Annotated in this window: 106 protein-coding genes, 4 tRNA genes, 2 pseudogenes and 1 riboswitch (1 of these 113 running past the window's edge); of the genes and pseudogenes, 73 read left to right on the forward strand and 39 right to left on the reverse strand. The window is 42.6% G+C overall.

Annotated elements, in window-relative coordinates:
• A pseudogene (locus H8706_RS00005) lies at positions 1 to 522 on the forward strand (hypothetical protein); the annotation flags it as partial.
• 301 nt (positions 523 to 823) lie between these two features.
• On the opposite strand, the gene H8706_RS00010 reads toward H8706_RS00005, so the two are convergent.
• Entirely contained in the window at positions 824 to 3,361 is a 2,538-nt protein-coding gene (locus H8706_RS00010) for a hybrid sensor histidine kinase/response regulator (protein ID WP_262430998.1), read from the reverse strand.
• Positions 3,351 to 4,163, reverse strand: a complete 813-nt coding sequence (locus tag H8706_RS00015) for a transporter substrate-binding domain-containing protein (protein ID WP_262430999.1) — start codon at positions 4,161 to 4,163, stop codon at positions 3,351 to 3,353. Before H8706_RS00015 ends, H8706_RS00010 begins: the two co-directional genes overlap by 11 nt.
• A 477-nt stretch (positions 4,164 to 4,640) precedes the next feature.
• Between H8706_RS00015 and H8706_RS00020 the strand changes: the two genes are divergently transcribed.
• Positions 4,641 to 5,792 carry a GGDEF domain-containing protein gene (locus H8706_RS00020; RefSeq protein WP_262431000.1) on the forward strand — a complete coding sequence of 384 codons (1,152 nt, stop codon included), beginning with the start codon at positions 4,641 to 4,643 and terminating at the stop codon, positions 5,790 to 5,792.
• Between the two features lie 168 nt (positions 5,793 to 5,960).
• On the opposite strand, the gene H8706_RS00025 is transcribed toward H8706_RS00020, so the two are convergent.
• The 4 genes from H8706_RS00025 to H8706_RS00040 form a co-directional block, all read right to left on the reverse strand.
• Positions 5,961 to 6,314 (reverse strand): Hpt domain-containing protein, encoded by a 354-nt coding sequence (locus tag H8706_RS00025; RefSeq protein ID WP_262431001.1) that lies wholly within the window; start codon positions 6,312 to 6,314, stop codon positions 5,961 to 5,963.
• A gap of 14 nt (positions 6,315 to 6,328) precedes the next feature.
• The gene (locus H8706_RS00030) at positions 6,329 to 8,293 is read right to left on the reverse strand and encodes a diguanylate cyclase (RefSeq protein WP_262431002.1); all 1,965 of its coding nucleotides are present in this window, start codon (positions 8,291 to 8,293) and stop codon (positions 6,329 to 6,331) included.
• Between the two features lie 274 nt (positions 8,294 to 8,567).
• On the reverse strand, positions 8,568 to 9,392 hold the full coding sequence (locus tag H8706_RS00035) for an undecaprenyl-diphosphate phosphatase (RefSeq protein ID WP_178347973.1): 825 nt from the start codon (positions 9,390 to 9,392) through the stop codon (positions 8,568 to 8,570).
• A gap of 52 nt (positions 9,393 to 9,444) precedes the next feature.
• Positions 9,445 to 10,515: an ABC transporter substrate binding protein gene (locus H8706_RS00040; RefSeq protein ID WP_262431003.1), complete on the reverse strand. Its 1,071-nt coding sequence runs from the start codon at positions 10,513 to 10,515 to the stop codon at positions 9,445 to 9,447.
• A 187-nt stretch (positions 10,516 to 10,702) separates the two neighbouring features.
• On the opposite strand from H8706_RS00040, the gene alaS reads away from it, so the two are divergent.
• The 4 genes from alaS (at position 10,703) to H8706_RS00060 (ending at position 14,552) form a co-directional block, all read left to right on the forward strand.
• Positions 10,703 to 13,342, forward strand: coding sequence for an alanine--tRNA ligase (gene alaS / locus H8706_RS00045; protein WP_262431004.1), 2,640 nt, complete (start codon positions 10,703 to 10,705; stop codon positions 13,340 to 13,342).
• Positions 13,343 to 13,421: 79 nt separating this feature from the next.
• Entirely contained in the window at positions 13,422 to 13,766 is a 345-nt protein-coding gene (locus H8706_RS00050; protein WP_178347976.1) for a histidine triad nucleotide-binding protein, read from the forward strand.
• A gap of 128 nt (positions 13,767 to 13,894) precedes the next feature.
• Complete coding sequence (rpsU, locus tag H8706_RS00055; RefSeq protein ID WP_178347977.1) at positions 13,895 to 14,071, forward strand: 30S ribosomal protein S21; 177 nt, start codon at positions 13,895 to 13,897, stop codon at positions 14,069 to 14,071.
• 37 nt (positions 14,072 to 14,108) lie between these two features.
• Positions 14,109 to 14,552, forward strand: a complete 444-nt coding sequence (locus tag H8706_RS00060) for a GatB/YqeY domain-containing protein (RefSeq protein WP_178347982.1) — start codon at positions 14,109 to 14,111, stop codon at positions 14,550 to 14,552.
• Positions 14,553 to 14,666: 114 nt separating this feature from the next.
• Here the strand turns inward: H8706_RS00060 and H8706_RS00065 are convergent, their stop codons facing one another.
• The gene (locus H8706_RS00065) at positions 14,667 to 15,443 is read right to left on the reverse strand and encodes a sulfite exporter TauE/SafE family protein (RefSeq protein ID WP_262431005.1); all 777 of its coding nucleotides are present in this window, start codon (positions 15,441 to 15,443) and stop codon (positions 14,667 to 14,669) included.
• A gap of 11 nt (positions 15,444 to 15,454) precedes the next feature.
• On the reverse strand, positions 15,455 to 16,372 hold the full coding sequence (gene metA / locus H8706_RS00070; protein WP_262431006.1) for a homoserine O-acetyltransferase MetA: 918 nt from the start codon (positions 16,370 to 16,372) through the stop codon (positions 15,455 to 15,457).
• A 147-nt stretch (positions 16,373 to 16,519) separates the two neighbouring features.
• Here metA and H8706_RS00075 point away from each other — a divergent pair, with 147 nt between their 5' ends.
• Together H8706_RS00075 and H8706_RS00080 are read left to right on the forward strand one after the other, a co-directional pair.
• Positions 16,520 to 17,233, forward strand: a complete 714-nt coding sequence (locus H8706_RS00075; RefSeq protein ID WP_178347980.1) for a ClpP family protease — start codon at positions 16,520 to 16,522, stop codon at positions 17,231 to 17,233.
• Between the two features lie 94 nt (positions 17,234 to 17,327).
• Positions 17,328 to 19,055, forward strand: coding sequence for a phospho-sugar mutase (locus tag H8706_RS00080; protein WP_262431007.1), 1,728 nt, complete (start codon positions 17,328 to 17,330; stop codon positions 19,053 to 19,055).
• Between the two features lie 324 nt (positions 19,056 to 19,379).
• Here the strand turns inward: H8706_RS00080 and H8706_RS00085 are convergent, their stop codons facing one another.
• From H8706_RS00085 to H8706_RS00095, 3 genes are read right to left on the reverse strand one after another with little or no spacing between them, the layout of a single operon-like run.
• Positions 19,380 to 20,846 (reverse strand): rhamnulokinase, encoded by a 1,467-nt coding sequence (locus H8706_RS00085; protein ID WP_262431008.1) that lies wholly within the window; start codon positions 20,844 to 20,846, stop codon positions 19,380 to 19,382.
• A gap of 39 nt (positions 20,847 to 20,885) precedes the next feature.
• A complete protein-coding gene (gene feoB, locus H8706_RS00090; RefSeq protein ID WP_394354507.1) occupies positions 20,886 to 23,045 on the reverse strand; it encodes a ferrous iron transport protein B in 2,160 nt (719 codons plus the stop codon).
• A 23-nt stretch (positions 23,046 to 23,068) separates the two neighbouring features.
• Complete coding sequence (locus H8706_RS00095) at positions 23,069 to 23,293, reverse strand: FeoA family protein (protein WP_262431009.1); 225 nt, start codon at positions 23,291 to 23,293, stop codon at positions 23,069 to 23,071.
• A gap of 181 nt (positions 23,294 to 23,474) precedes the next feature.
• On the opposite strand from H8706_RS00095, the gene H8706_RS00100 reads away from it, so the two are divergent.
• Both H8706_RS00100 and H8706_RS00105 read left to right on the forward strand, forming a co-directional pair.
• Positions 23,475 to 24,851 (forward strand): diguanylate cyclase domain-containing protein, encoded by a 1,377-nt coding sequence (locus tag H8706_RS00100; RefSeq protein ID WP_262431010.1) that lies wholly within the window; start codon positions 23,475 to 23,477, stop codon positions 24,849 to 24,851.
• Positions 24,852 to 24,872: 21 nt separating this feature from the next.
• Positions 24,873 to 25,628 carry an LCP family glycopolymer transferase gene (locus H8706_RS00105; protein WP_262431011.1) on the forward strand — a complete coding sequence of 252 codons (756 nt, stop codon included), beginning with the start codon at positions 24,873 to 24,875 and terminating at the stop codon, positions 25,626 to 25,628.
• Positions 25,629 to 25,667: 39 nt separating this feature from the next.
• On the opposite strand, the gene H8706_RS00110 is transcribed toward H8706_RS00105, so the two are convergent.
• Entirely contained in the window at positions 25,668 to 25,835 is a 168-nt protein-coding gene (locus H8706_RS00110) for a hypothetical protein (RefSeq protein WP_178348361.1), read from the reverse strand.
• A gap of 391 nt (positions 25,836 to 26,226) precedes the next feature.
• Between H8706_RS00110 and H8706_RS00115 the strand changes: the two genes are divergently transcribed.
• The 16 genes from H8706_RS00115 to H8706_RS00190 all read left to right on the forward strand — a co-directional run bounded on the left by H8706_RS00115 (position 26,227) and on the right by H8706_RS00190 (position 39,823).
• Positions 26,227 to 27,351, forward strand: coding sequence for an MGDG synthase family glycosyltransferase (locus H8706_RS00115; RefSeq protein WP_262431012.1), 1,125 nt, complete (start codon positions 26,227 to 26,229; stop codon positions 27,349 to 27,351).
• Positions 27,326 to 28,513 carry a CCA tRNA nucleotidyltransferase gene (locus H8706_RS00120; protein WP_262431013.1) on the forward strand — a complete coding sequence of 396 codons (1,188 nt, stop codon included), beginning with the start codon at positions 27,326 to 27,328 and terminating at the stop codon, positions 28,511 to 28,513. Before H8706_RS00115 ends, H8706_RS00120 begins: the two co-directional genes overlap by 26 nt.
• Positions 28,503 to 29,390, forward strand: coding sequence for a 4-(cytidine 5'-diphospho)-2-C-methyl-D-erythritol kinase (ispE, locus tag H8706_RS00125; protein ID WP_262431014.1), 888 nt, complete (start codon positions 28,503 to 28,505; stop codon positions 29,388 to 29,390). Before H8706_RS00120 ends, ispE begins: the two co-directional genes overlap by 11 nt.
• A gap of 55 nt (positions 29,391 to 29,445) precedes the next feature.
• Positions 29,446 to 30,078, forward strand: a complete 633-nt coding sequence (gene spoIIR, locus H8706_RS00130) for a stage II sporulation protein R (protein ID WP_178348357.1) — start codon at positions 29,446 to 29,448, stop codon at positions 30,076 to 30,078.
• A gap of 122 nt (positions 30,079 to 30,200) precedes the next feature.
• Entirely contained in the window at positions 30,201 to 30,851 is a 651-nt protein-coding gene (trhA, locus tag H8706_RS00135; protein ID WP_178348356.1) for a PAQR family membrane homeostasis protein TrhA, read from the forward strand.
• 140 nt (positions 30,852 to 30,991) lie between these two features.
• Positions 30,992 to 31,300, forward strand: a complete 309-nt coding sequence (gene rplU, locus H8706_RS00140; protein ID WP_178348355.1) for a 50S ribosomal protein L21 — start codon at positions 30,992 to 30,994, stop codon at positions 31,298 to 31,300.
• Positions 31,300 to 31,629, forward strand: coding sequence for a ribosomal-processing cysteine protease Prp (locus tag H8706_RS00145; protein WP_178348354.1), 330 nt, complete (start codon positions 31,300 to 31,302; stop codon positions 31,627 to 31,629). Before rplU ends, H8706_RS00145 begins: the two co-directional genes overlap by 1 nt.
• A 3-nt stretch (positions 31,630 to 31,632) precedes the next feature.
• A complete protein-coding gene (rpmA, locus tag H8706_RS00150) occupies positions 31,633 to 31,917 on the forward strand; it encodes a 50S ribosomal protein L27 (RefSeq protein ID WP_178348353.1) in 285 nt (94 codons plus the stop codon).
• Positions 31,918 to 32,024: 107 nt separating this feature from the next.
• A complete protein-coding gene (gene obgE / locus H8706_RS00155) occupies positions 32,025 to 33,302 on the forward strand; it encodes a GTPase ObgE (protein WP_178348352.1) in 1,278 nt (425 codons plus the stop codon).
• 81 nt (positions 33,303 to 33,383) lie between these two features.
• Positions 33,384 to 33,677, forward strand: a complete 294-nt coding sequence (yhbY, locus tag H8706_RS00160; protein WP_178348351.1) for a ribosome assembly RNA-binding protein YhbY — start codon at positions 33,384 to 33,386, stop codon at positions 33,675 to 33,677.
• Positions 33,678 to 33,695: 18 nt separating this feature from the next.
• Positions 33,696 to 34,316, forward strand: coding sequence for a nicotinate-nucleotide adenylyltransferase (nadD, locus tag H8706_RS00165; protein WP_262431015.1), 621 nt, complete (start codon positions 33,696 to 33,698; stop codon positions 34,314 to 34,316).
• Positions 34,317 to 34,320: 4 nt separating this feature from the next.
• Positions 34,321 to 34,881: a bis(5'-nucleosyl)-tetraphosphatase (symmetrical) YqeK gene (yqeK, locus tag H8706_RS00170; protein ID WP_262431016.1), complete on the forward strand. Its 561-nt coding sequence runs from the start codon at positions 34,321 to 34,323 to the stop codon at positions 34,879 to 34,881.
• 6 nt (positions 34,882 to 34,887) lie between these two features.
• A complete protein-coding gene (locus H8706_RS00175) occupies positions 34,888 to 36,177 on the forward strand; it encodes an LCP family protein (RefSeq protein ID WP_262431017.1) in 1,290 nt (429 codons plus the stop codon).
• A gap of 39 nt (positions 36,178 to 36,216) precedes the next feature.
• Entirely contained in the window at positions 36,217 to 36,579 is a 363-nt protein-coding gene (rsfS, locus tag H8706_RS00180) for a ribosome silencing factor (RefSeq protein ID WP_262431018.1), read from the forward strand.
• A gap of 29 nt (positions 36,580 to 36,608) precedes the next feature.
• The gene (gene leuS, locus H8706_RS00185; protein ID WP_178348346.1) at positions 36,609 to 39,017 is read left to right on the forward strand and encodes a leucine--tRNA ligase; all 2,409 of its coding nucleotides are present in this window, start codon (positions 36,609 to 36,611) and stop codon (positions 39,015 to 39,017) included.
• 38 nt (positions 39,018 to 39,055) lie between these two features.
• Positions 39,056 to 39,823 (forward strand): polysaccharide deacetylase family protein, encoded by a 768-nt coding sequence (locus H8706_RS00190; protein ID WP_262431019.1) that lies wholly within the window; start codon positions 39,056 to 39,058, stop codon positions 39,821 to 39,823.
• Positions 39,824 to 39,886: 63 nt separating this feature from the next.
• Here the strand turns inward: H8706_RS00190 and H8706_RS00195 are convergent, their stop codons facing one another.
• Positions 39,887 to 40,312 (reverse strand): PPC domain-containing DNA-binding protein, encoded by a 426-nt coding sequence (locus tag H8706_RS00195; RefSeq protein ID WP_262431020.1) that lies wholly within the window; start codon positions 40,310 to 40,312, stop codon positions 39,887 to 39,889.
• Positions 40,313 to 40,662: 350 nt separating this feature from the next.
• On the opposite strand from H8706_RS00195, the gene H8706_RS00200 reads away from it, so the two are divergent.
• Entirely contained in the window at positions 40,663 to 42,324 is a 1,662-nt protein-coding gene (locus H8706_RS00200) for a ribonuclease J (protein WP_262431021.1), read from the forward strand.
• A 46-nt stretch (positions 42,325 to 42,370) separates the two neighbouring features.
• On the opposite strand, the gene ispG is transcribed toward H8706_RS00200, so the two are convergent.
• From ispG to H8706_RS00220, 4 genes are read right to left on the reverse strand one after another with little or no spacing between them, the layout of a single operon-like run.
• Complete coding sequence (gene ispG, locus H8706_RS00205; protein ID WP_262431022.1) at positions 42,371 to 43,405, reverse strand: flavodoxin-dependent (E)-4-hydroxy-3-methylbut-2-enyl-diphosphate synthase; 1,035 nt, start codon at positions 43,403 to 43,405, stop codon at positions 42,371 to 42,373.
• 24 nt (positions 43,406 to 43,429) lie between these two features.
• Entirely contained in the window at positions 43,430 to 44,566 is a 1,137-nt protein-coding gene (locus H8706_RS00210) for a D-alanyl-D-alanine carboxypeptidase family protein (protein ID WP_262431023.1), read from the reverse strand.
• A 47-nt stretch (positions 44,567 to 44,613) separates the two neighbouring features.
• Positions 44,614 to 45,060: a nucleoside deaminase gene (locus H8706_RS00215; protein ID WP_178347513.1), complete on the reverse strand. Its 447-nt coding sequence runs from the start codon at positions 45,058 to 45,060 to the stop codon at positions 44,614 to 44,616.
• Positions 45,061 to 45,067: 7 nt separating this feature from the next.
• A complete protein-coding gene (locus H8706_RS00220; RefSeq protein ID WP_262431024.1) occupies positions 45,068 to 45,844 on the reverse strand; it encodes an amidohydrolase family protein in 777 nt (258 codons plus the stop codon).
• 323 nt (positions 45,845 to 46,167) lie between these two features.
• On the opposite strand from H8706_RS00220, the gene H8706_RS00225 reads away from it, so the two are divergent.
• From H8706_RS00225 to H8706_RS00305, 17 genes are all read left to right on the forward strand, one after another.
• On the forward strand, positions 46,168 to 47,487 hold the full coding sequence (locus H8706_RS00225) for an EAL domain-containing protein (RefSeq protein WP_262431025.1): 1,320 nt from the start codon (positions 46,168 to 46,170) through the stop codon (positions 47,485 to 47,487).
• Positions 47,488 to 47,563: 76 nt separating this feature from the next.
• A riboswitch (cyclic di-GMP riboswitch) is annotated at positions 47,564 to 47,647 on the forward strand.
• Positions 47,648 to 47,718: 71 nt separating this feature from the next.
• Positions 47,719 to 49,038, forward strand: coding sequence for a leucine-rich repeat protein (locus H8706_RS00230; protein WP_262431026.1), 1,320 nt, complete (start codon positions 47,719 to 47,721; stop codon positions 49,036 to 49,038).
• A 68-nt stretch (positions 49,039 to 49,106) separates the two neighbouring features.
• On the forward strand, positions 49,107 to 50,168 hold the full coding sequence (locus tag H8706_RS00235; protein WP_262431027.1) for a hypothetical protein: 1,062 nt from the start codon (positions 49,107 to 49,109) through the stop codon (positions 50,166 to 50,168).
• Between the two features lie 182 nt (positions 50,169 to 50,350).
• On the forward strand, positions 50,351 to 51,733 hold the full coding sequence (locus tag H8706_RS00240) for a sugar transferase (RefSeq protein ID WP_262431028.1): 1,383 nt from the start codon (positions 50,351 to 50,353) through the stop codon (positions 51,731 to 51,733).
• 3 nt (positions 51,734 to 51,736) lie between these two features.
• On the forward strand, positions 51,737 to 52,552 hold the full coding sequence (locus tag H8706_RS00245) for a glycosyltransferase family 2 protein (protein ID WP_262431029.1): 816 nt from the start codon (positions 51,737 to 51,739) through the stop codon (positions 52,550 to 52,552).
• Between the two features lie 12 nt (positions 52,553 to 52,564).
• Positions 52,565 to 53,755: an O-antigen ligase family protein gene (locus tag H8706_RS00250; protein WP_262431030.1), complete on the forward strand. Its 1,191-nt coding sequence runs from the start codon at positions 52,565 to 52,567 to the stop codon at positions 53,753 to 53,755.
• Positions 53,748 to 55,106 carry a hypothetical protein gene (locus H8706_RS00255; RefSeq protein ID WP_262431031.1) on the forward strand — a complete coding sequence of 453 codons (1,359 nt, stop codon included), beginning with the start codon at positions 53,748 to 53,750 and terminating at the stop codon, positions 55,104 to 55,106. Before H8706_RS00250 ends, H8706_RS00255 begins: the two co-directional genes overlap by 8 nt.
• Before the next feature lie 3 nt (positions 55,107 to 55,109).
• A complete protein-coding gene (locus H8706_RS00260; protein WP_262431032.1) occupies positions 55,110 to 56,537 on the forward strand; it encodes a hypothetical protein in 1,428 nt (475 codons plus the stop codon).
• Positions 56,538 to 56,557: 20 nt separating this feature from the next.
• Positions 56,558 to 57,625, forward strand: coding sequence for a glycosyltransferase family protein (locus tag H8706_RS00265; protein ID WP_262431033.1), 1,068 nt, complete (start codon positions 56,558 to 56,560; stop codon positions 57,623 to 57,625).
• Positions 57,622 to 58,776, forward strand: coding sequence for a glycosyltransferase (locus H8706_RS00270; protein ID WP_262431034.1), 1,155 nt, complete (start codon positions 57,622 to 57,624; stop codon positions 58,774 to 58,776). Before H8706_RS00265 ends, H8706_RS00270 begins: the two co-directional genes overlap by 4 nt.
• A 13-nt stretch (positions 58,777 to 58,789) precedes the next feature.
• Positions 58,790 to 60,109 (forward strand): nucleotide sugar dehydrogenase, encoded by a 1,320-nt coding sequence (locus H8706_RS00275; protein WP_262431035.1) that lies wholly within the window; start codon positions 58,790 to 58,792, stop codon positions 60,107 to 60,109.
• A 4-nt stretch (positions 60,110 to 60,113) separates the two neighbouring features.
• Positions 60,114 to 61,277, forward strand: coding sequence for a CDP-glycerol glycerophosphotransferase family protein (locus H8706_RS00280; RefSeq protein ID WP_262431036.1), 1,164 nt, complete (start codon positions 60,114 to 60,116; stop codon positions 61,275 to 61,277).
• Positions 61,278 to 61,292: 15 nt separating this feature from the next.
• Positions 61,293 to 62,402: a glycosyltransferase family 2 protein gene (locus H8706_RS00285; RefSeq protein ID WP_262431037.1), complete on the forward strand. Its 1,110-nt coding sequence runs from the start codon at positions 61,293 to 61,295 to the stop codon at positions 62,400 to 62,402.
• Positions 62,399 to 63,505, forward strand: coding sequence for a glycosyltransferase family 2 protein (locus H8706_RS00290; protein ID WP_262431038.1), 1,107 nt, complete (start codon positions 62,399 to 62,401; stop codon positions 63,503 to 63,505). Before H8706_RS00285 ends, H8706_RS00290 begins: the two co-directional genes overlap by 4 nt.
• Positions 63,506 to 63,514: 9 nt before the next feature.
• Entirely contained in the window at positions 63,515 to 65,038 is a 1,524-nt protein-coding gene (locus H8706_RS00295; protein WP_262431039.1) for a lipopolysaccharide biosynthesis protein, read from the forward strand.
• A 30-nt stretch (positions 65,039 to 65,068) separates the two neighbouring features.
• A complete protein-coding gene (locus H8706_RS00300) occupies positions 65,069 to 65,194 on the forward strand; it encodes a hypothetical protein (protein ID WP_262431040.1) in 126 nt (41 codons plus the stop codon).
• 54 nt (positions 65,195 to 65,248) lie between these two features.
• The gene (locus tag H8706_RS00305) at positions 65,249 to 68,272 is read left to right on the forward strand and encodes an EAL domain-containing protein (RefSeq protein WP_262431041.1); all 3,024 of its coding nucleotides are present in this window, start codon (positions 65,249 to 65,251) and stop codon (positions 68,270 to 68,272) included.
• A gap of 51 nt (positions 68,273 to 68,323) precedes the next feature.
• Here the strand turns inward: H8706_RS00305 and H8706_RS12395 are convergent, their stop codons facing one another.
• Both H8706_RS12395 and spoIVA read right to left on the reverse strand, forming a co-directional pair.
• On the reverse strand, positions 68,324 to 68,413 hold the full coding sequence (locus tag H8706_RS12395; RefSeq protein ID WP_262431042.1) for a sporulation stage IV protein A: 90 nt from the start codon (positions 68,411 to 68,413) through the stop codon (positions 68,324 to 68,326).
• A 61-nt stretch (positions 68,414 to 68,474) separates the two neighbouring features.
• Entirely contained in the window at positions 68,475 to 69,947 is a 1,473-nt protein-coding gene (spoIVA, locus tag H8706_RS00315) for a stage IV sporulation protein A (RefSeq protein ID WP_262431043.1), read from the reverse strand.
• A gap of 159 nt (positions 69,948 to 70,106) precedes the next feature.
• Between spoIVA and H8706_RS00320 the strand changes: the two genes are divergently transcribed.
• From H8706_RS00320 to rlmH, 4 genes are read left to right on the forward strand one after another with little or no spacing between them, the layout of a single operon-like run.
• Positions 70,107 to 70,319, forward strand: a complete 213-nt coding sequence (locus H8706_RS00320; protein WP_178348178.1) for a hypothetical protein — start codon at positions 70,107 to 70,109, stop codon at positions 70,317 to 70,319.
• A 3-nt stretch (positions 70,320 to 70,322) separates the two neighbouring features.
• The gene (locus tag H8706_RS00325) at positions 70,323 to 72,236 is read left to right on the forward strand and encodes an ATP-binding cassette domain-containing protein (RefSeq protein ID WP_262431044.1); all 1,914 of its coding nucleotides are present in this window, start codon (positions 70,323 to 70,325) and stop codon (positions 72,234 to 72,236) included.
• A gap of 17 nt (positions 72,237 to 72,253) precedes the next feature.
• Positions 72,254 to 73,474 (forward strand): DNA polymerase IV, encoded by a 1,221-nt coding sequence (dinB, locus tag H8706_RS00330; RefSeq protein ID WP_262431045.1) that lies wholly within the window; start codon positions 72,254 to 72,256, stop codon positions 73,472 to 73,474.
• Entirely contained in the window at positions 73,464 to 73,943 is a 480-nt protein-coding gene (gene rlmH / locus H8706_RS00335) for a 23S rRNA (pseudouridine(1915)-N(3))-methyltransferase RlmH (protein ID WP_262431046.1), read from the forward strand. The genes dinB and rlmH overlap by 11 nt, the downstream gene beginning before the upstream one ends.
• 55 nt (positions 73,944 to 73,998) lie before the next feature.
• On the opposite strand, the gene ypeB is transcribed toward rlmH, so the two are convergent.
• Together ypeB and H8706_RS00345 are read right to left on the reverse strand one after the other, a co-directional pair.
• Positions 73,999 to 75,372, reverse strand: coding sequence for a germination protein YpeB (gene ypeB / locus H8706_RS00340; RefSeq protein ID WP_262431047.1), 1,374 nt, complete (start codon positions 75,370 to 75,372; stop codon positions 73,999 to 74,001).
• A gap of 37 nt (positions 75,373 to 75,409) precedes the next feature.
• Positions 75,410 to 75,763: pseudogene (locus tag H8706_RS00345) on the reverse strand (cell wall hydrolase); the annotation flags it as partial.
• A gap of 268 nt (positions 75,764 to 76,031) precedes the next feature.
• On the opposite strand from H8706_RS00345, the gene yabP reads away from it, so the two are divergent.
• The 9 genes from yabP to H8706_RS00390 all read left to right on the forward strand — a co-directional run bounded on the left by yabP (position 76,032) and on the right by H8706_RS00390 (position 84,227).
• Positions 76,032 to 76,319: a sporulation protein YabP gene (yabP, locus tag H8706_RS00350; RefSeq protein ID WP_178348184.1), complete on the forward strand. Its 288-nt coding sequence runs from the start codon at positions 76,032 to 76,034 to the stop codon at positions 76,317 to 76,319.
• A 17-nt stretch (positions 76,320 to 76,336) separates the two neighbouring features.
• On the forward strand, positions 76,337 to 76,840 hold the full coding sequence (yabQ, locus tag H8706_RS00355; protein ID WP_262431048.1) for a spore cortex biosynthesis protein YabQ: 504 nt from the start codon (positions 76,337 to 76,339) through the stop codon (positions 76,838 to 76,840).
• A 117-nt stretch (positions 76,841 to 76,957) separates the two neighbouring features.
• Positions 76,958 to 77,248 (forward strand): septum formation initiator family protein, encoded by a 291-nt coding sequence (locus H8706_RS00360; RefSeq protein WP_262431049.1) that lies wholly within the window; start codon positions 76,958 to 76,960, stop codon positions 77,246 to 77,248.
• Between the two features lie 75 nt (positions 77,249 to 77,323).
• A complete protein-coding gene (locus H8706_RS00365; protein ID WP_262431050.1) occupies positions 77,324 to 77,740 on the forward strand; it encodes a S1 RNA-binding domain-containing protein in 417 nt (138 codons plus the stop codon).
• A gap of 141 nt (positions 77,741 to 77,881) precedes the next feature.
• Positions 77,882 to 80,308 carry an endopeptidase La gene (lon, locus tag H8706_RS00370; RefSeq protein WP_262431051.1) on the forward strand — a complete coding sequence of 809 codons (2,427 nt, stop codon included), beginning with the start codon at positions 77,882 to 77,884 and terminating at the stop codon, positions 80,306 to 80,308.
• A 5-nt stretch (positions 80,309 to 80,313) separates the two neighbouring features.
• Entirely contained in the window at positions 80,314 to 80,907 is a 594-nt protein-coding gene (gene yihA / locus H8706_RS00375; protein ID WP_178348189.1) for a ribosome biogenesis GTP-binding protein YihA/YsxC, read from the forward strand.
• Positions 80,908 to 80,921: 14 nt separating this feature from the next.
• Entirely contained in the window at positions 80,922 to 83,147 is a 2,226-nt protein-coding gene (gene pcrA, locus H8706_RS00380) for a DNA helicase PcrA (protein WP_262431052.1), read from the forward strand.
• A gap of 14 nt (positions 83,148 to 83,161) precedes the next feature.
• A complete protein-coding gene (locus H8706_RS00385; protein ID WP_262431053.1) occupies positions 83,162 to 83,926 on the forward strand; it encodes a class I SAM-dependent DNA methyltransferase in 765 nt (254 codons plus the stop codon).
• A gap of 91 nt (positions 83,927 to 84,017) precedes the next feature.
• Positions 84,018 to 84,227: a hypothetical protein gene (locus tag H8706_RS00390; RefSeq protein WP_178348158.1), complete on the forward strand. Its 210-nt coding sequence runs from the start codon at positions 84,018 to 84,020 to the stop codon at positions 84,225 to 84,227.
• 314 nt (positions 84,228 to 84,541) lie between these two features.
• Here H8706_RS00390 and smpB read toward each other — a convergent pair whose 3' ends face one another.
• Complete coding sequence (gene smpB, locus H8706_RS00395; protein ID WP_262431054.1) at positions 84,542 to 85,024, reverse strand: SsrA-binding protein SmpB; 483 nt, start codon at positions 85,022 to 85,024, stop codon at positions 84,542 to 84,544.
• 10 nt (positions 85,025 to 85,034) lie between these two features.
• Positions 85,035 to 87,131: a ribonuclease R gene (rnr, locus tag H8706_RS00400; protein ID WP_262431055.1), complete on the reverse strand. Its 2,097-nt coding sequence runs from the start codon at positions 87,129 to 87,131 to the stop codon at positions 85,035 to 85,037.
• Between the two features lie 173 nt (positions 87,132 to 87,304).
• Here rnr and H8706_RS00405 point away from each other — a divergent pair, with 173 nt between their 5' ends.
• The 10 genes from H8706_RS00405 to fucO all read left to right on the forward strand — a co-directional run bounded on the left by H8706_RS00405 (position 87,305) and on the right by fucO (position 98,676).
• Positions 87,305 to 88,543, forward strand: a complete 1,239-nt coding sequence (locus H8706_RS00405; protein WP_262431056.1) for a DUF1015 domain-containing protein — start codon at positions 87,305 to 87,307, stop codon at positions 88,541 to 88,543.
• A gap of 140 nt (positions 88,544 to 88,683) precedes the next feature.
• The gene (serC, locus tag H8706_RS00410) at positions 88,684 to 89,763 is read left to right on the forward strand and encodes a 3-phosphoserine/phosphohydroxythreonine transaminase (protein ID WP_262431057.1); all 1,080 of its coding nucleotides are present in this window, start codon (positions 88,684 to 88,686) and stop codon (positions 89,761 to 89,763) included.
• A gap of 12 nt (positions 89,764 to 89,775) precedes the next feature.
• Positions 89,776 to 90,942, forward strand: coding sequence for a phosphoglycerate dehydrogenase (locus tag H8706_RS00415; RefSeq protein ID WP_262431277.1), 1,167 nt, complete (start codon positions 89,776 to 89,778; stop codon positions 90,940 to 90,942).
• Between the two features lie 27 nt (positions 90,943 to 90,969).
• Positions 90,970 to 91,620: a DUF4867 family protein gene (locus tag H8706_RS00420; protein ID WP_262431058.1), complete on the forward strand. Its 651-nt coding sequence runs from the start codon at positions 90,970 to 90,972 to the stop codon at positions 91,618 to 91,620.
• A 135-nt stretch (positions 91,621 to 91,755) separates the two neighbouring features.
• Positions 91,756 to 92,430, forward strand: a complete 675-nt coding sequence (locus tag H8706_RS00425; RefSeq protein ID WP_262431059.1) for a carboxylesterase family protein — start codon at positions 91,756 to 91,758, stop codon at positions 92,428 to 92,430.
• Between the two features lie 54 nt (positions 92,431 to 92,484).
• Positions 92,485 to 93,411 (forward strand): hypothetical protein, encoded by a 927-nt coding sequence (locus H8706_RS00430; RefSeq protein ID WP_262431060.1) that lies wholly within the window; start codon positions 92,485 to 92,487, stop codon positions 93,409 to 93,411.
• 23 nt (positions 93,412 to 93,434) lie between these two features.
• On the forward strand, positions 93,435 to 95,819 hold the full coding sequence (locus H8706_RS00435; RefSeq protein WP_262431061.1) for a cation-translocating P-type ATPase: 2,385 nt from the start codon (positions 93,435 to 93,437) through the stop codon (positions 95,817 to 95,819).
• A gap of 102 nt (positions 95,820 to 95,921) precedes the next feature.
• On the forward strand, positions 95,922 to 96,677 hold the full coding sequence (locus H8706_RS00440) for an AraC family transcriptional regulator (protein WP_262431278.1): 756 nt from the start codon (positions 95,922 to 95,924) through the stop codon (positions 96,675 to 96,677).
• On the forward strand, positions 96,674 to 97,360 hold the full coding sequence (locus tag H8706_RS00445) for a 5'-methylthioadenosine/adenosylhomocysteine nucleosidase (protein WP_262431062.1): 687 nt from the start codon (positions 96,674 to 96,676) through the stop codon (positions 97,358 to 97,360). Before H8706_RS00440 ends, H8706_RS00445 begins: the two co-directional genes overlap by 4 nt.
• Positions 97,361 to 97,527: 167 nt before the next feature.
• On the forward strand, positions 97,528 to 98,676 hold the full coding sequence (gene fucO, locus H8706_RS00450) for a lactaldehyde reductase (protein WP_178348202.1): 1,149 nt from the start codon (positions 97,528 to 97,530) through the stop codon (positions 98,674 to 98,676).
• 59 nt (positions 98,677 to 98,735) lie between these two features.
• Here fucO and H8706_RS00455 read toward each other — a convergent pair whose 3' ends face one another.
• From H8706_RS00455 to H8706_RS00480, 6 genes are all read right to left on the reverse strand, one after another.
• On the reverse strand, positions 98,736 to 99,206 hold the full coding sequence (locus H8706_RS00455) for a YbaK/EbsC family protein (protein ID WP_178348203.1): 471 nt from the start codon (positions 99,204 to 99,206) through the stop codon (positions 98,736 to 98,738).
• A gap of 97 nt (positions 99,207 to 99,303) precedes the next feature.
• Positions 99,304 to 100,212 (reverse strand): RraA family protein, encoded by a 909-nt coding sequence (locus H8706_RS00460; RefSeq protein ID WP_262431063.1) that lies wholly within the window; start codon positions 100,210 to 100,212, stop codon positions 99,304 to 99,306.
• 17 nt (positions 100,213 to 100,229) lie between these two features.
• Positions 100,230 to 101,552 (reverse strand): endo-1,4-beta-xylanase, encoded by a 1,323-nt coding sequence (locus H8706_RS00465; protein ID WP_262431064.1) that lies wholly within the window; start codon positions 101,550 to 101,552, stop codon positions 100,230 to 100,232.
• A 15-nt stretch (positions 101,553 to 101,567) separates the two neighbouring features.
• Positions 101,568 to 102,296, reverse strand: a complete 729-nt coding sequence (locus tag H8706_RS00470) for an SDR family NAD(P)-dependent oxidoreductase (RefSeq protein ID WP_262431065.1) — start codon at positions 102,294 to 102,296, stop codon at positions 101,568 to 101,570.
• Positions 102,297 to 102,308: 12 nt separating this feature from the next.
• Positions 102,309 to 102,602, reverse strand: coding sequence for a peptidase associated/transthyretin-like domain-containing protein (locus tag H8706_RS00475; RefSeq protein ID WP_262431066.1), 294 nt, complete (start codon positions 102,600 to 102,602; stop codon positions 102,309 to 102,311).
• A gap of 32 nt (positions 102,603 to 102,634) precedes the next feature.
• Positions 102,635 to 104,005: a mandelate racemase/muconate lactonizing enzyme family protein gene (locus H8706_RS00480; RefSeq protein ID WP_262431067.1), complete on the reverse strand. Its 1,371-nt coding sequence runs from the start codon at positions 104,003 to 104,005 to the stop codon at positions 102,635 to 102,637.
• Positions 104,006 to 104,130: 125 nt separating this feature from the next.
• On the opposite strand from H8706_RS00480, the gene H8706_RS00485 reads away from it, so the two are divergent.
• The gene (locus H8706_RS00485; protein ID WP_178348209.1) at positions 104,131 to 105,003 is read left to right on the forward strand and encodes an AraC family transcriptional regulator; all 873 of its coding nucleotides are present in this window, start codon (positions 104,131 to 104,133) and stop codon (positions 105,001 to 105,003) included.
• A 28-nt stretch (positions 105,004 to 105,031) separates the two neighbouring features.
• Here H8706_RS00485 and H8706_RS00490 read toward each other — a convergent pair whose 3' ends face one another.
• Positions 105,032 to 106,423, reverse strand: a complete 1,392-nt coding sequence (locus H8706_RS00490; RefSeq protein ID WP_262431068.1) for a glycine--tRNA ligase — start codon at positions 106,421 to 106,423, stop codon at positions 105,032 to 105,034.
• A 134-nt stretch (positions 106,424 to 106,557) separates the two neighbouring features.
• On the opposite strand from H8706_RS00490, the gene H8706_RS00495 reads away from it, so the two are divergent.
• From H8706_RS00495 to H8706_RS00515, 5 genes are all read left to right on the forward strand, one after another.
• The gene (locus H8706_RS00495) at positions 106,558 to 107,601 is read left to right on the forward strand and encodes a YkvI family membrane protein (RefSeq protein WP_262431069.1); all 1,044 of its coding nucleotides are present in this window, start codon (positions 106,558 to 106,560) and stop codon (positions 107,599 to 107,601) included.
• 112 nt (positions 107,602 to 107,713) lie between these two features.
• A tRNA-Pro gene (locus H8706_RS00500) sits at positions 107,714 to 107,790 on the forward strand.
• Between the two features lie 172 nt (positions 107,791 to 107,962).
• Positions 107,963 to 108,038, forward strand: a tRNA-Val gene (locus H8706_RS00505).
• Positions 108,039 to 108,060: 22 nt separating this feature from the next.
• Positions 108,061 to 108,136, forward strand: a tRNA-Thr gene (locus H8706_RS00510).
• Positions 108,137 to 108,139: 3 nt separating this feature from the next.
• A tRNA-Tyr gene (locus H8706_RS00515) sits at positions 108,140 to 108,224 on the forward strand.
• Positions 108,225 to 108,371: 147 nt separating this feature from the next.
• Here the strand turns inward: H8706_RS00515 and H8706_RS00520 are convergent.
• The 9 genes from H8706_RS00520 to trmFO all read right to left on the reverse strand — a co-directional run.
• Positions 108,372 to 109,226, reverse strand: coding sequence for an aldose 1-epimerase family protein (locus tag H8706_RS00520; RefSeq protein ID WP_262431070.1), 855 nt, complete (start codon positions 109,224 to 109,226; stop codon positions 108,372 to 108,374).
• A 104-nt stretch (positions 109,227 to 109,330) separates the two neighbouring features.
• On the reverse strand, positions 109,331 to 110,242 hold the full coding sequence (locus H8706_RS00525) for a GerMN domain-containing protein (protein ID WP_262431071.1): 912 nt from the start codon (positions 110,240 to 110,242) through the stop codon (positions 109,331 to 109,333).
• Positions 110,243 to 110,355: 113 nt separating this feature from the next.
• Positions 110,356 to 111,891: a sensor histidine kinase gene (locus tag H8706_RS00530; protein ID WP_262431072.1), complete on the reverse strand. Its 1,536-nt coding sequence runs from the start codon at positions 111,889 to 111,891 to the stop codon at positions 110,356 to 110,358.
• Entirely contained in the window at positions 111,866 to 112,540 is a 675-nt protein-coding gene (locus H8706_RS00535) for a response regulator transcription factor (protein ID WP_178347153.1), read from the reverse strand. The genes H8706_RS00530 and H8706_RS00535 overlap by 26 nt, the downstream gene beginning before the upstream one ends.
• Before the next feature lie 129 nt (positions 112,541 to 112,669).
• Positions 112,670 to 113,116: a Fe-S cluster assembly scaffold protein NifU gene (gene nifU / locus H8706_RS00540; protein ID WP_262431073.1), complete on the reverse strand. Its 447-nt coding sequence runs from the start codon at positions 113,114 to 113,116 to the stop codon at positions 112,670 to 112,672.
• Between the two features lie 2 nt (positions 113,117 to 113,118).
• Positions 113,119 to 114,297 (reverse strand): cysteine desulfurase NifS, encoded by a 1,179-nt coding sequence (gene nifS / locus H8706_RS00545; RefSeq protein ID WP_262431074.1) that lies wholly within the window; start codon positions 114,295 to 114,297, stop codon positions 113,119 to 113,121.
• A gap of 149 nt (positions 114,298 to 114,446) precedes the next feature.
• Positions 114,447 to 114,710, reverse strand: coding sequence for a YkuS family protein (locus H8706_RS00550; protein WP_262431075.1), 264 nt, complete (start codon positions 114,708 to 114,710; stop codon positions 114,447 to 114,449).
• A 79-nt stretch (positions 114,711 to 114,789) separates the two neighbouring features.
• Positions 114,790 to 115,263 (reverse strand): ribonuclease HI, encoded by a 474-nt coding sequence (rnhA, locus tag H8706_RS00555; RefSeq protein ID WP_262431076.1) that lies wholly within the window; start codon positions 115,261 to 115,263, stop codon positions 114,790 to 114,792.
• On the reverse strand, positions 115,260 to 115,343 hold the final stretch of the coding sequence (gene trmFO / locus H8706_RS00560; RefSeq protein WP_262431077.1) for a methylenetetrahydrofolate--tRNA-(uracil(54)-C(5))-methyltransferase (FADH(2)-oxidizing) TrmFO. Its footprint extends 1,233 nt past the window's final position; the window shows 84 of its 1,317 coding nt (coding positions 1,234-1,317); the start codon falls outside the window, past its right edge; its stop codon occupies positions 115,260 to 115,262. The genes rnhA and trmFO overlap by 4 nt, the downstream gene beginning before the upstream one ends.

Genomic DNA, 115,343 nt, shown 5'->3' on the forward strand with positions numbered 1-115,343 from the left:
TACCTGCAAATAGATGCACAGAATGATGTGTATATGGTAAATGCCGATTCGGAGAAAGCGGCGGCTGAAATTATGCAGGCCTTATCTGACGGAAAAATAAGCCGCAGCGAGCTTTTAAGAAACGCCGTAAATATACTTAATGTTATTATGACAACTCCAACCTTTGAACGTTTTATTGATGGCGAGGGTATGGTAAATGAGGTGGCAGATATAGAAAAGATGTCACTTTCCGAGTCGTTTTGTGATGTGAAGCCGAACAAGGAATATAAGGTAAATACCGATGAGGGCAAAATGTATGCGGTACGTGCGGAGGTGTCCTCGCAGCAGCAGGAGCTTGTACAGATTCCCATAAAGGTGTATGTTAACGGAAACAGTGCCGCACTGATTATGGCACAGGGTACAGGCGGCGAAAAGAAGACCTTTATTGCCGATTTCTATATGATGAAAGGTGAAAACAAGGTAAGCTTTGACTTTACGGAGGAAAGCGCAGCAGTAAGCAAAATAGACTTGTTTTCGGAATAAACAGTTAAAAAGAACTGTGAAAATTATATTACGTAATCAGTTACACTGCGTCCGTCAATGTCTAAAAAGAAGTATCCTTTTGTATGTATAGCGGGAAATCCTTCAGTCTTTACCAAAGCATAAGCTTTAGTCAAGCTGATTTCCAAGGGTATGGATAATTCCTGTACACTGATTGTTTGTTTTTTCGTTAAGATTCTCCTTTTGCTACAATACAACGGAATATTTGCTGTATTAAGCAGTATTTTAGTAATACATAAAAAACGTTCGGTACAAAGATGCGAAATCTCTGACCGAACGTTTTTTATTCCTGATTTGATGCTTGTTTCGATATTGTGCAAAGCAATTCACTTATATTAAGCGGTTTCGGAACAAACCCTGTCATTCCGGCGTCGGCACAGGCTTTTTTGTCGGTGTCAAACAAATTTGCCGTCATGGCTATAATCGGAACAGTTTTTGCGTCGGCTCTGTCAAGCGAGCGGATTTTTCGCGTTTCCTCCAAACCGTCCATAAACGGCATCGAAACATCGGTCAAAACAACGTTTATTGTGTCCGGCTCGGAGTTTTTAAATATTTCAAATGCCTCCTTGCCGTTATACGCTCTGATTACATTTGCGCCGGCGTCAGTTAGGATATACTCGGCAATTTCCATATTCAGTTCGTTATCCTCTGCCAAGAGTACGGTAAGACCTTCGATTGACGCAGAACTGCCCTGCATGCTACTCTTTTCGACGTGAGCTTCGGCATATTTATACGGAATTTTTATTTCAAACTTCGTACCCTTGCCTTTCTCGCTTTCCACGCTGATTTCGCCGCCGAGCTTTTTCACCAGCTTTTGGACGATGGGCAGTCCCAGACCGACTCCGCCGGAGCTGCTGATAACGAAATCGTTTTCTTGAGCAAAGGGCTCAAACATCTTTTTCTGAAATTCCTTGCTCATACCGATGCCGTTATCTTCGCAGACAAAGCGGACATCGGCAAATCCGGCATTGCTTTTGCTCGGTGTTTCGCTGACCGAAATTTTTACCGTTCCGTTTTCTTTGTTGTATTTGATTGCATTTGTGATAATATTCATCATTATCTGCCGCAGATACAGCGAATTTCCGACAAGCATCTTATCTCCGGTGTCAAGGTGAAGCAGCTCTAACTTTATTCCTCTCGCTTTCGCACGCTCATCTGTCAGCAGGGTCATATTCCGGACCTCCTCGTCAAGGCTGAAAACGGACTTTATGTCAGTTTCAGTGGCATTGTCGGAGTCTATTTTATTTAATGTGAGAATATCGTTGACAAGATCAAGAAGATATTCCGCCGCCATACGCGACTTACCGCGGCACTCTGCCAAAACCTTTATATCGGATTTGTTCCTGTCGGCAATTTCCAACATTCCGAGTATTACGTTGATTGGTGTGCGTATGTCGTGGCTTATACGGCGGAGAAATTCCGTCTTGCTTTGGTTTGCCGCCTGCTCATTCCGTATTGCCTTTTCAAGCCTTTGCTGATATTCAAGCTCGGATTTTTTCTGTGCGTTTATGCTCTTTCGTGCCAGAATAAATGTGACAATCGAACCGTTTTCATCGAATTTATGCGGAATGATTTTATCGTTAAGCCATTCGCCGGTGACATCCCTGTAATCATATTCGATATATTCAGCCGTGTTAAGCCGTGCGTTTAAGGTTGATATTTCGTAAAAATGCAAAAATCCGTCCCGATATTTTTTGTCTATATGACGGAAAAAGTTATCCCGTGTATCGTCGTTTATCGAACCGGTATCGGGAACATTATCGCAATTATCCGGTCGTTTCAGCAAGACGTATTTTTCGTTTTTTAAATCTACTAAAACAGTCATAATGTAAACGTGACTGATTGCCTGTATAATTTCATATTGTTTTGCAGCTTCGCGGTTGTGGTTGTTTTCCATTCGTATATGCAGAATTATTATAAGAAAGGCAAACAAAAAATAAATACAAATTACAACAAGTATGGTAACTCCGCAGGGGATGAAAATGGTTTCAGCCGGATAAAAAGCGTAAATATCGTAATTGCGGTATCTTGCACTGCCGCCGTAATAAAGCTTTCCGTCGCTGCGAAAGCGGATAAAATTCGTTCCTTTTTGGGCTGTATCTATGCAGGAAAGCTCCGCAACATCGGATTTTTCCAAACCGCTGTCCTTGGTGTTGGAAGCGATGATTGCATCACCCTCCGTGATAAACAGGGAACCCCGTAAATTGGTTTCGTTTGCGGCCAAAAGGTTGCTGACAGAAGAACGGTGAAAACCCAGCAACTCATCATTCTGCCGAATTACACAGAAAACAAGACCTTTTTCGTCATGCCTTGCCGCAGCGGCAATGTCGTATGTTACGCCGTCTTGTTTAATTCTTGCCGCATAAATTTTTTTCGGAAAATCAAGTATAGCGGAAACGGCAGACAATTCGATTTCATCTTTCCAGTCGTCGTAACTCATCGTAATCGGGGAATATACCAAATCAGGTTTCAGATTGCCGTCCAATAACAAAACACAATCAAGTCTTTGGCTGTTGCAATACTGTTTCAAAAAATCGTTTCTTATGTTTTCCGCAAGCAGCGGAAGATCCGCACCGATACCTTCCGCCTGTTCTGTCAGGCGCACGAGACTTTTTGTTTCGTCCGTGGCGAGAAAATCGCTGTAATCACTGCACTGCTTTTTAAGATCGCTTATGTTTCGCTCCATTGTGTCGTGCGCCTCGTTCAGACTGTACGGAATGCTGAAGCAAAGCGCTCCCGTCAAAAGAACAATACCTATGAGAATGAGAAACGTTACCAAAAAATAATTTTGCTTTACAAATATAAACGGATTATTTTTCACTGCTCAAACCTCCATTAAGTGCATAGTCTGCGTCTATATCGTATTTTTCGATAATGCTCTTGATCGTTCCGTCGCAGCGCATTTCATCTAAAACGGCAGACAGCTCCCCGACAGTTTTGTTATCGGCGTCCTTTTTGAAAGCCACTCCGAGCTCCGAGGCAAGCAGAACGCCGTCGATAATGTGAAAATCGCCGTTTATGTCCTTCATATAATCGCGGAAAGCCGTTTCGTGTCCCGCTGCCGCGTCAACATATCCTTTTTTCAGTGCGGCAAATACATTGGTCATGCTCGGAAAACTGTACACCTTATTTACGCAGACACCGTCAACCGAGTCCGTTAAGAAAAGCTTTTCCGGTTTTGAGGCATTCTGAACTGCAATGTTTTTTCCGTTCAGATCTGCAAAAGTATGTATGCCGCTTGAGGAATTGACCACAACGACCTGTCTGCTGTGCAGATACGGTCCCGCCCAGGTATAATCGTTCTCTCTGCCGTTCATGGAAAAGCTTCCCCAAAGGCAGTCAACCGAGCCGTCATCTAAAAACGAGTCCTTGTTCTGCCAGGTAATTTGCTTAAATTCGGGCTTCATTTTAAGCTTTTTGCATGCCTCTACGGCAATTTCAACATCAATTCCGGCGAAATTTCCGCTGTCATCCATATAAAAATAAGGCGGATAGATGTCGCTGCCGATTGTAAGTGCCGGCAGCTCCGAATTTTCGCTTTTCTTATTTTCCGCACAGCCGGAAAAAAGAAAAATGACTGATATAAGTAAAAATACGGTGAAATTTTTGAGCTTTATATTCATGTGCGTTCTCCTTTTCTCGAAGAGCTTATTATAATATAACTATATATTATAACGTAAAAATGAGTAAAAATCAAGCATGAAAACAGGAGATAAAACGACTTTTCTGATACCGTCCGCCGATGAGAAAATCTTGACTTTTGCCGGGTTTTGAATTATAATATAATAGTGGTTTTGTACATATTTACAGAATGTAATGTAACAAAAGTTTAACATAAAATTTGCGAAAGGACTTGACAAGTGCTATGAGTTGCGCCAAAATCATACATACATACATACATACATACATACATACATACATACATACGCTGCAACTATACACTTTTTCTATGCTCGCTGCTGAATCCGGAGGTGCGCTTTCTTTTGGGTTGCCCCAAAGAAAAATGCGCCTCTTTTTCCTTTGCGGCAAAGAGTGCCTGATTCCGCTTCGGTGTGTAGGTAAACAAGGAATGAACTTAAAAACAAGGTAGGAGGATGGACATGCAGACGCTGCTTTATTCGGAGATCAATATTTTCAGTATTATTGCGCTGTTTACCGTTATGTTCAATTCTTCGGTATTAGGTGTTGACACAAAAAATAAGAACCGACTGTTTTCGTGTTCCGCCTGCTTTGCGGCTATGTCATGCATCTGTGATTTTCTGTGGGAAATGAGCGCAGGCGGATATCTGCTTCTCTCGCGGTCGGCGGCGGTGTTGGTGAATACAATGTATTTTATATGCTATGCACTGTCGTTTTGCTGCTGGTTTTTGTATATTGAGTCTATATCCGAGTCAAAAATATTCAAACGAAAAAAGAGAGCGTATATAGCGTTTTTACCGCTTGCAGTGCTGGTTATACTGCTTGCGGCATCAGTGTTTACAGGGTGCGTATTTTCGATAGACGAAAACCTTAATTACACGAGAGGACCGCTGTTCTTTATGCAGGTAGTCTTATCCTACGGATATATTGTCGCTGCCGTTATCAGAATACTGTACGATGTAATCGGCAGAAAAAATAAGCTTGTATGGGACAACATTATTTTTGCTGCCGTTTTTGCGGTGCCCATAATTTCTGCTTCAACGCTTCAGGCGTTCTTTCCGGAATTGCCGATCGCCTGCCTCGGAATCGTTTTAGCGTTTATGAATGTATATGTCTATTCGCTTAAAGTGCATGTTTCCGTTGATATGCTCACCGGGATCGCCAACCGACACAAGCTTATGAATGAACTTGAGGATAAGATATCTTCGCTGAAAAAGGACGAGAAACTCTATTTTCTTTTTCTCGATATTGATTCTTTTAAGCAGATAAACGATGCTTTTGGGCATCACGAAGGCGATAATGCATTAAAATCGGTAGCGACTGTGCTGAAGACTTTGTGCAAAACAACAGGCGGTTTTTGCGCACGGTACGGCGGCGATGAATTTGCGGTTATACAGGTTCTGAAAAAAAGCGGAGATATAAAGAGAATTAAAAAGAATATCTACGATTCGGTAGAAAAAATAACGGATAAAAATTCGGCATATTCTTTAAGCGTCAGCATAGGCTGCGCACAGCACACAAGCGAAACCGAGAGTGTTCAAGAGCTTATTTCACGTGCTGACAGCAATATGTACAGCAAGAAAATGCAGAGAAAAGAAAAAGTAAAATTGTAAACCGCAGGGGCTTTTTCGCTTTTGAGGGAATATTATTTTTCAAAACCTATTCCGGCAGGGAAATATGAGGAAATGATTAAATGCGCAGAGTATTTGAAAATATAATTTATTGAAAAACGGTGCATTGCACAACCAACATTAACGGCATACAGCGGAGTTTTTTGAAGTTTAAGAAAGCAGAGCCGCCGATTGAACGATTTTGTTATATTCCTGTTCCAGACCGGCAAATTCAGCCTTTGCGGGTTCTGTTTCTTTGCGGCGCAGCATCTCGGTAACGGCGGAGGATTTTTCAAAGAGTCTGTCAAAACCAAGATTGGAGCAGATGCCTTTTAGTGTATGAGCCGCATAAAAAGCGCTTTCGGCATCGTCTTTTTCCAGTGCGGTCTTTAGCGTGCGGAAACTTTCATCCGACAAAAATTTCAGAACAAACCGCGTCAATATGGCGCTGTTGTTTCCGAACCGTTTTGCAACACTTTGAAAATCGGAACCGATTGCATTATAAAATTCCTCTGTTTTATCCATAATATTTCTCCTTCTTATCCATAAATATCAAGCGTGAGTTTTTCTTTTATATCTTTCAGACACTCTATTAAGATCGGGTTGAAGCAGCCGCAGTCCCCGCGAGATATCATTTCCAGCGCAGTTTCACCCGGAATTGCCTTTTTATAGCTGCGGTCATTCACCAGAGCGTCATACACATCGGCAATGCCGACCACTTGTGCGGCAAGGGGAATATCATCTCCGCGAAGACCGTCGGGATAGCCCTTTCCATCGTAACGTTCATGGTGGTAACGGCAAATTTGGATGGCAATCTTCAGCAAAGGTTCATTCTGAAAGGATGCGAGTTCTCCCCTATGGAGTATTTTCTCACCCAAAACCGCATGTTCTTTCATTATTTCGTATTCCTTTGCAGTAAGCTTGCCGGGTTTATTTAAGATTGCGGGATCGATCAGCACTTTACCGATGTCGTGCAGCGAGGACGCAACCGAAATATTGCGGCAGTCCTGCCACGAAAGACCGTATTTATCTGTTTTTAAATTCAACCGTTCCAAAAGCATTATTGTGATCTTTCGTAAGTTCTGAATATGTGGAATGCTTTCACTGTTAATGCAGCCGACAACATTGCTGAGAATATCAATCATAATTCGGTTGTTTTTTTCACGGCTGTTGATCTGCTCGGCGAGCATGGAAAGCATTCTTCGTTGTTTTGCGTAAAGAAACGCGATATTCTGAATCCGACGTTTCACTACATTTGCGTCAAACGGACGGTGAATATAATCCGAAACTCCCATATTGAACGCCTTTTTGAGATTTTCTTCGGAATCATCGGCGGTAATCATAATTACCGGTATGTCTTCAAGATAACCTTTCTCCTTCATCTGTGAAAGAACCTCAAAACCATTCATTTCCGGCATAATAATATCCAATAAAACAGCCGAGATTTTTGTGCCGTATTTGTCGAGCATCCGGAGACATTGTCTGCCGCTGCTTGCCTCTGCCAGGGCATAAGTGCCGATAAGCATTTCTTTTAACAGTTCGCGGTTGAACTCGGAGTCATCCACAATCAGCACGAGCTGTTTTTCCGTATTTTCTTCTGTAATTTCCGTGGGAATCTTGGCAAGCCGCCGTTCCGTCATCACTTTATTTTTGTGATTTTTGGCAAGGTACATGACGCGGTCAGCGCGGTATACTGCGTTCTCTAAAACTCCGCCGTTTTCAATTACTCCGCCCACACTTACGGAAAGCCGCATATTGCCCAAACTCCGGTGACGGACAGAACTTATTGCAGTTCGTATCCTCTCCAGGGTATTTTCAAGGTTGTCGACAGAAACGTCGGGCATAATAATTAAAAATTCGTCGCCGCCGTAACGGATCAGCATATCGTTTTTCGAAAGGTTCTCCCTGATAATTCTTGAGGTTTCCGAAAGGGCAAGATCTCCCGTATTATGACCGTATGTGTCGTTGAAGATCTTAAAATCATCAATATCTATGATGGCAACACCACCGTTCATGCGGAGGTTTTTGAGATTTGTTTCGTAATAGTCACGGTTGTAAGTGCCGGTTATATTGTCATGTCTGAACTCGTCTTTCATATGTCGTATTGTTTTGTGATAGTAATCGGCAATGCGGCTGAAATCAATGATTGAAAGTATAGCTGCCTCCGGATTTTCGGAGGAAGTAAAAATGAGCTCCTTATATCCTTTCTGCTCTTTGCCGGGAATTTTTCCGCCGTAAACACGATATTTTCCGTCAGCTGACAAAGCCATCTTTATATTTTCAAGACTTAACGCACGCTCCAACTCGTCTTTTCGTCCGGAAACTGAGTAATTTCCCGCAAAACGGTCGGCAAATGCATTCCAACTTTGTTCACCGTATGGTGATGTTTGCGTTGCTGAGGTAAAAACCGTTGTATATTTACCGGTTCTGAAATCAATTTCAAAAACCGATTCTATAACGTTTTTTGCGGAGTCGCAAAGTATTTTTTGAATATGGTTCTCCATGCCTTGATTCGCCACGCTTTCATATTGATTTTTAAGTATATTATATCACAAAATTCGGAAAGGTCAAAAGAGTTTTTGGAAAAAATGTGCATATAAATTGGCACATCTATGCCAATGACAAGAAAAATATTATGTGTTATAATAACTAGTACACCGGCAGCAAGTATAAAAGGGATATTATAAATTGTCAAATATCATTGACACGGAAAAGTTAATTGCCAATTTTAAATTTACATATTTTTATCGTTTTCAACAATACTGTCACAACGCTGTATCAAGCATTAAACAGCCAAAAATAGAGAATAACAACAATTCCGAGCACAATTCTGTAATATCCGAACGCTTTGAAATCGTGTTTTTTAATATAACTTACAAGGAATTTGATTGCAAAATAGGAAACTGCGAACGAGGTTAAAAATCCGACTATGAGCACGAAAAGTTCGGGCTGTGTAAACGCAAAACCGTATTTTACGAGTTTTAAAAAGCTTGCGCCGAACATAACGGGAATTGCGAGGAAAAACGAAAATTCAGCCGCAACGGTACGCGACGTTCCGAGAATTATCGCTCCGAGAATTGTCGAGCCGGAGCGCGACGTTCCCGGGATAAGCGCCAAGACTTGGAACACGCCGATTAAAAGCGCGGTTTTATATGTAAGACTGTCTATACTGTTGATTTTCGGCTGTCTTTTTCTGTTTTCGATAACGATAAACAAAACGCCGTAAACTATAAGCGCCGCCGCGATAACAAACGGGTTGTCGTTGATATATCCCGATATAAAATCGTCGAGCAAAAATCCTGCGATTGCCGCCGGAATTACGCCGATTATAACCTTAAACCACATCTGCATGGTGTCTTTTTTAAGTCCGTGTTTGGAAAAAGGATTAAGCTTATTGAAATAAATCAGAATTACCGCAAGTATCGAAGCAAGCTGAATTACAACGATAAACATATTAAAGAAATCCTGCGATATGCCGTCAAGCTTGAAAAAAGGTATCTCATTTGCGAGAATAAGGTGCCCCGTACTGCTGATGGGGAGCCATTCGGTAATTCCCTGAATTACGCCGTAAATGAACGCTCTTATAAAGTTTAAAACTGTCATAAAATAAACTTCCTTTCCTGAAAAAAGGGCGATACTCTCGCCCTTTTAAAATTTATTGATTTTGTGATGTGCTGTTTTGCGCGTTGTTATCCTGCGTATTGGTGTTTTCCGATGATGAATTTTTGTCAAGATATGCAAATTCGTCAAATTCATCTGCGGTTCTGCACGGCAAAAGCTGAATTGACGTGCCGTTCAAATACTGCGCCGCCATATCTGCAAGATTTTTGCCCATTGATACCGACGTGGGCTTGAGCGAAATAAAATTCTTGCCGACAATATCCTCGGGATTGCTTACGTAAATGTAAAAATCGGAGCCTGCGAGCGCGTGTGCGATTTCTTTTACAGAACCTCTCACAACGCTGTCGTCCGAAAGATAAAGCATATTTGCACCGTCCTGGCGGTTTTCGTATTTTTTTGATGCCGCACCGTCTGCCGACACATTTTCGCCCACAACACTGCTTCCCGACGAAGCTTTATATGCCATTTTAGACGCCGCCTGCTGTGCTTCGAGTGTGTTTGAAACAACACTTTCGGTGTAGTAGTAACTGTTTAAATCAAGATAGCGTTTAAAATAGTTTGTGCTCTCCATAGGAGTGATTTCACTGGTGTTGAAAATTATGCCGATATGTCCGACCGAGCTCGAACCGATTGAATTTAAAAAGTTGTTGAAAACATAGTTTGCCGGAACGGTTGACAAAACACCGGTTGTGTTTGACGGAGTGGATTTGTCTGCCATAAAACCTTCAAGCACGGGATTTGCAACGTTTGCAAAGAAAATCGGAATTTGGCCGCCGAACGATTTATATGCCGCTCTTGCCGCCTCAATGCCTACGGGAACTGCAAAAAGCGTGTTTTCGGGAGATATTTTTGAAACGATTTTTTCAAGCTCGTTATCGTCGCCCTTTGCGTTTTTAACGGAAATGTTAAGTTTTTGTGCGGTGTATGCCTTGTTTAAATTTTCAGCAAAAGAATCCTTTACCGAACTATTATATTCGTCGTTGTCGTATAAAATAACGGCGATTTCTTTTGAAGTGTCAAAAACTTTTGCTTCTTCCTTTGAACCGCAGCCCGCAAACGAAACGCACATAACCGCGAGCATTATAAAACCGATAATTTTCTTCATTTGATTCAATTCCTCTCTTGTGCCTGCCTAAATATTATTTTACTACAATATATTACAACATTCCGCACTGTTTTGTCAATATAATGCGGTTAAAATTAAAATATATTTTGTCAAAAGGTTGACAAAAACAGGTATTTTATTATATTATATATAAGTATAGTTTAATTTTGATTTGAGGGATTTACTTATGGAAAAACTTGGACTTAACGAAATAAGGGAAAAATACTTATCGTTTTTTGAAAGCAAGGGTCATTTAAGACTGCCGAGCTTTTCGCTCGTACCGCAGAATGACAAGAGCCTTTTGCTTATAAACGCAGGTATGGCGCCGTTAAAGCCGTATTTCACGGGACAGGAAACTCCGCCGAGAAAAAGGGTTACAACGTGCCAGAAATGTATCAGAACGCCCGATATTGAAAGCGTGGGAAAAACCGCGCGCCACGGCACATATTTTGAAATGCTCGGAAATTTTTCGTTCGGCGATTATTTCAAAAACGAGGCTACCTCGTGGGCGTGGGAATTTTGCACCGAGGTTTTGAAGCTTCCCGTGGACAAGCTTTGGGTTACGATTTATCAGGACGACGACGAGGCTTTTGACATATGGACGAAAAAAGTCGGCGTTGCGCCCGACAGAATTGTGCGTATGGGCAAAGAGGACAATTTCTGGGAAATAGGTCAGGGTCCGTGCGGTCCCTGCTCGGAGATATATTTTGACCGCGGCGAAGAAAACGGCTGCGGAAAACCCGACTGCAAAGTCGGCTGTGAATGTGACAGATATGTTGAATTCTGGAACCTCGTATTCACGCAGTTTGACAAGGACGAAAACGGAAATTACAACCGTTTGGCGCATCCGAATATCGACACAGGTATGGGACTTGAGCGTCTTGCGTGCATTATGCAGGGCGTAAGCAATATTTTTGAGGTTGACACCGTTCGCAATATTATGAAAAAGGTCAGCGAAATTGCAAACGTTAAATACGGCGACAGCGACAGAACGGACGTTTCTCTCCGTGTTATCACCGACCATATCAGAAGCACAACGTTTATGATTTCGGACGGCGTTAAAATTGCGAACGAGGGCAGGGGATACGTTTTAAAACGTCTTTTGCGCCGTGCGGCACGCCACGGAAAACTTCTCGGCATAAACGAGCCGTTTTTGTATAAGGTTTGCGATACGGTTATTGAAGAAAACAAGAGCGCATATCCCGAACTTGTGAGCAAAAAAGACTACATCAAGAAAACAATCGAGCTTGAAGAAATCAGCTTTGCGCGCACGGTTGACGAGGGTATGGCAATTCTTGACACATACACCGCGGAACTTAAAGAAAAGGGCGAGGATACACTCTCGGGCGAGAAAGCGTTTAAGCTTTCGGATACCTATGGTTTCCCGATTGACCTCACCGTTGAAATTCTGGAAGAGGGCGGATTTAAGGTTGACGTTGACGGCTTTAACAAAAATGTCGAAATTCAGCGTACACGTTCGCGCGACGCTATAAAAGACGCCGACGTTTTGGGTTGGAAAGACGAACTTTTGGAGAAATTCGCAACGCTTCCCAAGCCGGAATTTGTGGGCTATGAAACACTTGAGTGTGACGCTGAAGTTTTGGGAATTTTCAAAGACAATGACTTTGTTGACAGTGCGTCCGCCGGCGACAGCGTAACCGTTGTTGTATCAAAAACACCGTTCTACGGCGAGGGCGGAGGACAGGTCGGCGACACAGGCGTTATCACAACCGAAAACGGCAGTATAGAAGTTGTTGACGCGAAAAAACTGCGTGACGGAAGAATTATTCTTGCGTGCAAGGTTTCCGAGGGCAACGTTTTAAAAGGCGAAAATTGCCATTGCACGGTTGACAAAGCGCGCAGAAAGAGCATTGCGGCAAACCACTCCGCAACGCATCTTTTGCAGGAGGCGCTCCGTGAGGTTGTGGGTGACCACGTTGAACAGGCAGGTTCATATGTAAACGACGAAAGATTGCGTTTCGATTTCTCGCATTATGAGGCGGTTAAACCCGAAGAACTCGAAAAAGTTGAGAAAATCGTAAACGAGAAAATATTTGAGGCACTTGACATCACCTGTGCCGAAATGCCGGTTGAAGAGGCTAAAAAACTCGGCGCTATGGCGCTTTTCGGCGAGAAATACGGCAATATTGTCCGTGTTGTAAAAATGGGAGATTTCAGCGTTGAATTCTGCGGAGGAACGCACGCGAAAAACACTGCCGATATAGGTATTTTCAAGATTTTGTCCGAGTCGGGCATTGCGGCAGGCACAAGACGTATCGAGGCGGCAACGTCGCTCGGCGTGCTTAAGTATCTTGAGGAAAAAGAGCATATCATAAACGAAACCGCGAAAGCGTTAAAATCCAATCCGTCGGAAATCGCGCACAAGGCGGCGGCGGTTACCGAAGAACTTAAACAGACCAAAAATGAGCTTTCAAAACTCAAAGCGGAAATGGCAAAAAGCGGTGCGGACGACCTCGTTAAAAACGCGGTTGAAAAAGACGGCATAAAAATCGTCAGCGCGGTGCTTGAAGATGTTGACATCGACGCTATGCGCACAATGGGCGATAATATCAAATCGCAAATCGGCGACGGCGCGGCGGTGCTTGCGTCAAGCACGGGCGATAAGGTAACGCTCTTTGTAACCGCGACAAAATCGGCGGTTGCGCGCGGTATGCACTGCGGAAATATCGTAAAAGAGGCGGCGGTAATCGTCGGCGGACGAGGCGGCGGACGTCCCGATTTTGCACAGGCAGGCGGCAAGGACAAAGCGAATATCGCAAAAGCCGTTGAAAAAGCGGTTGAAATTGCACTCGGTCAGATAAAATAATTTTTATAAAATTCGGCATCGGAAAGGTGATTTTCAATGCCGAAAACATAAAATTTTGCTGTAAAGGAGGTTTTCAAAAATGAGTGATTGTCTTTTTTGCAAAATTATAAACAAGGAAATTCCGTCCGAAATTGTGTATGAGGACGAGTTTGTGCTTGCGTTCAAGGACATTTCTCCCCAGGCGCCCGCGCACGTTCTCATAATACCGAAAACGCACATTGCGTCGGCAATGGAATTAAACGAGCAGAACGCTGAAATCGTTTCAAAAGTATTTTTAGCGGCAGGCAAAATCGCAAAACAGCTCGGCATCGACAAAAACGGCTTCCGCATTGTTAACAACTGCGGTGAGGACGGCGGTCAGACTGTCGGACATTTGCATTTCCATATGCTCGGCGGACGTAATCTCGGCTGGCCTCCGGGCTGATAAAAGCTAATATTAAAAAAAGCTTGACATACGCGCCTAAAGCGTGTATAATTAGTATGTATAATTTTTGTCTAATCCCACATATGAAGTGTTAAAACACAGATGATGTAGCGGAGGGAGGGGATTTTGTGTCGGAAATTAGAATTAAAGAAAACGAGTCTTTGGACAGTGCTCTTCGCAGATTTAAACGTCAGTGCGCTAAAGCAGGAGTTTTATCGGAAATCCGTAAAAGGGAACATTACGAAAAACCAAGTGTAAAGCGTAAAAAGAAATCTGAAGCTGCAAGAAAGAGATCTTTCAGATAAGACAATTTTAACTTTATTATAAAAAGGAGGGTTTATGTTGGCACTTAAAGAAAAGCTGATGGAAGATTTAAAACTCTCTATGAAAGATAAGGATACCGTTAGAAAAAATACGGTACAAAGCGTCAGAGCTGCAATAAAGCAGGTCGAGGTCGATAACAGAGTCGAGCTTTCGGACGACGATATTATCGGCGTTATAGCAAAAGAAGCTAAAAAAAGAAAAGACGTTTTGCCCGAATATGAAAAAAGCGGCAGAACCGATTTGATAGACGAGCTTAAAAGAGAAATTGAAATTTTGATGGGATATTTACCTTCCCAGTTGTCAAAAGAGGAATTAGGCGAAATTGTAAAAAATGCCATAGCGGAAGTTGGCGCATCGTCAATGAAAGATATGGGCAAAATTATGGCGAACGTTATGCCGAAAATCAAAGGCAGAGCGGACGGCGGTATGGTTAATGCCATAGCGAAAGAACTATTAAATTAGTTTAAAAATTAAGCTATCTTGCTTTTTATCCGCAAGATAGCTTTTTTGATTTTTATGTGAATTTTTGATTTTGCAAAATATAAAACGGCAGATATATTCTGCCGTTTTTTGTGCTTATTTTATCAGTGAAAATGCAAATATGGCAATTCCGAGCACAACCAATATAACACCCGTCATTCGGTTGAGCATTTTTGCGTCGGCTTTGTTTGCGATAACCGCGGCAATTCTTGCCCATACAAACGTAAAAATTATGCAGAGCGCAAGGAGCATAAAATCGGGCGCACCGCCTATTGCAAAGTGCGAAACCGAACCTGTCAGCGCGGTAAAAGTCATAATAAATACGCTTGTGCCGACCGCGGTTTTAAGCTCGTATCCGAGCATACTTGTCAAAAGCAAAAGCATCATCATTCCGCCGCCTGCACCGATAAATCCGCAGATAAATCCGACAAACGCACCGCATACTGCCGACTGAACAAACCTCTTTTTCGCGGAAATTTTGTCCATTGCCTCTTTTGTTGTCATAACAGGGCGGACAATGAATTTCACGCCGAGAAGAAACGTCATAAAAACGGAGAAATTCCCCATAGTTGCAGACGGCACGAGGCTTGATACGTAACTTCCGATAACGGTGAACAAAAGCACGCTTGCCATCATCACAACGCCGTTTTTAATGTCTAGATTTTTGCTTTTTCCGTAGGTGTATGCCGAAACCGCGCTTGCCAGAACGTCCGACGCGAGCGCAATTCCGACCGCCATATAAGGCTCTGTTCCGAGAAATGTCACAAGCATAGGCGTTATAACCGCCGCCGCGCTCATTCCTGCAAATCCCGTGCCGAGTCCTGCGCCCATTCCGGCGAAAAAGCACACGATTATACTTACTAAATATGTCATAATTTCACCTTCTATTTGATTTTCGTGATGTCGTACGGCGTTGTCTGATATACATAATAGTTGAGCCAGTTTGTAAAAAGCAGATTTGCGTGCGCTCTCCAGCGCATAACGGGTGCATTTTTTGGGTTGTCGTTAGGATAATAATTTTTGGGCACGTCAATATTTAACCCTTTTTCAATATCGCGCATATATTCCTCGTGCAGAGTAAGACGGTCGTATTCCGAGTGTCCCGTGACAAAAATTTTCTTTTTGTCTTTTGACGTGACGATATAAATTCCGGCATCGTCCGACTCCGCCGTAATCTGAAGGTCGCTTACCTTTTTAATGTCTTCTTTTGAAACGGTGGTGTAGCGCGAATGAGGTGCATAAAAAACGTCGTCAAAACCGCGCACAAGCATAGCTTTTTTGCGCACGACTCTGTGTTCGAAAACGCCGGAAAGCTTTTTATCAAGCGGAATTTTAGGTATTCCGAAATGATAGTAAAGCCCCGCCTGCGCCGCCCAGCAGATGTGCAGTGTGCTTGTGACGTTTGTGTTTGACCATTCCATAATTTTTTTCAGTTCGTCCCAGTAATCGACGTCCTCAAACTCCATTTTTTCAACCGGCGCGCCGGTGATTATCATACCGTCGTATTTTTGGTCTTTAATCATTTCAAAATCCTTGTAAAACGACGAAAGATGCGCCGACGGCGTGTTTTTTGAGTTGTGCGTCGCGGTGTTTATAAAATCAAATTCAACCTGAAGCGGTGAGTTTCCCAAAAGGCGCAAAAGCTGTGTTTCGGTTGTGATTTTCGTAGGCATAAGGTTTACAAGTGCAATTTTAAGCGGACGTATATCCTGCGTTATCGCCCTTTTTTCGGTCATTACAAATATGTTTTCGCTGTTTAATATTTTGTTTGCAGGCAAAGAACCGGGTATTTTAATCGGCATTTTTATCGCCCCTTTTTGATGTGTAAGATGTAATTTTAAGGCAATTATATCAAATTATCGCTTTGTTTGCAACTTTATTTTAAGTTTTCACATAATTTTCAAAATTTTTGAGGATAATAACTAAAAAACAAAAAGGAAAATTTATCTATGCTTGAACTTTTTAATGAAAATAATCAGGATGACGGAAACAAAAACGACAGCGGCGACAGCATAAAAGAATACGGCACGTCTACCATAAAGACCGAGCGCGGAAACATTCACTGCCTCACCATAATAGGGCAGATAGAAGGGCATATGCTTTTGCCTCCTCAAAACAAAAGCACAAAATACGAGCATATTCTGCCGCAGCTTGTTTATGTTGAAGAAACCGCGGACATTGACGGTATGCTGATGCTTTTAAACACCGTCGGCGGTGACGTTGAGGCAGGTCTTGCCATTGCCGAGATGATTTCGTCGATGACAAAGCCTACCGTTTCGCTTGTTCTCGGAGGCGGTCACAGCATAGGCGTTCCGCTTGCGGTGTCGGCAGACTATTCGTTTATCGCGCGGTCGGCCACAATGACTGTGCACCCCATACGCACAAACGGACTTGTTATCGGCGTTCCGCAGTCGTTTGAATATTTATGGAAAATTCAGGAGCGCATAACCGATTTTGTCGAGAGAAATTCAAACATCTCGCACGACGAGTTTACAAAGCTTCTTTTAAACAATGACGACATTGCAAATGACGTCGGAACGGTGCTTTTCGGCAAAGACGCGGCGGAATGCGGTCTTATAAACGAAGTCGGCGGACTGTCGGACGCGATAGACAAGCTTTATTCGCTTATCGAAAAGGGTAAAAAAGATACGGACAAGCACTAATATTAAACTTTTTTGTCACATACCCAATTAAAAAATTGACAAAACTTTCTTTGCGTGGTATTATTTTATTAAACTGATAAAAGGGGGATTTTAAATGACATATACCGAAAGATATCAAAAATGGTTAAACTCACCGAAAATTGATGAAGAAACAAGAAAAGAGCTCGTTGCCATAAAAGACGACGACAACGAAATTAAGGAAAGATTTATAAAAGATTTGGAATTCGGAACGGGCGGACTCCGCGGAATTATCGGCGCAGGCGACAACCGAATGAATATATATACCGTTAAAAAAGCGACACAGGGACTTTGCGAGGACATTAAAAACAAAGGCGAAGAATATATGAAACGCGGAGTTGTTATCGCGTACGATTCGCGCCATAAGTCGGACGAATTTGCAAAAGAGAGTGCGCTCACGCTTGCGGCAAACGGAATTAAAGCATACCTTTTTGAGTCGCTCCGTCCCACACCTGTGCTTTCGTTTGCGGTAAGATACAAAAAAGCGGCGGCAGGAATTGTTGTAACCGCGAGCCACAACCCGAAAGAATACAACGGATACAAGGCATATGGTGAGGACGGCGGTCAGCTTCCTCCCGAAAGCTCGGACTACGTTATTTCGATTATCGACAAGCTTGATATTTTTGACGACGTTTTGACAACCGACTACGACAAGGCGGTAAAAGACGGTCTTATCGAGATAATCGGAGAGGACGTTGACTCGGCATATCTTGCGGCAGTAAAAGAACAGTCTGTTAACGAAGAGGCGGCAAAAAGCCTGGGCGATGATTTTAAACTTGTTTACACGCCTTTCCACGGCGCGGGAAATATCCCCGTAAGACGTATTCTCGATATGACGGGTGTTAAAAACGTTTATGTTGTTAAAGAACAGGAAATGCCCGACGGCGATTTCCCGACGCTTAAATCTCCCAACCCCGAAGAAAACGAGGGATTTAAGCTTGCGATTGAGCTTGCAAAAAAAGTTGACGCGGACGTTATTATCGCGACCGACCCCGACAGCGACAGGGTAGGTGTTACCGTTAAAGATAAAAAAGGCAATTACATCACGCTCACGGGCAACCAGACAGGTATTCTTCTTTGCGAATTTATCCTCCGCAACAGAAAGCTCAAAGGCACTCTGCCCAAAAACGGCGCGGTTATAAAAACAATCGTTACCACCGATATGGTTTATCCCATTGCGGACAACTATAAAACAACCGTTTTTGACGTTTTGACGGGATTTAAGTTTATCGGCGAAAAGATTAAGGAATTTGAAAAAACAGGCAGTAACGAGTATATTTTCGGTTTTGAGGAAAGCTACGGCTACCTTGCCGGAACGTATGCGCGCGACAAAGACGCGGTTGTTGCGTCAATGCTTATAGCGCAGATGGCGGCGGACTACAAAACAAAGGGCAAAACACTTTATGAAGGTCTTATGTCACTTTACGAAAAATACGGCTATCATAAGGATTTACTGCATAATGTTGTGCTCAAAGGTCTTGACGGCGCGGAAAAAATTAAGGCTATTATGGCTGAAATAAGAGAAAATCCACCCAAAGAAATAGACGGTCATAAGGTTACAAAAGTTTTGGATGTTCTGAAGGGCACCGAAACCGACGTTTTGACAGGCGCGGTTACAAAATCGGAGCTTCCCAAATCAAATGTTTTGAAATTCTTCCTCGACGACAAATCGTGGTTTGCGGCGCGTCCGTCGGGTACGGAGCCGAAAATTAAGTTCTATTTCGGTGTAACGGCTGACAGCGAGGACGGCGCGGATAAGAAAATCACGGCACTGCGCGACGCGGTTGTTGAAATGATAAAATAAAAAAATTAAAAGGTGAGGATTTAGCCCCAATCCGATAAGGAAACATTGGTTTTGAAATCTGTATTTTAAGTTTATACTTCGGCAAAAAGACACCGTATACGTCAGTATTACGGTGTCTTTTTTTCTTGTCTAAAGCTTAAACTGCAATTTTCAAAACTGCTTTGCACCCTGAAAACAAAATTTTTTGATGAAGTTCAAGGCGAAAAAGCGAGCAATCCTGTCGGATTTCGAGCCTTTTTTAACGCAGAAATTCGTAAAAAAGATGTTTGTCAGGGCAATGATTCCTTGTCGGGCCGGGGCTTTTTCCTCACCTTTTTTGTAAGTTTATTTTCCGAGTATTTTTTTAAATCTTTCAAAAGCGCTGTCCCAATCGGCCGTATGATTAGGCTCGTAATGCTTTAGTGGGAACGAATTTGCGATAATTTTTCTCGCCTCGGCAATGTCTTTTATCTCGCCGGCGCTGATAAGACACATTGCAATGTTTCCGAGTGCCGTCGCCTCAACGGGGCCTGCATCAACGCAGATATTGCACGCGTCCGCGGTCATTGCGCAAAGGAACGGGTCTTTTGTTCCGCCGCCGACAATGTTGATTTTTTCAAATTTTTTGCCCGTTATTTTTTCAAGATTGATAAGCGAATATTTATATTTAAGCGCAAGGCTTTCGTATATACAGCGTACCGTTTCGCCGATTGTTTCGGGTGCGCGCTGACCTGTTTTTTCGCAGTATTCGCGTATTCTTTTCGGAATGTCGCCCGGTTTTCCGAATTCGGGATAATCGGGGTCGATAAAACACTTAAACGGCTCGGATTTTCTTGCGAGCGCTTCAAGGTCTGCAAAGCTTAAATCCTTGCCTTCTTTTATATATGTTCTTCGCGACTCCTGAATAAGCCACAAGCCCATAATGTTGGTCAAAAATCTTATTTTTCCGCCGCAGCCGCCTTCATTTGTATATGATGAAAGATAGCCCTCTTCGGTGATGTTCGGCTCGTCAAGCTCGGTGCCGAAAAGCGACCAAGTTCCGCAGCTGATGTAAACGAAATCTTTTTTGTCGGACGGAACGGAAACGACCGCCGACGCGGTGTCGTGAGAGCCTACTGCGATAACGTCGGCTTTTTTAACCTTGAGTTCTTCACAAACCTTGTCCGAAAGCTCGCCGAGTTTTTTGCCCGGCATAATGATGTCGCAAAAAATATCGGTGTTAATTCCGAATTTTTTCAAAAGGTCAAAATCCCACTTTTTTGTATGCGGTTCAAGCATCTGCGAGGTTGATGCGATGGTGTATTCGTTTTTCGCAACGCCCGTGAGAAAATAATTCAAAAGGTCGGGCATAAACAAAAAAGTTTTTGCGTTTTCAAGCACGTGATTTTTGTGATTTTTCGCGTAAACAAGCTGATAAAGTGTGTTAAAATCGAGAATTTGAATACCTGTTCTTTCGTAAATTTCCTTTGCGCTCATCGTGTCAAACGCCTCTTTTTGACCGACTGCATTGCGCGCGTCGCGGTAATGCACGGGATTTGTAAGGAGCGAGCCGTCTTTGTCCAAAAGACCGTAATCAACACCCCAAGTGTCAATTCCGATAAGGTCAAAACCGCCGTCGTTGTTCGCCTTAACAATCGCCTGTTTTATCTCGTCCAAAAGGTGCAGAACGTCCCAGAGAAAATCTCCGCCCGCCCAAACGCCGTTGTTCTGAAAACGGTGAATTTCTTTAAGCGATATTTTTCCGCCGTCAAGATGCGCGATAATTCCGCGTCCGCTCGACGCGCCGAGGTCTATTGCAAGAACTTTTTTCATAATAATTTTATCCTTTCAAAGTTGAATTTTTATAATAACCTAAAAACTGTTATCTTTGTTGCGGTCCGCACAAATTTTGCCGTTTTTGCAGTCGGTTTCGCCGTTATTCTTTTTGCAGATAAGATACAAAACCGCCGCAGTGATTAACACGATAAGCACAATTCCGATGATTATTTCGGAAAGTGCGGGGGCAAAATTTCTTCCGAACCCCATAACGCGCCCCGCGTTGTATACGCAAAATGCCGCCGCATACGCAAATGCGGTTTGATAAAGCATCATATAAACCGATTTGAGCGTGCTGTTAAATTCGCGGCGAATTGCCGCCATTGCCGCAACGCACGGCATATAAAGCAGTGTGAATATCAAAAACGAGAACGCGCAAAGCGGTGTTGTAAATACCGACGCAAGCCCTGCCTCGCCGGTGAGCATTTGAATTGTGCTTACGACCGCCTCTTTCGCAGTAAGTCCCGTCACAAGAGCAGTTGCGGCTCTCCAGTCGCCGAAACCGAGCGGTTTGAATATCGGCGCGGCAAGTCCGCCGACAAATGCGAGTATGCTTTTTGACGCGTCATCTGTCATATTAAAATGAAGGTCAAAATTCTGCAAAATCCAAATTACAACCGTTGCGCAGAAAATGATTGTAAATGCCTTCACAATGAAATCTTTCGCCTTTTCCCACATATGCAGGCATACACTTTTAAACGACGGAAAACGGTATGCCGGGAGCTCCATAACAAACGGCACGGGTTTGCCCTCGAAAAGTATGCCCTTTAAAAGCAGACAGGACAAAATTCCCATAATTATGCCGAATATGTATAAAAACGTCATAACAAGCGCTTGGTGCGACTTGAAAAATGCTGATACGAAAATCGCGTAAATAGGAAGTTTTGCACTGCATGACATAAACGGCACGAGAAGGATCGTCATTTTTCTGTCTCGCTCGCTCGAAAGCGTGCGTGTTGCCATAATTGCGGGAACGGAACAGCCGAAACCGATTATAAGAGGAACGAACGAACGTCCCGAAAGTCCGATTTTCCTTAAAACTTTGTCCATAACAAACGCAACGCGCGCCATATATCCCGAATCTTCGAGGATTGACAAAAACAAAAACAGAATTACAATCGTCGGAAGAAAACTTAAGACACTTCCCACACCGGCGAAAATTCCGTCAATGATAAGCGAATGCAGAGCTTTGTTAATGTCCAGTGCATAAAGCGCATTGTCCGCCGCGGCGGTGACAAGGTCTATCACATATGAAAAGCCGTCGCTCAAAAATGCGCCGACAACACCGAAGGTAAGGTAAAATATAAGCGCCATTATACCTATAAAAATAGGAAATGCAAAAAATCTGTGCGTAAGTACCGCGTCGATTTTCACGCTGCGCGCCTGCTCTTTTGTTTGACCTGCCTTTACAACCGCTTTTTTGCAAAGATTGGTTATAAAATCGTAGCGCATATCGGCAAGCGCCGCCTCGCGGTCAGTGCCGAGGCTTGTTTCCATTTCGTGCACAACGTGATTTAAAATGTCAAGTTCGTTTTGGTTTAACCCGAGCAGTTTAATCATCGGTTCGTCGCCCTCAACAAGCTTTGTTGCGGCAAAACGAAGCGGAATATTCAATCTTTCCGCGTGGTCCTCTATAAGGTGAGCAAGCGAGTGAATTGCCCTGTGCACACTGCCTTTGCAAAAGTCGGTTTTGACGGGTTTTTGTCCGTTTTGGACCGTTTTTACGGCAACTTTCACAAGCTCGTCAATGCCGTAATTTTTGCCTGCACTTATCGGCACAACAGGCACCCCGAGCTCGTCCGACATCATTTTAACGTCGATAAATCCGCCGTTTGCCTCAATTTCGTCCATCATATTGAGTGCGATAACCATAGGTATGCCGAGCTCTATTATTTGCAGAGAAAGGTATAAATTACGCTCAATATTTGTCGCGTCGATTATGTTTATAATACCGTCGGGACGGTCGTTTATAAGAAAATCGCGCGTTACGACCTCTTCGGCAGTGTACGGCGAAATTGAGTAAATTCCCGGCAAATCGACAACGAATACATCTTTTTGTTTTTTAATAATACCCTCTTTTTTCTCAACCGTGACGCCCGGAAAGTTTCCGACATGCTGATTGCTTCCCGTAAGGCGGTTGAAAAGGGTGGTTTTTCCGCAGTTTTGATTTCCCGTAAGAGCGAAAGTAATGCTCATTTTCTGCACCAATCCTTTGTAATTTATTTTTTTATAACTTCAATTTTTTTCGCGTCTTCAAGGCGCAGAGTAAGCTCATATCCGCGTAAGCAAAGCTCTATCGGGTCGCCGAGAGGTGCGGTTTTGCGCACAAAAACCTCGGTTTTGGGGGTTAGTCCCATATCGAGCAAACGCCGTCTTAATGCGCCCTGTCCGCCCACAACCGTGATAATTCCTGAATCGCCGATTTTAAGTTTGTCGAGTGTCATAAGCTCCTCCCATGAGTCAATTTTTTCTTTGATAATGACTGCTTTTCTGTGAAATTTACTGCTTTATTATACAACAAACGACATTCTTTTGTCAATTACTATTGATTTTATGTGCAAAATATGTTATAAATTATATATGATAAATTACACTGAGATATGCAAAAACGGAGGATAAAGAATTATGAGTGCATCAAAAAAGCATAAATTTTCTTCATTTGATGTATATATTTTTATAATTCTGATTGCTTTTGAGCTTTTAATGTCGTTCACATTTTTGGGATACATACACATTCCGCCTGTTTCGGTTACGCTGGCATACATTCCTATTTTAATTGCCGCGTGCTTTCTCGGTACTGTGCAGTCAACCGTTGTAGGCGCGGTTTTCGGTTTGGCAAGTATGTATAAGTCGACTTCGTTTTATGTCTTGCCTGCCGATATGCTGTTTTCGCCGTTTTTGAGCGGAAATCCGATAGGAAGTTTAATTCTTTCGGTAGGCACGCGAACGTTTTTCGGTTTTCTTATAGGTCTTGCGTTCAGCTGGGCGAAAAAGAGCAAACGCCCGAAATTATGTATTGGTGTTGTTTCACTTATTGCGCCGACGCTCCACGCATTTTTGGTGTTAACCGCGTCGGGTATTTTCTTCCCCGACGAGCTGGGCGAATTTGTTTCGCCGTTTCTTATAATAAGCAATATTATCCTCTCAATATTCTGTGTAGGAATTGTTGAGTTTTCGTGGAGAGAATATACCGAAAAGTCGCTTAAAACCGTAAAAAGGGCGATAGATAAGTCAAGCTGCATACCGAATGTCAATTCGTCAAAACAAAAGTTTCTGATTTCGCTTTTTACTTTGTTTATCTTCGGTATGACAATCGCCGCGGCGCTTTATTTTGCGGACAGAATGTCGTTTATGCTCCGTCAGCATAACGTTGCTGTTTCGGCAGTGATAACAGGCGACCTTATCCATTTGCAGGTGCAGTTTATGATGGCTCTGTTTTCGCTCAATGTCATAAGCGTTGTTATCCTGATTTTGGGGTATCAGTACACAGCATACAAAAGTTTTATCGGCGAACTTGATGCGGTGACGAATGTTATGGGACGAAGACTGTTTTTAAACTGCTGTGAAAGAGCGCAGAGCGGCGCGGATTTGCAGACACGCGGAGAGGGCTGGTTTTTGTTCCTCGATGTTGACAATTTTAAAACGGTTAACGACACGCTGGGTCACACCGTGGGCGACGGTGTTTTGAAGAAAGTTGCATTTATTTTGAAAAATACATTCGGCGGCTTCGGAATAGTCGGACGTATGGGCGGTGACGAGTTTGCGGTTATGATAGATAAAAAAACGTTCAGCGATGAAGAAATAAAAAAACTGACGGACGGATTTTTGTCGGAAATATCGGGAATAATTGACGCACCGTTAAAGGTTAGCTGCAGTATAGGAGCGTGCAGATTTTCGTTCCCGGCGGATATTGCGGTTTTGATGAATAAGACCGATGCGTATTTGTATCGGGCAAAGGAAAAAGGACGCGCCTGCTGTGTTATAGGCTCAATGTCCGATTAGAATTTGATTAAGGCGGAGTTTATGCAAATTAAAAAGGAAGAAAAATTGAAAATTCTGATTTTTTCGATATGTTCGTTTGTTGTGATTTTTATAGGCGTTATATGCGGTTTTTCGCTTAATAACCTTAAAAACGACAGTAAAAAACTTCCCGACGAGCTGAAGAAAAACACAAATATTTTGCTTATTTTTTTGGACGAAGGCAAAAAAGAGGCAGACGGAATTTTTGCGGTGTCGTTAGACCCAAAAAATAACAAAATAGATCTTGACGATATACCGCGCACTGCAAAAACGGTGTATGACGGTGCGGATGACACATTTCGGGGCATATATTCCGAAAACGGCGCAGAGGCGCTCAAAGAGTGCGTCGGAAAAGAAAAAAATATTAAATTTGACAAATACATTTGCCTTGACAGGGATTTGCTTGAAAAAACGGTAAACACAACAGGTGATATTGCGGTTGATTTTAAAGGCGCGGTGTCGTTTTCACAAAACGGCGAGAGTTTTTCGTTTGAAAAGGGCGAGTGTTTGCTTAATCCCGTGCAGTTTGCGCTCTGTTTTGCGTATCTTTGCAGGGACGGAGCGAAAAAAGATAACAAGCCGGAATTGCTGAAATCGTTTTTCAAGCGTCTTTCCGGTGCGGATTTTGCGCCTTGGCAGCAAAAGGAATTTTTAAACATTGTAAAGCAGTCGAAAACCGACATTGCAAGTTACGATTTTGACGATTTGGCAAAGATTTTCTCGTCGATGGATAATGCCGAAATAACGGTGAAACAATAAAAAAGGCAGGACGAAAATGCCGTCCTGCCGATTTATAACTTAACAGCAGCAGTTGTCGTCATTTGAAAAAAGCAGCCAGATTACAACGATTGCACCGATTATAATCCAGATGTTGTTTCCCGAAAAAATGCCGTTGTTTCTGCAGCACGGATCGGGAGGACAAGGCGGCGGACATTTAGGTTCGCACGTATTGCAGCAATCAATCATATTATACCTCCGAAATTACCTTTAAATTACTGACAGCAGGGTGTGTTGTCCTCGCCGCAGTTTATGAACAACAAAAGAATGAGTATCAAGAACCACAATGCGGTACTGCTGTTTTCGCAGCAGCCGCCGTTACCGAAACCGAACATTAACGCGCACCTCCTTATTTTTGGAATTTTTCTGCGTTTAAATTATCAATCGCAGCAGCCGAAGAGAAGCAGGAACACCAAAATGAAAAACAACATACCGTCGTTTCCGTTAAAAAGGTTTTGGCAGCAGCCTCTTGTCATAGTCAACACCTCCAAGATTACAATTTCTGTGTTTGCTTTAGCCGGGTGGCTTAATATATACTATGTAAAATATGAAAAATGTGTGAAGATAAGGAGCGAAAAAAATGAAAGCGGTTATTTTGACAATTTCTGCAGGCGGCGGTCATAATACGGCGGCAAAAGCCATTAACGAGTGCTTTTCCGAGCGCAGTATTGAAACCGTCACAATCGATGCGTATAAGTATTTTAACAAGTATTTAAGTGACGTTGTTGAAAACGGCTATCTTTTTTCAACAAAATACGTTCCCAAGCTGTACGGCAAGTTTTACCGTATGGCGGAAAAAAAGTCGGATACCGACATAAAAATGAAAATGGGTGCGTTCGGCACAGCGCTGGTACTGCGCAAATTCGCGCGCTTTATCGCGGCGCAGAATGCCGACGTCATCATTGCAACGCACATTTTTGCGGGCGAGCTTTTGACGATACTGCGCGAAAAGGGTATCCTTGACGAAAGCGTGAAAACGGTCGGCATTGTGACGGATTTTACCGTCCACCCGTTTTGGGAGGAAACAAATCTCGATTATTATGTCACCGCGTCTGAGCTTTTGAATTATCAGATGGTTAAAAAGGGTATTCCCGAAGAAAAAATATTGCCGTTCGGTATTCCCGTTCACCCGAAATTTTCAAAGAAAATTTCAAAGCACGAGGCGAGGGGACTTCTCGGCGTGCCGAACAAGGACACTGTTTTTGTAATAGCAGGCTCTATGGGCTTCGGCGATGTTGCGCACCATATAAAAAATCTCGATAAATCGGGACACGATTTTCAGATTATCGCGGTTTGCGGAAACAACAAAAAGTTAAAAGCGCATCTTGAAAAAATGAAAGATAAAATGAACAAAGATATGTTTGTTTACGGTTTTGTGAACAATGTTGACGTTATTATGGACGCCGCCGACTGTATCGTTACAAAGCCCGGCGGACTTACCGTGTCCGAGGCGCTGGCAAAGAAAATGCACCTTATTTTGATTGACCCTATTCCCGGACAGGAAGACAGAAATTCGGAATTTCTGCTCAACTGCGGTGTTGCAATAAAGGTTTCCGAAACGTTCCCCGTTGACGAGGCGGTGCATTTGTTCTACGACAACAAAATCAAAACCGAGTATTACGACAGAATTATAGACGCGGTTGCAAAGCCCGACGCAGGTATGAAATTAGGTGAATTTGTTGAAAAGGTATGCCGTAAAGATTGATTTGCCGGCGGAGATTGAATATGTTATAACGTCGCTCGAAAAGGGTGGTTTTGAGGCTTACACCGCAGGCGGTTCGGTGCGCGATTTTCTTTTAAAACGCGCCGTTTCGGACTATGACGTTACTACAAACGCAGAGCCGTGCGATGTGCACAAAATTTTTAGAAAGTGCTTTGACACCGGGATAAAACACGGCACGGTGACAGTAATCAGCGGAAAATATCACGTTGAAATTACAACATACAGGGTTGACGGCGATTATGTGGCGCACCGAAAACCCGAAAGCGTGCATTTTTCAAAAAAACTTTCGGACGATTTGTCGCGCCGCGATTTTACGGTTAACGCGCTCGTTTACAACCCGAATGAGGGAATTTTGGATTTTTTCGGCGGAACGGACGATATTAAAAATAAAACAATCCGTGCGGTGGGCGACGGCGAAAAACGTTTTTTTGAGGACGCACTGCGGATTATCCGCGCCGTGCGTTTTGCGTGCGTTCTGGGGTTTGAAATCGAGCCGAAAACCTTTTGCGCAATGAAAAACAATGCAAAATATTTGTCCGACATAAGCTGTGAGCGTATAAGAGAGGAATTTACAAAAATTTTGTGCGCAAAAAATCTCGGTGCGCTTGCCGTATCGGCGCAAAACGGCATTTTCGACAGGATTTTCCCCGATATAAAAAGCATTGAAAATTTTGAAAAAATTTCCCGTTCGGACGGCGGTTACTGCGTTAAATGGGCGCTTTTTATTTATTATATGAACAAAAACGGCGCCGATGAAATTTTGGCAAAATATAAGTTTTCCAACGCTGAAAAACATAAAATAAAGTTTCTGATAAACTCGGCAGAAGTTAATTTTACGCAAAACCGCGCGGATATAAAGCGTTTTTTGCAAAAAGGCGATATATATTTAAATGAAACGGAAATTTTCCTTACCGCAATCGGAAAGTTTTATCCTGCCGATATAATCTCCGACATCATAAATTCGTGCGAGCCGTACAAGCTTTGTATGCTTAAAACGGACGGCGCGCAGATTAAAAATTATGCGAAAAAGAGCGAAGATACGGGGAAAATTTTGAATTATCTTTTGGATTTTGTTATAGAAAATCCGCATAATAACACAAAAGAAAGGCTGTTTGAAAAGGCGGAAAAATTTTATGATAATTAAAGCATATGCAAAAATAAATCTCGGTCTGGACGTTGTGCGAAAGCGCGCGGACGGCTATCACGACGTAAAAATGATTATGCAGACGATTGACGTTTTCGACACGCTTGACATAAAACTCGGTATTGAAAACGGCGAAAACACCGTAAGTTTGGGCGGTTTGGGTAAAATATCCGTTGTTTGCGGTGACGAAAATGTGCCGTGCGGCGAAACAAATCTTGTTTGCAAATCGGCAAAAGCATTTTTGGAATACACGGGCAAAAAAGCCGATATTTCGGTGAAAATCGAAAAAAACATTCCCGTCGGCGCGGGTCTTGCCGGCGGAAGTACCGACGCGGCAGCGGTTCTTCGCGCGTTAAACGTTTTGCTTAAAACCGATTTGTCCGATACAGAACTTATGAAAATCGCGAAAAACATCGGCGCGGACGTGCCGTTCTGCGTTGTCGGAAATACATATCTTGCCGAGGGAATAGGCGAAATTTTAACACCCGTCAAAAGCAATATTAAGTTTGATATTTTGCTTGTTAAACCGCCGTTTTCGGTGTCTACGCCGTCGGTTTACAAGTCGCTTGTGCTTGATGAAAATACAACGCATCCCGACATAGACAAAATTAAAAATGCGCTTGAGGACGGAAATGTTTCGGTAATTTATGAAAATTTAGGCAACACGCTTGAGGACGTGACGCTTAAAATGTACGGCGAAGTCGGGAAAATAAAGGAAAATTTAAAAAATCTCGGTGCGAGCGCAGTGCTTATGAGCGGTTCGGGACCGAGCGTTTTCGCAATTTTCGGCGACAGGCAAAAACTTGACGGCGCATATAAAATTATGAAAGAAAAGTACAAACAAACATATTTGACATCAACTATAAACAATGTATAAATTTTAAAAAATTGCCGATAATCATAGTGTAAATTCATTTTTCGGAGGTTATAAAATGAAAAAATTTATACCCGTTGTGATTATCGGTTTTATTATAACTATGGCGGTATCGTCATATTTCGGCAAGGTTGAGTCGGCGCTTTCAGACAATGTTTTGCGTTTGCACGTTATTGCAAACAGCGACTCCGACGCCGACCAGGAGCTGAAATTAAAGGTGCGCGACAAAATTTTGCAGTCGAGCGGAGGGGTTTTTGCAAAGGACTGCAATATTGCCGAGGCGAAAGAAACGGTTAAGGCGAATATTGCCGAAATTGAGAAAACCGCGCGTGAAACGGTTGCTGAAAACGGCTGCGATTATCCCGTGAAAGTGACGTTCGGCAAAAGCGATTTTCCCACAAAAGCATACGGAAAAGTGACGCTTCCTGCCGGAACGTATGAGGCGCTGAAAGTTGAAATAGGCGAGGCAAAAGGTAAAAACTGGTGGTGCGTTATGTTCCCTCCGCTTTGTTTTGTAGATGCAAGCAGTCCCGAAATGAGCGCCGATGCTATGGCGGTTTTGAAAGAAAACTTGACCGACGACGAATACGCGCTCGTTACAAATTCCGACAATGCAGGCGTTGAGATAAAGTTTAAGGCATACGAAATCTGGCAGAACGGCAAAAACAAAGTTAAACTTATGCTGAAATAGGGACGGCTAAAACCGTCCCTTTTAAGTGAGAAAGTATATTTAGTATTTAATACTAAATATACTTGACAAAACGATAATTATATGCTATATTGATGACTATAATAATAACAGGAGATGTTTTTATGCAGACAAGGGTGAATAATCAAACGCTCGGCGAGGAAATAGCAAATGCAATATCACACGGAATAGGCGAGCTTTTGTCCATCGCCGGCGCGGCGGTGGCGATTGTGTACGCTTGTTTTGTGAGCGACGCAATAGGCATTGTTTCGGCGTCGATATACGGCTTTTCGCTTATTCTTCTTTATGCCGTTTCGACAATTTATCATTCGCTGGCAAATAATCGGGCAAAAGCGGTTTTCAGAGTTTTGGACCATTGTTCGATTTTTGTGCTGATTTTGGGTACGGATACGCCGGTTTATCTGTCGCTTATCCGCGGTGCGCTCGGCTGGACGCTTTTCGGAATAACCGCATTTTTAACCGCGCTCGGAATTGTTCTCAACAGTATAAACATCAAAAAATTCACTAAAATTTCTATGGTTTTGTACGTTCTTATGGGCTGGCTTGTGGTTATCGCATTCGGGAAAATGCTTAAAATTGTGCCGTCCGAAGGCATTGCACTTTTGGTGAGCGGAGGAATTTGCTATACAATAGGAATTATATTCTACAAAATGAAGAAAACAAGGTTTATGCACTCGGTTTGGCACCTCTTTGTGCTTGGCGGAAGCGTGCTTCATTACTTCTTTGTTTTGTTCTATGCACTTCCGATAAAATAATTTGAAAAATATTGTAAAAAATGTTTGACAAAGCGTATGTTTTGTGTTACAATATTACGGTAACCGCATAGAATGGGTCTTAATCTGCGCATTTGCAGAACCTTATTTTTAGCGAGAAAACATAAGGAGGTGCATATTTTATGTACGCTGTTATATTAACCGGCGGAAAACAGTATAAAGTTTCGGAGGGCGACGTTGTTTTCATTGAGAAACTCGAGGCTAACGAAGGCGATACTGTTAAATTCGACAAAGTTCTTTGCGTTTCGGGCGATAACACAGTTATCGGCACACCTGTTGTTGAGGGCGCAAGCGTTGACGCAACTGTTGTGAAAAACGGCAAAGCAAAGAAAATCATTGTGTTTAAGTATAAACCCAAAAAAGGTTCTAAAACCAAACAGGGTCACAGACAGCCTTATACAAAGGTTAAAATTGAAAAAATCAATGCGTAATGACGAATATTAAAATTTATCGCGACAAAAATAAGAACATAGTTAAGGCAGAGTTTGACGGACACGCTCTTTTCTCAAACGAAAATGACATTGTGTGTGCGGCGCTTTCCGCAGTGAGCTATCTTACCGCAAACGGTATTGAAAACGTTGCAAAAGTTAATATCGGCTATGAAACGGGCGACGGATATTTATACTTTGTTCTCCCGCGCGATATTGATGAAGATAAGCGTAAAAAAGCCAATGTGCTTTTGGAAAGTATGTACTTATTTTTAACCGATTTGCAAAAACAGTATTCCGATTGTATCAGTATTTCTGATTTGGAGGTGTAACTAATGTTTAAATTAAATCTTGAATTGTTCGCTCATAAAAAAGGTGTCGGCAGCACAAAGAACGGCCGTGACAGTGAGTCCAAAAGACTCGGCGTTAAAAGAGGCGACGGTCAGTTTGTATTGTCGGGCAACATCTTGGTTAGACAGAGAGGAACTAAAATTCATCCCGGTATAAACGTTAAAAAGGGCAGTGATGACACTCTTTTTGCTGTTGTTGACGGCAAAGTTAAATTTGAAAGAGTCGGCAAAGACAAAAAGCAGGTTAGTGTTTACGAAATTGCCGAATAATGAATTTTTAGGATTTGAAGGGGTTGGTTGCTTAAAGCCAACCCTTTTATTGTTTGATATGGAATAATTTTACACCAATCGGAATTTTTAAAAAGGAGGCATTTTGTATGCTGGCAGATACGGCTACAATTTATATAGAAGCCGGAAACGGCGGAAACGGGCTTGTTTCGTTTCACAGAGAAAAATACGTTGCGGCAGGCGGTCCCGACGGCGGTGACGGCGGAAACGGCGGCGACGTTATACTGGAGGTTGACGATAAGGTGAGCACCCTTGCCGACTTCCGCTACAGAAAGCAGTATAAAGCACAGAACGGCGGTGACGGAAAAGCGGCGAGATGTTCGGGTAAAAACGGCGAAGATTTAGTTGTCACCGTGCCGATAGGAACGCTTGTAAAGGACGCAAATACCGACAGAATTATTGCCGATTTGAACAAACTCGGACAGAGAATGATTATCGCAAAAGGCGGCAGCGGCGGCTGGGGAAACAGTCACTTTGCAACGCCGACACGTCAAATTCCGCGTTTTGCAAAAAGCGGAACGGACGGCGAAAAACGCGAAATCAAACTTGAATTAAAGCTTCTTGCCGACGTCGGTCTTGTGGGATTTCCGAATGTGGGAAAATCCACGCTTTTATCTGTGGTGAGCGACGCGCGCCCCAAAATTGCAAACTATCATTTCACCACGCTCGAGCCTAATCTCGGCGTTGTAGACCTCGGCGCAGGCAACAGCTTTGTTATGGCTGACATTCCCGGAATTATCGAGGGTGCGAGCGAGGGAATAGGACTTGGACACGAATTTTTAAAACACGTTGAGCGAACAAGACTTCTCATTCACGTTGTGGACGCGTCGGGCATTGAGGGCAGAAATCCTATTGAAGATTTTGACAAAATCAACGACGAAATAAAAAAATATAATCCCAAACTTGCCGAGAAAAAACAGATTGTGGCGGCAAACAAAAAGGATATTGTTTTTGACGAAAGCATTTACAGCGGTTTTTGTGACGAAATGAAAAAACGCGGTTATGAGGTTTTTGAAATTTCGGCGGCAACAAAGCTTAACGTGGACAAGCTTTTGAAATACACATCGGGACTTTTGGACACAATCCCGATGCCGATACTTGCCGAGGACGACTCGGACGAAGAAAAAATCATAAAATTTGAAGAGGACGAGCCGTTCACCGTGCGCCGTGAAAACGATACCTTTATCGTGGAGGGCGAATGGGTGAAACGTCTTATCGGATCAACAAATTTTGCCGACAACGAATCTTTGCAGTATTTCCAGCGCTCTCTGCGCAAGAAAGGCGTTATAAAAGCGCTTGAGGCAAAGGGTATAAACGAGGGAAATCCCGTGAAAATTTACGACATTGAATTTGATTATGTAAGATAATATATCTTGACATAAGGTGTCGGAATTTAGTATAATATAATTTGCAGTATTTTGTATTTGATGTTTGAGGAGATTAACTTAATGATAACAAGCAAGCAGAGGGCATATTTACGCGGACTTGCAAACAAAATTACGCCTATTTTCCAAATCGGCAAGGGCGGAATTAACGAAAATATGCTGAAACAGGTTGACGATGCGCTGGAAAAGCGCGAGCTTATAAAATTTCACGTTTTGGAAAATTCTTTAATGGATACGCGTGAGGCGTGCGGTGAAATTGCTGACGCGCTCGGCGCAGAACCCGTTATTGTGATAGGCTCGAAATTCGTTTTATACCGCGAGTCGAAAGACTATAAAGAAATTATTTTGCCAAGATAGGCGTCGGGAAGGGTATAAATGGCTGAAAAAATTGGAATTATGGGCGGAACGTTTGATCCCGTGCATATCGGTCATATGGTTATGGCATCGTTTGCTGCGGACGAATTTTGTCTTGACAGGGTGATTTTCGTTCCGAACGGAAATCCTCCGCACAAAAAAGCATTCGGCGATAAAATGTACCGTTTCGATATGACGTGCCTTGCGGTGTCGGGTGACAAACGCTTTTCGGTCAGCGACTTTGAAATTTCAAAGAAAGGCTATTCCTATGCCGTCGATACGGTTTCGCATTTTGCCGAAAACGGCGATAAGATTTACTTTATAATCGGCGCGGATTCTTTTTACGATCTTGTGTCCTGGTACGATTTTGAAAATCTTGTAAAAAAATGCGCATTTATCGCCTTTGACCGCAAAAGTTCGGGCGGTAAAAACATAAAACACGAAAATATTGTTTCTGATATTGAGAATTTCAACAAAAAATACGGTGCAGAGGTTTATTACGCGAAAATGCCGTTTATAGATGTTTCGTCCACGATGATAAGACAGCGCGTTTCAGAGGGAAAAAGCATAAAATACTTAACGTGCGAAAGCGTGGAAAAATATATTTATCAACATAATCTTTACAGTGAAAAGGAAGAATAAACATATGGATATAAACTCAATACGGACAAAGCTTCAGAGTATGCTTTTGGAAAAACGCTTCAATCATTCGCTGATGGTGTGCGAAACGGCGAAAGAGCTTGCGAGAATGTACGGCGCAGATGAAAAAAAAGCCGAAATTGCAGGACTTTTGCACGACTGCGCGAAAAACTTTTCAAAAGACGAAATGTTTTCACTGTGCGAAAAATATGCCATTAAGCTGGACGAGGTGACAAAAAAACAGGTCGGCTTAATCCACGCGTTTCTCGGCGCGGAGGTTGCAAAAGATTTGTTCGGCATTGATGATGACGAAATATACGACGCAATTTTCTATCACACTGTCGGGAAACCCGATATGAGTCTGCTTACCAAGATTATATACATAGCGGACGCAATCGAGCCTCTCCGAAATTACGACGGTGTGGAGCATTTGAGAGAACTTGCGCACTCTGACCTTGACAAAGCGCTGGTTTATCAGATTGACATAACCATAAAATCGGTACTCAAAAAAGGCTCGCTTCTTCACCTTAACACTGTTGATACGAGAAATTATTATTTAAGCAGGTGATTTTGATTGTCTAAATCGATAAAAACATACTGGAAAAATACGCTGTCGTTCACACTCATTCTTGCGCTTATCGCAACGGGCGGTTTCGGATTTTTCTGGTCTAAAATGATATACGGTGTCCGCGCAAGCGGCAAAAACAATCTTACAAACGAAAATATTTGCGTAAATTCACTTATTCTGGGCGTTGACAAAGAGGGTTACAGAACGGACGTTATAATTTTTGCCCAGCTTAATCTGGCGAACAATACGCTCAATATGATACAAATTCCGCGCGACACTTATGTCGCAACCAACAAGCTTGACCACAAAATCAACTCCTCCTACATTTCGTTTACAAACGGCAAGATTACGCCGAAAGTTGAGAACGTTTACAACTCGGTTGAGGAGGTTTTGGGACTTAAAGCGGACAATTACATTCTTGTTGACATAAACGGTTTCAGAAACATAATCGACGCAATCGGCGGTGTTGAGTTTGACGTTCCGATAAGAATGTTTTATAACGACCCCGAGCAGAATTTGCATATCGACCTTCAAAAGGGAAAACAGCTTTTGAACGGCAAAAAAGCGGAAATGCTGGTTCGTTTCAGACAGAACGACGACCATACGGGTTATCCGCGCGCCGACCTTGACCGAAACGAAGTGCAGAGAAAGTTTATCTATGCGGTTATCGACAAGGTTTTTGACATAACGAATTTCTCGAAATTGCCCGAACTTGTCGCAAGTGTTACGTCGAGCGTTAAAACGAGCTTTGACAGTAACAAAATTTTGCAGTATTCCACAATCGCGCTGTCCGTTCCGCGCGAAAACATAAATATTATGGGTATTGAGGGCGTTGCGGAAAACCGCCCGTACGGCTCGTATTTTGTGGCTAACAAGACGCTCAACAAAGAACTTGTGAGCAAGTATTTTATAGACGGTTCGGACTCGGCTTTGAGCGGTGTTGAGGTTTCAAGACGAAATCTTCTTATGTCGGACGATGCGGAAAACACCGAACAGGTGGATATGACGCTTTCCGACGCAAGCTTTATTGAGAAAAAACTTGCAACTGTTGAAATTATAGACGGTTCAAACGGCAAAAAAGACGCATCAAGCATAAAATCCGCTCTTGAAAGCAAGGGATACCGCGTGAGGGATGTTCATTCGACAGGCAGTGTCAAATACAGCGAAACGAAAGTCATTGCTAAAAAATCGTCCAAAAACGTTAATACCGTCTGCAAAATCATAGGCGAGGAAAAATTTGTTGTAAATGAGTCCAAAACGGACGGTGCGGATATTTTAATCGTGCTCGGCTCATAAAAAATTACCGGGTGCACAAAATTACGGAAGGAAGAAAATATGGAGTCAAAAGAATTGATGCTTAAAGCCGTTACAATTTTGGACGGCAAAAAGGCAAGAAATATAAAAGTTTTAAACATTTCGCCCCTTACCACCATTGCAGATTATTTCGTGGTATGTTCGGGCGGTTCCACAACGCAGATAAAGGCGCTTTCCGACGCTTTGGAGGAGGAGCTTGAAAAAATAAGTGTTCACTTTATCGGCAAAGAGGGATTTAACTCGGCAAATTGGATTTTGATGGATTACGGCAGTGTGGTTATTCACATTTTCTCCGAGGAAATGCGTGAATTTTATTCAATCGAGCATCTTTGGTCGGACGCAGAAGAAGTTGACATTTCGCCGTATATCATTGATGAAAACTAATTCTTATTTAAGAAGGGAATGACATAAAAATGCAGTACAATGCTTCTGAAATTGAGAAAAAATGGCAAAAAATCTGGGACGAAAACGAAACCTACAAGGCAGGCACCGATATGTCCAAGCCAAAGTTTTACGGTCTTGTTGAATTTCCTTATCCGTCGGGACACGGACTTCACGTCGGCCACCCGCGCGGATACACCGCGATTGATATAATCTGCCGTAAAAAACGTATGGAGGGTTATAACGTCCTTTTCCCGATGGGCTGGGACGCTTTCGGACTTCCCACCGAGAACTATGCCATTAAAAATAAAATCCACCCGAAAATCGTTACCGAAAACAATATTGCAAACTTTAAGCGTCAGCTTAAAATGCTTGGTTTTTCGTTCGACTGGTCGAAAGAAGTTAACACCACCGACCCGAATTATTACAAATGGACGCAGTGGATTTTTCTTCAGCTTTTCAAGCACGGTCTTGCATATAAAACAAAAATGCCTATCAACTACTGCACAGGCTGTAAGGTAGGTCTTGCAAACGAGGAGGTTGTAAACGGCGTTTGCGAAAGATGCGGAAGTGAGGTTATCCAGAAAGAAAAAAGCCAGTGGATGCTCAAAATCACCGAGTATGCACAGCGCCTTATCGACGATTTGGACGGCCTTGATTATATAGAAAAGGTTAAAATTCAGCAGAAAAACTGGATCGGACGTTCCGAGGGCGCGGAGGTTGATTTTGCAATCGACGGCTGCGACGACAAAATAAGAGTTTACACCACACGCTGTGATACTTTGTTCGGCGCTACATATATGGTTTTGTCGCCAGAACACCCGTATATTGAAAAATATAAAGACAAAATTAAAAATATGGACGCTGTTAAAGAATATCAAGCTGCGGCGGCGAAAAAGTCGGAATTTGAAAGATGTGAGCTTGTTAAGGAAAAAACGGGCGTCTGCCTTGAGGGTCTTGAGGCAATAAACCCCGTAAACGGCAAAAAAATCCCGATTTGGATTTCGGACTATGTTCTCGTAACATACGGAACGGGCGCTATTATGGCTGTTCCGGCGCACGACGAGCGTGACTGGGAGTTTGCGAAAAAATTCGGTCTGCCCATTATCGAGGTTGTTTCGGGCGGTGAGGACGTTCAGAAAGCGGCGTTTACCGACGTTGCGGACGGCGTTTTGGTTAACTCCGGATTTTTGACGGGAAAACGCGTTAAAGACGCTATTTCCGCTATGATAGATTACCTTGAAGAAAAAGGGATAGGAAAGCGCAAGGTTAACTACAAGCTCCGCGACTGGGTATTTTCGCGCCAGAGATACTGGGGTGAGCCTATTCCGCTCGTTCACTGCGACGATTGCGGCTGGGTGCCTATCCCCGAAGATGAACTTCCGTTAAAGCTTCCCGAAATGAAAGATTTCGAGCCGGGCGAAAACGGCGAATCTCCGCTTAACAAGGCAGAGGATTGGAAAAACACCGTATGCCCGAAATGCGGTAAAAAAGCAGTGCGTGAAACCGACACAATGCCCCAGTGGGCAGGTTCGTCGTGGTATTTCTTAAGATATATCGACCCTGCGAACAACGATGTTTTGGCAGGAAAAGAGCTTTTAAAATACTGGCTTCCCGTCGATTGGTACAACGGCGGTATGGAGCATACGACACTGCATCTTCTCTATTCGAGATTTTGGCATAAATTCCTTTACGATATCGGTGCTGTTCCCACAAAAGAGCCGTATCAGAAAAGAACGTCGCACGGTATGATTTTGGGCGAGAACAACGAGAAAATGTCCAAATCGCGCGGAAACGTCGTAAATCCCGACGATATTGTAAACGAATTCGGCGCGGACACATTCAGAACTTATGAAATGTTCATAGGCGCATTTGACCAGTCAACACCGTGGTCACAGCAGGGCGTAAGGGGCTGCCGAAAATTCCTTGAAAGAGTATGGAATTTGCAGGATATTATGACAGACGGCGGTATCCGCCCCGAAAATGAAAGCCTTGTTCACAAAATGATTAAAAAGGTTACCGAGGACATTGACAGAATGAAATTTAACACCGCCATTGCAGCTATGATGAGTTTTATCAATGAGATGTACGCGCAGGGCAGTGTTACAAAGGGCGAACTTTCGGTGCTTTTACAGCTTTTGAACCCCACTGCACCGCATATCACCGAGGAAATGTGGTCGCTTATCGGCAATGAAAAAACCATTGACGAAACAAAATGGCCTGTTTATGACGAGGCGAAAACGGTGGACAGCGAAGTTGAAATTGTTTTGCAGATAAACGGCAAAATTAAAGAAAAAATTACTGTTGCGGCTAATCTTTCCGATGACGAAATCAAAGCTAAAGCGCTTGAAAACGACGTTATAAAAGTCTTTACCGACGGTAAAACTATCGTAAAAGTTATTGTTGTAAAAGGAAAGCTTGTAAATATTGTTGTTAAATAGATTTGCGTTTTGGGTAAAATAAATACGGAGGGTGGAGTATGTTTAAAAAAGTTTTGCTCATCTTGGGTTTATGCTTGGCACTCGCTTTTTCAAACGTGTTTGCCGTCTCAGACACCGATGTGCCTATACTTTTGTATCACAACATCGCGGAAAACTACAATGCAGAGGACAATCTTCTGCACATCACGCCCGAACGGTTTAAAGAGCATATGCAGGCGCTCAATAATGCGGGATATACGTCAATTTCGTACAAGGACTATCAAAATTACGTCAAAGGACTCGGCGAAATTCCCGAAAAGAGCATTATCGTTGCTTTTGACGACGGCTATTTGAGCAACTACACATACGCGTTTCCGATTTTAAAGGAATTCGGTATGAAAGCGGCAATTTTTATCGTCACGGGTTCGGTAGACAACGACAAAACGGTTTATCCGCACTTCGGATATGCACAGGCTAAGGAAATGCTTGACTCGGGACTTATCGAAATAGGCAGTCACACACATTCGCACCGAAGCTTTAAAGACCTTTCGTATGAAGAAACGGTTACCGAGCTTAGAAAATCCAAATATCTTATCGAACAGAATTTGGGAATAAACTGCAATCTTTTGGCATATCCGTACGGTTTTGACAACGACTGGACGACAAACGAGGCGATAAAAGCAGGCTACGAGGTTGTAAATATCGTGGGCGATACCGGCACAAACCGCCGTTCCGACGGGCTTTACACGCTCAAACGTCTTACCGTTTCGGGGCATCTTACTCCCGACGAGCTTATCGCTATGATAGAAGAAAACAGAGCAAAATAACAAAAATCCGAAAACAGGTTTTCGCTTGTTTTCGGATTTTTTTAAATTCGGATTTTTTAAATTTTAAGCTTTCGGCAGAAACAGATTTAATCCCGTTTCCTCGTCGTGAAATCTTTTTAATTTGCACGGCAGAGATTTTATGAAAATTTCAGCCGTTGCGCATATTTTGCACTCGTTAAGATGTCCGCCGAAAGTTTTCAATTCGCTGTCGGCAAAGTTTATGTGCAGGTGAAGATAGGGTTTTTTGTCTTTTGTTGTTATGTTTCCGAGAAGTGAGGTAATTTCAAAATCGCCCTCAAACGTTTTTTTGAAATACTCCTTTTTTTCAACGCTGTAAAGTCCGACGGTGATTTTATCCGCCGCGCCTATTCCTTCAACCGTTGCGGCGGTGATTTTGAGCTTTTCGCAAAGTTTTTCGAGCTCTGAGAGTACTTCTTCTCCGCGTTTAATTCGTACAACAACGGTGTCGTCACAAACAAAATATTCCATAATTACACTCCCTTTTTAAACGTATACTATATAATAAAATTATACTCTTATTTTTTTATTTTGTCCAGTATAAATGCAAAAACAATGTCAATAATTAAAAATATAAAATATTTTTTGAAAAAACTCTTTTCAAACACGGAAATTTGTGGTATAATATAACTAATTTATTTTGAACGGACGAAAAACATCTTTGAGTTTAGCTGAAAATTAAACTTACATAGCACGAAATGCTATCAAAAAATGTTGTACGGAAAAATAACTTAATACATTAAAAACCAACGGGGCTTGAACGGAAAATAAGCCTTTGTGTTTTTGCGTGTTTTTAAACTTTTTAATACGGAGGTATGTTTATGGCAAGAAAATCAAAACTTAAAATTATACCGCTCGGCGGACTTAACGAAATCGGAAAAAATATGACCGTTTTTGAATACGGAAACGATATTGTTGTGCTTGACTGCGGAATGGCTTTTCCCGACGAGGAAATGCCCGGAATTGACTTTGTAATTCCCGATTTTTCGTATCTTACAAAGCATAAGGACAAGGTGCGTGCAGTGGTTTTAACCCACGGTCACGAGGACCATATCGGCGCCCTGCCGTTCTTTTTAAGCGAAATCAACGTTCCTGTTTACGGAACGAATTTAACGCTCGGAATTGTTCAAAATAAATTGAAAGAACACAATCTTTTGTCGAAAGTTAAGCTGAACAGAATTTCGGCAGGCGACGTTATAAAAATCGGCTGCTTCACATTTGAGGCAATACGCTCCAACCACTCCATTGCGGACGCTGTTGCGTATGCAATCAAAACACCGGTCGGAACAATCGTTCACACGGGCGACTTTAAAATCGACACAACGCCTATCGAGGGCAGAATGATAGACCTTGCGCGCCTCGGCGAGCTTGGCAACGAGGGTGTTTTGGCGCTTATGAGCGACAGCACAAACGTCGAGCGCCCTGGATATACGATGTCGGAGAGAACCGTAGGTTCGTCGCTCGACCACGTTTTTGAGTCTACCAAGAAAAGAATTATTATCGCAACTTTCGCGTCAAACGTTCACCGCGTTCAGCAGATTATAAATTCCGCGCACAAATTCGGCAGAAAAGTTGCCGTTTCGGGCAGGAGTATGGTGACAATCCTTGAAGTTGCAATGAATTTGGGATATACAAAAATTCCCGAAGGTGTGCTGATTGACATTGACGATATTAAAAAATACCGTCCCAGCCAGCTTACCATTATCACAACGGGAAGTCAGGGCGAGCCTATGAGCGCGCTCTATCGTATGGCGTTTTCCGACCACAGAAAAGTTGAAATCACAAAGGACGATTTGGTGGTTGTTTCGGCAAATCCTATCCCGGGAAACGAAAAACTTGTGTCAAACGTTGTAAACGAGCTTTTCAAAAAAGGCGCAGAGGTTATTTATGACAGCTCCGATATGCACGTTTCGGGTCACGCGTGCCGGGAGGAACTGAAAATTATAATGGGACTTACGCGCCCGAAGTATTTCATTCCCGTGCACGGCGAATACCGCCATTTAAAGCTTCACGCAGACCTCGGCAAGCTTATGGAAATTGACAAAAAGAACGTTATTATTCTTGATATAGGCAAGGTCTTGGAATTCGGCGCGAACGACGCGAAAGTTACGGGAACCGTGCCGTCGGGCAGAGTTTTGGTGGACGGTCTCGGCGTCGGCGATGTCGGAAATATTGTTTTGCGTGACAGAAGGCATCTCGCACAGGACGGACTTATTGTCGTGGTTGTCACAATCGCGTCGGATAACTATTCGGTTGTGTCAGGTCCTGCTGTTATTTCGCGCGGTTTTGTGTATGTCCGCGAGTCGGAAACCCTTATTGAGGAAATTGAAGAAATTGCGTCGCAGTGCATTGAAACGTGTATCGACAACCGCGTTCACGACTGGTCGACGATTAAGACCAATATGAAAAATAAAATTTCCGACCATATTTATCATCAGACAAAGCGCAAACCTATGATTTTGCCCGTTATTATGGAAGTTTAATAAAAAATCAACCCCGAACATTGTGTTCGGGGTTTTGTGTATTAACTTACATTTTTTCTATTTCTTTTTTAAATTCCTCAAAAAGCGCGTCCTCGCTTACCTTTTTGAAAATTTCACCTTTTTTGAAGATAAGTCCGCATTTGTCGCCGCCGGCAATGCCGATGTCCGCCTCTTTTGCCTCGCCCGGGCCGTTAACCGCGCAACCCATAACCGCAACGGTAATGTTTTTGTGTACGGTGCGAAGATATTCGTCTACCTTTTTCGCAAGCGGAATGAGGTTTATGTTGCACCGTGCGCAGGTCGGACAGGAAATAAGGGTAGGGGTGTTGCCGAGCATATCGAGCGATTTTAAAATTTCGCGTGCAACGATAACCTCGTTAACGGGGTCGTCGGTGAGCGAAATGCGTATTGTATCGCCGATATTGTTAAGCAAAAGCGAGCCGAGCGCAACCGACGATTTAACCGTGCCCGAAAGATACGTTCCCGCCTCGGTAACGCCGAGGTGCAGAGGATAGTCAAGTTCTTTTGACGCGAGTGTATACACCGCAATTGTGTTTTTCACGTTGGACGCTTTGAGCGACAAAACGATATTGTCAAAGTCGAATTTATTCAAAATCGCAATGTGCCTTTTTGCGCTTTCGAGCATTGCCTCGGGCGTGGGCGCGGAATACTTTTTCAAAATATCTTTTTCGAGCGAACCGCCGTTTATGCCAATGCGAATGGGAATGTTAAGCTTCCGAGCCTTATCGGCAACCTGTTTTATTCTGTCCTCGCTGCCGATATTTCCCGGATTTATGCGGATTTTGTCAACACCGTTTTCCATACATTCAAGCGCGAGTTTGTAGTCGAAATGAATATCCGCAACGAGCGGAATGTGTATTTTCTGCTTGATTTTCGCGATTGCCTTTGCGCTTTCAAGGTCGGGAATTGCAACACGGACAATGTCACAGCCGGCATTTTCAAGACGCAGAATTTGCTCAATACATTCGCCGTAATTTTTTGTTTTAACGTTTGTCATAGACTGCACGGCGATTTTTTCTCCGCCGCCTATTGTAACGTTTCCGATTTGTACTTTTTTCATTTTCTCACTTCCGTAAAATTTTATTTATATTTTCATTATGTTTTCTAACAGTGAAAGATACACCGCGTAAAGGCTCTTTTTCAGTATATCCTCTTTAAAAACAAGGTTTACCTCGCCGATTTTTTCGCCGTTTGACACTATTTCAACGCTTCCGCCTATTTTTCCTTTTTCAACGGGCGCGTCAAAGTCTTTTTCCGCGTTGATTTTCGGCAGGACTTCGTTTTTTTCGCTCCGTTTGAAAAGATATGTAAAGTCATTCTCGGCAACAAGCTCGGTTTTGGATTTCATACCTTTTTTAACGTTTGCCTCCGACATAGGCTTTCCTTTTTCAATCACCTTTTTCACGCCGTATGCGCCGAAACCGTAGTTAAGCATATTCGATGCGTCGGCAAAACGTTTTTTTGACGTTTCCGCGCCCATAACGACCGCGATAAGGTGCATACCGTCACGCTTTGCCGTTGCGGAAATGCAGTTTTTCGCAACCGACGTGGAACCCGTTTTAAGCCCCGTTGCGCCCTTGTAAAAGCGTATCAGTTTGTTTGTGTTGGACAGTGTGAATTTTCCGTCGCGCAGTGAGTCCATCCAAATTGTTGTAAACTGAAAAACGTCCTCGTGCTTTAAAAGCTCGCGCGACATAAGGGCTATATCATAGGCGCTCATTTGATGACCGTCCGCGTCAAGACCGTTACAGGTGATGAAATTCGTTTCGTTCATACCGAGTTCTTTTGCACGCTTATTCATCAGTGCGACAAATTCTTCAACACTTCCCGCAAGGTGCTCCGCCATTGCAACGCACGCGTCGTTGCCCGACGCAACTGCCATTCCCTTGAGCATATCGCGCACCGAAAGCGCCTCGCCTTCGTCGAGAAATATGGTCGAACCGCCCATACTTTTTGCGCGCGCACTTCCGATTACCATATCGTCGTACTTTATTTTGCCTGCGTCGATTGCCTCCATTGTGAGGAGAATTGTCATAATTTTCGTCACGCTCGCGGGCGGACGCATTTCGTGTGCATTTTTTTCAAAAAGAATTTTTCCTGTGTCCGCTTCCATTAAAATTGCCGACGGCGCGCTTACTTCTAGTGACGTGACCTCGGCGGCATATGCCGTTGTAAAAATGAGTGTTGCGCACAGTATGCACGACAGTATTCTTTTTGGCATAATATTCATTCCTTTCATTAAATACTATGCCTGCCTGTTTGCTATTATTATCGTTTTTGTGCAAAAAAATCTTTCAAAAGACGGGAACATTCGTCTGCTGAAAAACCGAAATAAACCTCGGGCGTATGATTGAAAAGCCCTTTTTCAAAAAGGTTGACTTTTCCGCCTGCCGCACCGCAGAGTTTATCCTCCGCGCCGATATATACACGGTTAAGCTTTACGTTTATAATCGCGCCGGCGCACATTGCGCACGGTTCGAGCGTGACAAACAAATCACAGCCGATAAGATATTTATTGTTAAGTTTTCTGCACGCGCGCTCTATCGCGAGAATTTCCGCGTGGTGTGACGCGTTGTTTGAACTTTCCGTTTCGTTGTGCGCGCTTGCGATTATTTCACCGTCTTTCACAATCACCGCGCCGACCGGCACTTCACCGCGTTCAAAGGCGAGTTTTGCCATATCCAGCGCGCAGGGCATAAAATTTTTGTACTTCATAATTCACCTATTTGCAAAGGAGATTGTATGCGTTTGTATAAAGAATTTTTTCCTTTGCGCCGTCCGAAAGATTAAGTCTTAATGTATGTTCAACGGTGCCTTTGTGGCGTTCAAGCGGATAGTCGGTGCCGAAAAGGACTTTATTTATGTCGTGTTTTTTGATAATGCTTTCAATTCTCTCGTCGGAAAGTGCCCTGAATGTGCTGGATGTGTCGATGTAAATATCTTTTCCGATAAGATATTCCTCCGCTTCGTCCCATTGGCTGTAACCGCCAAGATGCGCCGCAATAACCGTAAGATGCGGAAACATATCCACAACCTTTGCAAGCCTTCTCGGGCTTGAGCAGTCGCTGTTTATGTCGCCCACGTGGAAAAGAACGGGCAGTTTTCCCGAAAGATAATCGTATACGGGAAACATTTTTTCGTCGTCAATGTTAAATTTCTGAAAATCGGGGTGGAGCTTTATTCCCTTTAGTCCGAGCGAAATAATTCTTTCAATTTCTTTTTCTTTTTCGGGATAGTCGGGGTGAACCGAACCGAAGCCGATTATCTTTTCGCCGATAAGCGACGAGGTGAAATTGTTAACGTCCTCAACCTGATGCGGTTTTGTTGCGGTGGAATGAATGACAAGTTTTTCAATTCCCGCCTCGTCTGCGCTTGCCTTAAGGTCGTCAAATCTGCCGTTGCCGTGCATTGTGTAGGAATAATAAGTTCTTAAGTTGTCAACCGCCTTTTGTGCAACCGCGTCGGGGAAAACGTGTGCGTGAACATCTATAACTTTCATATATTTCGCTCTCCTTTTATGTGATGTATTATAAAGTATTTTATCACACATATATACGCTTTGCAATAATTTTGTAAAAAAATGTCAAAAACCGCCTTTTGAAAAGGTGTTTTTTCAATACGTTTTGTGCGTATTTTACAATGCGGTGTTTTCAGCTGTGTTAAAAATAATTAAATTTAGAAAAATAAACTATATTTTAAAGAAAAATTACACTAAAATTTAAGGGTTATGTCGGTTGACTAACATATAAAATTGTGTTAAAATAGGTTTTAAACATTTATAATGAAAATATAATAAAAATTTTTTGAAAGAAGGTGTGTTTTTTGGAAACTGCGATTATATTGCTGGGCGGACTTGTAGCCGTCGCGGCGGCGGTTGTGTTTTTCGGCGTATTTGAAAAAGAAAAACGAAACGAGTTTAATATGACAGAAATATCAAGCATTTCGCGTGCTGAAAGCGTTTTTGACCGTCTTGTGTCAAAGGACGGCGCGTGCACTGCAATATACATTGGAATGTTTTATCAATCACTCTATATAAATGCCGACAGCGGAAAATTTATAAAAACGCGTCTTTCGGCAGAGAAAAAAATAAAGGAATTTTGCGGAATTTTCGGCGGTGCGTCCGCAAGAGTCGACGGTAATAATTATATTATCGTATCGGGTGCGCAGAGAGATGACACGGCTGTGTTTTGCGAAAAATTTTCCGAATTTGCAAAAAACGGCAGCAACGCCGCCGACATAAGCATCGGTGCGTACATTGCAAAAGACGAAATTTGCGATTTTCAGACTGCGGCGGGATATGCGAAAAAAGCTGCGCGGTTTGCGAAAAATTCAGGCGCCGGTTATAAAATCTGCGAGGGCAGGGAGCTTGACGAGGTTATTGACAACGAAAATATCGAAAAAAATATTGAGGCGTTTATAGATAACGACAGTTTTTATCAGGTTTTTCAGCCGTATTACGACGCAAAAGCCGATAAAATTTTGGGCTGTGAGGTTTTGAGCAGACTCGATTTGGACAGAACCGACGGAATTTTGCCATGCGAATTTTTACAGGTTATAAAAAAAGACAAAAACCTTTGTGTTAAGTTCGATTTATATACATTTAAAAGGTGCTGCGAATGGCTTGTGAAAAATGCGGACAGGAATTTGAGCGTAGCGTGCAATTTTTCACGTCAGACATTATTGTCCGAAAATTCCGCGTCGGATATTATAGCCATTGCTCAAAGAACGGGAGCTGATTTTAAGAGAATTATTATTGAAATTGAGGACGGGCACAGCAACGGCGGATTTGAAATTCTTTGCGGAAACGTTTTACTGCTCAAAAAGTCGGGATTTAAAATATGTCTTGACGGTTTCGGCAGAGGAAATACGGCTCTCGGCGAACTTTCGGAGCTTTTGCCCGATATTATAGGCATTGACAAAAGTGTGCTCCGCGGTGTGAAAAACAGTCGCGGAGAGGCAGTTTTCAGCGGTGCTGTGCGCCTTGCAAAAGAGATGAATGCGCTTGTTTTGGCCGAATGTATTGAAAATGAAATTCAGGCTGAAACAGCTAAAAAGGCGGGGTGCGACATTTTACAGGGATATTATTTCTGCAAGCCCGTGAACACGGATGAATTGGATAAATTGCTGAAAAATCAAATATAGTATAATGTGATTTTTGTGTTATATGACAAATTTCAAAAAAGTGTTGACAATTCGAGTTTAATATGCTATCATGATGCTAATAATAGAAAACTGTGACGCAATACACGTATATGGGCGCTTGTGTATTGCCGAGTGAGTAGCGCAACCGGTCTGTTAAACCTAAGTATGGTTTTGGGTTTTAACGGGCTTTTTTTATTGCCTTTTTCCATCAATTACAAACGGAGGGATAGAATGAACGCGAAAATTGCTGTGCGGATTATCGCCGCCGCCGCTGCGGTAGTGCTCCCGATTTCGTGCTTTGCGGCAGAGATGAGCTGGAAATACGACGAAGCAAATGCGACAGTTTCCGTGAGCGGTTACGGAATGGTTAACGACGCGACAAATTTTACATCATACATTAAAACTGCAAAGAGGATTGAGTTTGAAAAAGGCGTTACGAAGATTGAGAAAAACGTTTTCACAAACTGCGGTATAGTTGAAACTGTGGTTCTGCCCGACGGCTTTACGTCGCTCGGAAACAGTTCTTTCAGTTTCAGCAAACACCTTAAAACGGTTAATTTTCCCGAAACTCTTGAATACATAGGCGATGAGGCGTTTATGGACTGTCCGTCGCTTGAAATCGGTAAAATTCCGAAAAATGTGTCGTATATCGGCGCAAACGCTTTTACAGAATGTGATTTAATTAAAAACTTTGAAATTGATGAAGAAAATCCGAATTACACAGCGGTTGACGGTGTGATATTTACAAAAGACAAAACCGAGCTTGTTATGTATCCTGCCGGAAGAAATGACGAAAGTTACCAAATCCCTGACGGCACTGTGAAAATTTCGCCCAAGGCCTTTTCATATAATTCAAGCCTTGTGAGCGTACGAGTTCCCGATACGGTGTCAGAAATTGGAAATTACGCGTTCTATTTCTGCGAAAATCTTCAGGACGTAAGCTTTGGAAGCGGACTTAAAACAATCGGAAACTATGCTTTTTACGGTTCCGGCATAAGAAGTGCAATTTTGCCGTTCGGCATTGAAACACTCGGCGCGGACGCGTTTAAGAACTGCGAGTTTTTGACTGTTGTTGATATTCCCGGCACGGTTTCGCAAATCGGTGACAGCATTTTTTACGGCACCGATGACACCTTAAAAATAAAAGGTTACGGAGTTTCGGCATTAAACTGCGCAAATGATGCGGAAAAGGCATTTGAGGAAACTGTGAGAATTATTGTAAACGGCAGGGAGCTTAACCCCGACAAATCGGCTTACGTTGAAAACGGCTGTACGATGATACCTATGCGGTGCATTTTTGAGGCGCTGGGAGCGTCGGTTGAGTGGAATGACGAAACACAGACCGCAGCGGCAAAAAGAGGCGGAATTGAATGTTCGTTTGCAATCGGCGGAGATGTTCTTTATAAAAACGGCAAAGAAATCAAGCTTTCGGCACCTGCGGTTCTGTCGGACGGCAGAACTCTTGTCCACGTAAGAGCCATAGCCGAGGCGTTCGGCGAAAAGGTGGACTGGGACGGCGAAAGAGGACTGGTAACCGTTACGGCAAATTGAAAATACCGCTTTTAAAGCGTTCGGAATAAATTTTTAAATATTTTAAAAGACATATGGAGGTTATCGGAATGAGAAAATTTATAAGAATTTTATGCACGGTTTTAACTGTTGTTATTGCTTTTTCAAGTGTATCCGCACTTGCTGCGCAGGGCTACGTCGGGGAAGATTATGTAAAAGGAAACAGCAAGGGAAACAATTCGGCAACTGTTTCTTTCTATATACAGATTAACGGCGAACAGCTTGACACAAACGGCAATATTTCGGGACGCAACTCGAAATTCTATACCGGCGTGATTGACAAAAGCGGACTTAAAAACAGTCTTTCCGCAAACTATTCAATCGCAATCGGCAACGGCATTACAGAGGCTGACGTGCTTTCCAATGTATCGTCCGTTCCCCAGGATAAAAAGGTTTTTGACAAGGTTGCAAAGCAGTATAAAGAAAAAGACGCATATCTTAAATCAAGCAACGGCAAGGTTATTCCATGGTCAAGACTTACTGATGTATATTACAAGGTGCAGTGGTATGTTTTGAAAAATGAGGACGATGGCTGGCACGTTGACGGCGTTATAATAGAGCGCGAAACAGACAAAGAAATTTCAGTTGTTGTTCCCGAAGATAAAGCCGAGAGGGCAACCTGTGTTGAATACGATGTTAAAAAGGGTTTGTTCACCCCCGGCACAATGGGAGTTAAGGCAAACAGACCGCACTCGGTTTGGGAGGGTGACAACGACAAGCTTGTTATGGACGGTTTCCACGACGTATGGTACACCGTGCTTGACGAAAGCACTTTCAAAGAAAACTCGTGCGTTGTTCCGCAAAAGCTTATGGACGCGGCAACCGCGGTTGCAAAGCTTGCCGGTGCAAGACTTTCCGAGCTTGATATTCAACTTCAGAAACAGTTCGGAAGAATTGATTCGCAGGCATACAAGCAGGAATACATTTCGAGAAACGGAAAGAAAACACTTTACGTTACTCCCTACATCACCGAAAGACTTGCCTCAAAATATGATGTAAGCAAAGACGATTACATTTGGCTTGCAGAGGGAGATTCGCAGGGAAATATCGTGAAAGTGTATGTTATGGACAGAAATTCGGCGAATATAGACAATATGTTTGACGGTGAATAAAAGCGGCTGTGACAGACCGGGGTGCCTGAAAAGCCTTTCGGCGCCCGTCACGGTTGTAAATCGGCCGGCGCGAGTGTTGCGGACAAAATCCGCGGTGCTCGCTTTTTGTCGTATAAATCGGAGTATGAAATTTTCGTGAGGTTTTGCACGGATTTTGAATAACGGCAGGGAGGTCAGGCAATATGGAAAATATAAGAATGCGCAGAATGGGAATATGGAGTGAAATTATAAGCGATATTGCGGCAGTATCCGCAGGATTTTTTTTGTCAATGAAAATTTTTAATTACAGCGCGCGCCAAACCGCGCCGTTTTATGTTTTGTTCTTGTGCATAACTGCGTTTTTTCTTGCGCTTTTGGACGCATATGACGATTTATCTTCTTATCTTACGCAGAAAAAACGTCTGCCCGTAACCCTTGCGGTTGCGTTTGCAATGTCTATGGTTTCGGCACTTTTGGTAATTCTTATCGTGCCGAGTTTAAAACTTTACAGTCCGCTTTTTTACACTGCGGTTTTTGTGTTTTGTTATGCACTTTTGTTTATCGGCAGAATGATAATTCTCAAAGTGCTCATAAAATTCAGAAAATCCCAGTCACTGCTTATTTTGTATTACCCGAACTGTCCCGAAAAATTTTTAAATAAGCTTAAAATAAAATCGGCGGACTATGGCAGTGTCAAGCTTTGCGCACTTACGGAGGACAAGCTTGAGGACAGCGCGGTAAAAGCCGTTGACGAAAGCAGTCAGATTTTAATTTTGGAAAATATTCCCGTTGATATTCGGGATAAATATATACTTTACGCACTCGGAAAAGGCAAGGGTATTCAGGTTATACCCACGGTTGAAAATCTGTCGTTTCTCGGCGGAAGAATAAGGCATATAGGCGACACGCCCGTAATCAGCCTTAAAAACGCACGCCTTTTGCCCGAGGAAAAATTTATAAAGCGCGCGTTTGATTTTATCGCGTCGCTTATCGGAATAATAATTACGTCGCCGATTTTTGTGATTTTCGGTATTCTTATAAAGCTCGACTCAAAAGGCCCCGTTTTTTATAAACAGGAGCGGTACACCATAAATAAGCAGAAATTTGACATTTACAAATTCAGAACAATGGTCGATAACGCTGAAAGTATGGGTGCGCGTCTTGCAACCGAAAACGACGACCGAATAACAAGGACGGGAAAAGTCTTGCGTGCGTGCCGTCTTGACGAACTGCCGCAGCTTTTTAACATTTTAAAAGGCGAGATGTCGTTTGTCGGACCGCGTCCCGAAAGACCTGTTTATGCCGATGAATACAGTGTTCTGGTGAAAAACTACGACGTCCGTTATATCGTTAAGGCAGGGCTTACGGGCTATGCGCAGATTTACGGTCAGTACAACACAAAGGTGTCGGACAAGGTGCTTTTTGACAGTATTTATATAAACAACTTTTCGCTCTGGCTCGACCTAAAGCTTATTGTGCAGACAGCTATGATTATGTTTATAAAAGAGTCAACCGAGGGGGTTGACGAGGAGCTTTCGTTTGTTCCGCAGAAAAAAGAGGTTCAAAAAGAGACGTCGGGGAGGTAGAATATGCCGAAATTGTCGGTTATAGTTGCGGCATACAATGCCGAAAAATATCTTGACAGGTGTATAGTTTCCTGTCTTAATCAAACTGAATTTGCGCAAAACTGCGAGCTTATCGTCATAAACGACGGTTCGTCGGACGGGACGGAAAATATACTTGTAAAATACAAAAACAACATAAAAATTATAAATCTTGAAAAAAATTCGGGTTCTGTGGCAAGGGTGCGGAATATCGGTCTTGACGCCGCAAACGGCGAATATATAACATTTCTCGACGCGGACGATTGGTATGAAAAGAATGCGTTAAAACTTATTTTTGACGGGCTTGAAAGGTATAATCCCGACATAATCCGCTTTGGATATACGCTTGTTTATCCAGACGGCACGCGGAAATTGCCGAACAAAAAAATCGAGCGCGATGAATTTGCTGAGAAGAAAGATTTTACAGAAAAAATTTATCCTAAATTTATAAACGGCATTGAACTTAACAGCGTGTGGGCGGTTTTCAGGCGCGAAACGGTAAAAAATATAAGATTTTGCGATAAACTTAAAACCGCGGAGGATTTGGCATTTGCGGTTGAGGCATACACAAACGCGCAAAACGTTTTGTTTATCACCGAGCCGATTTACTGCTACTATCGCGCACCGGGGAGTCTTACCGGGAGCGGAACGGCAATTTTGAAAAAATATAAATACAATTTTATGATTTCGGCAAAAATTTTAAGGTATCTTAAAAAATGGAATTTAAGTACGGCAAAATGGAAGTTTTTGACGCTTGTGCGCCCCATAAGGCTGACGCTTGATAAGCTTAAACGAAAATAACGGAGATATGATATGACGGTAAACGCGAAAGAAAAAATCAGTATAGATTGCTTTCTTGCAGGTATATATTTTTTGTGCCTGCCTTTTACTGTTGTAACAACACCGTTCGGCTCGCTTTTAAAGCTTGTCACAATCCCGATTGTTATGATGTTGCTGATAAGGCTTTTTATGGGAAAAAGCGTCCTTACGTTTAACTATATTCATTTTTTCTACGGCTTGTATATTCTTTTCACCGCCGCGCTTTTGATTGTCGATAATGACGAAATTGCCGTTACCACGACAAAGGATATGGCGCTCGGCGCGCTGATGCTGATGCTTATAACGGTAAGAATTTACAATGCGCGCGAGAAAGAATTTTTGGAGAATGTGTGGCTTGCCGTCGGTGTAATATGCGTTTTTGTATGCCTTACGTCAAAAGAGGTTATGAACGAATACGAGAGCCGGACGGTAATAAGAATTTTGGGTTTTGAAGAGGACCAAAACCAGTTTTGCGCATATCTTGTTATGCCGTCGCTGGTGTGCGTCAAGCGCATAACGCGCAAAGACAGGCTGTTTTTCGCGTATATAATTCTTTTGGCGTTAAGTTTTTACGCGATACTAAAAACAGGCTCGCGCGGAGGACTTATCGGTGTGTTTTTCGGTGTTGCGGTGTATGTTTTGATAGGAATAAAAGATGTAAAGGTGCGTATCGGCGTTGCGATTGCGGCGGTTTTGGCGGTGTTTTTGTTTTACACCGCGGTTATGCCTCTTCTCCCTGATGACGTACGCGCAAGATATTCCGTCGAGGCGGTAAAGGACGACGGAGGCAGCGGACGGTTTGAAATATGGAGCTTTCTTGCAGACTACACGTTTCAGCGCCCCGAAAGGCTTATAAGAGGCTCGGGAATTTTCTCGACCTATTCTGTGATGTACAGTGCGGGATTTCAAAACGGTGTTGCGCACAATGCATATATACAAATTCTGCACGACCAGGGACTTTTGGGACTTTTGCTTTTTATGACGGTGATAGTGCTTTGCATTACGCGGAACATAAAAAAAGAGCCTGCCTATTCGTCGGCGGTGCTGGCACTGCTTGCGTTTTCAATGTCGCTTTCGTTTTATGTTTTCAAGCCGTATCTTAACATAATGATGATGTGCGCTATGTCGTTTGAGGGAACGCTCCCCGAACAGATGATTTGCAAAGGAGAGATTTATGATGCTTAACACAATATACAGACTTTTTAAAAAGAAATATTTTTTGTTTATACTGCTTATTGTAATGCTTTTTGCGGTAATGGGCGAGGGGTATCATTTTCTCATTCTGTCAAATATGAAGTCAATGACGGTGAGCCTTAATTATCCCGGTGCGGAGCAGGGGTTAAATCCCGACGGGAGCAGATTTAACATATCCGAGATGTCTGACGACGAGATTTTAAACGAGGCGAAAAAGGGGCTTAAAATTGAAAATACCGACAATGAAAAGATAAAATCGCGTATTTTTATAACGACCAAGTTTTCGCAGAAAGCTATGGAAAACGTTGTGTCGGATATCCGCGGCGGTATGCGCGGTTCGTATGTTCCCACAACGTACTATATTTATTATTCGCAGAAAAACAAATTTGCCGTAAATGAAACGTATGAATTTTTGCAGGCGCTTGCAACGGGATACGAAAAGTATTTTACCAGAAAGCACGCCGAGAATAATTCTATTCTGCGCTTCAGTTCGGAAGATTACGATTTTTCGTCATACGATTACTCCGAAATTTACACCGTTTTGTATAACAGGGCAGACGAAATGTTAAATCTTGTTATCGACCACCGAAATGAAAACAGGAGCTTCCGCTCGGAGGATAATCTTAATTTTGACACCGTGCGCGATGAACTTTCTAATTTTAAAAACGTAAAGCTTGAAAAATTTCATTCCTACGTTATACAGAACAGCATTTCAAAAGACCGTCCGGGCGTGATGAACAAGCTTGAATATTTAAAAGACAAAAGCGCGGTGGATTATGAAAAACTCAGCGACAAATCGGAGATTGAGAAAAAAGCGCTTAATATGTATGACCCGAAAATTACGGCAATCGCGTTTGTGCCGTCGGTGGACAACACAAACAGCTATTATATGAGCAGAACAAAAACGGGAATTGACGATTTGGCAAAAAATTCATATGAAAGCGGTATGGACGCGGCGAAAATTTCAAAAAAGCTGGACGGTTATTTAAACCGCTATTCAAAGCTTTCAAAAGCGAGCGACACACCGCTCTCTGAAAAGGAATATACCGACGCGTATTTAAACCGTATTTTAAAGGATTTTGAAGAGCTGTCGCAGAAAATCTGCAATCTTGACGACGAATATTTAAAATACAAAACCGAAAATTATTTCACATATAAAATAGGCGAAAAACAGAGTGTTATAGGTTTTGCAGCCATCGTAAAATTTTCGGTTATAGGTTTTATATTTGCATTTTTGATTGTTTTGTATATGGAATTTGCTCACAGCTTTATTTACAGAAAAACAAAATCCGCAAAAAAAGCCATTGCGGTTATGACGAAATTAAAAAGCGAGGGGGAATAGCAAATGAGGCTTACGGTTTGGGACTTAATAAGATATTTATACAAGCACAAGTTTTTTATTATGATATGCGTCGTATGCTCTTTTATTTTGTCAAAGCTTTATGTGGACAAAATTCAAACCTATTCCGCCGAGGTTGTCATACGCTATAAAGACGGCTGTGTGTCGAACGGATATTCGCTTGACGGAAGCAAATTTGATGTTAACGAAATTGTGTCGCCGAAGGTTATCGCAAACGCAAACAAAGATTTGTCGTTTAACGTTACCGACGACGGAATAAGGGCAAATACAAAAATTATCCCCATTGTTCCGTCGAGCGAGGAAAAACTTAAAGAGTCAAAGCAAAAGCTGGGAGAAGAATACGAATATCACCCCAATGTTTTTAAAATTTTATACAAGGGAAATCATTCGTATTACGAAACGCGTGACACGCTTGACAAACTTATCGACAACTATTTTAAATATTACAACGAAAAGTATCTTTATCTTGCGTCGGTCAGCGAGGTTGATTACGATTTAAACAAGCAGGATTACGATTATCTCGAGCAGGCGGAGATTTTGCAGAGCAATATCGACAGTACCATTTCGATACTTGAAAGCTATGTCGGCAACAACGAATACCGTTCGCCGGCAACGGGGCTTACGTTTAACGACCTTATAAACGAATTTACCTATCTTTCGGAATTTAAGCTTCCGCTCATTTTTTCGCGCATTTACACCGCGCGCCTTACGCTTGACAAAGATTTGCTCATAAACAAGTATACCGAGCGCAAAGAGCAGAGCGGGCTTATGAACAAAAACAATTCCGAGAAAGCAACTCTTGCCGAGGACAGAATGAAAGCATATGTCAAGGCAAATGTTGACGTGCCGAATTCGTACAATTCAAACAAAAACAACGGCGACGATGATATTACCATAATTCAGGACGTTCACGACGATGAGAGGAGAATAAGCTCGCAGACGACGTATGACACGCTTATTAAAAATTACGTCACCGACAGCACGGCGGCAAACGATAACAGTATCGACCTTAAACAGTGCGAGGATATTATAAAAATTTTCTCGTCGCCTGCCGATAAATCGGTGGATTATGCCGAGTATGAAAAGCTTGTGAAAAATGATATATCGGACACGCTTGAAAAGCTCAAAAATCTTTACACAACCGCATTTGAGCTTATAGACGACTATAACGCATATGTTCCGTCAAAGCATATAGAGTCGCTCACGGGTATCAGATACTACGAAAATGTTTATTCGTCGCTTTATTATCTTATCGCGGTTATCATCGGCTTTGTGCTTTCGTGCATTATTGCGCTTGCAATAGAAATTATGCGCCGATATGCGTATTTCAGCAAAAACGGAAAAAATGACGGCGAAACGCTTGAGCCTTCGTCTGTTATTCCCGATATTTCGACCGACGATATAACCGACTGAAAAAGCGGAGGTGAGGTAAAATGGTAGGAATTATTCTCTACGGCTCGTTTGAGCTTGCGCCGTATGCAAAAAAATATATGAATATTTTGGAAAATGCAAAAATCCCGTATGATCTTATAGGCTGGCGCAGGGAAGAGAAGGCGCGGTATTCCGGCGAAAATGTGTATATTTACGAAGGAAAAGCCGCGAAAAGATATTCCTCGCCGTTTGCAAAAATTATGCCGGCAATGGGCTACAGAAGATACGTTAAAAAGCTTTTGAAAAAGAAAAAATATGACAGCCTGATTATTCTCACCACCCAAACCGCGCTTATTTTGTGCGATGTTTTGCTTGCCTCATACAGACATAAATACATTTTTGACTACCGCGACAAGTCATATGAATATATAAAACCGTACGGTATGCTGGTTAACGCGGTCATAAAAGCGTCGAGGGAAACAGTTATTTCGTCCGAGTGGTTTAAAAATAATTTGACCGATAAAAAAGACTACATTCTTGCGCACAATTTTCAGGAAGATTTATTAAAATACCGCCAAAAGACTTGTGTAAAGAGGAAAGACGGTGAAAAAATACGCGTCGGATACATCGGTGCGCTGCGTTCGTTTGACTATCACAAACATTTGATTGACTGTTTCGGAAACGATAACCGTTTTGAATTTCACACCTGCGGCTGCGGCGACGACGTGGAAAAACTTCGTGCATATGCAAGAAATTTTGATAATATTTATGTTCACGGCGTATACCGCGAGGAGGATAAATATTCCATTATCGAAAATTTTGACATAATGTGCTACAACTACCCTTACAGCTATGTCAACGACGGCGCGGTGGCAAACAAATACTATGACGCGCTTATTATGAAAAAGCCGATGTTTGTAAATCCGAAAACGCTTCTCGGCGCGTTTATAGAACGCGAAAACCTCGGCGCAGGCGTTGACGAAGAAAGCCTTGATATAAGCGGTAAAATATATGATTGGTACAAAAATTTCGACGCCTGCGAATTTTCAAAAAAATGTGATTTTTATATGGATAGATACATTGCGGAGGACAAGCTTTTCCGCGAAAAAATAAAGGAAACGTTAGTATGAAAAAAATTCTTATTGTAAACAACAATATGAATATCGGCGGTATACAAAAGGCACTTTTAAACCTTTTGTGCGAGGTTGGAAAAGATTACGGCGTCACGCTTATGCTTTTCTGCAAGACGGGCGGATTGCTGGACAATGTTCCCGAAAACATACAAGTTATCGAGGGAAACGTGTTTTTGAAAATTCTCGGAATGTCGCACGCGGAGGCGAAAAAATGCGGATTTTTTGCTTTTTTTCTCCGCTCGGTTTTTACGGTTTTGACAAGAATTTTCAAAACAAAATTCACATTTAACATTCTTTCGCGTATGTTTAAGCTCAACGAAGAATTTGACTGTGCAATTTCGTATATGCAAAACAGCGCTGAAACGTATTTTTACGGAGGTTGTGCTGAGTTTGTGTTAAACGGCGCAAAAAGCAAAAACAAGGTTTGTTTTATCCACTGCGACTTTTTAAATTATGGCGGAAATACAAAATACAATCGTGAAATTTTAAAAAAATTCAATAAAATTGCGGTTGTGTCGAACTCGGTCGGAAAGCGTCTTTTAACTGCCGTGCCGAGCCTTGAAGATAAAGTTTATACTGTGCATAACTGCGTAAATTACAACGAAATCGAGCGTCTTAAAGAGGAATACGAACCGAAAATAAAAAAAGATTGCATATCTCTTTTCACCGCGTCGAGGATAAGCGAGGAAAAAGGAATTTTGCGAATGTTTCCGATTTTTGATAGCATACGCAAAAAGGGCATAAACTTTATGTGGTATATTGCGGGCGACGGCGCGCAGAAAGCGGAGGCAGAAACGCTTTGCGAGAAATGCGGACTTACAAAAAATGTTGTGTTTTTGGGTAATTTAACAAATCCGTATCCGTATTTTTATAAAACGGATATTGTGCTTGTGCCGTCGTACAACGAAGCCGCGCCGATGGTTTTTAACGAGGCTGAAGCTTTGGGAACATATATTTTCACCACCGACACTGCGTCCGCGAAAGAAATGGTGGGGGATAAAAATATTGGTTTTGTGTGCGGAAATACCGATGCGGAAATTGAAAAAAATCTTTATAATGTGATTAAAAATTTTGAAAATATAAAAATAAGTCCGCAAATGTGCGGTAATGCGCTTGCACTCAAAGAATTTGATGAAATTATAAAATAAGGAGGTGTTTTTTATGTCACTGTGTTCCGATATTTTTGACGGAAAAGAAAAAATTTCGGTCATCGGCTTGGGATATATCGGTATTCCGCTTGCGGTTTCGTTTGCAAAAAAGGCAAAGGTTATAGGCTTTGACATAAACAAAGAAAAAATCGCCCTTTACAAAAGCGGAATTGACCCTACGGGCGAGGTCGGAAACGGTGAGATAAAAAATACTTCCGTTTATTTTACATCAAATCCCGAAGAACTGAAAAACGCAAAATTCCATATTGTTGCTGTGCCGACGCCGGTAAATCAAGACCATACGCCTGACCTTTCGCCCATCGAATACGCGACTGAAATTCTCGGCAAAAATTTGCGGAAGGGCTCGGTTGCAGTGTTTGAGTCCACCGTTTACCCCGGTGTTACAAACGATATTTGTATTCCGATTTTGGAAAAAGCGTCGGGCTTAAAATGCGGCCGTGATTTTAAAGTGGGATATTCGCCCGAACGCATCAACCCCGGTGACAAAATCCACCGCTTTGAAACAATCAAAAAAATCGTGTCGGCAACCGATAAAGACGCGCTTTGTGAAGTTCAAAACATATACAATACGGTGATAAAGGCAGGAACTTTTCCTGTTTCGTCCATTATGACGGCGGAGGCGGTAAAGGTTGCGGAAAACTCACAGCGTGACATAAATATTGCTTTTATGAACGAGCTTGCAATGGTTTTTGACAAAATGGGAATAGACACCGCCGAGGTTATCGCAGGTATGAACACAAAATGGAACGCGTTAAAGTTTTATCCCGGGCTTGTTGGCGGTCACTGCATAGGCGTTGACCCGTACTATTTCACATATCAGGCGGAAAAACTCGGCTATCATTCGCAGATTATTCTTTCGGGCAGAAAGGTTAACGACGCTATGGGCGCTTTTGTTGCCGATTCAGCGGTGAAACAGATAATTCTTGCCGATAAACCGCCGAAATCGTCAAGAGCGGTCATTTTGGGGATAACGTTTAAGGAGAACTGTTCCGACATTCGCAACAGCAAGGTTGTAAGCATTGTGTCGCGCCTTAAAGAATACGGAATAAATCCCGTGATTGCCGATCCTATGGCGGACAAAGATGAGGTTTTGAAGGAATATAACCTAAACCTTGAACGGCTCGAAAACATAAAAAATGCCGACTGTGTTATTATCGCAGCGGCGCACGACTGTTTTAAAAAGCTTTCGCTTTCGGATATTGACAGACTTTTCAAGAACGGCAAAAATTCCGAAAAGGTTATAATCGACGTCAAAAGTATTTTAAACAAATCCGAGGCGGAGAAAAAGGGATACAGATATTGGAGATTGTAGGCATATGAAAAAATTTTCAAGCTTATTTGTCTATGTTTATTACGCATTTTACTACGCGTTTGCACTTGTTTTGAGCATATTTGCGCGGAATTTTAAAAAATATAAAAATTTGTGGCTTATATCCGAGCGCAAAACCGACGCGCGCGACAATGCATTTTTCTTTTTTGAATATATGGTGAAAAACCATCCCGAAGTAAACTGCGCGTATGTGATAGACAAAAATTCCGCGGATTTTGAAAAAGTTAAAAAACTCGGCAAAACAGTTGAACCGAACACGTTTTCGCATATGCTGGCGTTTGCCGCCGCAGAAGTACGCATAAGCACGCATTATATGGGCTATGCGCCCGATACTTACCGTTTTGCGGTGATGAAAAAACTCGGGTTGATACTCGGCAAAGATGTGTTTCTTCAGCACGGAATTATGGCGAACGATGCAAAAGAACTGCATTATCCGAATGCGAAACCCGACCTTTTTATCTGTACCGCCGGTGATGAGTATAAATTTATAAAAGAAAATTTCGGGCACAAAGACGGCGTTGTGAAAAAAATCGGTCTTTGCAGGTATGACAGTATTAAAAATAACGCAAAAAAGCAAATTCTCATTATGCCGACGTGGCGGTATTTTCTGAGAAATCTTTCGGACGCGGAATTTATAAAAAGCGATTATTACAAAAATTTTTATGAAATTTTGACAGACAAAAACTTAAACAGCGCGCTTTCAAAGCACGGGTACGAAATTATTTTGTATCTGCACTATGAGCTTCAGAAATTTTCGCATCTTTTTAAAACCGATTTGCAAAACGTTAAAATCGCGGATTTTGAAAATTACGGTGTGCGCGAGCTTTTGATGGAGTCGAGCCTGCTTGTGACCGATTATTCAAGCGTATTTTTTGATTTTGCGTATATGAGAAAACCGATTTTGTATTTTTGGTTTGACGAGGAAAAATTTTTCGCAACCCAGTATGACAAAGGCTATTTCGGCTGCCGAAAGGACGGTTTCGGACGTGTTGTAAAAACCAAAGGCGAGGTTGTGAATTTTTTGATAAACAAGCTTGAAAACGGTATGAAAAATGATGAAGTTTATTCGGAGCGCGCCGATAAGTTTTTCGGTGAAGAAATTTCGTGCCGATGCGAAAAAACATACAGGGAAATCCTTAACATAATATGATATTACGGTGAGTTTATGGGTATAAAATTAAGTATAGGAATTGCAGTATACAATATAAGAGAAGATTTTTTGCGTGCGTGTGTTGAGAGTGTATGCAAAATGTGCGGTGACGATGCCGAGATTATAATTATCGACGACTGCTCAACATACAACTGCTCTGAAATTGTTTCCGAATATGCGCAAAGCGACGGAAGAATACGTCTTTTGCGCTTTGGAAGAAACAGAGGAATAAGCGCGGTGCGGAACAAAATCATAAGCCTTGCAAGGGGAGAATGGATTTTGTTTGTCGACGGCGACGATATGCTTATCGGCAATGTTTCAAAAATTATGCAAAATTTTGATTTGCAAAATTCCGACGTTGTGACATTCGGCATTTCGAGGCAGGAAAATGAAATTGCAGATTGCGGCGCAAGTATATTTCATCTTTCGCAGAAAGACGTGCACGCGCTTTCCGTTTCCGCGCTTGTGCGGTACGACGCGTACAAAGGGTTTTTGCCCGATTTAAACCTTCACCCCTGCACTGTTTGCGCGTGTGCATACAGAAGAAGTTATTTGACCGATAACGGATTTTTGTTTGACGAAAACTTAAGAATTGCCGAGGACAGTGTGTTTAACACAAATGTGTTCCTCAAAAAGCCGAGATATGCGCATATCCCGAATACAGTGTATTTTTACCGTTTAAATCCGCAGTCGGTTATGAACAGATACAATCCTAAAGTAAAAAAATGGTCTGACGATTATCTGAACGTTACCGAAGAAATTTTGAACAAAAACTTTTGCAGTGAGAAAAATGTTCGCGGATATTTTTGGATTTACCGCGTCGGCGGTGCGCTTTACGACATTTTCGAACGCGATATTTTCCACCATGACAACAAAAAGAGTGCAAAAGTGCGCAAGGCCGAATTTTTAAGCGTTGTGTCGGACGAGATTTATTCCCCGGCAATGAATGGTGCAAACGCGGATATGTGCAAATATCCGAATTTAAGGCTTATATTAAAGCTCGCCGAGAAAAAACGTTTTTCGCTGATTGATTTTGCGTTTTCGCATAGATTTGTGTTTGTGCTTTACGGCGGTATATCGCGCAGATTGAGAGATTTAACCGAAAGAAAGGTATTTAAAAAATGAAACCCGAAGTAAGCATATGCGCTGCAATATATAACACGGAGGAAAAATTTTTGCGTGCGATGGCGGAAAGCGTCACCGCGGACAAGGACAGGCGGATTGAGATTATTCTCGGCGACGACTGCTCGGACAAACCGCACGTTGAAAAAATCTGCCGTGAATATGGGCAAAAAGATGACAGAATTAAATATATCCGCGCTGAAAAAAACGGCGGTGTGAGCGCAATGCGCAATATTATGATTGAAAAATCGTGCGGAAAATTTTTGACGTTTGTTGACGGCGACGATGTTGTGACGCCCGATTATGTGCAGAAAATTATAAACGCGTCGGGCAAAAATTTTGATATAGTTATGTTTTGCATACAAAGTTTTTACGGTGATGTTCCCGAAATTCACAATAAAAACGCGGAAATTGTAAAACTTCCGAGCGGTGCGGGAAAGGAATTTTCGGTTGCGTGCATAACCGGCGCGCCGTACCGTGCCGAAATGTACGGCATTAAAAACACCACGCCGTCGTCGGTGTGTCTTGAACTTTACCGACGTGATTTTCTTATTGAAAACAATTTAAAGTTTACCGTCGGAATAAAAAAATCGCAGGACACGGTGTTTAATTCGCAGGCGTTTTATCATTGCAAAATTTTGGGATATACGGCAGATGTTCTATATCTTTACCGTCAAAATCCAAAGTCGGTGTGCAGCCGGTACAGCGCAGACCTTGACAAAACGTTTGCAAAATGTTTTGAATGTGATAAAATAAATGCACAAACTCTTTATCCCGATGACAAAGATGTTATGCAAAAGCTTTACAAATACAAGGTGATATGGAATATTGTTGAAAATTTCAGGCTTAATATTTTTCACCGCGATAACCCCAAACCGCGGAAAATGCGAAAGCTTGATTTTATAAATTTTGTAAACGGCGAGCCGTACAAAACATTTTTTGAAAATTTTGACTTTAATTCGTATGACTGGCGTGAGCGGAAGCTTATATTAAGGCTTGCAAAAAATAAAAACTTTGCGGTTTTAAATTTTATGTATAAGCACCCCGTGCGGTTTAAAATTTACGGCGGAATAACAAACAGAATTGATAAATTATTTAAGAGGTGAGTAAGTAAATTGAGAAGCGCGGCAACTATGAAAAATTCAATATGGGGAATACTTTCGCAGATTGTTGTGTGCGTTTTAAGCCTTTTTTCGCGCCGTGTGATGATTGATACAATCGGCGTTGAGGGCGTGGGATTAAACGCGTTTCTCACAAGCGTTATAACAATGCTTTCGCTCGCGGAGCTTGGCATAGGCACGGCGATAGTGTATCATATGTATCTGCCTCTTGCAAACGGCGATACCGTGCAGATAAAACGGCTTATGAATTTTTATAAGACCGTCTACCGTGCCATTGCCGCGGCGATACTTGTTCTCGGACTTATTCTTTTGCCGTTTATGCCGAAAATGGCAGGTGATACAAGCTATTCAAAGAGCTATATTTCGCTTATTTTCGTATTGTTTTTACTGCAAACAACCTCGTCATATTTCTTTACATACAAGCGGTCGCTTTTGTCGGCAGACCAGAAACAGTATGTTATAACGCTTTTCGATTTGGGATACAAAATTTTTACCGTTGTGCTGGGAATTGCGGTGTTAAAGTTCACGCACGAGCTTGCATATTACCTTATTCTGCTTATAATAAGCACAGTGGGAGAAAATGTTTTTCTTTCAAAAAAAGTTGACAAAATGTATCCGTACATCTTGGAAAAAAGCGAAAAACTTCCGAAAAAGGAATGTATTGAAATTGCCCGTGACGTAAAAAACATATTTGTTGCAAAGCTTTCTGCGGTTGTTACAACCTCCACCGACAGTATACTTATAAACGTTATGGTCGGCACGGTGCAGACGGGACTTTATTCAAACTACAACATCATATTAAGCACGCTTTCGTCGGCGGTAAATCAGTTTGCGTCGTCAATGCGCGGAAGTATAGGCAACCTTGTGGCAAGTGAAACAAAAGAGCATATAGAACGTGTTTTAAGCCGTCTGCTTTTTATAATGTTCCTTATAGGCAGTTTCTGCGCGTGCTGTTTAACGGGGCTTATCGACCCGTTTATAGCGCTCGCGTTCGGCAAAAATCTTACGCTCGGCCGTCTTACCGTTTATGTCTGCATTTTTAATCTTTATATGACTGCGGTTGAAATCCCCGTTTGGAGTATGGTAACGGCGTCGGGACTTTTTAAAGCGGATAAGTATATATCGCTCCTTGGTACGGCGGTAAACCTTTTGGTGTCGTACTTTTTGGGAAAAAGCCTCGGTATGGCGGGAATACTCATCGGCACATCGTGCACGTTCGTTATAAAATTTACGCTTAAAATTATACTATTTTACAATAAATTTTTAAAATTGAGCTGTATAAAGATTTTTATAAAAAATCTTCTGTTTGCCTGCGTGACATTTTTTGAGTGTTTCGCGGTGACACTTTTAACAGGCAGAATCAGCCTTTCAAATCCGTATGCCGAATTTGCGGTATTTGCGGTTATATCGGCAGTTGTGCCGATTGCTTCAGGCATTGTTTTGTTTTTTAAAACGGAGGAATTTGAATACAGTGTTAATTTGTTTAAAAACACCTTGGCGCACATATTAAAAAGATAACGACACGTCGGCGATTACCCCGATTTAAAAATGACGGTGAGTATCGGCGGTGCGTTTGAAAAAGGCAAAATTTCTCAAATACTCCGCAAAGCCGATATGGCAATGTATGATGCAAACGAAAAAAGGAACAGTATTTCGATATATGAAGAAATTTAAAGAAATTGACAAATTCGATACAAGGTGTTTTAATAAAGGCGAGGTGAAATCGGCTTGAAAAAATTAAAATATGATATGAAATTTGTACTGCGCGGTATAATGGTGCCGATACTGATACTCGTTGCCGCGGCGGCGCTGGTTTTGTGGATATATTTCTTTAAAATAAGCGAAGCGTCCGAAAAAAGGGCATACCGCCTGCTTGCCGAGGCGGCAAAAACGCTGAACGTTGCAATGGTGGAGAGAAAACAGTCGAGTTTTCAGCAGCTCAACATTATAGCCCACGGAATAAACTGGGATACCGATATTTATAATGATGACAACGTTTTGCGCAAATTAAAAACATTTGCGGACGAAAGCCTTTTTGCGAATATCGCAATTACTGACAAGCGCGGAATTATGCTTTATCAGAACGGCAGTACAGCGGACTGCTCCGACCGCCCGTATTTTAAGGACGCTATGAACGGAAAAACCAGTACGCAGTTTTTAAAATCGGGACGTATGAGCGGTGACACGGTGTTTGTTTTTGCGGTGCCGGTGAGGCAAGGCGGTGAGATAATCGGCGCGATTATCGGAACGAGAAATTTAACCGACATTTTAAGTGTTCTTTCGTTTCAGGACGAAATAGCACAGTATAATTTTCTCTGCAACGGCGACGGAAGGGTTATTTCGGTTCCGTCCGGCGACGATTTGGGTGTGAGCGTCGGCGGAATGCTCGGCAAGTGTTTTAAGGTCGAAAACGGCGAGGTTCAGACTGATGATAACCAAGTCTGCAAGTATAATTATAACGGAAATACATATTACGGAATATACACGCACTCGGGACTTGACGATATTTTTATTTTCAGTATCGTAGGCGAGAGATATGCGTCAAGTCTTGCGGGTTTATACAGTAAATTGGGTGTTATGGTTACGGCAATTATATTTTTGTTTACTATGATTGCCGCGGCGGTGGTTATTATCCGATTAAAGCGCAGAATTACCATCGTAAAGGGAAATGAGCTTGAAAGACGCAAAAAGCTTGAAGAATATCATAATTTTCAGAGCAGACGTCTGCTCGACCGTACAAATGTTTTGGGCGCGTTTAACCTTAACCTTACCAAAAACACGGTTGACAAGGACGGTGAGCTGTTAAAACGTCTTACGGGCAGAGATGCGCAGTACAGCGTTGAAGACCTTTGCGATATTATTTTCGAGCGTATCCACCCGAGCGAACGCGAAAGATACTTGGGGCATCTGTCGCGCGAGGCGCTTATGCTGGCGGCACAAAGGGGAAAAAGTTCGGTTCAGAACGACTTTTTGTTCTACAATCCCGGCGGAAGATACATTTGGTTAAGAGTTGTTGCCGATTTGGTGAAAAATCCGATTACCGGCGATTACGAAGCGCTCGTATACGCGATAGGAATAAACAACACAATGCGTCTTGAGCAAATAGGTAAAAAGCTGATAAGAGAAAACTTTGAGGCTATGGGTCTTATTGATGTCGAGTCGGGACGCGTTTTCGGAATAAAAGCGCTCGGCGGCGGAGATATTATGAACAATCACGGATTGAAAAGCGGGTTAGTATACGACAGTGTGGCACAGACGGCACTTGCGAACTATTTGTCGGAATACGATTTTAAATTTGTGCGCGAAAACATAAGGTTTAAAACGGTTAAAGAAAAACTTGAAACCGCACAAAACTGGAGCGTTACGGTACATTCTTGCCGTATGGGCGGCGACAGGTATTACAAGATAAAATATTCGTATCTTGACGGCGAAAAAGAGAGTATTGTTGTTTCGTGCGAGGATATAACTGATATTCTTGCAAGCAAAATGGATATTGAAACGGGACTTTACAACTCTGCCGGATTTCACGAAAAGGTTACCGAATGGCTTAAAGAAAATCCAGGCAAAAAATACCGTATGTATCGATACAATCTTGACGGATTCAGCAATATCAACGGCACATACGGCTATGAGGCGGGCAACAAGGTTTTGCGCGACATTGCAAAACATATGCGTGCGCGAAGTACAGACAGCAGTTTTGCGGCGCACCTTAACGCCGACCATTTTGTGCGTTTCTGCTCCGAGGATTATCCGTCGGCGGAGGAGTGCTACAAAAAGTTTTTGAGCGATTTTGCCGATTACGAAATTCACTATCCGCTGACCATTCACATCGGTGTTTACGACCTTTGCGAAAAAGACTGCGGCTCATTCACGATGAGCTATAAGGCGCATCTTGCCTTGCAGTCGATAAAGGGCGATTTGGGGACACATATTGCGTATTACAAAAAAGGACTTATGCAGACGGCCAAAAATCAGCAGGAGCTTATCGCCGACGTTGAAAATGCTGTGAAAGACGGTCAGTTTGAAGTGTGGCTTCAGCCGCAGTTTAATTATTCCGGTGCGCTGGTTGGTGCGGAGGCACTCACGCGATGGCGTCATCCCGAAAAAGGGCTTATTATGCCTGCGGATTTTGTTCCGCTTCTTGAAAAAAGCAGACAGATTACGCTTGTTGACGAATTTGTGTGGGACAAGTGCTGCGAATACATAAAAATTCTCGATGGCGAGGGGATAAAGCTTCCGCTTTCGGTTAACGCTTCGCGCATTGACATACGCGATAAAAACGTTTGTCCGCATATTGAAGATATGGCTGAAAGACACGGAATTTCACACGGACTTCTGCGCCTTGAAATCACAGAAAGTGCATATCTTACTGAAACGGAGGAGTTAAAATCCGCCGTTACGGCATTCAAAAACGCAGGATTTGCAGTTGAAATGGACGATTTCGGTTCGGGATATTCGTCGCTTAACATTTTGCTCGATTTGGATATTGACATATTGAAAATTGACAAAAAGCTTGTTTCCAAAGCAGGTATCGGCGATGAAAAGAGCGACAGTATTCTGCGCGCGGTTGCAAATATGGCAAAATCACTTAAAATTTCGGTTATCGCCGAGGGTGTGGAAAACAAAACCCAGGCAGACTTTTTAAATTCCGTCGGCTGTACCGATATGCAGGGATATTACTATGCAAAGCCTATGCCGTTTGATAAGTTTAAAGAATTTATCAAAAATAAAAGGGTTGACGGTTTACAGTAAATAAGAAAACGGCAGTCTTTAAGATGATTTAAAGAACTGCCGTTTTGCTTTTTATAAAATTATGCAGATAAGACCGCCGCTTCCTTCGTTTACAATGCGCTGGAGCGTTTCTTTTATTTTGTCCTGCGCGTCTGTCGGCATAATTTTATAAAAAGCAAAACGGCAGTCTTTAAGATGATTTAAAGAACTGCCGTTTTGCTTTTTATAAAATTATGCAGATAAGACCGCCGCTTCCTTCGTTTACAATGCGCTGGAGCGTTTCTTTTATTTTGTCCTGCGCGTCTGTCGGCATACGGTAGAGTTTGTTGTGCAGACCTTCGTTTACAAGCGAATGGAGAGATTTTCCGAAAATGTTGGACTCCCATATTTTTGTGGGCGACTCGTCAAATTCGTTGAGCAGATATTTTACCAGCTCCTCCGACTGCTTTTCTGTGCCGACGAGAGGACTTACCTCTGTTTCCACGTCAACGCGGATAAGGTGGAGCGACGGCGCCGAGGCTTTTAAGCGTACGCCGAATTTGTTGCCCTGTTTAACGATTTCGGGTTCTTCGAGCGTAAGCTCCTCAATGCCAGGCGAAACAATTCCGTAGCCTTTTTCGTTGACCTCGTTTAGGGCATATGCTATTTTGTCATACTTTTTCTTGGTGTCCGAAAGGTCGCTTATAAGCTCGACAAGCGCTTCTCTGCCCGAAATTTCCATTCCTGTTTTTTCGCCGAGAATTTTGTAGAACAAATCGTCGCTCATAGTTACGCTTATTCTCACGCACCCCGTGCCGAGGCTCATATTTTCAATGTTTGCACCGCTTATGTTTTCGTATTCGTTAAGTCTTTCGGCAAGGTCTTTTACGTCGCTTATTTTTTGTGCGCCGTCCGCATAATTCTTAACGCAGTCTATAACGCCGTCTTTAAGCCAGTGACCGTCCTCGAGCGCGTCAAACCAGTCCGGCAGATTTATGGAAATTTCGGAGAGCGGAAATTCAAAAAGTATGCTTTCCATAATTTTGTTTATATCCTCTTTGGTGAGGTTAGCACAGTCGGTGCAAAGCACGGGAACCTTATATTTTTCCTCAAGCTCCTTTTGCGTACGCTTTGCGGTGTCGCTTTCGGGATTGACACTGTTTACAATCACAACAAACGGCTTGTTTATAGCTTTTAATTCTTTTGCCACTCTTTCTTCGGCGTCTATGTAGTCTGCGCGGTCAATGTCGGTAACCGTGCCGTCGGTAGTTACCAAAATTCCTATGGTGGAGTGTTCGTTGATAACCTTTTTTGTGCCGATTTCCGCCGCCTTTGCGAACGGCATTTCCTCGTCCGACCACGGAGTTTTGACCATTCTCGGCATATCCTCGTCGAAATGCCCGGTTGCGCCGTCAACGATATATCCAACGCAGTCAATCAGCCGAACGTTCATCGCCGCGTTGTCGGCAAGCGAAATTTTCACCGCCTCGTTGGGAACAAATTTCGGCTCGGTTGTCATTATCATTTTGCCCGCACCGCTTTGCGGAAGCTCGTCTTTTGCGCGTTCGCGCTTGTATGCGTCGCCTATGTTGGGAATGACGAGAAGCTCCATAAAACGTTTTATAAACGTGGATTTTCCCGTTCGCACAGGGCCTACGACGCCGATGTATATATCGCCGCCGCACCGCGTGCTTATATCAGAGTAGATATTGTCCATTTTCTTTTCCTCCTGCATATGTTTGATGGTAAATATATATGTGGATTAGCCTAAAGTTATTCATACATTTGTTTTGGTGTTGTAATTTATAAAAATTTGTGGTAGAATGTATATTATAATGAAAAATTATGCGTCAAATGAACATAAGGAATGATGAAAATGATTTTTAGGGGTGTTGACAACCCGAAGTGCTTTTACTGCCAGCACGCAACGCATATTGAAAATTCGGACAGTGTGATGTGCGACAGAAAAGGCGAGGTTAAAAAAGACTATCTTTGCAGAAAGTATAAATTTGATATTTTTAAATGTAATTTCAAGCGCAAAAAGACAGTTATATTAGAGAAATTCGACAGAAAGGATTTTGAGCTTTAGAAGATGATTTTACAGTTAAACAAGGTTTCAAAAAGCTTCGGCACCGACGAAATTTTAAACGACATTACCTTTTCGGTAAACGACGGCGGCCGCATAGGCATAATAGGCAAAAACGGGTGCGGAAAAACCACTTTGCTCAATATCATTTCTGGAAGTACGAGTTTTGAAGGCTCGTGTCAAACGGCAAAGGATACGCGCATAGGTTTTCTCCGCCAGACGGGTTGTGAGGTTATGACAACCACCATTATCGAAGAAATGACAAGCGTTTTTGCCGATGTTTTTGAAATTGAAAAGGATTTAAGACGTCTTGAAAACGAAATTGCAGACGAACAGGACGAAAAAAAACGCGAGGTTTTGCTCAATTCGTATGCAAAAAAGAGTGAAATGTTTGAAAAGAAAGACGGATTTTTGATAAAAACGAAAATCAACACCATTCTAACGGGTATGGGTTTTGATAAATTCGACCTCAATATGCCGGCGGAAAACTTGTCGGGCGGTGAAAAAACAAAGCTTTCGTTTGCAAAGCTTTTGCTTGAAGAAAGAGAACTTCTGCTTCTCGACGAGCCGACAAACCATCTCGATTTTAAAACAATGCAGTGGCTTGAAGGGTATCTTAAAAGCTACCGCGGTGCGCTCATTACCGTCAGCCACGACCGTTATTTTCTCGACAGAACGGTAAACGCGGTATACGAAATTGAAAACACGCATATGAAAAAATACACGGGAAACTATACCGCGTATCTTGAGCAGAAAAAGAAAAATCTTGAGGTTGAAGAAAAAGCGTACGCAAAACAGCAGAACGAAATTAAAAAGCTTGAAGAATACGTTGCCAAAAATCTTGTGCGCGCGTCAACCACCAAAATGGCGCAGAGCAGGCAGAAAAAGCTTGATAAAATGGAGCTGTTGGAGCGTCCGGGCGAAAACAACGACAGCGCGCGTTTTGACTTTGAAATTGAATATCCGTCTTACAAAGAGGTTTTAAACGTTGAGGATTTGAGCGTTTTTGTTGAGAACAAAGACGGGGTGCGCACGCTTATAAAAAATGCGGATTTTAAGGTTCTGCGCGGTGAAAAAACCGCACTTATCGGCGATAACGGTGCAGGGAAATCCACGCTTTTAAAAACAATTCTCGGAATTTACAAAAATTATACCGGTGAATTTGAAATCGGCAGAAACACCGAAATAGGGTATTACGACCAGGAACTTAACATTTTAAACGGCGACAAAACCGTGTTTGACGAAATTTATGACCGCCACCCGCGGTTTGAAGAAAGCAAAATCCGCACGCTATTGGGTTCGATGAATTTTTACGGCGAGGACGTTTTCAAGAAGATAAATTCTCTTTCGGGCGGTGAAAAGGCAAAGCTTGCGTTTTTGGTGCTGATGCTCGAAAAAAACAACACCCTGTTTTTGGACGAACCGACAAACCACCTTGACCTTGCGTCCAAAGAAAAGCTGGACGAGGCGCTTATGAAATTTGACGGAACACTGTTTTTCGTGTCGCACGACCGATATTTTTTGAACAAGGTTGCGACGAAAATCATAGAGCTCGGCAGTGAAAAAATTTCGGTTTACGAGGGAAATTACGACTATTATCTTGAAAAAAAGACCGAGGCGGACGAGGCGAGCGAAAAGAACATTCAAAAAGAGAAAAAGACGAACGATTATTTTGAAAACAAGAAAAAACAGTCGCTTATAAAGAGCCTCGAAAAGAAAATTTCTGCGTGCGAAGAAGAAATTTTGAGCCTTGACGGCGAGATTGAGGAAACGGACAGGCTTTTGAACGAAAGCGGGTCGGATTTGGACAAGTGCCGTGAACTTTTTGAAAAGCTAAATACCTTAAACGAGCGTCAGAATGAACTTTACAAAACGTTTGAGGAGCTTGAAAATCAGCTTGAAACGGCAAAGGAAGAATAAATTTTACGGAGGAGAAAATGTCGGAACGCGTAATTTTGCACTGTGACTTAAATTCGTTTTTCGCGTCGGTCGAATGCCTTGATTTACCGCATTTAAAGGACGTTCCGATGGCAGTTGCCGGGAGCAGTGAAGACAGGCACGGAATAATTCTCGCAAAAAACGAGGCCGCGAAAAAGTTCGGCGTTAAAACCGCGGAAACAATCTGGCAGGCAAAATTAAAATGTCCCGACCTTGTGACCGTTCCTCCGCACTATGGAAAATATAAGTATTATTCCGAAGAAATCAACAAAATTTATTATAATTACACCGATTTGGTCGAGCCGTTCAGCATTGACGAATCATGGCTCGACGTTACGGGAAGTCAGAAGCTTTTCGGCACGGGATATGAAATCGCGAAAAAAATCAGCGATGAAATAAAAGAAAAAACGCATCTTACCGTATCAATCGGCGTATCGTTTAATAAAATTTTCGCAAAGCTCGGCAGTGACTACAAAAAGCCCGACGCGATAACCGTTATTTCAAAAGAAAATTATAAGCGCATTTTGTTTCCGCTCCCTGCGTCGGATATGCTTTTTGTCGGGCGCGCGACGCTTTCACAGCTTGAAAAAGTGGGAATAAGAACGATAGGCGACATTGCAAATTCGCAAAAAAGCACGCTGGTAAAACTTTTGGGAAAATCGGGCGAAACGCTCTATATTTATGCAAACGGTTTGGATACGTCGCCCGTTGTGTGCGAGAGAGAAAAGGAAAAATCAATCGGAAACGGGCACACTTTTAAAAGAAATCTTCTCGGTGAAGAGGACGTTAAAAAGGCGCTCACAATCATTTGCGACACCGTTTCCACGCGTCTGCGCAAGAAAGGTTTTAAGTGCAGAACCGTTTGCGTGACGATAAAAAATCCCGATTTAAAGAAGTTTTCGCGCCGAAAGAAAACGGCATATTTCACAAACACCGAGCGTGATTTGTTTGAAACGTCGTTTGAAATTGTAAAGGAAAACTGGAATTTTGACGAGCCGATACGTATGATAACCGTCACGGCGGGCGATTTTGAGGGCGATACTCCGACCGAACAGGTGAGCTTTTTTGATAACGTGAAAACACAGGATAAAAAACTTGAAAGTTTTGACAGTTCCATTGACGAAATACGGCGCCGTTTCGGAAACGGTGCGGTTTCGTTTGCATCACAGCTTGAGGGCGACCTTTTGACGAAATACGAGGAAAAAGAAGATGAAGATTAAAATAATTTGTGTGGGAAAGATTAAAGAAAAATATTTTGCGGACGGGATTAAAGAGTATGAAAAGCGTCTTTCGCGTTTTTGCAAGTTTGAAATATGCGAGGTTGCGGACGAGAAAATCCCCGACAATGCGAGCGAAAAAGAGGCGCTTGCTGTGCTTGACAGCGAGGGCGCGAAAATCGAAAAGCACATCGGAAAAGGCGACTATATAATCGCACTCTGTGTTGAGGGAAAAAACATTTCGTCCGCCGATTTGGCAAAGAAATTTTCCGAAATCCAGCTTTCGGGAAAGAGCGGAATTACATTTATTATAGGTGGTTCGCTCGGCATTTGCGGCAGGGTGAAAAATATGTCTGATTTTAGATTGAGCTTTTCAAAAATGACATTTCCTCACCAGCTTATGCGTCTTATTCTGACCGAACAAATTTACCGCGCGTTTAAGATAAACGCAAACGAGGAATATCATAAATGAAATAATATTACAAAAAAATCCGAAGCCGTAACAAATGGCTTCGGATTTTCGGTCTTTATATGGTAAGCGTGCCGTTTTCGGTTTCGAGAAGAATTAAAATTTTCTCCTCTGCACCGGTTGTCGCATTGATATAAACGATATAATTTTTGCCGTTAAATTTTCCTTTAAATTCATAGCAAAGCACCTCGGTTTTGTTTTCTTTCGGAATTGCCGCAAGGTTTTCGGAGGTGATTTCTATGCTTTTCGACACTTTTTCGCGCGCCTCATCAAGCGTAAGAGATACGCCGTTCAAATTTCTGTGTTCCTCGTGCGACATAATATATCCGTTTGCCTCAAATCCCAAAATTTCGCCGTTGTCGAGCGCAATTTTAATTTTTATAAGGTCGGAATACATTGTTACATCATCTTCAACATACGCGTAGTTTATGGTTGCGATGTTGTTTCTTATTTCATAATAGCTTTCTTTCATAGAATAACATTTGTTTTTTGCAAGGCAGTCCGCACCGAGGCGTACCGCGTCGGAAATATCGAGCTTTGTTTCCGCAACATCGCGGTTTTTCAGCATATAAAGCACATATCCGCCGTTTTCGGTAATTTCGATATAAGCGTCGTCGCCACCCGAATTTGCCGCCGAAAATACATAGGTCGGAATGTTTGAATTTGATTTTCCTCTTGCCGACACTTTTTTAGGCTCGTTTAAAAATTCCTTTGCAATTTCCATAGCGTGCTGTTCGGTGATTTTGTTGGTTTTTGAAAGCATTTTCGCGCTGATTTTGTTTATGTGGTCGGAAAACGGACCGTCATAAATGAGCGACGGATATTCCTCAAATTCCTTTTCCATTTTCTCTGCCGACGAGCCTATATCAAGCTTTTTGTCCTCGCTTGCAAGCACCTCGGACGACTTTTCGGAAATATCAAAAGAAAGTTTGCCGGAGAACAAATCGTTTTGAATTTCAAAAAGCGTCTGCGTGAGGGTGGAGGAGTATTTTGCCAAATCTTCAAGCTGTTTTTTCTCGTCCGCCGAAAGTTCCTCGCCGCGAAGCCCTTTTTTTGATATGGAATAGGTATAGTCGCCGACCTGTGTTAAAAATTTCGCCGTGTTGTCAATTTCAACGTGCGAAATGGGCAGTTCGCCGAGGTTTGCCTGTGCAAACGACGCTTTCTGATAAATTTCGTTTGACAAATCATTGAGCGCATACGGCGAATTTGTAACGACACATTTCGACAAAAGCGTGTCAATATCTTTAACACAGTCGGTAAGCTGTAAAAACGAACGTGTGTAAACGTCGTTAAGCTGACCTTTCATAGCCTCTGCCGTGTTATTTTTCACAATCGCCGCCGAGAACGTTATAACCAGCAAAAGCGTTACGAGAATGAGAAAATATCCCATTGACGGTTTTGACTTTCTGTTTTCGTTTGAATTTTCCATATTGTTTTTCCTTTCAAAAATTATAGTAGGTAAAACTCTATTTTGCAAAGGTGTGATTTCCGAGTACCTTTACCACAGGACGTGAATAAATCCATTTGTTTGTGGTTTTCGCCGGGTTGTAGTAATATATCGCACCGCCCGACGGGTCCCAGCCGTTGAGCGCGTCCTGACAAGCTTTGTAAACGGTGGAGCTTTTGTCGAGCGACGCGTGAATTTGCCCGTCGTTTACCGCAGTGAACGCGCCGGGCTGATAAATTACACCGGCTATGGTGTTTGGAAATGACGGGTGCTTAACGCGGTTTAAAATTACAGCCGCAACGGCGACCTGACCTTCGTAAATTTCGCCCCGTGCCTCGCCGTTTACCGCGCGCGCCAAAAGTTCGAGGTTTTGTTCATACGTGTTTGTGTCGGCATACGCCTTTTCGGTTTTTGACAAAAACGGAATTGATACAATAAGCGCAAAAAGAAGCACAAACGCAGCACTTATAAAAAACTTGTTTGATGAAATATGCTTTTCTTTCATAATTTCCTCCGTAAATAAAATTTTCTTATGCAATAATATTTTTCATATTTATCAAAAAAATATACACAAGCTTTCATATAATAAAAAATTTTCAAATATAAATAAAATAAGTTTAAATTTAAGGAGGATAAAATTTATGGAAAAACTTTCAAGAGCGCAGGGCGCAGACATAGTACATAATCTTATAATGGAAAACAGGGCACACCTTAACGTTTCGGGTGTGGAGGACGTGGAAAGCTTTAACGACGAGGAAATAATACTTCATACTAAAATGGAGGTGCTTATAGTTACGGGGAGCGAGCTTAAAATAAACAAATTGAGCGTCGATGCCGGCGAAGTGGAAATAGAAGGATATATCGACTGTTTGCGTTATGCCGCACCGCGCGCAAGTGCAGGCGGATTTTTAAGCAGAATATTCAAGTAAATTTTTAAGGTGATAAAATGGAAATTTCGGTGAGTGCAGAGGCGCTCGTCTTTTTAAAAACCGTGCTCGGCGGAGCTGTGTGCGGTATGATTTTTGATATTTACAGAATTTTAAAAAGCGTGAAGAAAAGTATGTTTATGATTGAAGCGGGCGATATAATTGTCTGGATTGTTGTGGCAATGATGTCTTTTTTCGCGGTGTTTTTCGCAAATTCGGGCGAGGTGCGCTGGTATGAAATAGTGGCACTTTTCACGGGATTTGTGCTCTACACCGTGTCGGTGAGCAAATATTTCATAACTTTTGTAAAATTTATTGCAAAAACGCTTAAACTTACGCTTGTGCCGGTTGTACGGCTGTTGAAAGCCGTAAAAAACATAGGTTTGTTTATATTTTCATATGTAAAAAAGCCGTTTGTATTTGTCGAAATTTGTCTAAAATTACAAAAAAAGCGCTTTAGATTTATAAAAAATCAACAAATTTTTGATTTTAGGCGTTTAAAACGCATTTTTCGTAAAAATTGACTTTACATTTTGAAATGTTTGCGATATAATATATATGGTGTTATTGTAGATAGGTGTATAAACTTATCGTGTTTGATTTGAATTTACGGATTTGATATATTTGGCGGAGGGCGAATGATGCAGAAGAGAAAGCTTAAAAGAAAGCTGACTTTAAGTAAGCTGCTGGCGCTTGTTTTTATGTGCGCGGCTGCCGTTATTTTGATAAAGCAACAGGGTGAAATAAATTATCATAACAAAAAAATCGCACAGCTTCAGTCTGATATTAAAACAGAGGAGAAGCTTAAAAAGGAACTTGAAGAAAAAAGTGCGATTTATTCATCGGATTACTACATAGAAAAGATAGCGAGAGAAGAACTCGGGCTTGTTATGCCCGACGAAAAAGTGTTTATCGACGCTAACGGTAACTAAATATTTAAAATACTTCCGGTATTTGCATACGTCGGGCGCGCGTGCGCTCAAACATTAAGGAGGCAATTTTTACTGATGCAGGTTGAAGTCGGCAAAATTTACGAAGGAAAGGTTACGGGTATCACAAATTTCGGCGCGTTTGTCGAAATAGGGGCAGGCGCTACAGGGCTTGTGCATATTTCAGAAGTGGCGCTCGAATATGTTAAGGATATACGCGAACATCTCAAGGTTGGAGAGACGGTTAAAGTAAAGGTTACAAACGTTGACCCGAGCGGAAAAATCGGTCTTTCCATAAAGCAGGCAATTAAGCAGGAGGAGGCGTCGGCGCCCAAATCAAAGCGTCCTGCGGAGTTTGTCTGGGACAAAAAACCTGCCGGCGACATTTCTTTTGAAGAAAAGCTTAACAAATTTAAGCAGGCGAGCGAAGAAAAAATGCACGACTTAAAAAGAAGTATGGAGCCGAAACGCGGTTCAAACCGTAAAAATTATTAAAAATCAAAGAACGCTTAAAGTGTTAAGCGTTCTTTTTTTGCAATAATATCGGGAAATATGCGCTTTTATCAAAATTTGCACTTGATAACGGCGAGAAAAAAAGGTATAATATTATATTATATAAATTCGGTGGTGACGAAATTGACCGGCAACAATCTTAAAATATATGATAACAATGCTTTAATTGATAATGAAGATTTAAACGAAAATTCGGATAACGTTGAAAAAAACGACAGCGAAAACGATAAGAAAACAAAAATTCTTCCGCTTTTGCCTCTTAAAGGTCTGCCTGTTTTTCCGTATATGGTTTTGCATTTTGACGTGCGCCGTGCGTTTTCCATAAAAGCGCTTGAAGGCTCGCTTGCGGAAAATCAGCTTATATTCTTGACCGCGCAGAAAAATCCGCTCATAAACGCGCCTATGCGTGACGAACTTTTTTGGACGGGCACCGTTGCGAGAATTAAACAGGTTTTAAAACTTCCCGAAAACAACGCGCGCGTGCTTGTTGAAGGAATAAGCCGTGCGCGAATTGTGAAATTTATCGCAGACGTTCCGTATTTTGAGTGCGAAATTGAGGAGCTTGAAAGCTTTTGCGCGGACGATGAAGAAACGCAGATTAAAAACGAGGCGCTTATGCGCAAAATAAAATCCCAGCTTATAAGCTACTATGACGTTAACCCGAAATTTACGCCTGACGCAGTAAAAAGTGCGGCGGAAATTACAAATCCGAACGAATTTGCCGACCTTGTGAGCGCCGGCATAAGTTTTGATATTGACGCAAAACAGGCGCTTCTGGAGGAAACAGACGTTACAAAACGCCTTGAAATGCTTGTTGATTTTATCGACCGCGAAATAAAAATTCTGACGGTTGAGCGCGATATAAACCGCAAAGTGAGCGGAAATATCGACAAAAATCAAAAAGATTATTATCTGCGCGAACAGCTTAAAGTTATACGTTCGGAGCTTGGCGACCGCGACGAAATCGAGGCGGAGGCGGACGAGCTTAAAGACAGGCTTGTGAGAGCCAATGCGCCCGATTATGTCCTTAAAAAGGCGGACAAAGAGCTTTCGCGTATGGTGAAAATGCAGTCGGGAAATCCCGAGACTTCAGTTATCCGCACATATGTCGAATGGCTTTGCGACATTCCGTGGAGCGTTTCGACCGAGGAAAACAATGATATAGAAAGCGCAAAAAAAGTGCTTGACGACGACCATTACGGTCTTGAAAAGGTGAAAGAGCGAATTTTGGAATATCTCGCAGTGCGTAAGCTTTCGGGAAACTTAAAATCGCCCATAATCTGCCTTGTCGGCCCTCCGGGGGTGGGAAAAACGTCAATCGCGCTTTCGGTTGCGCGCGCACTCGGAAGAAATTACGCGCGTATATCGCTTGGCGGTGTGCGCGACGAATCGGAAATCCGCGGTCACAGAAAAACGTATATCGGTTCTATGCCCGGACGTATAATTTCCGCGTTAAAACAGGCAAAATCGAACAATCCTCTGCTTTTGCTTGATGAGATAGACAAGCTTTCGCGCGACTTTAAGGGCGACCCGTCGTCGGCGCTTTTGGAGGTTTTGGACGCCGAACAGAATTTTGCATTCCGCGACCATTATATCGAACTTCCGTTCGACCTTTCAAAAACGCTTTTCATAACAACCGCAAATTCGCTCGACGGCATTGACAGACCTCTGCTTGACCGTATGGAGGTTATTCATATTTCGGGCTATACCGACGAGGAAAAGCTTAATATCGCGAAAAAATATCTTGTGCCGAAACAGCTTAAACAAAACGGACTCAAAAAGTCGAACGTTAAATTTTCGGACGGCTCGCTCATTTCGGTTATCGACAATTACACGCGTGAGTCGGGTGTGAGAGAGCTGGAGAGAAAAATCGCCGCGGTTTTGCGCAAATGTGCAAAACGAATTGCCGGCGGTGAGGTTAAAAGCGTGTCGGTGAGCGAAAAAAATATCGAAAGCTACCTCGGCAGAAAAATATTTATCAAAAACGAGAAAAACAGAGAAAGCGAAATCGGCATTGTAACAGGTCTTGCGTGGACGCAATACGGCGGCGATACGCTTTCGGTTGAGGTTAATGTATCCAAGGGAAGCGGAAAAATCGAGCTTACAGGCTCGCTCGGCGACGTTATGAAAGAGTCGGCTATGACCGCAATCAGCTTTGTGCGTTCGTGCGCCGATAAGTACGGATTTGACGGTGATTTTTACAAAAATAACGACATTCACATTCACGTCCCCGAGGGTGCAACGCCGAAAGACGGTCCGTCGGCAGGCATAACGATGGCGACTGCGCTTATTTCCGCGCTTTCGGGAAAACGCGTGAAAAAGGACGTTGCAATGACGGGAGAAATCACGCTCCGAGGCAGAGTTTTGCCCATCGGCGGACTTAAAGAAAAGTCGCTCGCGGCGTACCGCATCGGAATCGGCACAATCGTAATTCCCGACGAAAATGTTCCTGATTTGGAGGACATTCCGCAAAATATCCGCGAAAAAATCAACTTCGTGCCGGCTAAAAATATGGACACAGTGCTCAAAACCGCATTGGAACAGGAGTAAAATTTATGAATTTAAACAATGTTTCGCTTACCGTTTCGGCGGTTGATATGAAGCAATATCCAAAAACGAATTTTAAGGAAATCGCGTTTGCAGGACGCTCAAATGTCGGCAAATCGTCGCTTATAAACAAGCTTTTGAACAGAAAAAGCCTTGCGCGCGTCAGCTCAAAGCCGGGCAAAACTGCAACGATAAATTTTTATAATATCGACAACACAATGAATTTTGTAGACCTTCCCGGTTACGGCTACGCAAAGGTTTCAAAAGCGGAAAAGAAAAAATGGGCGGATATGATTGAAACGTATCTTAACACGCGCGAGCAGTTATGCCAGGTTATTTTGCTGGTTGACAGCCGTCACACGCCCACCGAAAACGACATTACAATGCTCCGCTATATCCGCGCGTGCTGTGAAAGGGCGGTTGTTATCGCCACGAAATGCGACAAGCTTTCGGCATCACAGTTAAACGAGCATCTTTCCGACATTATAAAAACGCTATCGCTTTCGGGCGACGACATTATAATTCCGTTTTCAACGGTAAACGGCACGGGTGTTGAGGAATTTTACGCATATATTGAAGAAGTTTTGGAAATTGAAGTATAAAAATGGAGAATAAAATGACAAATTTGCTTGATGGATTGAACGACAGACAAAAAGAGGCAGTTACAACAACCGAGGGTCCGCTTTTGGTGCTTGCCGGCGCAGGAAGCGGAAAAACAAAGGTTTTAACGCACAGAGTTGCGTATATTCTGGAAAACAGGCTTGCCGCGCCGTGGGAGATTTTGGCGATAACATTCACCAACAAAGCGGCAAACGAAATGTGCACGCGTATTGCAAACATCGTGGGTCAGATGAGCGAAGATATTTGGATAAAAACCTTCCACTCGGCGTGCCTGCGCATATTAAGACGCGATATTGAAAAACTCGGCTACACGTCAAATTTCAATATTTACGACACAAACGACCAGAAAAGGCTTATCAAAGACTGTCTGCGCGAACTTAACTTAAACGAGGACAATTATCCGATTAAAAGCGTTATTTCAAAAATCAGCTCGGCTAAAGACGAAATGATTGACTGCAAGGAGTTTGCAAAGCGCAATGACGACTTCCGCGGTGAAAAATACGCGATGATATACGCGCGTTATCAGCAAAAACTCAAAGAAAACAACGCTATGGATTTTGACGATTTGATTGCAAAAACCGTCGAACTTTTTAAGGATAATCCCGACGTTTTGGAATATTATCAGAATAAATTCAAATACATAATGGTGGATGAGTATCAGGATACAAACAATTTGCAGTATATTTTCGTGTCTATGCTCGCCGAAAAGCACCGCAACATCTGCGTTGTGGGCGACGACGACCAGAGTATTTACAAATTCCGCGGCGCGAATATAAGAAATATTCTCGACTTTGAAAAGCAGTTTGACGACGCGAAAAATATCAAACTTGAACAGAATTACCGCTCAACCCAGACAATTCTCGACGCGGCGAATGCGGTTATAGCAAACAACTTTGAGCGCAAAGAAAAAAAGCTTTGGACAAATCAGGGCGAAGGCGAAAAAATCGAGGTGCGCACCTGCAGTGACCAGGTGGACGAGGCGATGTATATTTCGGGCGAGATAGAAAAACTTGTTTCGTCGGGCAAATATTCGTATAAGGATATTGCGATTTTATACCGTACCAACGCGCAGACACGTGCGCTTGAAGATAACCTCTCGTGTCCGTACAGAGTGCTTTCGGGTTTGAGGTTTTACGATACAAAGGAAATCAAGGATATTTTGTCGTATTTGAGGGTTATCTACAATCCCAACGACGATGTTAATTTAACCAGAATTATAAATGTTCCCAAACGCGGAATAGGTGACACCACGGTGGGAAAAATCGCCGCATTTGCCGAGAGTATGGGCGTTAGTATGTTTGACATTATAAGCGACGAAAAATACCTCGAGGCACTCGGACGGAGCAGTGCGAAAATCCGCGAGTTTTCGGCGATTATAAACAATTTGCGTGAATATATTGATAACATTCCGCTTGTTGACCTTATGGACAAAGTTTTTACCGAAACGGGTTATGCCGACAGCCTTATGACTGAAAATACCCCCGAGGCAAGGGGCAGAATTGAAAATCTTCAGGAGTTTAAGTCAAAAGCTTTGGAGTATGAGAAAAACGTTGAAGAACCTACATTCGGCGGATTTCTGGACAATATTTCGCTTGTGTCGGACATTGACAACTACGACACCGAGCAGGATGCTATCGTTTTGATGACTCTGCACAGCGCAAAGGGACTGGAATTTCCCGTTGTGTTTATGTGCGGACTGGAAAAGGGACTTTTCCCGAGTTATCAGTCGGAGGGCGAGCTTGACAAGCTGGAGGAGGAAAGACGTCTTTGCTATGTGGGAATTACGCGCGCACGTGAAAAATTATACATCACATATGCGCTTCAGCGCGTGATGTTCGGCAAAACCGAAAGTAAGGTTGTGTCGGAATTTGTGGGCGAAATTCCCGAAAAACTTCTTAACCGCACCGACAACGTTGTAAGAAAACAGTTTGCGTCATACGGCAGTGCGAGGGGATATTCGGGAAGCGACCTTTTCGGCGGTGCCGGTAAAAAGAGCGATATGGATTACAGTGCGATTATCGCAAAAAGCACCAAGAGCGGTGCGGAGATGAAAAGCAGTGTGACCTACAAAAAAGGCGAGAGAGTTATGCACAAAAAATTCGGCGAAGGTATGATTGTGGGCATAACCGAAAGCGGCGGCGATATGATGCTTGAAATTTTGTTTGACAATGTCGGAACGCGTAATCTTATGGCGTCGTTCGCACGGCTCAAAAAACTTTAAAATGAGGGAATATTTTGGAACAGTATGCTGATTTTGCTTATTATTACGATAAGCTCACTTATGATGTCGAATACGAAAAAATTGCTGATTTTGTGAAGAAAATTTTTGATAAATATGCAAACGGCAAGGTGTCGCTTGTGTGCGACCTTGCGTGCGGAACGGGCACGGTGTGCAATTTTCTGGCTGATTCGGGTTTCGATATGATAGGTGTGGATTTTTCGCCGAGTATGCTTAATATTGCTATGGAAAAGCGCGGCGAAAGGAACATTCTGTATCTTAATCAGGATATTGCTGATTTTGAACTTTACGGCACGGTTGACGCGTTTCTGTGCCTTTTGGACAGCGTAAATCATTTGGACTGTGAGGACGATTTTGAAAGAATGTTCAATTACGCGAATAATTATCTCAATCCCGAGGGATTGTTTATATTTGATGTAAATTCGCCGTATAAATTTGAGCATATTTTATCGGACAACGTTTTTACATACGACAGCGACGATATTTACTATGTCTGGGAAAATGATTTTGACAAAGACGAGGGCATATGCACGTTTTATCTCACGTTTTTTGTAAACGAAAACGGGCTTTACAGACGTTTTGACGAACAGCATACCGAAAGAGTTTACACCGATGAAAAAATACGTAAAACCGCCGAAAAAAACGGCTTTGAAATTGTCGGAATGTTCGGCGGAAATTATGATTTCAAATCTCCCGAATGTGATGAAGAACGGATTTTTTACGCTGCGAAAAAGATAAAAAACGTTAAAATGGAAAAATAATTTTTAAATAGAAACGGCATTTTTGCCGTTTTTTGTTTTGCATTAAAAACGTCTTATTTGCGGATAATATTAAGGCAAAGGAGCTGAAATTATGAGCAAAATAAGGCGTGAGAGAACGAAAAAGAAAAAAGAAAACGGCGCTGTTCCGATTTGGGAACAAGACCTTCTCGACACCTGCAAAGCTGCATCGGCAACCGACTGTACGGGACTTATTCAGATTTCACCGATTGATGAAAACGAAATTGAGGCGTACAAAGATGTTTACGATTTCGGTCCTTCACCCGACGATTATGTAGACTGATAAATATTGACTGATAAGAAAGCAAAACCCCGTTTTTGACGGGGTTTTGCTGTATCTTGCTATCGTTGGTTAGGCATCAGAGGATCGAACCCCGTATGCCTTGCATTTTAAAAATTTCATGCCTTTTCGGCTTGTCGTCCTCGAAAGGCGTCAGCCTATCTTCGTCCTCCGTACCGAAAATTCAAATAATTTTTAAAACGGAAGGTCGAAGAGTTTAAATAGAGCAAATTTTTTAAAAAGACAAGGAGAAAAGCTGAGTTAATACTAACGTATAACATAGCTTTTCAACGCAGTATTTTGGAAAATTTGCCTATTTAAACCACACGGGGTTTGATCTTCTGATACCTAAATTCTTTCATTTTTCTGTCCATTGAGCGTTGTGCGTCTTTTTTTGCAATGCTTTGGCGCTTGTCGTAATCTTTTTTGCCGCGTGCAAGTGCAATTTCTACCTTAACCTTTGAATTTTTAAAATAAATTTTTGTCGGCACAAGCGAAAAACCTTTTTCTTTTGTCTGACCTATAAGCTTTCTTATTTCGCTTTTGTGCAAAAGAAGTTTGCGGTCGCGCATAGGGTCTTTATTAAAAATATTTCCCTTTTCAAACGGACTTATGTGCATTTGCTTTATGTAAACCTCGCCGTTTGAAATTTGCGCGTATGCTTCTTTGAGGTTAACTTTGCCGTCACGCAGAGATTTTACCTCCGTTCCGGCAAGGCTGATACCGCACTCTAACTGCTCGATTATAAAATAATCGTGCCACGCTTTTTTATTTTGTGCAATTATTTTTATACTGTCCAATTTTTACACCTCAACTTAAAACAAAATCTATTTTATGCGAAAGTACGTCAACATTTGCAACGATAACTTTCACTTCGTCGCCGATTTTATAAATTTTTCCGCTCCGCTCACCGCGCAGGGAATAGGTTTTCTCATCATAAACATAATAATCGTCGTCAAGGTCGGCAACGCGCACAAGCCCCTCGACGCTGTTTTCAAGTTCAACAAAAAATCCGAACGATGTAACCGACGAAATAATTCCGTCAAATTCACCGCCGACCTTATCTTCCATAAATTCAGCTTTTTTGATGTCGCAAACCTCGCGTTCCGCCTCCTGTGCGGTGATTTCCGTTTCGCTCGAATGAACTGCCGTACGCTCGGTAAACGCGGTAAGATAATTTATTCGCTCCTCGGTTAAACCGCCGTTTAAAAATTCCTTTATAATTCGGTGAATAGCAAGGTCGGGGTAACGTCTTATGGGCGACGTGAAATGACAGTAATATTCAAACGCAAGCGAAAAATGTCCTGCGTTCTGCGACGAATATTTCGCTTTCATAAGCGAACGCAAAAGCGCGGTTGAAATTATTCTTTCGTAGGGTGTGTTTTTGATTTTGTCCAAAAGACGCGCAAATTCTTTCGGGTGCGGTTCGGACGCGCCTTTTATTGAAAATCCCATATTCTTGACAAATTCGTTAAACGCCGTTATTTTCTCCGCGGACGGTTTTTCGTGCACTCGGTATACAAACGGCACGCTTGCCCAGAAAAACGTTTCTGCAACCGTTTTGTTGCACATCAGCATAAATTCCTCAATAATCGAATTTGCGATCGTTATTTCGCGTTTTGAAATCTTTATCGGTCTGCCGTTTTCGTCAAGCTCAATTTTCGTTTCGGGAAAATCAAAGTCGATACCGCCTTTTTTTAGGCGTTTTCCCTTTAAAATAAGTGCAAGCGTCTGCATTAAATACAAATCGTCCAAAATATGCTTATACTTTTTGCAAAGCTCTTTGTCGCCGTCAAGAATTTTCGTGACGTCCTCGTAGGTCATACGTTCTTTTGTTTTGATAATTCCCTCGCATACTTCGGAATTTGTAAGATTTCCCTTTTCGTCAATTTCCATTATAACAGATAAAGTCAGCCTGTCAACCCTCGGATTGAGCGAGCATATGCCGTTTGAAAGCTTTTTCGGGAGCATAGGCACAACGCGGTCGGCAAAATATACGCTCGTTCCGCGCTTGTATGCCTCCTTGTCGATTGCGCCGTTTTCTTTTACATAGTGCGTAACGTCGGCAATGTGAACGGATAAGATATATCCGTTTTCGCTCTTTTTGACGCACACCGCGTCGTCCAAATCTTTTGCGTCCGCGCCGTCGATTGTGATAACGGTGTCTTTTCGGAAATCGCGTCGGTTTTGAATTTCGGATTCTTTTATTTCTTCACTTATTTTGTCCGCCTCGGCAAGCGTTTTTACGTCAAATTCGTCATCAATTCCGAAACGCTTTATAACCGACAGAACGTCAACGCCTTTCTCGGCATAATTGCCCAGAATTTCGGTAATAATTCCCTCGGGATTTTTTCTCTCGGCGTTAAACTCCGTGATTTTGCAAACAACCTTGTCACCGTCTTTAACGCCCGAATTTTTGTATTTTGAAATAAAAATATCCTGCTTGATGCGCCTGTCGTCGGGGACAACAAACCCGAAATTACGGTTTTTTTCAAACGTGCCGACAATATATTCCGACGCGCGCTTGAGCACCGACACAACCTCGCCCTCACCGCGCTTGGTTTTGGTTTTTCTGCTCGTTATTCGCACCGATACCGTGTCGCCGTTCATTGCACCGCCTGTTTTGTCGGACGGAATGAAAATGTCGCCGTCCCCGCAGAGCATAAACCCGAAACCGCGCTCGGTGCTCTGAAATTTTCCGCTTACAAGACCGAGAGTTTTTGCGAGCACATAGCGTTTTTTCTTGGTTTTAACAATAACTCCGTCATCGCAAAGCTCTTTTATTATGTTTTCAAATTCCGCCGTGTCGCCGTCGGGTACGCCGAGAACCGCTTTTATATCGTCAAGCGTCATCGGAACATACAAATCGTCGGCAAAAAATGCGGAAAGTTTTTCTTTTTGTGTCATAGTCCGTAAAACCTCACTAATGCTAATATAGCTGAAATTACCAATATTATATCCTAATTGTAACATATTTTTCAAAAAAAGATACTGTTTTTTTAAAAATACTTGAAATTTTGTTTGAAAAATACTAAAATAGATACATAAATGTGCAAAAAACATATGAAAGGACGATAAAAATGTCTGTTTTTGATAAAGCAAAAATTATACTTCCCAAAAACTGCGATATGGAAAAATGGAGCGTTGTGGCGTGCGACCAGTACACCTCCGAACCGCAGTATTGGGAAAGCGTGAAAAAAACCGTGGGAAATGCACCGTCTGTGCTCAATATGATTTTTCCCGAAATTTATTTAAATGACGGTGATGCGGACGAGCGTACGGCAAAAATCAATGATGCGATGAAAAAATGTCTTGAAAACGGCAACGTTTACGAAACCGAGCCGTGTCTTATTTATGTTGAGCGCACGCTTGAAAACGGCAGTGTGCGAAAGGGAATTGTCGGTGTTATCGACCTTGAAGAATACGATTTTAACGTCGGCTCGCAAAGCAAAATCCGCGCGACGGAAGGCACTGTTCTGGAAAGAATTCCGCCCCGTGTAAAGGTTAGATGCGATGCGCTTTTGGAATTTCCGCACGTTATGCTCTTAATTGACGACGATAAAAAAGAAATTATCGAAAAAATCGACAAATCGGCACTCGAGCCGATTTACAATTTTTCGCTTATGGAAAATTCGGGCAGAATAAAGGGATATAAAATCACCGACACGGACGAAATCCTTGAAAAACTTGAAAAACTCGGCGATAAGAAAGCATTTGAAGAAAAATATTCGGTGAGCGGAAAAGGCGTTTTGCAGTATGCTGTGGGCGACGGAAACCATTCGCTCGCGACTGCGAAAACCTGCTATGAAAACGAAAAGGCAAAAATAGGGGATGAGGCGAAAAATCTTCCCTTGCGTTATGCGCTTGTCGAGGTTGTAAATCTTCACGACGAGTCGCTTGTTTTTGAGCCTATTCACCGCGTTGTTTTCGGTGTTGACGAAGAAAAATTCGTAAATGCGCTTGCGGAAAAATACCAAATCGAAAAAGCGGACAAGGGCGATTTTGAAATTGTGTCAAACGGCACAAAAACCGCATATGTTATAAAAAATCCCGATTTTAATCTTACTGTCGGCTGTATTCAAAGCTTTATCGACGGATATTTGAAAGAAAACGGCGGAAGTGTGGATTATATTCACGGCGCGTCTGTTGCGGAAAAGCTTGCCGAAGAAAAAGGAAATGCCGGCATACTTTTAAACGCTATGCAAAAGAGCGATTTGTTTAAAACCGTCATTCTCGACGGCGCATTGCCGAGGAAAACTTTTTCTATGGGCGAGGCGTGCGACAAGCGTTTTTATCTTGAAGGACGAAAAATCAGATAAATTTTTAATAATAATTCATTTTTGTGGCTTTTAGCCATTGACTATTATTAAAAAATGTTATATAATAAACGATAATTGTTAATATAAAATCCGCATAACCATTATGCGGAAAATTTAAAATGTTATTGGAGGAATTTTAAGTGAACAGAGTTTATAACTTTTCAGCAGGTCCGTCGTGTTTGCCGCTCGAGGCGCTCGAAAAAGCACAGAAAGAATTGATTTCGTACGGCAGTTCGGGTATGTCGGTTATGGAGATGAGTCACCGTTCCTCCGATTTTCAGAATATTATTGATAACTGCGAGGCGCTTTTGAGAAAGCTTTTAAACATCGGTGACAACTACAAAGTTTTGTTTTTGCAGGGCGGTGCGTCAACACAGTTTGCAATGGTGCCGTTAAACCTTTACAAAAACAAAAAAACAGATTATGTTTTGACGGGCGTATGGTCGAAAAAAGCTGCTAAAGAGGCAGGCAGATACGGCGATGTTAACGTTGTTGCTTCGTCCGAGGACAAAACATTCTCGTACATTCCGGAACTTTCGGCGGATATGTTCTCGAAAGACGCGGATTATGTTCATATCACGCATAACAACACCATTTACGGCACAAGATACACAACACTTCCCGACGTCGGAAACGTTCCGCTTGTTGCGGATATGTCGTCGTCAATTTTGAGCCAGGAGATTGATGTTAACAAGTTTGGCATCATCTACGCAGGCGCGCAGAAAAATATGGCGCCGGCAGGTCTTACCGTTGCAATCGTCAGGGAAGATTTAATCGGCAATGCGCTTGACATCACCCCGACAATGCTCAACTACCAAACACACGCCGACAACGGTTCGATGTTCAATACACCCCCGACATTTGCAATTTATATGTGCTCTCTCGTTTGCGAATGGCTCGACAAACTCGGCGGAATTAAAGAAATTCAGAAAGTTAACGAATATAAAGCAGGTCTTTTGTATGACTTCCTCGACAGTTCTTCAATGTTTAAAGGCACGGTTGAGAAGAAAGACCGCTCGCTTATGAACGTTCCGTTTGTAACGGACAGCGACGAGCTTAACGCAAAATTCATAAAGGAAGCAAAAGAAAACGGTCTTGTAAACCTTAAAGGACACCGTTCGGTAGGCGGTATGCGTGCAAGCATATACAACGCTATGCCTGTTGACGGCGTTAAAAAGCTTGTTGAATTTATGAAGAAATTTGAAACGGAAAACAAATAATTCGGAGGTAAAATTATGGAAATTTTAACTTTAAATAAAATTGCCGCCTGCGGACTTGACCTTCTCGACAAAAACGTTTTTAACGTTTCGGACGACGCGAAAGACCCCGACGGTATAATCTTAAGAAGCTTTAATATGCACGACAGCGTGCTCGGCGACAACCTTAAGGCAATCGCAAGAGCAGGCGCCGGCACAAACAATATTCCCATTGACAAATGCACCGAAAAAGGAATTGTTGTTTTCAACACTCCCGGCGCAAACGCAAACGCGGTTAAAGAGCTTGTGCTTGCAGGTCTTTTCCTCTCGTCGCGAAAAATCGCGCAGAGTATGGAATGGGCAAAAACCTTAAAAGGCGAGGGCGAAAACGTCGGCAAGCTTGTTGAAAAAGGCAAAAGCAATTTTGTCGGTCCCGAAATCGAGGGCAAAAAGCTTGGTATAATCGGTCTGGGAGCAATCGGCGTTATGGTTGCAAATGCGGCTTATCACCTCGGTATGGACGTTATAGGTTACGACCCGTACATCTCGGTTGACGCGGCCTGGGGACTTTCAAGACACGTTAAAAAAGCCGACAACGTTAAAGATTTGGTGGCAGAGTGCGACTACATAACTCTCCACGTTCCGCTTAACGATTCCACAAAAGGTATGATTGGCAAAGACCTTTTTGCGATTATGAAAAAAGGCGCGAGAATACTTAACTTTGCGCGCGGCGGTCTTGTTGAAGAGGAGGCACTCAAAGAGGCTCTGAAAGACGGAACTGTTGCGGCATATGTTACAGATTTCCCGAATGACAACATTTTAGGACTTGAAAATGTTGTTTGTATTCCGCATCTCGGCGCGTCAACACCCGAGTCGGAGGATAACTGCGCTAAAATGGCGAGCGTTGAAATTCAGGATTATCTCTGCGAGGGAAACATTGTAAATTCGGTTAACTTCCCGAACTGCTCGCTTCCCAGAGAGGGCAAAACGAGAATTGCAATCGCGCACAAAAACGTTCCCAACTGCGTAAGCAATTTCACAAAGCTTTGCTCGAAAGATAATTTCAACATTGCAAATATGATTAACAAAAGCCGTAAAGATTTGGCTTACACGATTATCGACCTTGACAATGATGTTGACGCTTCAATCGCAAAGGAATTTGAGGCGCTCGAAAACGTTATGAAAGTAAGAATTATAAAATAATTTACTTAATATTTTAAGGAGAAAGCTATGCTTAACACTTTAAAGGAAAAGAATAAAAATATTGAATTTTTTACTGTAAATGACCCCGAATTTGCAAAATACGGCAGAGTTATAAAAGGTTTTGACGTTTCGGAAATTATTGCGGAATGTGAAAAAATGCCGTATCCGGACGAGGGCTCTAAATACGAAGCTGGCGTTGCAAGCCTTGAAAACCTTGCAATCGCGGAGAAAATCAAAAACGAAGTATACGGCGAGCTGGACACGCAAATCGGCGCGTGCTACGGTCACAGTACTACGCTCAACGGTCTTGAATTTCACAAAGGCTCCGAGGTTAACATTGCGGTTACCGATTTTGTGCTTATTCTCGGCACAATCTTTGAAATGAAAGACGGTAAATTCAATTCTGCTGACGCAAAAGCGTTTTACGTTAAAAAAGGCGAAATGATTGAGGTTTATGCGTCAACTCTCCATTTCTGCCCGTGTCAGGTGAGCGATGACGGTTTCTTCTGCGTTGTGGGACTTCCCAAAGGCACAAATCTTCCGCTCGACGGAAAGTATGATGACAAGCTTTTGTTCAGAAAGAATAAATGGCTTATCGCGCACGAGGACAACAAAGCGCTTATCGAGCGCGGAGTTGCAAGCGGAATTTACGGCGAGAATTACACAATAAAATATTAAAACAAGAACCTCCGAAATGAACTGTTTCGGAGGTTTTTTGAAAATTTTATAAAATTTTATTAAAAACGTTGTAAAATGAGGAAAAATGTATTAAAATAGTCTTATGCTATCAACAAGGGAGGAAAAATTATAAAAATGAATTTTAAAGACTGTGTTTACAAAAAAGACGACTTTTCGATGAATTATAAGGTTTTTTACAATGAAAACAACGATAATTTACCGCTGATTGTGTATCTCCACGGCGCAGGCGAGCGCGGAGAAAACGTTTCGCACCTGTACCGTCACGGAATACCGAAGCTTATAAACGAGGGCAGAGAAATCCCTGCCGTGGTGCTTGCACCGCAGTGTCCGGCACTTTGCGTGTGGGACAATATTGTTGACAAAGTGAAATCGCTGATTGACAGTGTTGTAAAAGAATTTAACATAAAAAACGACCGCATTTGCATAACCGGTTCGAGTATGGGCGGTTTCGGAACGTGGTCGATGGGACTTACATATCCGTCGTTTTTTGCCGGTATTGCGCCCGTTGCCGGCGGAGGTATGTCGTGGAGATGTGCAAAGCTTGCAAAAACGCCCGTTTTTGCAGTGCACGGCAGTGCGGACGATACTGTACCGTTTACATATTCCAAACTTATGGCAGACGCCGTTAATGCAAACGGCGGAAACGCACGTCTTTTAAAGCTTGACGGTTTGGGACACAACGACGGCATAGATTTTGCGTACAGAAATACCGAAATTATTGATTGGCTGTTAAATATGCGCAGAAACAATTTTGACTATGTTCCCGAAATCTGTGAGGAAATGTTTTAACAGGAATTTGAAACGTGCAGTTGGTTTATAATAATACAAAAAGGTTGTGATTTGGTGAAAAAAAGAGATAAAACCAAGGCTAAAAAACAGATAAAATGGGGCAAAGTTACCGCGGTAAACAAGCGCAGTGTCGCGATTTACGTTGTTTTGCGTTTTCTTGTAACCGCGCTGATGATTGTTCAGCTTATCAGGGGCAATTATGACAATGTTTTCTTATGCCTTTTGACGCTGGTTCTGTTTTTCATACCGGCGATTTTGGACAGAGGTTTTAACATAAAGCTTCCGACTGCGCTTGAAATCGTAATTATAGTTTTCATTTTCAGTGCGGAAATCCTGGGCGAAATGCAGAATTTTTATTCGCATTTTAAAAACTGGGACACAATTCTGCACACGGTAAACGGCTTTTTGATGGCGGCAATCGGCTTTGCAATGGTGGATATTTTAAACCAAAGCCCGAGAATACATCTCACAATGTCACCCGTTTTTGTGGCATTTGTGGCGTTTTGCTTTTCTATGACAATCGGAATAATATGGGAATTTTTTGAGTTTTCTATGGACAGATTCTTCCTGTACGATATGCAGAAAGACTTTATCGTGCAGAATTTCGCATCATCAATTCTCAATCCCGAACATCTTAACAAACCCGTCGTGCTTGAAAATATATCCAAAACGGTGATTTATTATGCAAAAGACGGCAAAAATCTTACCGAAACGGTGAACGGCGGATATGTTGACATCGGCATTATCGACACAATGAAAGATTTGTTTGTCAACTTTATCGGCGCGGCGGTGTTTTCCACTATCGGTGCGTTTTATGTTAAATCGCGCGGAAAATCGAAGGTTGCGCAAAGTTTTATTCCGTATTTCGGTGATGGCGAAAGCGCGGCAAATGTTAAGGATTTAAAGAAAAATTATACCGAAGGTAACGGCGAAACGGGACTTTTCGAGGGCAGCCTTGCAAGTAAAGATAAGAACGAATAAAATTTTATTCAGAGGATAAAAAATTGGAAACACAAATATATCATAAAAACAGAATATTTGCCGACGAAAAAACGGGGCTTACGACCGAACAGGCGCTTGTTAGAAAAGCGGCAGGTCTTTACAACGAGCAGGTGAAAGGCGCGGAAAAGACCGCCGCCGAGATTATAAAATCAAACGTATTTACATATTTCAACCTTGTGTTTTTTGTTCTCGCGCTGTGCGTTGCGCTTGTCGGCTCGTATAATGATTTGACGTTTTTTCCTGTTATCGTAATTAACACGGTGATAGGAATTTATCAGGAAATCCGCTCAAAAAAAACGCTTGAAAAACTGACTATTCTGTCCGCACCCAAGGCAACGGTCGTGCGTGACGGCAAGGAGTGCGAGGTCGCGGTGTCAAGCCTTGTGCGCGACGATATTGTCGTATTCTCGGCAGGAAGTCAAATTTGCGCCGACGCAACCGTTATATCGGGAACTGCGTCGCTCAACGAGGCACTCGTTACCGGTGAAAATATCGAAATTAAAAAGGAAATAGGCTCGTCGCTTTTGTCGGGCAGTTTTGTTGTGTCGGGAAAAGTTTACGCGCGTCTTGACAACGTGGGCAAAAATTCATTTGTGTCGCGCCTTACTCTTGAGGCGAAAAAGAAAAACAACAATAAAAAATCGGAAATGATGAACGCGCTTGACAATCTTGTAAAATGGATTGGAATTTTAATAATTCCGATTGGATTTTTAATGCTTTTCAATCAGATTTGCATTTTGCATACCGACTATAAAACCGCGGTTGTTTCAACCGTCGGCGCGCTTGTCGGAATGATCCCCGAGGGACTTTATCTTCTCACTACCGCCGCACTGGTTGTGAGCGTTATGCGCCTCGCAAAGCGCAAAACTCTGGTGCACGAAATGGGTTGCATCGAGGCGCTTGCGAGGGTTAACGTTTTGTGTGTTGACAAAACGGGCACAATAACCGAGGATAAAATGGAATTTTCGGATTTGTGCGTGCTTGACGAGGACACGGGCAGAGAGAAAACAGAAAAAATACTTTGCGATTTCTGCAATGCTGCGGACGGTGACAATGCCACGATAAACACGCTCAAAGAGCATTTTGAAGGGGCGGACGGACTTGGAAAAAAAGCAGAAAAGGTGTTTGCGTTTTCGTCCGAGAAAAAGTACAGTGCGGTTAATTTTGACGATAAAACAAGCTATATTCTCGGCGCGCCCGAGATTATTATGGGTGACAATTATTCCGCACTTGCGGAAAAAATAAACGAATATCACGGAAGCCGTGTTCTGCTTTTCGCCGAGCATTTGGGTGAGTTTGACGGCGAAAATATCACCGATGAGATTGTTCCGCTGTCGCTTGTTGTGATTTCAAACAAAATAAGAAAAAACGCACCCGATACGTTTAGATTTTTTAAATCACAGGGTGTAAAAATAAAAGTTATTTCAGGCGATAATCCCAAAACCGTGTCGGAGGTTGCGAAAAGCGCAGGTATTGACGGCGCGGAGGATTACGTTGACTCGCGTGAACTTGAGAACGACGCGGATTTTGCAAGCGCGGTGAGCCTTTACACGGTTTTCGGACGCGTTACGCCCGAGAAAAAGCGCAGGCTTATAATTGCGCTGAAAGAAAACGGCAACACCGTTGCAATGACGGGCGACGGCGTGAATGACGTTCTTGCACTCAAAGAGGCGGATTGCAGTATTGCTATGGCGTCGGGCAGTGACGTTGCGTCGCAGGTGTCACAGCTTGTGCTTTTAAATTCCGATTTCGGCGCGCTTCCGAGCGTGGTGAAAGAGGGAAGAAGAGTTATAAACAATATCGAACGCACGGCGGCGCTGTTTTTGGTAAAAAACATTTTTTCGTTTTTCTTCGCGTTGATTTCGATAATTTTTGCGATAAATTATCCCGTTATGCCGTCACAGCTCACGCTTGTGAGCACCACGACAATCGGCATTCCGGCATTTTTCCTTGCGCTTTTGCCGAACAACGACCTTGTTAAAGGAAAGTTTATGCGAAATGTCATATATAAGGCTTTTCCCGCGGGATTTACAAACATATTTCTCGTGTCTTACCTTTGTATTCTCGCCGGATATGCAAATATCGGTTTTGACGAAATGTCGTCAATGGTGACAATCGTTCTGGGCGTTGTGGGGCTTACAATGCTTTACCGCGTGTGCAAGCCGTTCAACAAATTCAGAAAAATACTTTGGGGCGCAATGGTTACGGCGTTTTTTGCCGCGGCATTGCTTTTCCCGAAAATGTTCACGCTTTCGCCTCTGTCGGTTTACGAGGTGCTTTTGCTGATTTTGTTTGTCGCGCTTGTTCAGCCGTTTATGTATTTGGTTGTAAATATTCTTGAATTTTTCGAGAAGAAGTTAAAAAAAGCAAAGTCCAAAAAAGCATAATTTGAGAAAAAGGTATTGAAAGTGCAGAAATTTTATGTTATAATATAACTAAATTATGAAAATGTAAAAAATGCACATAAAGGAGGTGGAAAATTGGAAAAGGTGTTTTTTAACAAGGGTTATACCGACATAAATCCCTTGCAGTTCGGGTTTCAGAAGTGTCCTCCGTCGCATACTTGGGGACCGCATATAAGAGAATATTATCTTATTCACTATGTTGTTTCGGGCAAGGGCAGATTTATGAAAAAAGGCTTTGACGCCGAGGTTACGCCCGGTTACGCGTTTCTTATAAAGCCTAATGAGGTGTGCACCTACCGCGCAGACGAAAAAGACCCGTGGGAATACATATGGATAGGTTTTGACGGAAAAGTTGCAGAAAAGCTTGACGGACTTAAAGACTGCGTGTTTAAAGTTGACGGAAAAATATTTACCGATATGGTAAAATCGGACAGGCTTAAAAACACACGCGAGGAATATCTCACGGCAAAAATTTTCCTTTTGATTTCCAACCTTTTTGAGGGCGAAAACCACAAAAAAGAGCTTGTGGAGCATTTAGCCGGATATATCGAGGAAAACTATTTTTCGCGCCTTTATGTCAGCGAGCTTGCAAAGATGGTGAGCCTAGACCAAAGGTATCTTACGCGTCTTTTCAAAGCGAAAAAGGGCATAAGCCTTCAGCAGTATATAATCGACACAAAAATGAAAAAAGCTGCGATACTCATAAAAGATTTTTCGGTTGCGGATACCGCCAAAATGGTAGGCTACGACGACGTTTTCAATTTTTCCAAGATGTTCAAAAAGAACATAGGAGTTTCACCGTTGAAGTATAAAAAGGAATTCAAGGAGATTGGCGAATGATTGGTATTATCGGCGCAATGCAGGTTGAAGTTGAACATATAAAAGCGGTTATGACGGATGTCGAAACCGAAACAATAAGCGGAATTGAGTTTTGCAGAGGCAAAATTTCGGGCAAAGATATGGTTGCTGCAAAATGCGGAATAGGCAAGGTTTTTGCGTCGGTGTGCGCCGAGGCGATGATTTTGCGCTATAACCCGGACGTTATTGTGAATATCGGCGTTGCCGGAACGCTTACGAATGAGCTTAATACGACCGATATTGCCGTTGCAAAAAGCGTTGTGCATCACGACCTTGATACTTCTCCGCTCGGCGATCCGATTGGACTTATATCGGGCGTTAACATTATAAATATAGAGTGCGACAAAAAAGTTTCGTCACTTCTTGAAAAATGCGTAAAAAGTCTTGGCATAAACTGCAAAGCGGGCGTTATCGCGTCGGGCGACCAGTTTGTGTGCACCACCGAAAGAAAGAATTTTATACGCGATACGTTTAATGCAATCGCGTGCGAAATGGAGGGCGCAAGCATAGGTCACGTGTGCTTTATAAACGGCACAAGATTCGGCGTTCTGCGTGCAATTTCCGACGGTGCGGACGAAAAATCGCATATGGATTACGACAAATTTGTTCCGCTTGCGGCGAAAAATTCGTTTGAGGTTATAAAACGTTTTATCGAGGAATTTTAAAAAATTAAATTGTGAAATATTTGTGAATGAATTTTGAAATAACTGTAAATTTTGCTGTATTTGATTGATTTTTTGAAAATAAGGTGCTAAACTGATTTTAACGAAAGATGTTTTGACATTTTTCTTTAAAATAAATGTATGTTATTACTTAAAGGAGCTGATTTTTTATGGCAAACAGGTTTGTACTGAACGAAACATCGTATCACGGAAAGGGCGCAATTTTGAGTATAGCCGACGAGGTTAAAACGAGAGGTCTTAAAAAGGCATTTGTGTGTTCCGACCCCGACCTTATTAAGTTTAACGTAACAAAAAAGGTTACGGACGTGCTGGAAAAAAATTCGCTTGCGTTTGAAATTTATTCTGATATTAAGGCAAATCCGACAATTCAAAACGTGCAGTCGGGTGTTGCGGCGTTTAAAAAAGCAGGCGCCGACTATATTATCGCAATCGGCGGAGGTTCGTCAATCGACACCGCAAAGGCAATAGGCATAATCATAAACAACCCCGAACACGAGGACGTAAGAAGTCTTGAGGGCGCGGTTGTCACAAAAAATAAATGCGTTCCGATTATCGCGGTTCCCACAACCGCAGGAACAGCGGCGGAGGTTACAATCAACTATGTTATAACCGACGTTGAGAAAAACAGAAAGTTCGTTTGCGTTGACCCGCACGATATTCCCGTTGTTGCGGTTGTAGACCCTGATATGATGTCGTCAATGCCCAAAGGTCTTACGGCGGCTACAGGTATGGACGCGCTCACACACGCTATTGAGGGTTATATCACAAAAGGCGCGTGGGAACTTTCGGATATGTTCCACCTAAAAGCTATTGAAATTATTTCGCGCTCGCTCCGCGGTGCGGTTGAAAACACTCCCGAAGGCAGAGAGGGAATGGCGCTCGGTCAGTATGTTGCAGGTATGGGATTTTCAAATGTCGGACTTGGCATCGTTCACTCTATGGCTCACCCCCTCGGTGCGCTTTATGACACACCCCACGGCGTTGCAAACGCTATAATTCTTCCTGTTGTTATGGAATACAATGCTGAAGCAACGGGCGAAAAATACCGTGATATTGCAAAAGCTATGGGCGTTGAGGGAACAGAAAAAATGACGCAGGCAGAATACAGAAAAGCTGCGGTTGACGCGGTTAAAAAGCTTGCGGCGGACGTTGGTATCCCTGCCGATTTGAAAGAAATCGTAAAGAAAGAGGATATTCCGTTCCTTGCGCAGTCTGCATATGACGACGCTTGCCGTCCGGGCAACCCGAAAGACACAAGCGTAGAGGAAATTGCAAAGCTTTACGAATCTATGATTTAAGTTTTTTCTCAAAAATAAAATCCGCTCTTGTATGTGAGAGCGGATTTTTTATGTTTACTTTATTCTTTTGCTTTGCACACATCAACCCATTCGTCGCATTTTGAAAGCTTTTCAAGCTCGGCGACGGTTACTTCTATGGCGCTGTTTGAGCTTCCGCACGCAGGGAAAACGGTGTCAAAACGTTTTAACGATTCGTCAAGATACACCTTTACACCATCGTTTACTGCGAACGGGCAAACACCGCCGACCGCGTGACCGATAAGTTTTGCCGCCTCGTCGGGAGTGAGCATTTTTGCCTTTACACCGAATTTTTTCTTATATTTTGCGTTGTCGATTTTCATATCACCGGCGGTGACAACCAAAATCGGCTCGTCATTTTTCATAAATGAAATGGATTTTGCAATCCGCGCGCCCTCACAGTTCAGCGCCTTTGCCGCAAGCTCCACCGTTGCGCTGGAAACGTCAAATTCCAAAATTCTGCCGTCAATATTCAGTGTTTTAAAATAGTCTCTCACTTTTTCAATAGACATTTGTATGCACCTCTCGGGAAGTAAATAAAATACAGACAATCAAATTTATTTTGACTGTCTGTATAATAATAGCACCTATTTTGAAAAATGTCAAATTTTAGAGCGCCGACTGTGTATCGTTCGGGTCGCCGTTTATTGCAAGGTCGTATTCGTGCGACCAGTCAAGACCGCGGTACTGCGCCGCTCTGTCGTCTTTTTCGATAAATTCCATAAGCAGGTCGAGCATATCCTTTGTCCAGGTGTTCTTGTCAATCTGCGCGGTTGTGAATTTGTTGAGCGTAATCATTTCAAAACCGAACAAGTCTTTAACCTGTGTTTTTGCCGCACCGCCGACAACCTCCTCAACAAGATGAGAGGGGATAAACAAAACTCCGCCGCCTGCGCCGAAAACAACGTCGCCGGGGAGGCAGATTGCGTTGCCTATACGTGTAGGCGTGTTGTATGCTGTCATAATAAAGTCGCGTATCGGTGTGGGGTCAATTCCTCGGTAGTAAACCTGTGTGTTTTCAACTTTTTTCATCTGCTCGGTATCGCGCACACCGCCCCAGATTACTGCACCGCCGTTCTCGTTTTTTGTCTTGTTTTTGAGCGCGGTTGTAAGATTTCCGCCCAAGAATGTGCCCTTGTAGATTTTGTCATACATATCAATAACGGGAACGTCGTATTCCATAAGATTGTCAATAACCCACTGATTGTATGTACCTGTTCTGCCTTCGCTTCTGCCGATGTCCTTTACAACCTCGTCAAAATCGGGACGGAACGGGCAGTATGTAGCGGTAACCGCACGTCCGATAAGCTTCCTTCCGTCGTCGTGAAGTGTGTGAAATCTGCCTTCAAACTGGCTTTCGTAGCCTTTTACGAAGATAGGCTTCCAAACCTCTTCAAGCGTGAGATTTTTAAGCGCTTTCAAGTATTTCACGTCAACTTTGGGTCTGCCGTCGGGAAGTCTTTCGCCTTTCCACTGCGGTGTAAGTTTAATTATTTCTTCTTTAACGTTAAAATTCATTTTTAACCCTCCTCGGATTATAATTGTATCTTAATTTCATTTTCCGTGTTGCTTTTGAGCTTAATGTCAAATTTTTTGTCATCGACGGTTATTGTATAATTGCCGTAAAATCCTCTGAATTTCGCCGTTCCGCCGCCGTTTGTTTCAGCTTCGGTGTTTGTAATCCAGCGTTCGGTAAACAGATGCTTAATCATATCGTAAGCAGGTTTTTTGCTCATATCAAAGCGCAAAAGTCCGCCTCTGAATATGTTTTCGCCCACCGTCATATCGCCTTGAGGCGCCCAGGCCGCATATCCGTCAACCAAATTCCAGTAAATAACCGCCTCAACCGCCTTGTGGCTGAACCAGATGCTGTATAAATTCTCGATAAGCTCTGCCTGAATTTTTTCATCCTCGGCAGTATCCGAATATGCAGGAATTGTGATTTCGGTAACCTGCAAGGGTTTGCCGAGTTTCTCGTAAGTATCGAGAACGCTGAACAGCGCTTTCGGATTATACATATCGGTTACGTTGTTTTTCTCATTCGGCGCACGGTCGAACACGTGATACTGCATACCGATTGTGTCAATGCGCAGTCCCTTGTCCAAGCCGTTTTTAATCATCTGATAATATCCGCTTCGCGTATATGCAAAGTGCCACCATTTCCACACCTGCGACGCCTCGTTTATAATCAGTTCGTTTGACGGGAAATATTTTTCCGCAAGCTTGAAGTTCCAGTCAAGCACGTCGTCGGACACAAAAAATGCGTTTTTGCTCCAAGGCGGCTGTGTGCAGAATAATTCGTTTATAACCTCCCAGCCGTTAATGCGGTCTGCATAGCGTTCCGCAAGCGCTTTGTATCTTATTTCAAGCTTTTGTTTCATATCGCGGATATCGGTTTTGCTGACCCAGTCGGGCTGAAAATTAAAGTACGTAAGACAGTGCGCCTTTGGTGTTATTCCGTATTTTTCGCAGTATTCAAGGCACAAATCGGGCGCAGGACGTCTGTAAACCTTCGGGCTGTCCTTTTCAAATCTCGGTTTTCCCTGAACAGGCTCAAGGTCACTCCAGTAGAAGGGCAGGGTAGCCTCGTTAAACGCGTCCTTAAACGCCTTTTTGTATTTCTCGTTCTTTTCCTCCGACTCTAACTCGTCAAGCATAAAAATGTTTGAGCCGTGCAAAAATTCGTGTTTTTTCTGTTCGGCTTTGATTTTTTTGCCGGCAACCGGTTTTCCGTCTTTGTCAACAAGTTTAATTTTTGCAAAACCTTTTCGGTTAAGCTCAATGCCGTTTTTTACTCTTTCTTCGGTTTCTTCTTTGTATTTGTTAAAATTTACAAAAATATCATCGCGTCTGCTCATATTTATTCTCCTTATTTACAGGTGCATTCCGCCGTCTATAATGATTTCCGAACCGGTGATGTATCTTGCCTCGTCACTGCACAAATAAAGCACAGCTGGGGCAATATCGGACGGTGTGCCGACGTATCCGCACGGTATGCTCGCCTCAACCTTTTTCAAAAAATCGCCGTCGCTTAATGCCGTCGTGTTTCGGGGGGTATTGATGGCACCGGGCGCAACGTTGTTAACCGTCACGCCGTACGGCGCAAGCGACGGAGCGATATTTTCGACAAGTTTCATCTGTGCGGCTTTCGTCACGCCGTAGAGCGAAAGCTCGGGGTGGTTGTTGTATTGGTTCACACTGCCGATTGTGACAATTCTGCCGTTCTTCTTCTCCATCATTTTCGGGGAGTATTTCTTTATAAGATAGTATGTGCTTTTGATATTGCAGTTAAACTGTGCGTCAAATTCCTCTTCGGTAAATTCGTTCCATTTGCGCTTGTACTGAATTGACGCGTTGAGAACAAGTATGTCAACATCGCCTGTTTTTTCATACATAGCGTCAATGTCGCTCATTTTGCAAAGGTCTGCACGCACGGGAGCGCTGTTTTTAATCTGTTCGCTCGCTTTTTTGCATTTTTCCTCGCTCGACGCACCGTTTATATAAACAAACGCGCCGTGTTCGGACAATACTTTTGCAATTTCAAAGCCTATACCTTGTGTCGCGCCGGTAACCAGCGCTGTTTTTCCGTTTAAATCAAACATTTTTGTCACCCTTTAAATTGAAAACGAAAATTCGTTTCCGCCGTTTTTAGAAAATTTAATCTTGCCGTTTGCACATTTGCCGTCCGCTGTGATTTCAACATCGTAATCGCCGTAAAATCCGCGTGTTTCGGCATATCCTGTACCGTTTGACGAGATTTTCGCATTTTTCACAGGCTTGCCGTCCGCGTCTGTCACGTTTATTTTTAAATTGCCTTTTCTATACTTTTCAATGCCGTCTTTAACTCTTTCGTCGGTGAAATCTCTGTATTTGTCGAAATACTCGAAAATCTTCATTCTTTCACCCATATTTAAACTCTCCTTAAATTTTTAAACGGGATTTAGCTCCATTCTCTGTCGTTCGCCCATTCGTTGTCCCAGAAAGATGTATCTGCCCACATTTCGGGATATTTTTCGTGCATATGCTCCGAAATAAGCTCCTCGTTTAAGCTGTCAATGCCAAGACCGGGCTTGTTGGGAACGTCTACGAAACCGTCTTTAAAGAGCGGATTTGCAATGCCGTATGCAAGATCGTTCCACCACGGAATGTCAACCGAATGAAATTCAACTGCAAGAACGTTCTGAACAGCCGCCGCCGCGTGAATTGCCGCCATACAAGCAATGGGGCTTTCCGCCATATGAATTGCCATAGCAACGCCGTATTTGTCGCACATATTGCCGAGTTTTTTCATTTCCATAGCTCCGCCGACCGTCAAAATGTCGGGGTGAACAACCGAAACTCCGCCGTTTTCCATAAGCGGTTTGAAGTTTTCGGCAAGATAAATGTCCTCGCCGGTGCAGATGGGAACGTGAACCGCATTTGAAATTTTCTCAAAATGCTTTGTGTAATGCCACGGCGCAATGTCCTCAATCCACGCGATGTTGTATTTTTCAAGACGTTTTGCAAACATTATGCAGTCCTCAATGCAAACGTGACCGAAATGGTCGATAGCAAGCGGAACTTCATAGCCGATAACGCTGCGAACCTGTTTTACGTAGTCTTCAAGATAATCCATGCCTTTTTCGGTCATATGTATGCCTGTAGCGTGGTGCGGAATTGTGAAAATTTCGTAGTTTTTGCCCAGCATCATATCCATATCTATAGAGCCTTTTTGATGGTTAATCGCCTTCATAGAGTATTTTTTGATGTCCTCCAAAAATCCCAAAGGCGCGTTAAGACAACCCGGCTCGTCCAGCATAAGCTCAATTCCGAGGTCCATTTTAAGGAACGTAAAGCCCTGTTCCATACGTTTTTTGAGCGCGTGGCCCATATCTGTGCCGGTATGCTTTCCGTCAACGTCGGTATCGCAGTACATTCTAACCTTGTCGCGGAATTTTCCGCCGAGCATCTGCCAGAGCGGAACGCCCCAGGCTTTGCCTGCCAAATCCCACATTGCAATTTCAAGTCCCGAGACACCGCCGCCCTGACGCGAATGACCGCCGAACTGTTTAATGCGTCGGAAAATTTTGTCAACATTGCACGGATTTTCGCCTACAATACGCGATTTTAACATAAGCGCATATGTAGCGCTCGACGCGTCGCGAACCTCGCCGTAACCGACAATGCCCTGATTTGTGTAAACCTTTATAAGAGGGCAGTGCTTGGGCGCGCCGTTAAGATTTGCAACTCTGATGTCCGTAATTTTTAAATCGGACGGTGAAGAGCAAGTGTTGACATTCTCTGAAATAATGTCGCTTAAATTTTTGTTCAAAATTTATTCCTCCTTGACATAATCGTATTTTTGTTATAATATGATTATATATCGCTCAAGGAAATTTTTCATCTACTATATTTGTAAGTTTATCCACTATATTCTGTTTTAAAGGATTGATAAAAATGCGGTTTGCCGAAAAAAGTTTATATTATGAAGAAAACAAACCACTTGTTAAAATATTTCATTCCACCGTGCCGTCGGGAAAGAGGGACTACCGCGAGCATCACCACACCGAGTGCGAGCTGTCGCTTTTTAAAAGCGGTGCGGGTGTGTATTCGCTTTCCGACAAAAGATACGAATTTAAAAAAGGCGACGTTTTTCTGTTCGGCAGTGACGAACCGCACTGCATAACCGATATTTACGGCGACGAAAAATTCGACCTTATAAACATCCACTTTGAACCGCGCGTTTTGTGGTCGGACAAAATGCTTGCCGACAAAAATTTTATCCGCATATTTTTCGACCGCGGTAAAAATTTTGAAAACCGCATTGACAGAAAAAATCCGTATACAAGCGTTATAAAAGACCTTATTTTTAAATTTGAAAACGAGGTCGGCAGCAAGAAATTCAACAGCGATATGATGGCAAAAATGTATCTTGTCGAAATTTTCACGCACCTTACGCGCGAATACGGCTATATAAACGAAAAAAGCGATTTTCAAAATTCCGCGCAGTCGCTTTCGTGCATAAACCGCGCTCTCAAATTTATCGACGACAACCTTTCTGACGAAATCACACTTGACCGTCTTGCAAAAGAGGCGGCAATGAACAAAACATATTTTTCAACCGTTTTTAAGAAATTCAACGGGATTTCGCCGTGGGAATATATTGTGATAAAACGCGTCGAAATGGCAATCGGACTGTTAAAATCCACCGAGCTTAAAAAGTTGGAAATTGCCGAGCAGTGCGGATTTAACAGCGCGTCGAATTTTTATAAAACCTTTAAAAAAGTGACGGGCAAACCGCCGGAATATTATTGCAAAAAAAGGGATTGAAAATTCAATCCCTTTTATATATATAAACTTAAAATTTTAATTTTTCTTCAATGTATGCCGCAACGTCCTCAATTTTAACGGACACCTGCTCCATTGTGTCACGGTCGCGGACTGTAACCATTCCCGTTTCTTCCGTTTCAAAATCGTATGTTACGCAGAACGGAGTTCCGATTTCGTCCTGACGGCGGTATCTTTTACCGATGCTCGACGCATCGTCAAAATCGCACGCGAAGTGTTTTGAAAGCTCATCGCGGAGCGCTTCAGCTTTTTCCGAAAGCTTTTTGGAAAGCGGAAGAACTGCGGCTTTAAACGGTGCAAGTGCAGGGTGGAAGTGCATAACAATTCTTGTATCTGTGTCCGAAATTTTTTCTTCGTCGTATGCTTCAACCAGGAACGCAAGCGCAACTCTGTCCGCGCCGAGCGACGGTTCGATGCAGTAGGGGATATAATGCTCGTTTGTGGTCTGGTCGAAATATTCGAGGTTTTCGCCCGAGTGGTTCATATGCTGTTTTAAGTCGAAATCTGTTCTGTCGGCAATTCCCCAAAGCTCGCCCCAGCCGAACGGGAACATAAACTCAATGTCGGTTGTAGCGTTGCTGTAATGCGAAAGTTCTTCTTTTTCGTGGTCGCGCATTTTGATGTTTTCTTCTTTTATGCCGAGTGACAAAAGAAAGTTTTTGCAGTATTCTTTCCAATATGCAAACCATTTTAAATCCTCGCCGGGCTGACAGAAAAATTCAAGCTCCATCTGCTCAAACTCTCTTGTCCTGAAGACAAAGTTGCCCGGTGTGATTTCGTTTCTGAAGGATTTACCTATCTGACCGATACCGAAAGGAATTTTCTTTCTTGTGGTTCTCTGAACGTTTTTAAAGTTTACAAAAATACCCTGTGCGGTTTCGGGACGGAGATAAAGCTCTGATTTTGAGTCCTCCGTAACGCCCTGGAAGGTTTTAAACATAAGGTTGAATTTGCGGATTTCGGTGTAATTTACTTTTCCGCACTTGGGGCAGGCGATTTTATTATCAACGATAAAATCGTACATTTTCTGGTTGTCCCAGCCGTCAACAACAACGGTTTCGCCCTTGTCGTGGAAATAATCTTCAATAAGCTTGTCGGCACGGTAGCGCGCTTTGCACTCCTTGCAGTCCATAAGGGGATCTGAAAATCCGCCTACGTGACCCGACGCAACCCAGGTTTGAGGGTTCATCAAAATAGCCGCGTCAAGACCTACATTATATTTTGATTCGGTGATAAATTTTTTCCACCACGCCTTTTTTACGTTGTTTTTAAATTCAACGCCGAGCGGGCCGTAATCCCACGCGTTTGCAAGACCGCCGTAAATTTCGGATCCTGGATAAACGAAACCTCTCGTTTTGCAAAGGCTGACGATTTTTTCCATTGTTTTTTCGGTATTCTTCATTTTAAAATCCTTTCCTTACAAAATATGTAAACTTATATTTATTTTACAAAAAGAATATACATATACTAGTTTATCTAAATATTTGCGATTTGTCAAGGAAAATCGGACTTTTTGGCAAACTTTTGGGGGTATTTATGAAAAATAATGTTTTAAAATGTTCTTTTTTGCTTTCCTGCACGTTTTTAGGCGCAGTAATCGGCGCAGGATTTGCGTCGGGCAGGGAAATTGCGGAGTTTTTTCTGCCGTTCGGAAAATGGGGGATTTTGGGGCTGTTTACGGCGTGCTTTGTGCTTGCATTCTGTTTTTATGCCGTAACAAAAACGGTTGCGGAAAACAGCATAAAAAATACATACGAATATCTTGAATACATAGCAAATCCGTTTTTTGCAAAAATTATTTATGTTTTTATATATGCTTTTTCGTTTGTGCTTTTGTGTGCAATGACGGCAGGAAGCGGTGCGCTTTTTAAACAGATGTTCTCTCTGCCGTATATTTTCGGGTCGGCGCTGATGTGCACTGTGTGCGGTGTAATTTTCTACCGCAACATTTACGGAATTTTAAATGCAAACGCGTATCTTGCGCCGATGATGATTTTCGGAATTATTTATATAGGAATTATTTCGCTTTTGGACACACATGAGGCTTTTTCTGATTTTGGCGGTATCGCACAGCTTTTTGTTTCGTCGCTTGTGTACGCAAGCTACAATTCGGTCGGTATAATCTGCGTTTTCTGCGAAATGGGGGATATGCTTAAAAATAGGCGGACGCCTCTTTTGTCGGCGGTTATGTCGGGAATTATGCTTTTTGCCGTAAGCATTGTTTTATTTCTTGTTTTACTAAAATTCAAAGACGACGCGTTAACGCTCGAACTTCCGCTTTTGAAAATTGCCGGGAATGCGAGCCTGTTTTATACCGTGCTGATGTTTTTTGCAATGCTCACAACCGCGGTGTCGTCGCTTTTTTCACTTATAAAATTTTGCTCAAACTCGTTTTGTGCTGAAAAAAATACAGCGGTTTACATATGCGCCTTTGCTTTTCTGTGTTCGCTTATGGGATTTTCCGAAATGGTGTCAAAAGTTTATCCTGTTTTCGGTTATATCGGGTTGTTTTTGATTGTGTATTCGGGGGTAAAATTTGTGCTTGACAGATGCAATAAAAAATCAAAAAGTTTAAAATAATGAGAAAAAGTGCGAAATACGAAGAAAATAGACAAAATATGCCGATAATTTAAAAATAACGCCGTTGCTCATATCGGAGATTTATAATAAAATGTAATAGTTGCATTTGCGACGGGGTTTAGCGCAGTTTGGTAGCGCACTTGGTTTGGGACCAAGGGGCCGGGGGTTCGAATCCCTTAACCCCGACCAAAGCGAAAATCCGTTGCAGGCGCAGTCGGATTTTCGCACGGTTTATCCGTCATTTTTTCGGATTTTCGTGTAAAACAGGAGATTTTAAAGAAAAATAAAAATTTTTTAAAGAAATTGAAAATTTTTCTTGACAAGCTATGATGCTTATGTTATAATAACTCTTGTGTTGTTCGGGTGGTTAGCTCAGCTGGGAGAGCGTCTGCCTTACAAGCAGAGGGTCACAGGTTCGAGCCCTGTACCGCCCACCAACTTCACTTTAAAACTTAATATGCTGGTGTAGCTCAATTGGTAGAGCAGCTGATTTGTAATCAGCAGGTCGCGGGTTCGAGTCCCATCACCAGCTCCATATGGGGAGGTTCCCGAGTGGCCAAAGGGGGCAGACTGTAAATCTGTTGCGTCTCGCTTCGATGGTTCGAATCCATCCCTCCCCACCACCAAGGCTTTGTGATTGACGGTAACGTTGGTTGCAGAGTTTTTTTTCGTCCGAAAAACGCGCTGATGTCATATTGTGACTTTTTTATTTGAAAATATTTTTAAAAATACAAAATAAGTCCTCCGAAAAATCGGAGGACTTAAAAAATTTATTTTTCAAACGTAATTGTGTGAAGATTTGTTTTTGTTTCATTCGGCGTAAGCTTTGTTATGCAGAATTTCTTTGTAAAGTCGTAATCGCTTGCTTCGTCGTCGGGAGCAGATGACCACGGCTCTATGCAAATGTAGGGCGCGCCGGGTTTTGTCCAAAGCATAAGGCAGTTAAAACCTGCAAATTCAACTTTAATTTTTCTCGTTCCGTTTCTGTGAACGAGTGTAACGCTGTTTGATTTAACGTTTTTGAAAACAAGCGCGTCAACTGCAAAATAATCGTATTTAAGCGGTAAAACGTTTGTATTTTCAATAATCGGCACATATTCGTCCGCCAAAAGATTGCCGTGCAAAACCTGGCTTTTGAGCGTTTCATTTTCCTCAAAAACAACATCGTAATTTTCAATGCCGTCCTCGCAGAGATATCCCTCGTGACCGCCGATGCCGTAATACATATCAACGTCCGATTTGTTTGTGACGTCATACTTTACCGAAAGCGTTTTTCCGCTTAATGTGTAGATAACCCTCAATTCAAACTCAAACGGATACTGTTTTCTTGTTTCGTTGGTTGCTGTGAGAAGAAAAACCGCCTCTGTTTTGCTTGCTTTTTCAACGTCAAACGTCATAAAACGCGCAAAACCGTGTTTTGCAAGCGTGTATTCCTTGCCGTGAACGAAATATTTGTCATCTTTCAATCCGCCGCAGATAGGGAATACCAGCGGTGCGTGCATACCCCAAACGTTCGGGTCTGCCGTCCACATATATTCATTTCCGTCAGTGTCTTTTACACTGTGTATTTCCGCGCCCGTTTCGCTGATGTCAACGGTGAGAAATTCGTTTTTAAGTTCTACCATTTGTAAAATCTCCTTAAAATCAGTTTTGTTTATTTTACCACATATGAAAAATTTTTTCAAGTAAAAAAAGGATACTTTCCGCAGAAATATCCTTTTTTGCAACATTATTTTGAAATTATACTTGCGTCGCGTTCAAACGGCTCATTGAATACCATATGTTTAAACACTTCAAGCTTGTTTCCGTCTACCAAAAACTGAACCTTTTGAATATGTTCAAGCTCGGTGAGGGAGTTTACGATTGAATAAACCGTCATATATTCACCGGCTGAGCCGCCGCTGTGCTTTGAAACAAATTCCTGCGAGAAATTCACAAAACATATGCCGTCTTTTGTTTCAACCGACAAAAGTTTTGTGCCGTCGGGAATGGTTGAGCGCAGAGATTTATCTGTCGGACCTTTCATAAGCTCGGTTATTACCGTTTTTTCAATGCTGTTGTCCGCAACCGCCGCGGTGCGCGCCTCGGGAACGAGAAACATTGCCGCATCATCCGAGAAATAAAGCGTCACGGTTTCGTATTTCGTGGTGTTCTGCGTAGGTGTGGTAACAAGGCTGTCCTTTGAAATTTCGCCCACCTTGTCGCCGTTTGCGCCGAGAAGTTCAACACCGTTTACGAAAATTTTGATTTTGTTTATTCCGTCAATTTCAAAGAGCGTTTTCGCAACCGAATGACGCGCCAGAAGTTCGTCGGACGGTGCAAGAGTGTTGTATTCGGCAGAGAAATCAAGCGTAACAACGCCGTTTGACTCGTCAAGGCTCAAAAGCTTTGTTCCGTCGGGAATAACGCGTACCAAAGGTGAATCGGCCGGTCCTTTCAAAAGTTCGTTTATAAGGCTTTCCAAAAACTTTTTATCCGTGCCGATATTGCCGTCGTAGGCGCGTTCCTCGCTTTTTAATTCCGTTTTTTCCGTATTCGCGAAGTAAAGCTTAATTGTGCTTTTTTTGCTTTTTCCGCACCCGAAAAGCGCGGTGATTATTATAATAAAAATTATACCTGCTAACCAAATATTCTTTTTCACATTAACCCTCCGTTTCTTAAAAATACGAAACGTATGTTTTACTTAATGATATTACTTCAAGCTTATCATACTATAAAATCTTTACAAAACAATGAACATATGTTACAAATGTGTTAATTTTCGGTGAAAAGGGGTATAGACACTGTAAATGTACTGCCTTCGTCGAGCTTGCTGTCAACGCTGATTGTACCGCCTATCATCTCGATGCTTTCAAGCGCAATGGCAAGTCCGAGCCCCGTTCCGCCTGTTTCGCGTGCGCGTGCCTTGTCAACGCGGTAAAATCTGTCGAATATTTTTTCACATTCTTCCTCGCTTATGCCTATTCCCGTATCTTTAACCGCAATAAGCGCGTTGCCGTCCTGTTTTGTAATGCCGATTATAACTTTTCCGCCGTCGGGCGTATACTTTATTGCATTGTCTATTATATTATAAATGCCCTGCCATAATTTGTCGTTATCTGCCATAATGTAAAGACTTTCACAGTACGAACAGTTAATTTCAATATTTTTCGCCTCGGCGAGAGGGGAGAGATTTTTAACAATATCCATAACCACCTCGCGCACGTCGATAAATTCAAAATCGAGGTTGATGTTTTCGGCTTTAACATTGTCGAGCTTTGTAAGATACAAAAGCTTTTCGATAATTCTGTTCAGCCTGTCGACTTCGGTGTTCATATCGTTTAAAAATTCGCGCACATATTTCATATCAATGTCGGAATTTTGCGCGATAGAGTCGCTCATAAGCTTGATTGAGCTTAACGGGGTTCTCAATTCGTGCGATGCGCTGGACACAAAATCAACTCTTTTTTGCTCAAGCATAACGAGTTTGTCGCTCATTGTGTTGAACGCTTCGCCGAGCCGTGCAACCTCGTCGTGACCTTTAATTTCAAGCCTTTCGTCCAAAACGCCGTCGCTCATTTCGGTGATTTTTTCGGTGAAATCAACAATCCTTTTGGTGAGAAGGTTTGCAACGATAAAAATAAACAAGCCGATTATAAATGTGATTACCACAAAAACAATAATTATGTCTTTTGTAAGCGGAGATATGATTTTCTCCTGAATATCGGTTGTGTAGCGCACGTTAACCGCGCCGAGGGGAGCGTTTTTGTTAATCGGAACGGCAACGTCGATAAGACTTTTTCCGTCTTCGTTTTCAACTATTTCGCCGCCCTCCTTGCCCTGGAGCGCGCTCATAACGCTTTTTGTGCTTTGCACCGTGATTTCACTGCCGCCGGGGTTGAACGAGTCGAACATAACCTCAGCCTGGTTGTTAAGTATGATAACGCGCGTTTCTTTCGGAATACGCAGTGTTTCGGACAAAAACAAGTCAAATCCCGGTGCAACCTGTTTCTGATCGGGCGAAATGTAGTTTCTCTCTGCAATAAGGCTTGCAATCATATTCGCTGTTGCGGTGGCATTCACCTGTTCGTTTTTGTTAAGATAGGTGCTTATCGAATTGATTATGTAGTAGCTGAAAATAAAAAGCGTTAAAAACATAATCAAAAAATACGTCGGCACAAGCTTGCTTGTTATTGTGTCGAATTTTATTAAAAACGACTTGATTTTTCCTGTTTTTTTTTCTTTTTTTACGGGCATTTCGTCGTTTTCTTCTTTTTTTGAAAAATTAAGATTTAAAATAATATCCGGCACCCCATTTCGTCATAATGTATTTCGGTTCTGCGCTGTTCGGCTCGATTTTCTCGCGCAGACGTCTTATGTGAACGTCCACCGTGCGCGCGTCACCGGGGTAGTCGTAGCCCCAAATAAGGTCAAGCAGATTGTCACGGCTGTAAACCTTTTCGGGGTTTGACAAAAACAAATCCATAAGGTCAAATTCCTTTGAGGTGAGGTCTATGCTCGAACCGTTGATAATGATTTTGCGCTGGTTGTAGTCAAGCGTAATGCTTCCGTACGAAATTTTTGATTTGTCAACGCTTACCGGTGCGGTACGGCGCAAAATTGCTTTAACCCTCGCTTTAAGTTCAAGAATGTTAAACGGCTTTGTGATGTAATCGTCCGCGCCGTATTCAAGACCCATAATTTTGTCCATATCTTCAGCCTTTGCAGTGAGCATAATTATAGGCACGGCAGAAAATTCGCGCACCTTTTGGCACACGGTTATGCCGTCGATTTTCGGAAGCATAAGGTCGAGAATTATAAGGTCTATGCTCTTGTCGTGCGCAAGCTTTAATGCCTCCTCGCCGTCATATGCCGCCTCTATTGTGTATCCGTCTTGTTCAAAGTTGAATTTCATTCCTTTTACAAGCAGTTTCTCGTCGTCAACTATAAGTATTTTCATTTAATGATCCCCTTGCAGAATTTATATATAAATATACAATTTTATTCTATCATATGTTTTTGATAAACGCAAGAAAAAAATAAAAATCCTGCCTTGATAAAAGTTCAAAGCAGGATTTAAAATTATTTATTATTCGTGATGATGTTCGTCGTGGCCGCCGCAGCTTGAACAGCATCCGTCACAGCCTTTTTTAACTTTTTTGTCAATTCCGGCGTTGTCGTAATAGTTCTGTATTGCCGCGCCGATTGCCTCCTCGGCAAGAACGGAGCAGTGAACCTTTACGGGCGGAAGTCCGTCGAGAGCCTCCATAACGGCTTTGTTTGTAAGCTTTAATGCGTCGTCGACGCTTTTGCCTTTAACAAGTTCTGTTGCCATACTGCTTGTTGCAACCGCCGCACCGCAGCCGAATGTTTTGAATTTAACGTCTTTAATAATGTTATCCTCAATACGCATTGAAATTTTCATTATATCTCCGCATTTTGCGTTGCCGACCTGACCTACCGCGTTTGCGTTTTCAACCTCGCCGACATTTCGCGGATTTGAGAAATGGTCTAAAACTTTTTCACTGTACATCATAATCAATTACTCCCTTCAACGCCCTCATACAAAGGCGACATTTGTCTTAATCTGTCAACTATTTTGGGCAGTTCTTTCAAAAGAACGTCGATTTCTTCTTTTGTGTTCTGCACGCCGAGGCTTATTCGGAGCGAGCCGTGCGCAATTTCGTGCGGAAGTCCGATTGCCAGAAGAACGTGTGACGGGTCGAGTGAACCAGATGTGCAGGCAGAACCCGACGATGCCGCGATGTGCTTCATATCGAGCATCAGAAGAAGCGATTCGCCCTCGATAAATCGGAATGAGAAGTTTATGTTACCGCAGAGACGCTTTGTTCTGTGACCGTTAAGACGGCAGTAGGGGATTGTCTTTTCGATTTCCTCTATCGCATAGTCGCGCAGTGCGGTGAGTTTTTTAACTTTTTCGTCAATGCCGGCGGTTGACTTTTCCAAAGCATAGCTCAAGCCGACAATTCCCGGTGTGTTTTCTGTTCCGGCACGTCTGCCCGATTCCTGCGCACCGCCGTTTATAAAGTTGTTTATGCGAAGTCCTTTTCTGATATAGAGTGCGCCCATACCTTTGGGACCGTTGAATTTGTGTGCCGAAAGCGAGAGCATATCAATGCCCATTTCGTGTACGTTTATCTTAACCGCACCGATTGCCTGAACCGCGTCGGTATGGAATGTGATGCCTTTTTCTTTTGCGATTTTTGCGGCCTCCTCAATCGGTTCGATTGTGCCGATTTCGTTGTTCGCAAACATAATTGTGATTAAAATTGTGGTGTCTTTAATCGCATTTTTAAGGTCGTCAATCGAAATAAGACCGTCCTCGTCAACGGGGAGATAGGTAACTTCAAAGCCCTCTTTTTCAAGCGCTTTCAATGTATGGAGAATCGCGTGATGTTCAATCGCCGTTGTGATGATGTGGTTGCCTTTCGATTTTTTCGCCGAGCAAAGACCTTTAATTGCCCAGTTGTCCGACTCCGAACCGCCCGATGTAAAGTAAATTTCGCTTGCGTCCGCGCCGAGGCATTTTGCAACTCTGTCGCGCGCCTCGTCAATAGCGGCACGGCTTCGTCTGCCTATTTCGTATATGGACGACGCGTTGCCGTAGTTGTCGGTAAGATACGGCATCATTTTGTCCAATACATCTTTTGCAAGCGGTGTTGTTGCCGCATTGTCAAAATATATCAAGTCGTTCATTTGTAAAAACTCCTTTTTGTATACATTTAAGTTATAGGTGTCTAACTTAACAACTACATTATAACACTTGTTTTTTCATTTTTCAACATATAATACCAATAAATTTTAAAAAAAGTTTCAGAATTTTTTGTTCAAAAGGCTAAAAAGGCTTAAATTCTGAAAAGCGGACTGTAAAGACGCGACTTTAAAATGAGGTCTATATCCTCCGCCGTTTTGCCCTGCGCGTTTATCATAAGCACGCCGTTTTGACCTTGAAAAAGGCAGTTGTCCGCAGAAAGAATACCGTTGTTCCGACTGCCCGAAAAGATATATGCGTCGGCAAAAACATTGCTTTTTGCGTAAATTACCGTGTATCCTTTTTTCAAAAGCGCATTTTTAATGCCGTCAAGTCCTTTTTCCACAGCAACCGTCATAAAATCAACTCCTTGCTTTATTGTTTGCGGAATTTGATTTTATATACCAAATTGTGGAATTTAAAATTTATCAAAAATTTTACTGATTAAAATTTTCGTCAACCGAGAGATTGTCTTTTAAAATTGCGCCTGTCGCAAGGCGGTCGCACCGCTCGTTTTCGGGGTGGCCGGCATGGCCTTTAACCCACACAAATTCAACGATGTGATATTGTATCAGTTTGTAAAGCCGTTCAAACAAATCGACGTTTTTTGCCTTTTCGCTTTTTGTGCGCATCCAGTTGTTTTTGCGCCATTTTTCAAGCCAGCCGAGATTTACAGAGTCTATAAGATATTTTGAGTCGCTGTAAAGCGTAACGTCGCATTTTTCTTTGAGCGCCTCAAGACCTTTCACCGCGGCGAGAATTTCCATTCTGTTGTTTGTGGTTGAAACGAACCCCTCCGAAAGCTCTTTTTTTGCTCCGTTAAAGCATAAAATAACGCCGTAACCGCCCTTGCCGGGGTTTCCGCTGCACGCGCCGTCGGTGAAAATTTCAACCTTTTTTAAATTGCTCATAAAAGTGCCTCCGATATTTTCTTCGCAAATACGTCGGTAAGCGCAAGCGAGCGCGCCGCGATTTTCTCGTTTTTCTCACG

Source organism: Qingrenia yutianensis, assembly GCF_014385105.1.
In the GTDB taxonomy this organism is placed as follows: domain Bacteria; phylum Bacillota; class Clostridia; order UMGS1810; family UMGS1810; genus Qingrenia; species Qingrenia yutianensis.

What these genes read in the sequence shown, in the direction of transcription:
- H8706_RS00320 (WP_178348178.1), top strand. Translation starts at nt 70,107, where the DNA reads ATGATTTTTAGGGGTGTTGACAACCCGAAGTGCTTTTACTGCCAGCAC.
- H8706_RS00270 (WP_262431034.1), top strand. Translation starts at nt 57,622, where the DNA reads ATGAAAAAAATTCTTATTGTAAACAACAATATGAATATCGGCGGTATA.
- H8706_RS00455 (WP_178348203.1), bottom strand. Translation starts at nt 99,206, where the DNA reads ATGTCTATTGAAAAAGTGAGAGACTATTTTAAAACACTGAATATTGAC.
- feoB (WP_394354507.1), bottom strand. Translation starts at nt 23,045, where the DNA reads ATGAGCATTACTTTCGCTCTTACGGGAAATCAAAACTGCGGAAAAACC.
- H8706_RS00095 (WP_262431009.1), bottom strand. Translation starts at nt 23,293, where the DNA reads ATGACACTCGACAAACTTAAAATCGGCGATTCAGGAATTATCACGGTT.
- H8706_RS00290 (WP_262431038.1), top strand. Translation starts at nt 62,399, where the DNA reads ATGAAACCCGAAGTAAGCATATGCGCTGCAATATATAACACGGAGGAA.
- H8706_RS00465 (WP_262431064.1), bottom strand. Translation starts at nt 101,552, where the DNA reads ATGAGCAGACGCGATGATATTTTTGTAAATTTTAACAAATACAAAGAA.
- yhbY (WP_178348351.1), top strand. Translation starts at nt 33,384, where the DNA reads ATGATAACAAGCAAGCAGAGGGCATATTTACGCGGACTTGCAAACAAA.
- H8706_RS00280 (WP_262431036.1), top strand. Translation starts at nt 60,114, where the DNA reads ATGAAAAAATTTTCAAGCTTATTTGTCTATGTTTATTACGCATTTTAC.
- H8706_RS00490 (WP_262431068.1), bottom strand. Translation starts at nt 106,423, where the DNA reads ATGAAGAATACCGAAAAAACAATGGAAAAAATCGTCAGCCTTTGCAAA.
- yabQ (WP_262431048.1), top strand. Translation starts at nt 76,337, where the DNA reads ATGGAAATTTCGGTGAGTGCAGAGGCGCTCGTCTTTTTAAAAACCGTG.
- H8706_RS00020 (WP_262431000.1), top strand. Translation starts at nt 4,641, where the DNA reads ATGCAGACGCTGCTTTATTCGGAGATCAATATTTTCAGTATTATTGCG.
- H8706_RS00035 (WP_178347973.1), bottom strand. Translation starts at nt 9,392, where the DNA reads ATGACAGTTTTAAACTTTATAAGAGCGTTCATTTACGGCGTAATTCAG.
- H8706_RS00195 (WP_262431020.1), bottom strand. Translation starts at nt 40,312, where the DNA reads ATGGAATATTTTGTTTGTGACGACACCGTTGTTGTACGAATTAAACGC.
- H8706_RS00030 (WP_262431002.1), bottom strand. Translation starts at nt 8,293, where the DNA reads ATGGAGAACCATATTCAAAAAATACTTTGCGACTCCGCAAAAAACGTT.
- H8706_RS00390 (WP_178348158.1), top strand. Translation starts at nt 84,018, where the DNA reads ATGAGCAAAATAAGGCGTGAGAGAACGAAAAAGAAAAAAGAAAACGGC.
- alaS (WP_262431004.1), top strand. Translation starts at nt 10,703, where the DNA reads ATGGAAAAACTTGGACTTAACGAAATAAGGGAAAAATACTTATCGTTT.
- rsfS (WP_262431018.1), top strand. Translation starts at nt 36,217, where the DNA reads ATGGAGTCAAAAGAATTGATGCTTAAAGCCGTTACAATTTTGGACGGC.
- H8706_RS00050 (WP_178347976.1), top strand. Translation starts at nt 13,422, where the DNA reads ATGAGTGATTGTCTTTTTTGCAAAATTATAAACAAGGAAATTCCGTCC.
- H8706_RS00245 (WP_262431029.1), top strand. Translation starts at nt 51,737, where the DNA reads ATGCCGAAATTGTCGGTTATAGTTGCGGCATACAATGCCGAAAAATAT.
- H8706_RS00360 (WP_262431049.1), top strand. Translation starts at nt 76,958, where the DNA reads ATGCAGAAGAGAAAGCTTAAAAGAAAGCTGACTTTAAGTAAGCTGCTG.
- H8706_RS00105 (WP_262431011.1), top strand. Translation starts at nt 24,873, where the DNA reads ATGCAAATTAAAAAGGAAGAAAAATTGAAAATTCTGATTTTTTCGATA.
- H8706_RS00025 (WP_262431001.1), bottom strand. Translation starts at nt 6,314, where the DNA reads ATGGATAAAACAGAGGAATTTTATAATGCAATCGGTTCCGATTTTCAA.
- yihA (WP_178348189.1), top strand. Translation starts at nt 80,314, where the DNA reads ATGAATTTAAACAATGTTTCGCTTACCGTTTCGGCGGTTGATATGAAG.
- H8706_RS00235 (WP_262431027.1), top strand. Translation starts at nt 49,107, where the DNA reads ATGAGAAAATTTATAAGAATTTTATGCACGGTTTTAACTGTTGTTATT.
- ypeB (WP_262431047.1), bottom strand. Translation starts at nt 75,372, where the DNA reads ATGGAAAATTCAAACGAAAACAGAAAGTCAAAACCGTCAATGGGATAT.
- nadD (WP_262431015.1), top strand. Translation starts at nt 33,696, where the DNA reads ATGGCTGAAAAAATTGGAATTATGGGCGGAACGTTTGATCCCGTGCAT.
- yabP (WP_178348184.1), top strand. Translation starts at nt 76,032, where the DNA reads ATGGAAAAACTTTCAAGAGCGCAGGGCGCAGACATAGTACATAATCTT.
- H8706_RS00145 (WP_178348354.1), top strand. Translation starts at nt 31,300, where the DNA reads ATGACGAATATTAAAATTTATCGCGACAAAAATAAGAACATAGTTAAG.
- nifS (WP_262431074.1), bottom strand. Translation starts at nt 114,297, where the DNA reads ATGAACGACTTGATATATTTTGACAATGCGGCAACAACACCGCTTGCA.
- H8706_RS00040 (WP_262431003.1), bottom strand. Translation starts at nt 10,515, where the DNA reads ATGAAGAAAATTATCGGTTTTATAATGCTCGCGGTTATGTGCGTTTCG.
- H8706_RS00230 (WP_262431026.1), top strand. Translation starts at nt 47,719, where the DNA reads ATGAACGCGAAAATTGCTGTGCGGATTATCGCCGCCGCCGCTGCGGTA.
- H8706_RS00015 (WP_262430999.1), bottom strand. Translation starts at nt 4,163, where the DNA reads ATGAATATAAAGCTCAAAAATTTCACCGTATTTTTACTTATATCAGTC.
- H8706_RS00065 (WP_262431005.1), bottom strand. Translation starts at nt 15,443, where the DNA reads ATGACATATTTAGTAAGTATAATCGTGTGCTTTTTCGCCGGAATGGGC.
- spoIVA (WP_262431043.1), bottom strand. Translation starts at nt 69,947, where the DNA reads ATGGACAATATCTACTCTGATATAAGCACGCGGTGCGGCGGCGATATA.
- H8706_RS00405 (WP_262431056.1), top strand. Translation starts at nt 87,305, where the DNA reads ATGTCTGTTTTTGATAAAGCAAAAATTATACTTCCCAAAAACTGCGAT.
- H8706_RS00325 (WP_262431044.1), top strand. Translation starts at nt 70,323, where the DNA reads ATGATTTTACAGTTAAACAAGGTTTCAAAAAGCTTCGGCACCGACGAA.
- H8706_RS00420 (WP_262431058.1), top strand. Translation starts at nt 90,970, where the DNA reads ATGCTTAACACTTTAAAGGAAAAGAATAAAAATATTGAATTTTTTACT.
- H8706_RS00470 (WP_262431065.1), bottom strand. Translation starts at nt 102,296, where the DNA reads ATGTTTGATTTAAACGGAAAAACAGCGCTGGTTACCGGCGCGACACAA.
- H8706_RS00365 (WP_262431050.1), top strand. Translation starts at nt 77,324, where the DNA reads ATGCAGGTTGAAGTCGGCAAAATTTACGAAGGAAAGGTTACGGGTATC.
- H8706_RS00485 (WP_178348209.1), top strand. Translation starts at nt 104,131, where the DNA reads ATGCGGTTTGCCGAAAAAAGTTTATATTATGAAGAAAACAAACCACTT.
- H8706_RS00215 (WP_178347513.1), bottom strand. Translation starts at nt 45,060, where the DNA reads ATGAAGTACAAAAATTTTATGCCCTGCGCGCTGGATATGGCAAAACTC.
- H8706_RS00210 (WP_262431023.1), bottom strand. Translation starts at nt 44,566, where the DNA reads ATGCCAAAAAGAATACTGTCGTGCATACTGTGCGCAACACTCATTTTT.
- ispE (WP_262431014.1), top strand. Translation starts at nt 28,503, where the DNA reads ATGATAATTAAAGCATATGCAAAAATAAATCTCGGTCTGGACGTTGTG.
- H8706_RS00240 (WP_262431028.1), top strand. Translation starts at nt 50,351, where the DNA reads ATGGAAAATATAAGAATGCGCAGAATGGGAATATGGAGTGAAATTATA.
- H8706_RS00080 (WP_262431007.1), top strand. Translation starts at nt 17,328, where the DNA reads ATGACATATACCGAAAGATATCAAAAATGGTTAAACTCACCGAAAATT.
- H8706_RS00275 (WP_262431035.1), top strand. Translation starts at nt 58,790, where the DNA reads ATGTCACTGTGTTCCGATATTTTTGACGGAAAAGAAAAAATTTCGGTC.
- H8706_RS00535 (WP_178347153.1), bottom strand. Translation starts at nt 112,540, where the DNA reads ATGAAAATACTTATAGTTGACGACGAGAAACTGCTTGTAAAAGGAATG.
- H8706_RS00115 (WP_262431012.1), top strand. Translation starts at nt 26,227, where the DNA reads ATGAAAGCGGTTATTTTGACAATTTCTGCAGGCGGCGGTCATAATACG.
- spoIIR (WP_178348357.1), top strand. Translation starts at nt 29,446, where the DNA reads ATGAAAAAATTTATACCCGTTGTGATTATCGGTTTTATTATAACTATG.
- leuS (WP_178348346.1), top strand. Translation starts at nt 36,609, where the DNA reads ATGCAGTACAATGCTTCTGAAATTGAGAAAAAATGGCAAAAAATCTGG.
- nifU (WP_262431073.1), bottom strand. Translation starts at nt 113,116, where the DNA reads ATGATGTACAGTGAAAAAGTTTTAGACCATTTCTCAAATCCGCGAAAT.
- rlmH (WP_262431046.1), top strand. Translation starts at nt 73,464, where the DNA reads ATGAAGATTAAAATAATTTGTGTGGGAAAGATTAAAGAAAAATATTTT.
- pcrA (WP_262431052.1), top strand. Translation starts at nt 80,922, where the DNA reads ATGACAAATTTGCTTGATGGATTGAACGACAGACAAAAAGAGGCAGTT.
- rnhA (WP_262431076.1), bottom strand. Translation starts at nt 115,263, where the DNA reads ATGAGCAATTTAAAAAAGGTTGAAATTTTCACCGACGGCGCGTGCAGC.
- H8706_RS00550 (WP_262431075.1), bottom strand. Translation starts at nt 114,710, where the DNA reads ATGACGGTTGCTGTGGAAAAAGGACTTGACGGCATTAAAAATGCGCTT.
- H8706_RS00250 (WP_262431030.1), top strand. Translation starts at nt 52,565, where the DNA reads ATGACGGTAAACGCGAAAGAAAAAATCAGTATAGATTGCTTTCTTGCA.
- H8706_RS00260 (WP_262431032.1), top strand. Translation starts at nt 55,110, where the DNA reads ATGAGGCTTACGGTTTGGGACTTAATAAGATATTTATACAAGCACAAG.
- H8706_RS00460 (WP_262431063.1), bottom strand. Translation starts at nt 100,212, where the DNA reads ATGAATTTTAACGTTAAAGAAGAAATAATTAAACTTACACCGCAGTGG.
- H8706_RS00085 (WP_262431008.1), bottom strand. Translation starts at nt 20,846, where the DNA reads ATGAAAAAAGTTCTTGCAATAGACCTCGGCGCGTCGAGCGGACGCGGA.
- H8706_RS00255 (WP_262431031.1), top strand. Translation starts at nt 53,748, where the DNA reads ATGCTTAACACAATATACAGACTTTTTAAAAAGAAATATTTTTTGTTT.
- H8706_RS00075 (WP_178347980.1), top strand. Translation starts at nt 16,520, where the DNA reads ATGCTTGAACTTTTTAATGAAAATAATCAGGATGACGGAAACAAAAAC.
- rnr (WP_262431055.1), bottom strand. Translation starts at nt 87,131, where the DNA reads ATGACACAAAAAGAAAAACTTTCCGCATTTTTTGCCGACGATTTGTAT.
- H8706_RS00200 (WP_262431021.1), top strand. Translation starts at nt 40,663, where the DNA reads ATGGCAAGAAAATCAAAACTTAAAATTATACCGCTCGGCGGACTTAAC.
- H8706_RS12395 (WP_262431042.1), bottom strand. Translation starts at nt 68,413, where the DNA reads ATGCCGACAGACGCGCAGGACAAAATAAAAGAAACGCTCCAGCGCATT.
- H8706_RS00265 (WP_262431033.1), top strand. Translation starts at nt 56,558, where the DNA reads ATGGTAGGAATTATTCTCTACGGCTCGTTTGAGCTTGCGCCGTATGCA.
- ispG (WP_262431022.1), bottom strand. Translation starts at nt 43,405, where the DNA reads ATGAAAAAAGTACAAATCGGAAACGTTACAATAGGCGGCGGAGAAAAA.
- H8706_RS00220 (WP_262431024.1), bottom strand. Translation starts at nt 45,844, where the DNA reads ATGAAAGTTATAGATGTTCACGCACACGTTTTCCCCGACGCGGTTGCA.
- H8706_RS00495 (WP_262431069.1), top strand. Translation starts at nt 106,558, where the DNA reads ATGAAAAATAATGTTTTAAAATGTTCTTTTTTGCTTTCCTGCACGTTT.
- H8706_RS00110 (WP_178348361.1), bottom strand. Translation starts at nt 25,835, where the DNA reads ATGATTGATTGCTGCAATACGTGCGAACCTAAATGTCCGCCGCCTTGT.
- H8706_RS00100 (WP_262431010.1), top strand. Translation starts at nt 23,475, where the DNA reads ATGAGTGCATCAAAAAAGCATAAATTTTCTTCATTTGATGTATATATT.
- rpmA (WP_178348353.1), top strand. Translation starts at nt 31,633, where the DNA reads ATGTTTAAATTAAATCTTGAATTGTTCGCTCATAAAAAAGGTGTCGGC.
- yqeK (WP_262431016.1), top strand. Translation starts at nt 34,321, where the DNA reads ATGGATATAAACTCAATACGGACAAAGCTTCAGAGTATGCTTTTGGAA.
- rplU (WP_178348355.1), top strand. Translation starts at nt 30,992, where the DNA reads ATGTACGCTGTTATATTAACCGGCGGAAAACAGTATAAAGTTTCGGAG.
- H8706_RS00445 (WP_262431062.1), top strand. Translation starts at nt 96,674, where the DNA reads ATGATTGGTATTATCGGCGCAATGCAGGTTGAAGTTGAACATATAAAA.
- H8706_RS00475 (WP_262431066.1), bottom strand. Translation starts at nt 102,602, where the DNA reads ATGGGTGAAAGAATGAAGATTTTCGAGTATTTCGACAAATACAGAGAT.
- dinB (WP_262431045.1), top strand. Translation starts at nt 72,254, where the DNA reads ATGTCGGAACGCGTAATTTTGCACTGTGACTTAAATTCGTTTTTCGCG.
- trhA (WP_178348356.1), top strand. Translation starts at nt 30,201, where the DNA reads ATGCAGACAAGGGTGAATAATCAAACGCTCGGCGAGGAAATAGCAAAT.
- obgE (WP_178348352.1), top strand. Translation starts at nt 32,025, where the DNA reads ATGCTGGCAGATACGGCTACAATTTATATAGAAGCCGGAAACGGCGGA.
- H8706_RS00300 (WP_262431040.1), top strand. Translation starts at nt 65,069, where the DNA reads ATGACGGTGAGTATCGGCGGTGCGTTTGAAAAAGGCAAAATTTCTCAA.
- H8706_RS00425 (WP_262431059.1), top strand. Translation starts at nt 91,756, where the DNA reads ATGAATTTTAAAGACTGTGTTTACAAAAAAGACGACTTTTCGATGAAT.
- metA (WP_262431006.1), bottom strand. Translation starts at nt 16,372, where the DNA reads ATGCCGATTAAAATACCCGGTTCTTTGCCTGCAAACAAAATATTAAAC.
- H8706_RS00190 (WP_262431019.1), top strand. Translation starts at nt 39,056, where the DNA reads ATGTTTAAAAAAGTTTTGCTCATCTTGGGTTTATGCTTGGCACTCGCT.
- H8706_RS00285 (WP_262431037.1), top strand. Translation starts at nt 61,293, where the DNA reads ATGGGTATAAAATTAAGTATAGGAATTGCAGTATACAATATAAGAGAA.
- H8706_RS00520 (WP_262431070.1), bottom strand. Translation starts at nt 109,226, where the DNA reads ATGGTAGAACTTAAAAACGAATTTCTCACCGTTGACATCAGCGAAACG.
- fucO (WP_178348202.1), top strand. Translation starts at nt 97,528, where the DNA reads ATGGCAAACAGGTTTGTACTGAACGAAACATCGTATCACGGAAAGGGC.